The organism is Arthrobacter sp. RCC_34 (assembly GCF_041360795.1).
Classification (GTDB): Bacteria; Actinomycetota; Actinomycetes; order Actinomycetales; family Micrococcaceae; genus Arthrobacter_E.
Genome location: NZ_JBFUPW010000002.1, coordinates 568,269 through 654,100 on the forward strand (window position 1 = coordinate 568,269; position 85,832 = coordinate 654,100).

The following is an 85,832-nucleotide window of genomic DNA, read 5'->3' on the forward strand; positions in this document are numbered from 1 at the left end:
CGCCGGCTGCTGTGGCCGCCGCGCGAGTCCCTGATCGAGTACGAAGCGGGCGTGGACAGCGAGAGCGAACACCTGGTGCTCGTCCGTCTGCGCCGCCTGAGGCGGCTCGTCGCGGGCCTCGTCCGCGGCAGACGGCGGTAGGACGCCGGCTGGCAGCCCACCGAGTCGGAGCCTCAGGCCCCGAGCGTCAGGACCCTGTCAGGACCTCGTCGACGAAGTAGTCGGCGAAGCGATCGATGGTGTGCTCCTCCCTCACCTTGACGGCGCCGGCCGCCCCCAGGGACTCCGCCCAGGCGGGATCGTCCGTCAACCGCAGGATCGCTTCCCGCAGCGCCTCCGGGGACCTCGGAATCAGCAGGCCGGTGGTCTCGTCGACGAGCTTGCGCGTCAGGCCGACGTCGGTGGCCACGACGGCGCAGCCCACCGACATCGCTTCCAGGAGCGACTGCGACGGGTAGTTCTCCTCGTCCTGAAGGCTCAGGAACACGCGCGCACGTCCCAGGACGGAGGGGAGGTTCGGCGCGAAGTACACCTCGGCGCCGTCGACGGTCGGCGTGAACCCGTCGGGTCCCGACGCCGGCTGGCCGAGCACATGCAGGCCGATCCCCGTCGGGAGCGGCTCCATCCGCTCCAGAAGGTCCAGTCCCTTTCCGGTGGTGAACCTCGCCGCGAACACCACGTCGATGCCGCGCGACTCATACGGCGGAACGACAGCCGGGTAGTCGGCGAAACTGCAGGGCGCGACCTTGACCAGTTGCTCGGACCGCGCTGGACCACCCGGTTGCGGGAGGTGTCGGCGCACGTGGTCGGCGATGTCCTCGGAAAGGCAGTCGACGGCGGCCGCCTTGACCAGCGGAGGCAGGTGCTCGTCGCCGTAGCTGTGCCGTGAGTCGGCGACGGTCAGAGAGAACGGCGGGATGAGCGAAGACAGCCGGGCGAACAAGGTGCTCAGGTTGCCGGGATCATGCACGAGGTGCACGTGGCGGTACCGGCCGCTCAGGAGGCTCGGGAACACTCTGCCCAGAAGGCCCAGACGAAGGGCTCCCCGGGGCCCCAGAACGCGCGCCGCCAAGGCGGAATCCACGAACACGACGTGACCGGAGTCGATGCGGATGCCCGCGTCCTGGATGGTCGCGAACGCTGCTTTCGAGGTGAAGACGGTCAGGGGCACCCCCCGGCAGAGCAGATGAGCGGCCAGTCGCATGAGCCGTCGCTCAAGGCCTCCGAGCCGTCCTTCCTGCAGGAGGACGAAAGCGATCTTCCGCTGACGACGCCGACTACTGCGAGAGCTGAACACGTTTCCCCTTTCCAGGGTCTGCCTTGTGAGCGAGCACGGCGCAGCAGACCCAGGTGACGAAGTACGTCACCGCCATGGCCGTGTAGACCAGGAACGTCGCCTGCGTGAGCGACAGTGAGAGTGCGGTGACCAGCGAGAAGGAGATCACCATCAGGACCGCCCGGGTCACGTCGAGGATCGTGTTGAGGAGTGACTTCTCCAGGAGGATGAGGATCTGACTGAGTGGGCTCGCGACGAGCCGGATGGCCGCATTGAGGGCGAGCGTCTGCACCACCATGCCGGCAGTGGTCCACTGCGAGCCGAGGATCCACGGCAGCACGCTCTCGGCGAGGGTCGCCGCCGCGACGCCGACCACCAGGCCCCCGGCCGCGAGCAGCGCGCTGAAGCGCAGGAAGAGTCGGTTGAGGCCCGCTCCGCCGGACCGGATCCGGTCGGCGGCCTCACCCGCGAAGACCTGGCCGATCGTCGCCGCCACCAGGGTGACGGGCACCGAGATGAGCTTGTCCGCCATGCCGACCTGGCCTCCGGGACCGATCCCGAAGTGGGCGATGAAGAAGACGAGGGGAAGCTGGAGCCCGAAGGCGTTCAGCAGGGCGGACGGGGCGAACACCACCGGGAAGCGCCAGTACCGGCGCCAGACGGTCCGCACGTCGTGGAGCCGGGGCCGGCAGAGGAACTCCTTGGTGCTCTTCACCATCACCCCGAGCCCCGCCAGATGCCCGATCAACGCGCCGATGAGGAGCCCGGGAACCGCTTGCGCCGGGCCGACGCTCAGCCCGAGCTGCGGGGCCACCGTGGCGGCCGACCGCAGAAACGTGCGCGTCGCGACGGTGCTGTACAGCTTCTTCCTGAGCGTGAGCCGGGTCAGCAGCTCGAACACGGCCATGAGGACCGTGAAGATGAAGATCCAGACGGCCAGACCGAAGGACACGTTGAGGCCGGAGACGCCGAATGAGCTCAGAGCGAAGACGGCCCCCGAATACACGACGCCGATCACCAGAATCGCGCCGAGGGCGACTCCCGTGATCGAGCGGACGTGTGAGGAGTCCTGCGGGAGAAGGGTGGCCGATTCCAGCCGGAGCGTCGCCAGAGGCGTGGCGATCGCCGCAAGAGAGAGGACGAGAGAATACTGGCCGAAGCTCTCCGGAGAGTAGAGGCGCGAAATCAATGGCAGAGCCGCAAAGGTGAGTAACTGGGCCCCGACGGTGCCGGTCAGCAGTTGAAGAAGTCCCCTGCCGCTCTTACTGCGAGTGTTCATGCATTTATTTCCGGCCCATCAGCCTTTTGAAGGTCGAATCCAGCCAGCCGGGAAAGAGTGCTGTTCAGAGCACTCCCGGGGCCAGGCCTGCGCTGGCTCGATTTCACCTGAACCCCCCGGTAATCGTACCGGACGCACCCGTCTTTCAGGGGCCCGATTCACAGTGCGACGCCGGAATGCCGGAAGTTGACTTCAGAAGGTGAACTCCGGCCGGCGTAATGTCATTCATCAGCCTGTACAGTCATATCCTGTGACCTCTCACCGCACCACCCGATTCAGGGGAGATATCCAGGGCCTCCGTGCGATCGCCGTCGCGTCGGTTCTCCTTTATCACGCGAACATGCCCTTCATCACCGGCGGATATGTCGGCGTTGACATATTCTTCGTGATCTCTGGATTTCTGATCACCTCTCATTTGCTGAGTCAGCTGCGCGCTCGGGGGCGCGTGGACTTCGCCGGCTTCTACGCCCGCCGGGTCCGGCGCATTCTGCCGGCGTCGCTCGTCGTCGTCGCGCTGTCCACGCTCGGGGCGGTGATCTGGTATCCGCCCATGCTGATCCGCGAAGTGTGGAAAGGGGCGGTCGCGAGCGCGCTCTATGTCCCGAACTACCTGTTCGCGGTGGAGGGGACCGACTATCTGTCCGAGCAGTCCCCCTCCCTGTTCCAGCACTACTGGTCCCTGGGCGTGGAGGAACAGTTCTATCTGGTGTGGCCGGTCCTCCTGGGCCTGGGCTTCCTGGCGATGCGGTCCCGGGTCCGACGCCTCTTCCTCCTCGTCACGGCGCTGACGGTCGCATCCTTCATCGCCGGAGCCGTTCTCACGTACCACTCGCAGCCGTGGGCGTTCTTCTCGCTGCCGACCCGCGCCTGGGAACTCGGGGCGGGCGGCCTGGCCGCGTTCGTCGCGGCGTACCGGCCGGATCTCATCAAGGCCGGCCCGGTCCTCGGCTGGATCGGTGTGGCCGGTATCCTCGCGTCGCTGTTCCTCTTCGACTCCAGCACCTCGTTCCCCGGCGTCGCCGCAGCCCTTCCCGTGCTGTCGACGGCGGCGGTGATCCTGGCGGGGGTGAACGACTCCCGCTTCGGGCCGGCGACGATCCTGTCCCTCCGGCCGTTCCAGTTCATCGGGCTCATCTCCTATTCCCTGTACCTGGTCCACTGGCCGTTGTTCCTGCTCATCAACGCAGCGGTCTTCCAGGCCCACCTGTCCGCCCCGCTCCGGCTGGGGATCGCGCTCCTCTGCGTTCCGCTGGCCTGGCTGCTCTACCGGTTCGTCGAAGCGCCGGCACGGGATGGCCGGTGGCTGAAGAACGCCCGTCCGCGCCGCTCCCTGCTGGCGGCCGCCGTCGCGCCGGTCATCGTGGCGCTGATCGCGACCGGATCGTTCCTGTACGTCCGCTCGGTTCCCCTCCACGCCGATGCCGCCGCGCAGACGGCCTCGATCTCGGCGGCGCCGGCCTTCACGGGATTCGTCCCGTCCAATCTGAAGCCGTCGCTGAGCGAGGCCTCCACTGATCAGGCGGAGATCTACGACGACGGGTGCCACGCCACGTTCACCGAGAGTGACCTGAAGAGCTGCGTCTACGGCGACCCCAAGCTTCCTCGGATCGTCCTGTTCGGCGATTCCCACGCGGCGCACTGGTTCCCGGCCCTGAAAGCGTTCGCGGCCGGCCACGGCTACTCCCTCGAGAGCCGCACGAAGAGTTCGTGCCCCTCGGTGCTCGCCGGCGTCTCCCTCAACGGGGTTCCGTACACCAGCTGCGCGGAATGGAAGCAGAAGGTGATCGAGAGACTCAACTCCGAACCCGTCGCCCTCGTCGTGCTGTCCAACTACGCGGCGTCACTGCCCCGGCTACTGGACGGCGAAAGCTGGGAGAAGGGTCTGCGCAAGACCCTGGACAGCATCCGGGCGACCACCGTCGTCCTGGCGGACACCCCTGATCTCAAGGTCAGCACGCCTGTCTGCCTCTCGGCGAAGATCACGGCCGCGAGCGCCTGCGGGAAGGCCCGTTCCGCGGCCTTCACCCCGCAGGTCCAGAACGCGGAGAAGGCGGCCGCCGCGGCTCACGGCAGTGGTTTCATCGACCTGAGCGACTACCTCTGCTCAGCCGACCGCTGCGACCCCATCATCGGCGACAACCTGGTGTACCGGGACGGCCACCACCTGACCGCGACGTTCAGCACCAAGCTCGCCCAGCCACTGGGCGAGAAACTCGCCCCGTACCTTCACGCGCGGCAGGGCACGGCACGCTGACAGGCGTTCCGGCGGCTCACCGAGCCGCCGGAACCGCGATCAGGGCCGGCGTCCGATCTTCGAGAACGGGAACAGGAACCAGTCCACCCTGCCGATGATCTCCTCGCGGGAAACCGTCCTGGCGCACCCCGGGGTGGCCGCGGCGCTGCGGCAGGAGATCACGGAGTCCGCGGAATTGGAGCGGTGGTCGCCGAGCATGAGGTACTCGTCGGCGCCGAGGGTGACCGGCCGGAAGCACCGTGCGGTCCAGGCGGCGCTCGTGCAGGCAGAGGTCCCGGCTGTCCAGGGCAGGTCCTGGTAGAGGTACGGTTCGTCGATCGCCTTGCCGTTCACGGTCACCTTGCCCTGGGCGTCACAGCACGCGACGGTGTCCCCCGGCACGCCGACCACGCGTTTGACCAGGTAATCCGTGTTCCCTGGGCCGATGCCGGTCAGATCGCCGAACCATCCGACGGCCGTGCGCAGGGCGCCGTGCTCGGTCTGCGGGCCCCAGGAGGCCGGCTTCCGGAAGACCACGACATCACCCCGCTGAGGCGTCGATCCCGCATAAGCGACACGGTTGACGAGCAGGCGGTCCCCCACATTGAGGGTGTTCTCCATGGATCCCGACGGGACCTGGTACACCTTGACGAGGAATCCCTGCACGAGTGCCACCAGGACCACCGCGGCGAGCACCTGGAACCACAGGGACTTCAGAAGGGGCCGACGACGGCGCTCACCGCCCGCCTGCGGCGCGTCACCTTCGCGGCCGCCCGGGGTCGTCGGCAGGGACTCGGGCTGGTCGTCGCCCGCTGCTCCGGCGCTCATGCGACGCGGTCGGGATATCGCTGCAGGAGCCCGGCATCGGCCAGCGCCCGGAGCACTCCGCTGACGGCGGCGTCCAGACTCCGCTCGGGCGGCCCCCCGAAGACGGCTTCGACATCGTGGGCCACGCCGTCGAAGTCCCGCCCCGCGCAGAGTGATCGCCAGATGACCGGTCCTACGCCGTCGAGGATGTGCACCACACGGCTGGTGTCGATGATGGCCGTCTGCCCCGCCGACTCGATCGCATCCAGGACCGGTGCAGGTACATAACGTTCCTCGTTCAGCGCGCTGTGGGCGCCGGCCGCGTCCGGGACCGGCAGGACGGCCTCCCAGGATTCCGGCTCCGCACCGGTGAGGAGTTCAGGAACCAGTGGTGGCACGTCGCTCGCCTCACGATAGGTGACCTGGCGGATGGCCCCGCAGCGGTCCACCAACCGGGCGATCATCTGAAGAGGCTGGTCGAGATCGGCGAGATAGCTGACTTCCGGAACGATCGCGGCGAGTGCTTCGCAGAGTTCCAGCTGCGCGATCTCCGGGCGGCCCTGGAGATCCGGGACGCGGGACACCAGCACCAGGCCGCCCAGCCTGAGCTCGGCGTCGGGCAGTTCCCTGAGTCCGAGGAGGGAAGGCGCCACCTGCTCCTTGTGGTCCTCGCCGGGCCGGATGATGGACAGCGGCTTCCGGTAGGAATGCACCGAGCCGTCGGGTTCGATGCCCACGGTCTCGTCCGTGACGTAGGAGAACTGCTGCCCGAGGGTCCTGGCGAGCGTCGTCTTCCCCCGGCCGGACGGGCCGATGAAGGCCAGCACCCGCCCCTTCTCGTCGGCGATGCCGGCGGCGTGGAGCATGAGCAGCTGCCCGCGGCGTCCTTCGATCGCGGCAAGCGTGGCATGTGTGGACAGATCTGCGACCGAGCGCACCAGGTCCGCTTCGTCTGGGAACGGCCAGCTCAGCTCGAAGACGTCGACGCCGGGCGCCTCCAGGTCACGGTGCAGGGGCTGAGCATCGGCCCACGGGTCCTGAAGGGCCCGCAGGCGCGCTTCGTCCAGAGGCTGGCCGGAATAGTCCAGTCGCACCCGGACCACTCCGCCCAAGGCATTCACCAGAATGTCGTCGGACTGCAATTTCCCCCCAGCAATGATTTTTTTCAACCAAAAGTCACGCCATAAGACATTGTCGGTGACCTTCGATCACCCTAATCCACTCCCCGGGAAGCGCGAAACGCGCCAGCAGAAGTGCTGACGCGTTTCTCGGGGCTCCCCGTGACGCGGGATTCAGGACGGCGGACTATTCCGCCGTCCTGCCGTATCCCGGGTCGGTGATCAGTTGGCGCTGCAGAGAACCAGCGTCGAGTTGACGTTGCCGGAGAGCTTGCCACCGGTGGCGGTGTAGCCGCTGGGAAGGGTCACGGACGCGTTCAGGCTGAAGGCGACGCTGATCGAGAGCGTGGTGCGCAGGTTCAGGGTGGTGCCCGCCGCGAGCGGAGCGGTCAGGGTGATCTGACGGCCGGTGCCGCTCAGCACGGCGACCGAAGCCAGGCCGCCGGTGACGCTGAAGACGCCGATGTTGGCCACGCCGGAACCGGCGATCGTGATGACGGTGCCGGCCGGGATCGGGGCGGTCGGCGAAGCGGTCAGGGTGAAGCCCGGGCCGATGAGGCCGAGGACGCCACAGGAGCCGTTCAGGGCGAGGGCGCCGAGCTCGGAGGTGGAGGCGCTGGCCGCCGGTGCGGCGACGGCGGCGGCGATGACGGGCACGGACCAGGCAGCGCCCTTCACGACGGCGCGGCGGCTGGTGGAGTTGGAAAGCTTAATATCTGCGCTCATGGTTCCTCAATGTTTCGTTTCACGACAAAAAGTCTGTGGGCTGCGGAACCTTGCGAGTGCCGGTTCCCCCCTAGTGATTGAGAGCCTAACCACGGCGGGAGCGGGCAGGAGACCATTCCGGGAAAGTTGGCGCTTAACGACACAAGTTGTGCGCGAAACGTGCTTTATGGCGGCATTCGCGAAGGTCTTTGACGTCGGCCGAACCGGGAGTCCAGGAAAAAACCCGCCCCCGAAGTCGGAAGACTCCTCTTTCCGGAAGTGATCTCCCACTTATAAAAGAGGATTTATTCACTCCAGAGGAGCGCGGCCTTCCCGTAATTCCCGCGGTCCGCAGCCATACAGTTCATCGAGCGCGCGGCGGAGGGCCGCCGTCGTGCCGAAGCCGGTCTGTTCGGCGATCTGCTGAACGCTCAGCACGTCGTAGCGTGAATCCGTCAGCAGATTCCTGGCCAGCCGGCCCCGCTGCCGTCGGATCTCCGCCGCGATCGAATTGCCCACTTCCGCGAAAGCGGCCTGAACCCTGCGCAGTGAGGACTGCACGGCTTTCGCCACCGCCTCCGGCTTCAAGTGCTTGTCCGCGCACCGCTGAGCGATGACCGCCATGGCCTCATCCCGGAGCGCCGAAGAGGCCGAACCCGGCGCCCAGGAGGATCCGCAGTGCTCCAGCAGCGTGCTGCCCGCGAGTTCCAGGACGATCTGCTCCGACGCGTAATCCTCGATCGACGAGCGCCGATGGTCCTCCGGATGCGCCATCATCGCGCGGATGAAGCTGTGTGTCGCCTGGTCCAGACGGGTGAGGGTGGGGAAGAACTGAAGGCCCGTGAGGGCGCGCGGAGCGAACGTTTCGGCCGTGCTGCGCGTCAGCCGGATCCTGTCCACATCCCCTGGGCCCCGGAAAGGGCTCTCCAGGCCTTCCCCACCGGGCACCAGCAGCAGCGCCCCGGAACATTCCATCGCCCGCCCGTCGGCCGGATTGCTGATCAGCGCACGGTTCAGGAAGTAGAGGTCCACCCAACCGCCCGGGAATTCGAGAACGGAAAGGTCACCCTCATGGTGGGTGAGCGAGATTTCGCCAACCACACATTCGCGTGGAATCCCCGTGCCCTGCTGTCCTCCGTCGAACTCCGGTCCCCCGGATCCCTTCGCCTGGCCCCCCAGGACGTCTTGCCGCACCGCTTTTCCCCTCACCGCACTCACGACGAACCATTCGTCGTCCGCACATCGCATTTCCCGCAGCGCCGAGTTGTCGGCCCCTTCGGCTTGCGACGCGAATGTCATGCCTAAGTTATTGAGTAACACTTTAGATCCACAGGCTAGGATGTTCAGGATGCCAGGCTTCTGCACTGGCGCAGCGACTTTTCTTCACCGCACCACCAAGGGGATATCTACATGGAGTTGACCGATTACTGGAAAATTCTCAGAGCACACTGGGTTTCCGTCCTCGGCATCACGGTCCTGGGCGTCCTCGTGGCGTTCGGCTGGAGCCTGCTGCAGCCGAAGGTGTACAGCGCGGATGCCAGTGGCATCATTTCCGTGGGTGTGAACAAGGACCTCGGAACCGCCATGATCGGCGAAAACTATTCCAAGTCCCGGGCGAAGGCTTATCTGGATGTCGCGAAGTCCCGCTCCGTGGCGGAAAACGTGATCTCGGATCTCAAGCTCCAGAACACGACGCCGGAACAGCTCATCAGCCGGGTCACCGCCCAGAATCCGCTGGACACCGCGACCCTGAAATTCACCGCACAGGCCGGCACGCCCGAAGATGCGCGTGATCTCGCCGAGGCCTGGGTGCGTGCGGTCGGCAAGCAGGTCGACGCCCTGGAGAAGGGTCCCGCGAACACCGCGGAGAAGTCGATCGTGAGCTTCCGCTCCCTCGACGCGGCTCAGCTCCCCACCTCCCCGAGCTCTCCCAACACCCGGCTCGCCCTGGTCATCGGGCTGGTGGCCGGCCTGGTCGTGGCCGTGCTCTACGCGCTGCTGCGGAATCTCTTCGACCGCCGCGTCCGGTCCGCCGTCCAGGTCGAGGCAGAAACCGGTCTGTCCGTGATCGGCACGGTGCCGTTCAACAAGGACTTCGACAGCACGCACCGCATCGTCTCGTCCCACGGTGGCAACGATCTCGAGAACACGAGCCACCAGGATCACGCGGTGGCCGAGGCCATCCGTGAGCTGCGCACGAACCTCCAGTTCATGGACGTGGACAACCCACCGCGCATCATCGTGGTCAGCTCCGCCCTCCCCGGCGAGGGGAAGACCACCGTGGTGGCCAACCTCGCCCAGACCATCGCGGCGTCCGGCCAGCGCGTGGTCGTCGTCGACGGCGATCTCCGCCGCCCCACCGTGGCCAAGACCTTCGGACTGCTCACGACCATCGGCCTCACCGACGTGCTGATCGGCCGCGCGAACCTCAACGAGGTCCTCCAGCCGTGGGGCGACAGCGGCAACCTCTACGTCCTCGGAGCCGGCTCCGTCCCGCCGAACCCCAGCGAGCTGCTCGGCTCCAATGTCATGCAGAAGATGCTGCAGGACATCGCCAAGCACGCGATCGTCCTGATCGACGCACCCCCGCTGCTGCCTGTCACCGACGCCGCCATCCTGACGGCCCAGACCGACGGCGCCCTGGTGGTCACCCGCTCCGGCAAGAGCACCTACGACGAGCTCAAGCGCGCACTCCAGAACCTGGAGCGCGTCAAGGGCCGTCCCCTCGGCATCATCATCAACGGCGTGCCCCGCAAGTCCGCCGCGGGCGCGGGCTACGGCTACCAGTACTACACGTACTACAACCGCAAGGACGCGGGCGACAAGTCCCCGCGCGCCAGCCACGTGCCCGTGACCGAGTCCACCCCGGTGAGCGAAACCGATCCGGTGGAGCTCGAGCCGCAGCGCCACATGCGCCGTCGGGACCGTAGCAGGGCCTGATGTCCCGTTCCGCCCAGTCCGCCCGCAGGCCGCCGTCGACTGTTCTGACCGTGTGCATCGGCAACATCTGCCGCTCGCCCCTGGCCGAACAGCTGCTGAGGGCGCGCCTGGGGCAGGCCGGGCTGGGCGATTTCGAACTGCTCAGCGCGGGTCTGCGTGCCGTGGTGGGGGCGCCCATGGAGCCCTGGCCCGCAGCGCTGTCCCGGGAGTACGGAGCCGATCCCACCGGAGCGGTCGGGAAGCAGCTCTCGGCGGAGATCGTGGGAGCGTCGGATCTGGTCCTGACCATGACGCGGGGCCAGCGGGACGACCTCGTCAAGCGTCACCCCACCGCGGCCCAGCGGACCTTCACTCTTGCGGAGTTCGGCAGGATCCTCGACGCCCTGCCGCGTGCGGAGGAGGGCGCGGCGGCGAGTGACGCACCGCTGTGGGGACGGCCGGCGGACGCCGCAGCCGGCTCAGCCGTGAGTGCGGTGGTGCGCTCGGCGTCGTCGGCCCGTCATCTGGCGCCCCTCTCGGCGGAGGACGATGTGCGTGATCCGATCAACCTGCCGGAGGAAGTGCATCGGGCGGTGGGCCGCCAGATCGATGACCTGACCCGCCGGATCGCCGCGGGCCTCACACGGCACCTCGCGCACTGAGGCGGGACGTGATGGCCAGGACCACCTTCAGCAGCAGCACCCCCGCCAGGGTGCCCAGCGTGTTGGCGATGACATCGGACAGCGCCGTCACCCGGCCAGGGATGATGAGCTGCAGGAGCTCGATCCCCGTGGACAGAACAGCCCCGCTGAGCGCCACCGCCCAGCTGGGAAGGGCCGGGCGGGTCAGCAGCCGGAGGAGGAAGCCCCACGGGCCGAACAGCACGATGTTGGACAGGAATTCGACAGTCACTTCGGCCGGCTGACGGGGGATTCCGACCGTGGAGAGGAAATCGGCGATGACGGAGACGAAACCCGTCACATGGCGCGCATCGTCCGCCGGGAGAAGCACCACCAGGAGAAGCGCCACGATGTACACGGCGAAGACCGTCCGAGCCGTGACCAGCCAACCCCGCGTCATGGAACACCTTTCTCCAGCGGAACAACGTCAGCAGGCTACAGGAAAAGACCACTTGACCATCCCGGGAACACCTCTTCCCGTCCGAGCCACTCCAAGGAAGCCATGAGCCCCACCGATCTCCCTCCGGAATCCTCCTCGGCCCCGACCACGGATCCGACCGCGCCCCGCAAGCGGAAGAAGCGGGTGGCACTGTGGACCCTGGTCAGCTTCGCCACGATCGTGGTGCTCGCCGGGGTGGCCGCGTTCATCTACATCGCAAGCCTGATGAACACCTTCGACTCCAAGACGGCCAAGCTCCCCTCCGCGTTCCCCGCGGAGAGTCAGCGTCCCGCCGTCACCAAGGTGGGCGACAAAGCGGCCATCAACATCCTGCTGGTGGGCTCCGACAGCCGTGGCGCGACGAAGGACACCGCCGAGTCGGGGAAGGCGTCCGACCAGCGGGCCGACAGCCTCATGCTCTTCCACGTGCCCGCAGACCGGAAGAACGCCTACCTCGTGTCGATCATGCGCGACACCTGGATCCCCATCGCCGGGCACGGAGAAGCCAAGATCAACGCCGCCCTGGCATTCGGCGGCGTCCCACTCCTCGTCCAGACCGTGGAAGGCCTGCTGAAGCAGCGGATCGATCACGTGGCCTTCATCGACTTCGAGGGCTTCAAGGGCCTCACCGACGCGATCGGCGGCGTGGACGTGGACGTCCCCGTGGCCTTCACGTCCAGTGGCTTCGGCAAGGAGGGCTTCCACTATCCCAAGGGCACCATGCACATGGACGGCACCACTGCCCTGGCCTTCGTCCGTGAGCGCTATGCCTTCAACGACGGCGACTATCAGCGAGTGCGGGACCAGCGCGTCTTCTTGCGCGCCCTCATGAGCAAGATCGCCAAGCCGGAGGTGCTCGCCAACCCGGGAACCCTGAGCTCCGTGGTCAACGAGATCTCGCCCTTCATCACGGTGGACTCGGCGTTCACCGGGCAGAAGGCCGGGGAACTCGCCGTGGAGCTCAAGGACATCCGGCCCTCGAACACGGTCATGTTCACGCTCCCGACTCTCGGCACCGGCTGGTCGCCGGACGGGCAGTCGATCGTGAATCTCGACTCCGCCAAGGCGAACAGCCTGGCCGATGCGATGAAGGCCGGAAAAATGCCCGATTTCATCGCGGCCAACAATCTGAAGAACGGGAACTGAGCGTTTCCGTCGCTTTTCACCGCGACGGAAACACCCCTGAGGAATCAGGGGAATCAACGGAATCAGTGGAGGAAGTTTGACACCGGATGCGCTTGTCCTCGCCCCGATCGGTCTCGCGGCCGTTCTCGTCCTGAGCGGAATCGCCAAGCTGCGGGACCGTGAATCAACGCTCAGCGTGGTGACCGAACTCCGGCTCCCCGGTTTCCTGCGACACGACTATTTCGCGTGGGCGCTTCCCGCGGGCGAGCTTCTCCTGGCCGTTCTTCTGCTGTCTCCGTGGCGGGGTGCTATTGTGGTCGCCGCGGTGCTGTCGTCGGCATTGTTCCTCGGCTATTGGGTGGTCATCGCCCGCGCCATGACTTTTGATCCACGTCCGAACTGCGGGTGTTTCGGCCGTATCGGCGATCAGAGTGTTTCCGGAAAGACCCTCCTCCGGAATTCACTGCTTCTTGTTCTCAGTGCGCTCACCCTGTGGCTGGCCTTCGGCGGCGGGACCGTGTTCTCCGTGGTCACGCAAGAGCCCGCGGGCCTCTGGTGGATCGCGCTGTGCGCCCTTCTGCTGGCGCTGACGGGGCTGATCGTGTCCCGCCCGGGCCAGGATCAGGCCGGTGCCGCCGCCGGGCCGCAGCGCCCCGCTTCCGAGGAGCCGGACCCCGAGGACGCCGACTACGACCGCGATCCCATTCCCACGGCTCTCCTGCAATCCGAGGACGGCGGTGTGCAGACCCTACGGGAACTCGCGTCAGCAAGGCCCCAGCTCCTGGTGGCATTCAATTGCGTGTGCAAGCCGAGCCACGTGGCGGCGGGCAAGGTCGCCGAATGGGGCGAACGCATCCCCGAGGTCGATGTAAGGATCCTCAGCACGGTGCCGCACAAACCGCTCCGCCGTTCCATCCCCACGGCCGAGGGTGTTCTCTACGATCACGAAAGCCTCGCCTGGAACGCCCTCGGCCTCACCAGTTCTCCCTCCGCGGTGCTGCTCGGGGCGGACGGATATCTTGCCGGAGGCCCCGTCGAAGGACTTGATGAGATGGAGAGTTTCGTCGAGGAGATCGCGGACGTCCTCCGCGAGGCCGCCGAGGAACGCTGAAAGTCCGCGTTGCTTACTGAACTGCGCTGATCCCTGAACTGCGGAATTCGTCAGAGCGACGACGGCCACCGGTCCGCCGGCGTCATCGCTTTTCCGGAGCGTTCTGAACAAGTCCGGGACTTTTCCCGTTCACGGAAAAAGCCGCGGGTGCCTTCCGCCCTGCCGAGAGACACCTATCAAATCGGTATGACTACCTGTCGCAGACTTTTAAATCATTGACAACAGGCTCTGACATCGTGATACAACTCATAGGAAGCCGGAATTAGGGATCCGGCTCATCACTCGCATCTTCCAGGAGCCAATAATGAGTAACGAGACGAACAAGTCCATCGAGCGCCGCCGGGTTCTCCGCGGCGCCGCATGGGCTACGCCGGTGCTGGCTGCGGCCATCGGCACCCCCGCGGCCGCCGCTTCCGGCGGACCGGTCTGCCCCACCTGCATCCAGCCGGGCGTCCTGCTCGGCGGCGCCACCACCAGCCAGTCGATCGTGGTGGGCAACAAGGGTGCTCTCGCCTTCGCGGGCGTGTTCGGCATGGATTCCAGCAACTGTAATCTGAGCCTGTTCCAGCCGGCTTACACCTCGATCGTCACCTCTGCCACCCTCACCATGAGCGACGGCAGCACCCACGTCGGCACGGGTCTCGGCACCGCCACGGGCACCTTCGGCCAGATCGGCGCCCTGCCGGGCACCTGGCTGTTCAGCAACATCACCTTCCCGAACGGCACCTACATCCTCGGAAACAACCCGGTCCGTCCCACCCGGATCACCGCCACCGTGAATGTCATCCTCGTGGGCCTGCCCTCGCTGCTGCAGATCACCTGCCCCGTCACCCTGACCTGGGACCTCAACGTCTTCGCGACGGGCACCGTCCTCTTCGGCGCCGGCACCCTCAACTACACGGGCACCGCAACGCCCGTCCCGTAGGCCGTCCGGTTCCACGAACCGTTCTCTTGCACGCAGAAGGCCCCGGACATCCGTCCGGGGCCTTCTTGTTCGTTCTGTTCGCTCTGCTCGTCCGGCGGACCTGGCGGACCTGGCGCCGCGCCACCCAGGCGGCCCGGGGCTCAGCCGCTCACGTTCGTGGTGAGCATCGCGGCACGCAGCTGGGCGACCGCCGTCGTGCTGCCGGCGAGGAACCAGCGGAGCCCGTTGACCGTCACGACGTCGACGGCGCCGCCCGAGGCCAGCACGAGAGCGGCGCCCGGGAACCAGTCCCAGTCGGGGCAGGAGTGCTGGAACCAGCAGTCGATCTCGCCCTGCGCCACCCGGGAGAGATCGCAGGACCCCGATCCGAGCATCCGCAGCGACGCGGCGCCCACTGCAGCGGCGTGCCAGGGCATGGCGCACAGCGGATCCTGCAGCCAGGTGGGGTGGATGTAGGTGGCCGCACTGGACTCCGCCAGATCCTTCGTGGCCGGGCCGCTCAGCGGCCTGCCATTGAGCGTGGCGGGGTGGTCCTCCCCGCCGACCCAGAGCTTGTCCTCCTCCGGCTGATGGACGGCCCCGAGGAGCGGTCGGCGCACGCCATCCTCCTCGGTGACGAGCGCGACGGCGGAGCACCAGTAGGTGGAACCCCGCAGGAAGTTGTAGGTGCCGTCCACAGGGTCGATCACCCAGGTGCGCCCGCTCGCCGACGGGTGGGCCGAGCCCTCCTCGCCGAGGATTCCGTCGTCCGGACGGCAGCGCCGGAGCTGCTCCACGATGTACGCCTCGGCCGCGCGATCCGCCTCCGTCACCACGTCGGCGACATTGGACTTCTGCTGCGAGGTCACCCCCGAAGCACGCATCAGCTGGGCCAGTGAACCGGCCTCCCGGACCAGCACTTCGGCCAGGGCGGCGTCGCTCAGAGAAGGGTCGGGGTTGGCGGTGCTGTGGCGGCCGATGCTCATGACTCCAGCGTATCCGCGATAATGGAGGACATGTCCAAAACGCCTGCCCAGCGCATCAAGAAGCACGGCTCCCGGGCCGATGTCCCCGACACCGCTCCCCCGCCGGTGATCAACCCGCTGAGGCAGCGTTCCACCCCTCAGCAGCCCGGACAGCAGCCGGCGCAGCAGCCGCAGTCCAGTGCGAAGATGCTCGTCATCGCCGCCGTGATCGCAGCCCTGTTCATGTTCTGGTACCTCCACCTGATGGCACTGTCCCAGATGACGCAGCTCAGCGGCGGGCTCACGATGCCAGATTCGCGGGTGTTCGGCTTCGACTCCGCCGCGATCGAGCAGCTGCGCGGCGCCATGGACGACGCCGCCCGCGGTCAGCTCAACTGGGTGCACAAGACCGCAGGCATGCTGTTCCCCCTCCTGTTCGGCCTGGCCTGGGCGCTCGTGATCGGGATCAACACCGGCCGCTCCTGGCTCCGCACCGCACTCTGGTCCCTGACAGGGCTGTTCGTGGTGGTCCGCATCGTCGGCAACTTCGCCGTCGACGCGCTCTTCGCCGCGGCCGCCCCGTCCGCGGGAGCCGTCGCCTGGGCTTCGTTCCTGGTGGTGTCCGGCTGGGTGCTCTTCGTCCTGTGCCTCGCGGCTGCGGTCGTGGCGCTCGTGCGCGGCCGGAAGAAGACTCAGGCCTAGGCGCAGGCCGCAAGCTTGTATGCTTAAGGGCGTTGTCAGCCCGCCCTCGTAGCTCAGGGGATAGAGCACGGCTCTCCTAAAGCCGGTGTCGTTGGTTCGAATCCAATCGAGGGCACACAGAGTCCGACGCCGGAACCGCGGCACGCAGCAGCGTGCCGCGGTTCCGTGCTTTCCGGGTGCGGCCGCACCGGAACACCGCTCCCCAGTGCCGGCTTGCTAGGGTACTGAACCATGAGTTCACCGCACTTCCTCACCGTGTCCGCCGTCTGTGTCTACGACCAGGAGGGGCGGCTCCTGACGGTCCGGAAGCGCGGCACGGACAAGTTCATGCACCCGGGCGGGAAACCCGAGCCCGGCGAGACCGCGGCGCAGGCCGCGAGCCGTGAACTCGCGGAGGAGGTCGGCATCAGCATCCGGCCCGAGGATCTCCAGCACCTGGGCACCTGGGACGCGGATGCGGCCAATGAGGCGGACACCGTCATCAGGGCCAGCGTGTTCAGTGCACCCGGCGCCTGGGAAGCCACGCCTGCCGCGGAGATCGAGGCGATCCGCTGGCTCGACCTGGAGCGCGAGTGGCCCGGCGATCTCGCGCCTCTGTTGACCGAACACGTCCTCCCGGCGCTCCTCGAAACCCGCGGGGCCCGCTGACCCGACGCAACGCGTCACTGACACCGTGTGCCGCAGAGGAAATCCTCCGTTCGCGGTGACCTATGGAAAGGCCTTGGAAACCCTCGTGGTGGCCGGGGCCTTTTCCTTGTCCTGAGGCCCGGGAGGCCCGCTCCCCCGCCACCTGTCATCATGGTGAATTCAGTTCTTCAAGAATTCCGGCATGCGAGATTTCGCTCCCGTGCGACGTTCAGCCCCAGGTCCGAGGGCGGTCCAGGTATTGCTCAGACGCGGCTCCTGCCATTCCGAAAACACCCGCGTGTGGACACTTATTGACACTGATTTACCAAGATGTCAACGTTTGTGATGTCAGTTCCAACACCCTTTGAGAGAAATCTCTTGGTTCATTCACTCCTAAGGAATCTGTCATGACCTCATCACCGCACTCTCACGCCTCTTTGCGATGGCAGCAAGGACGGCGCCTCGGCGCCGTCACCGCCGTCGTGGCGCTCACCACCGTGAGCGCCGGCCTCTCGCCCGCCGTCGCCGACACCCCGTCGCCGTCCTCCGCCTCCTCCGCCCCCGTCTCGGTGTCCTTTACAGGGAAGAATGCCGTGACCTGGGGCGGCAGCTCCGCCGCCTACCCCTCCAACCCAGGCCCCAACTACGGTTACGTGCCGAACGATGTGCAGCTCGGATCCGCGAGCACGACGATCGGCGGAGCATCCGTGGCGCTCTCCAGCCTGGTCCGGCTGGACTCCGGTGGTCTGCTGACCAGCATCAGCCAAGCAGGCTCGGCCCAGGACTCCCGTGGCGCGTCAGGGGCGCTCGGGCAGAACTTCACCTTCACCACCACCGGCGATCCGTCTCAGGCTGCCCATATCGACCTGATCAAGGCCGGCGCGGGATCCACGATCCCGGCGGGCCTCGTGGACAGCGTCACGCTCGACCTCGGCGCTTTCTCCTCCGAGACCAGCTTCGTCAACGGCCGGCTGCAGGACCCCGACGGCGTCGGCGGCCCGGGCCGCTACCGCGTGGGCCAGGCGGATGTCACCGTGAAGTCCTCCGCCGTGAAGAACGCGGCGGCACAGCTGTACAACGGTCTGGGCGCCGTGGACCGGAAGATCGAGCAGATCGTCAATCAGGGCGTGCCGCTGAACAAGCTCAACGGGCTGCTCGGCGTCGTCCTTCCGACGCCCACGCTGACCGTCCAGAGCAACACGCGCGACAAGGTGTTCGCGAAGCTGCTGGCCCAGCCGCTCACGTCCAAGAACAAGCTCGTCACCATCGATCTCTCCACCGGCACCGTCAAGGTCCACCTGGATCAGCTCGCGTCCGGCGGGCTGAACTCGCAGAGCCCGAACAAGGAGCTCATCGACTCCAAGGACTACCCGCTGATCGCGCAGACGGTCCACGATCTGATGCATGACGCGACCAACATCGCCGTCGGCGCGGTGGAGAACTCGCTCGACGCCGTGAAGATCAAGCTCAGCTGGGTCGGTCCGCTCCTGCTCAGCCCCAACGGACTCAACATCACCTGGAGCTTCACCCTGAAGCAGGCGGCGACCGGCACGCTCCCGGCCCCGGTCAACAACAGCAGCGGACTGCTCGGCGGAGTGGTCGGCAGCCTCGTGACCACGCTCGCCAAGTCCGCCAATGTGGTGGGCACGGTCTTCCGCCCGGTCTACAACCTGGTGATCGCCAACGCCGGCGACGGGGTGTTCGATCTGCTGATCAACCAGATCAAGTTCGGGTTCACCTCCACCGTGGTGAACATGCTCCAGCCGGTCTTCACCGCGGCCACCCAGGTGGTCTCCGTGAAGGTCAACAGCCAGAGCACCGAAACCTGCACCCCTGCGGGCGGCGCCCCGGTGCCGAGCTCGCATTCGCTCTCGGCCCTGAGCCTGTCCTTCCTGAAGTCCGCCGACGGCGCACGTCTGGACCTGGGCAAGTCCTCCGCGAAGGCGACCCCGGCCGGCTGCTGACCGCTGCCAGCACCACCCGAGGGTGTGCCGTCACCGGACGGCACACCCTCGGCGTGTCCGCCGCCTGGCAGGCCGCCAGGCTCCTCAGAACCTTCCAGGAGGAACGGTGACCCGGAAGACCAAGCTCCTTCTCGCCCTCGCTGTCGCAGTGCTCGTCTTCCTCGGCGGGTGGGCCGGGGGAACCCTCGCGGCACCCGGCCGGACCGCTTCCGCGGAACCTGCGCCGGCGTCGTCGCCCTCCTCCGGGGCCGGCCCAGCGGCGCCGGAGTGCGGCGACGGCGCCAAGACCCTCACCCACCGGTTCCCGGCCGGCAGCTCCTGGACCATGTGCTGGAGCGTCGATCCCCAGCAGGGCCTCACCCTCTCCAAGGTGGGCTACACGGCGCCGGGCCAGGAGACGCTGCCGGTCGTCCAGGAGATCTCGCTCTCGCAGCTGGAGGTCCCCTATGACACCGGCGTCCGCACCACCAAGGACATCACCGAGCACGGCTTCGGCGGGCGGAACATGAAGACGCTCGGCTCCGCCGAATGCGCCGGCACGAGGGTCGCGACGACGCTGCCCGATTTCGGCTCCGGAGCGGTCGGCGGCTCGGAGACCCGTGAGGTGCTCTGCACGGAAGAGGTCGACGCCGGCCTGGGCCGCCGCAGCGAATACACCGGCAGCCCTGTCGCCCAGCGTGGCCGCTCCTTCGAGATCAGCACACTCTCGGTGGTGGGCTGGTACGAATACCTCTCCCTGTACAGCTTCGGCGAAGACGGAAGCATCACCCCGCGCCTCGGCGCCACCGGCGATCTCTCCCCGGAGGACTACTCCCACGACGCCGAGCACGGCTCTCCCGTCGGCCCGGGCGCCGCAGAGGGCGCCACGAGCCACAGCCACAACGCGGTCTGGCGGATCCACTGGGGACTGCCGGGGAACCAGAGCGTCCAGGAGTACAACGCGGACTTCACGGGACAGCGCGGCAAGGACGCGGCGATTGTGAACGGCACCTTCACCCCGCTCGCCACCGAGACCCAGCGGCTGCGGGACGACCGCCGCTGGTGGCGTGTCCTGGGCGGCGCCAGGAACCCGGACGGCCATCAGGTGTCCTACCGCATCCAGCTCGACCAGAGCGACGGCTACACCCCGCACAGCCATGGCGACCACGCCGGCCAGGCCGGACCCGGTGCTGGCGATGCGGCCTTCGGTTATGACGTGGCGTTCACCCGGTTCAAAGACTGTGAGCGGTACGCCACCCAGAACCTGTCCGCAGGCTGCCCCTCCGCCGGGATCCCTCAGTTCGTGTCCGGGGAGAAGCTCGACGACGTCGTCTCCTGGGTGGCCGTCTCCTATCACCATGTGCCGCGCGACGAGGATCAGAGTCCCATGGACGTGCACTGGCAGGGCTTCTCCCTCCAGCCGCGGGACGCGTTCAGCCAGAACCCCCTCACGCCGCCGGAACGGTCCACCGTGAACGGCAAACCCACGGCCAAGTGACGCTGCGAACCGCTCAGCTTCGTGAGGGCGTGCCGCCCTCCCCGTCCTCCGACGACGGCGCCCCGAGGTCCTGACCGGCTTCAGTCAGTGCGTCGTGGGCCTCGGCGAACTGCGTGGTGTACAGCTCGGCGTAGCGTCGACCGGCGCTGAGCAGTTCGGTGTGAGTTCCCCGCTCGACGATCCGGCCTCCCTCGACCACCAGGATCTGGTCGGCGTCCCGGATCGTGGAGAGCCGGTGAGCGATCACGACGGCGGTCCGCCCGCTCAGCGCGGCCGCGAGTGCCTCCTGCACGGCGGCTTCGTTCGCGGAGTCCAGGGCGGCGGTCGCTTCGTCGAGGATGACGACGCGCGGGCCGGCCACCAGGAGCCTCGCAATCGTCAGCCGCTGGCGTTCGCCGCCGGAAAGACGGTAGCCCCGCTCCCCCACCACGGTGTCCAGGCCGTCGGGCAGGGACCGGACCATGTCCTCGAGCCGGGCCTGGCGGAGGGCGTCCCAGAGCTCGTCATCGCTCGCATCCGGCCGCGGCAGGCGGAGGTTCGAACCGATGGTCTCGTGGAACAGATGGCCGTCCTGCGTCACCATCCCGACGCCCTGCCGCAGCGAATCGAAGCTCAGTTCACGGACGTCGACGCCCTCGCCGGGCCGGACGCCGCCCAGCAGCACCGCTCCCGCGTCGACGTCGTACAGCCGTGCGAGCAGCTGTGCCACGGTGGACTTGCCGGCGCCGGACGAGCCGACCAGCGCCACGGTCTGCCCCGGTTCGGCGCGGAAGCTCAGACCGTGCAGCACCTCCTCGCCACCCCGGGAGTCCAGCACCGCCACATCCTCCAGCGAGGCGAGGGACACCTGCTCGGCGGAGGGGTAGGAGAACCGGACGTCCTTGAACTCGACGGCGAGTGCCCCCGTGGGCAGCGTCCGCGGCTGCTCGACCTCGCGGATGATGGGCCGGAGGTCCAGGACCTCGAAGACGCGCTCGAAACTCACGAGCGCGCTCATGATCTCGACGCGTGCGTTGCTGAGGCCGGTGAGCGGCACGTACAGACGCGTGAGGAGCAGTGCCAGCACGACGACGTCGCCCGCTCCCAGCGTCCCGTGCAGCGCCAGCCAGCCACCGACGCCGTAGACGAGGGCCAGCGCGAGCGCGGAGACGAGCGTCAGGCTCGTGACGAACGTGAACTGGAGCATGGCGGCCCGGACGCCGATGTCCCGGACCCGATGCGCGCGGGCTTCGAACTCCCGGGACTCGTCCGCGGGACGGCCGAAGAGTTTGATGAGGGTCGCGCCGGGCGCGGAGAACCGTTCCGTCATCTGGGTGCCCATGGAGGCGTTCTGGGCGGCGGCTTCACGGCGCAGTGCGGCCAGCCGTCCGCCCATGAGCCGCGCGGGCACCAGGAACAGCGGGAGGAGGACCAGCGCGAGGAGGGTGACGAGCCAGGATTTGTCGAGCATGACCACGAGCGTCAGCGTCAGGGAGACCAGGTTGCTGACCACCGAGGACAGCGTTCCGGCGAAGGCCGCCTGCGCGCCGACCACGTCATTGTTCAGACGGCTGACGAGGGCTCCCGTGCGGGTCCTGGTGAAGAACGCGACCGGCATGCGCTGCACATGGTCGAAGACCGCGGTGCGGAGGTCCAGGATGACGTCCTCGCCGATCGTCGCGGAGAACCACCGGACCAGCAGCCCGACGCCCGCCTCGGCCACGGCGACGACCGCGATGAGCACCGCGAGCCGCACCACGAGGTCCACGTCCCGGCCCGCGACGATCGCATCGACGACCTGCCCCGCGAGCAGCGGCGTGGCCACGGCCAGGAAGGCCGCCACGATGGACAGCAGGATGAATCCGGTCAGGCGCGCGCGGTGCGGGACGGCGAACGCCAGGACGCGGCGGATGGTCTCCCGGGAGAAGGGGCGCCGGCCTTCCTGCGCGCGGGAAAGGTTGTAAAGGGAGCTCATCGCCGCCCGGTCCATACTCATGGCTTGTCCTCCTCGGACGTGATCCGGCGGCCTGGTTCCGCGGTGAGGCCGTTCCGGGACAGGGAAAAACCCGCCGCTCCGAACTTGGGGGGTATCCGGCGCGGCGGGCTCCGGGCAAAAACTCTAACAGAGGCCCGAGAGGCCGCGCAAAGGTCACTGCGGGGCGGGCCATCGCTCCCGAGGCCTGGGGCCCGAACTAGTCAGTACGCGAACCTTTACCAAACGGTGATCTGATCACGGATGTGTTTTGTACAGAACCTGGGATAATAGAAAACGTGTGATCGTGGCGTCTGGGGAGGCGCTCACACATTGGGGGGATGAGCGGCGGCGAACCGGGGGGTTCGCCACCGCTCAGCCTTTTAACGGCCCTCTCACGCTTCGGAAAAGGCTCCCGGGAGTCTCCGTCAGGTCATGCTGGAAACAGGTTTGTGACCTGTTTGACGTCAGATCGTCAGTTACCTGCGGCAGAGCTCCCTCTCCCCGCGCCCGCCGGCCACGCCACTCTCTGGCCGTTCGCACCGCACGTGGGCCCCCGGAACAGTCACAACCGCCCACTTACGGCTCGTGGCGGCATCACCCTCCAGTGATTATTGGTCCAGACCTCGGCGATCCCTAGCATGGGCATGTTATCCACCCTTTATTGTGAGTTATTCGAAAGAGGAAACATGTCTGAGTCAATGACGACTGCTGCTCCCTCCGTGGCCGCCAAGCTCGGGGCCGAGATCGTCGGCACGTTCTTCCTGGTCTTCGGTGTCATCGGCACCGCGCTCTTCACCGCAGGATTCGCCGCCGGCGAGGGCGGCCTCAACGTCGGCTTCCTCGGGGTCGCCCTGGCGCTGGGGCTCTCCGTGATCATCGGGGCGTTCGCGTTCGGCCCGATCTCCGGCGGCCATTTCAACCCGGCCGTGACGCTCGGACTCGCGGCGGCGGGACGGTTCGCGTGGAAGGACGTCGCGGCCTACCTGGTGGCGCAGGTCATCGGCGCCGTCCTGGGCGCGACCGCCCTGGTCGCCATCCTCGCCGGCGGCAAGGACGACGCCCTTGCCGCCGCCCAGAAGGGTGGCTTCGCCTCCACCGGCTGGGGCGCGCTGTCGCCCGGTGGCTACAACGCGGCGTCGTTCTTCATCGCCGAGATCGTCGCGACCGCCCTGTTCGTCACCGTCATCCTCGCCGTCACGGGCAAACGCGGCGCAGGGAAGCTGGCGCCGCTGGCCATTGGGCTCACCCTGGTGGTCATCGCCCTTCTCGCCATCCCCGTGACGAACGGCTCCTTCAATCCGGCCCGCTCCATCGCCACGGCCGTCTACGGCGGCCCTGCCGCGCTGGCGCAGCTCTGGGCCTCGATCGTGGCGCCGATCGCCGGCGGCCTGATCGCCGGGTTCGCCCACAAGGCCCTGTTCGAGGGTGAGGCGAAGTAACGACCGGCGGATCCGCCTGTCGGGTGCCAGGTCAGGACCCGTCGGGGCCGCTGTGATCCGGCTCCGGCGGGGTTCGGATCGAGTCCCAGTCCTGGGCCGCCCAATCGATCGGCTCCGAGCTCCGGGCGGCCTTGGGAGGACGCTTGCCTTCCGGTGAGGCGGCTTCGGGGCGCGACGACGGCGACGCCCCTGACCTCGCCGGCTTCGGAGTGCCCGCACCCCGCTCGCTGCGCTTCCAGGGCAGCGGAAGAGCCATCAGCTCCTCGCCCATCCGCACCCCGTGGGGCGGCACCGCCAGGAGCAGCTCGGCCCCAGCCCACTCGGCCAGACCGTGGCCCGGCCCGCAGGGCGAGGCCATGCCGAAGACCGTGTGGCCGGGCACCAGACGCGTAGGGCGCAGCTCAGCCTCCAGGGCGCGTCCCGAGGGCACGGAGCGGAAAGCCTGAGCCTCACGGCGCCCCAGGGCCGCGAACAGGGGCTCCCCCAGCAATGCCAGCGCTGTCAGCGCTTCGCCGGGTGCGCCGGGCAGGCCGAGGACATGGCGGCCGTCCGGCAGCACGCCCGCCACCGCGGTCTGAAGTGGTTCGCAGGACAAGCCATCCACCACGTAGTCGATGCCGAGCGCCTCCAGCGCCTCGCGCAGATGGTCTTCCTCGCCCGCTCCGGTTCCGCCGACCGTCACGACGACGTCGACGGGGGCCGCCGCGCCGTCGGCGTCCTCCTCCAACGCCGTGCGCCACTCCGCCGCCGTGCCGGAGATCCTGGCCCTGTTCTCGACCACGACGTCCCAGGCGTCCAGCAGCAGTCCTAGAACGGGTCCCAGCGCATCCCGGTCCTCGCCCCACCCGGGACGGCCCTGAGTCACCAGGCGGCCCGATTGCACCACCTGAACGCGGGGCTTCGGAATGGCGGCGACGGTGTCGAGGCCTGCTCCGGCCAGCAATGCGAGACGCAGCGGGTCCAGCGTCGAACCACGGGTCACGAGTGGCGCGCCCGCGGACAGCCCCTGCCCCGACGACACGATGTTCTCTCCGTTACGCGGCGCCCCGGGGCGGGCGCCCGGCGCACGGTCGACGACGGCGAGCCCCTCGGCGTCCAGGGTCACGCGGGCGTCCGCGAGGGCGAGCACACCTTTGCCGCCGGGAGGCAGCGGCCGGCCCTTCTCGACACGGCTGCTCTGACGACCCGCCAGGCGCTCCCCCGGTTCCGCGATCACCCACGGAGGACTGCCGTTGACCACCCAGCCGTCGACCGCGGCCCTCGCACCGTACGGCACGTCCTCCTCGGCGACGACGTCCTCGGCCGCAAGAAGACCTGCCGCCTGCGTCAAGGGCACATGGACGGCGGGAAGGGCCTCCACGCGGTCCTGCAGCAGGCCCCGGGCCTCGTCCCAGCTGAGCTTCGTGGTGGGCTTTCCGTCCTGCGCCGTCATGGGTGGACGCTCCCGAAGCGGTGCAGACTCCGCCGACGGCTGATGGGCATCACGACGCCGCTCGCCTGCGTCTTAGACCTCGGCGTCCCTGAGTTCGGCGTCTTTGACATCGGCCGGCGCCTCCCCGCTCCTCGTCCCGTTCATCGCTCCGGCCTCCCGGGCCAGAACTCCAGCCTAGAACGGGAGCCGGGACGGGGCCGGGCCCGAGCCATCGTGTCGCCGAGGTAAGCCCTCGGCCGGGTGGACGAGGCGCGCCGAAGCGACCTCGGACGGCAGGACGGCCGGGCTGCTCATCGGGCAGGGCTCAGGCGGCGTCCTCGGCGGGCAGGTAGGCGCTCCACTCGGGAGTGGGCTTCTCCAGCTCCTTGATCTGCCACACGGTCCCCACGGGAGGCCGCGGGCTGAAACGCAGGCGCCAGCCCATCTCCGAAGGAGTGTGGTCGCCCTTGGTGTTGTTGCACTTGAGGCAGCACGCCACGAGGTTCTCCCAGGAGTCCCGTCCGCCGCGGGACCGCGGCAGGATGTGGTCGATGGTGTGCGCGGCCTTGCCGCAGTATCCGCAGCGATGACCGTCGCGGCGCAGGACCCCTCTCCTGCTGACCGTCGAGACCACATTGTGCCGTGGTCTGATGTAGCGGTTCAGCAGGATCACCGAGGGCCGTCCCAGGACTTCACGGGGGCCGACGACGGGTTCGCCGCCCTCCGAGACCACGCTGGCCTTTCCAGCCAGCACAAGGACGAGCGCCCGGCGGAAGGTGACCACCGCGAGCGGTTCATATCCAGCATTCAGAACGAGAGTGCGCATGCACATACCTCTTCACGGCCGCACCCGGCAGGGGCACGAGGGCCGGCTGCCCCCGGCGTGTCCGGGCTATGGATCGACGTAACCAGCCTAAACACGCCCGGGCGCGTGCGCGATGCCTTGGACCACATTGCGGACGTGTCGCGCGAAAAATTCACCCCTCGTTGGCGCCTGCGACAATTCCCGGCTTAACGACAGAAGGACCCCGCCACAGGCGGGGTCCTTCTGACAATCTCCAGCGGGAGGGGCTGGCGGTTCAGACCGTGGTCTTAGCCACCCACGCGGATGAAGACGGGGCCGGAGCCGACGAACGCGTCGTAGACCTTGGTGGTGTAACCGAGGAATCCACCGTGCACGGCCTGGCCGTTGCCGATGTAGACGGCCACGTGAGGCACACCGACGCCACCGTCGGCGTAGTAGATGACATCGCCGGGCTGAGCTTCAGCGGCGGACACCGTACGTCCGAGGGAAAGGTAACCGGCAGGCCAGTCGTGGAAGTTGATGCCCACGGCGCGCAGGGAGTTCGACACCAGAGCGGTGCAGTCCTGGTTGACGCCGAGCTGAGCCAGAGCGGCAGCAGCGATTGCAGCGCCCTTGCCGGAAGCGGCGGCGGCGTTGACCGTCTTCGGCGCCGGAGCGGCAGCCGCGACGTTCGAACCGGTCACCTGGGTGTTGGTGTTGGTGTTGGCCGTGTTGTCGGCGACCGGAGCGGTCTGGGTCTCAGTGTTGGACTGAGCCTCGACGACGGGGGCCTCGACGACCGGAGCCGGCTCGGTCTTGACCGCGGTGCGGACGAAGCTGAGCTTGGCGGTGGAGGATGCGGCCACGGCCTGCGGAGCAGCCTTGACCTCGAGGGTGGTTGCTGCGGAGGAATCGCGCTGAACGCTGGTCTCCGCGGCGTTGGCGGCGATGCCGCTGGTGAGCACCAGGCCCGAAGCCGCGGCGATCACTGCGGCCTGACGGCCCATGGATCCGGCGTTCGAAGAAACGGCCTTGGAGATTTCAAGAAGCGAAGTGTTGGGTGCCTGCTTAGCGCGATGGCGCGCAGAGGTAGTGCCAAAAGACAAGGAAAAGCCTCTCCCGATGCCTACGAGGTGAGCTGTCGGATTCGGATGGGAGCCATCCGGCCGTCCGTCGCTTTCGCGAACTGACGACTTAACCCCAAGGCCTTGCACGCAAGGCCAGAATTGGTTCCCCCGCCTCTGCCAGACGAAGTAGTAACGAACGGACCTCGGTTGGTGGCAGAGCTCGGCAATCCAACCCAGGGCTCCCCCTCTTACGAGGAGGCGCGATCTATAAATTACAGGAGTCTCGGCAGAATGTCACGTTAAGGTTACGGAACATTCGCCGAGACCGAGAGATGGCTCTCGATCAGAGCCATCCGGACGGGTCGACGACCTGGCCGTTGACCATCACTTCAAAATGGAGGTGGCAGCCCGTGGAGGCGCCGGTGGTGCCACTGAGCGCCACGACATCGCCGCGCTGGACGGTCTGTCCGGGCTGCACGGTGAAGGAGCTCAGGTGGTTGTAGGTGGTCTCAAGACCATTGCCGTGATCGACCACGACGCGGTTTCCGCCGCCGGTGTCCACCCAGCCGGTGAAGACGACCTTGCCGGCCGCCGCAGCCATGACCTGGGTGCCGCACTGGGCCACGAAGTCTTCGCCGCTGTGGAAGTCGGACGGACCGCCGAGGGGGTTGATGCGCCAGCCGAAGGGCGACGCCTCGGTCAGCGAGGCGAGCGGGGAGCCCAGCGAACCCTTGGCGGCCGCGGGGGTCACCTTGCCGGACTGAGCGCTCATGAGGGCCTTCAGGCGGGCGTCGGGATCCTGCTTGGTGGTGGCCGACGTGCGGCTGAAGGAGATCTTCGCCCCGGTGGAGGCGGTGACGGGAGCCTGAACGGCGCCACTGGCGGTGATGCCGACCGTGGTCTGCGCGCCATCCCTGCCGGCCGCTTCGGCCAGCGGACCGGAGCTGGCGGGGAAAGCGATGGTCAGAGCGAGGCCGCCTGCTGCGAGCGCGAGGCCACCCTTGTGGATGGCGCCGCTCTTCACTGCCAGATCGGTGATCTGCTGCAGAGGGCCCCTCCGCTTCGCCTTACGGGGCGTCGACGGAAGAACGGTCCGCGCGGGACCTCCGGCCTGGGGTGCCGGACCACTCGCGCGACGACGTCCGCGCAGCTTGTCATTGCTCACGTATGCATTCCCTCTCATAGCGCCTTCGAAGTTAGCTGTCGGATTCGGGCCTGAGAGTCAGCTGCCCGGCCTGCGGAGGCACACGGGAATCCAGGGGGAACGGCTTGCACCGCCTCTGAAAAGTTCCCAGCACCGCCGCGGGCTTCACCCCAAGACGACCTGATTCCAGGCCGCCGGAAATGGTTCCCCCGCCTCTGCTGTCATGCTTCACACCCTGGTTTCGCCAGCAGAGCTCGGCGTACGAAACAGGTCACGCTTAGGTTTCAGCGCTGAGACATCACTATACGCGAACGGGCCCAAGAGTAATAAATTCGTTATCTAGTATGTGGATAAACCCACGGCCACCGACGACGGACGCGAAGAACGCGCCCGCGGAGCCGCGGACGCGTTCTGAAGAGTGACGTTGCAGCTCAGCGCGGCATTCAGCCGAGCGAGACGAAGACGTGGGCTGCGACTTCGGGCGGCAGCTCCAGAGCGCCCTCAATGCCGGCCACCCGCACCGCGATGTAATCTCCGGCACGTTCGAGACCGATGGTCGCTCCCGGGCGGATCCCGCCCTCATCGAGCTGCTGCAGCAGCTCCGGCTCCACCTGCGCCGGTTCCGCCAGGCGACGGACCGTCACCACGGACCCCGGGGCGTACTCATTCATGGCCTGGACGAGAGTCATCAGACCTGCGGCGAACGGTTCGCCCGCCAGACCGCCCAGCTGCTCGAGTCCGGGGATCGGGTTTCCGTACGGCGAATCGGTCGGGTGACCCAGCAATTCGTAGATACGGCGCTCCACCCGTTCGCTCATCACGTGCTCCCAGCGGCAGGCCTCGTCGTGGACGAACGCCCAGTCCAGGCCGATCACATCAGAGAGGAGCCGCTCCGCGAGGCGGTGTTTGCGCATGACCTCGACCGCGCGGCGTCGTCCGTGATCCGTCAGCTCCAGGTGCCGGTCGCCCGTCACCACCACGAGGCCGTCGCGCTCCATCCGGCCGATCGTCTGGGAGACGGTCGGCCCGGAGTGATGGAGACGCTCCGCGATCCGGGCACGGAGGGGGACGATCTTCTCCTCTTCCAGCTCCAGGATGGTCCGCAGGTACATCTCCGTGGTGTCGATCAGATCAGTCATCCCGTCCTACCCTCACTCGCGTCGTGTGCGCCATGGCGTCCGCGCCCAAGCTTCATGTCGTCAAGCTTAGAACGCCGCCCCCTAGTCTAGCTTATTTGGACTCTCTCTGAATAACGGATGCGGCAGATGACGCTCCCGGACTCCGGAATCCGGACCCGCTTGGGACCTGGCGCCCGCCCTGCGGCAAAATGGCCTCAGGACGGGCGCACCCCGGAAGGACCCGTCCCCTCTGCCACACACCAGAACTGGAGCAATCTGTGAGCGATCAGGCACACCTCACCATCCCCGCCCATCTCCTTCCCAAGGACGGCCGCTTCGGCGCCGGCCCTTCCAAGGTCCGTCCCGAGCAGGTCGAGGCCCTCAGCGCCGCCGGCGCCACTCTGCTGGGCACCTCGCACCGGCAGGCCCCGGTCAAGAACCTGGTGGGCTCCGTGCGTTCCGGCCTGAAGTCCTTCTTCAACGCTCCGGAGGAGTACGAAGTGGTCCTCGGGGTCGGCGGCTCCACGGCCTTCTGGGACATCGCGACGTTCGGCCTCGTGGAGAAGAAGGCGCAGCACCTGTCCTTCGGCGAATTCGGCTCCAAGTTCGCCTCCGCCACCAAGAAGGCGCCGTTCCTCGAGACCAGCTCCATCATCACGGCCGAACCCGGCACCCGGCCGGAAGCCGTGGCCGAAGCCGGCGTCGACGTCTACGCCTGGCCGCAGAACGAGACCTCCACGGGCGTGGCCGCGCCCGTGCGCCGCGTGAACGGCGCCGATGACGGTTCGCTCGTGGTCGTCGACGCGACGTCGGCAGCCGGCGGCCTGGATGTCGACGTCCGCGAGGCGGACGTCTACTACTTCGCCCCGCAGAAGAACTTCGCGTCCGACGGCGGCCTGTGGCTCGCGCTCTTCTCCCCCGCGGCGCTGGAACGCGCGGAGCGGATCGCGGCGAGCGATCGCTGGGTCCCGGACTTCCTGAACCTGAAGACGGCGATCGACAACTCGGTACTCAACCAGACGTACAACACGCCGTCGCTCTCCACCCTCGTCACGCTGAACGCCCAGGTCGAGTGGCTCAACGCCCAGGGCGGCCTGGACTTCGCCAGCAAGCGCACCGCCGACTCCGCGGACCGCGTGTACTCGTGGGCCGAGGCGAGCGAGTACGCGACGCCGTTCGTGCAGCGGCCCGAGGACCGCTCGAACGTCATCGCGACGATCGACTTCGACGACTCCGTGGACGCCGCGCAGGTCGCCAAGATCCTGCGAGCCAACGGCGTGGTGGACACCGAGCCGTACCGCAAGCTCGGCCGCAACCAGCTGCGCATCGCGACCTTCGTGGCGATCGACCCCGAGGATGTGAGCGCCCTGACCGCCTCCATCGACTACATCGTCGGGGAGCTGCGCAAGTAGCTCAGGAACCACCGCGCACATCCTCACCGCAAACGCCTGTGGGCCCGGGAAACCGGGCCCACAGGCGTTTGACGAGCCGTTCGGCGGCTCAGGATCTTCATAGCATGGACGTGCTATTCAGCGTCGTCCTCTTCGGCGTCTTCCTCAACGTCTTCTTCAGCCGAGTCGCCGGCAGCATCGGAGGGCGCAGCGGCATCCTCGACGGAGTCCTCATCCGCGTCCGCGACGGTCGCGCCGGACGCCGCCGCCTCGCCGTCGTCGGACTTCTCAGTGCCGCCCGTCTCCCCGGCCGCGGCAGACTCCTCCGCCTGCATCGCAGCGACGTCCTCCGGCCGCACACGCTCGGACCACGGGACCCACGGCGGGGCGAGGACCGAATCATCGCTCGGCAGCAGCCCGATCTCGCTGACCGTCACCACTTTGGAGCGGGAGTTCCGGGTCAGCACGGCGAACCACTGCCAGCCGACGTAGCCTGCCAGGCGTGAAGCGAACAGGTGGGTGACCACCCGGTCCTCCTCGCGCTTGGCCCCGAGGTGCTCGCCGATGCTGTCGGCAGGCGTGATCGTTTCCAGCTCACGCCGCGCCTGGTCCACTGCCGCAGCGAGCATCGCGTCCGGCTTGCCGGTCTTCCACTGCGGGACGCCCGGCTTGGGGGCGGGGGTGCGAAGGGTGTTCTGACGCTCGGCAGTCATGTCTCAGGCTTCCAGTTGATCTGCGACCTGGCGCAGGGCGGCCGCGATGGCGGCGCCCTTCTTGCCATCCGGGTATTTACCCGAGGAGAGCATCCCGGACAGGTTGTCCAGGACGGTGGAGAGGTCCTGGACCATCGGGGCCAGTTCCTTCGGAGAGGTGCGCTTCGCCTTGGAGACGGAGGGGAGCTTGTCCAGCAGCCGGACGCCCATGGCCTGAGCACCGCGACGGCCTTCGGCGACGCCGAATTCGATCCTGGCGCCCTTCCGGAGTTCCCCCACCCCGGCGGGCAGCGCGGAAGACGGCAGGTAGTACTCCTGCCCGTCCTCGGACGCTGCGAAGCCGAAACCCTTGTCCTTGTCGTACCACTTGACGCTGCCGGTAGGCACTTCTTTACCTCTGTCTGTCTTAGCTTGCTGTCAGGCCATGCCCCCACCTGGTTCAACCGGTCTGGGTGGCACGGCTCGCGGTCTGCGTATCCACACTATTTTACCCGGGCGAGGACGTTCACCCGGCATATGTCGCGGCCCGCTTCGCCGGTGCATACAGAAATCTTCCAGACAACACTCAGGGTCGGAGCGGAAGATGGACGACATGAAGACTGAAACGCCTGAAGCCAAACTCCTGGTTGTTGATGACGAACCCAACATCCGGGAACTTCTGTCAACGTCCCTGCGCTTCGCAGGTTTCGACGTGGTGGCCGCCGCCAACGGACGCGACGCCCTGGCCAAGGCCGAAAGCGAGTCCCCCGATCTGATCGTCCTGGACGTGATGCTCCCGGACATGGACGGTTTCAACGTGACCCGGAAACTCCGCGCCTCCGGACGCCACATCCCGGTGCTCTTCCTGACGGCCAAGGACGACACCGAGGACAAGGTCAACGGCCTGACGGTGGGCGGCGACGACTACGTCACCAAGCCGTTCAGCCTGGATGAGGTCGTGGCGCGCGTCCGCGCCGTCCTCCGCCGCACCCAGCCGCTGCTCGAGGACGAGGCGATCATCCGCGTCGATGACCTGGAGCTCGACGACGATGCCCACGAGGTGCGCCGCGGCGGGACCACCATCGAGCTGTCCCCCACCGAGTTCAAGCTCCTCCGCTACCTCATGCTGAACCCCAACCGGGTGCTGTCCAAGGCCCAGATCCTCGACCACGTCTGGGAATACGACTTCAACGGGGACGCCTCGATCGTGGAGTCCTACATCTCCTACCTGCGCCGCAAGATCGACATCGTCCCGGACGCCCCCACGCTGATCCAGACCAAGCGAGGCGTGGGATACGTCCTGCGGACTGCCGAGAAGCGCTGACTTGCTCCGCCGGTGGAAGTCCGCGTCCCTGCGGGCACAGCTGATCGCAACCATCATGGGCCTGCTGCTGGTGGCCCTCGTGACCACCGGCGCGGGCACCATGGCGCTCCTGCACAGCTATCTTCAATCGCAGATCGATGACCGGCTGAGCGTCGCCACCACCAGCATGCAGAAGTACGGCGGGTACGCCCAGCTGACCAGTGGTCTGAGCAGTGTCCCCACCGACTATTCCGTGGTGGTCCTGCGCCCCGGCGCTCCCGTGTACCGGACCGGAGCGAATCAGTCGGGCTACCCGGACATCGAGCAGATGAGCCTGGCCCAGGCCACCTCCCTGAAGCGGAAGCCCTTCGACATCGCGGGCACCACCGGGCACGACTGGCGTGCAGTGGCGGTTCCCTTCGTCGACCAGAGCGGCCACGGCTACGTGGTGGTGGTCGGGCTGCCCCTGGCGCCGGTGGACGAGATCATGGAGCACGCCATCCTGGTGGTCGTGGGCGTCGGTCTCCTCACGCTGATCCTCGCGTTCTTCATCGCCACCTGGACGGTCACCCGGTCCTTCCGTCCCCTGGCGCGCGTGGAGAGGACCGCGGCGGCCATCGCCTCGGGTGACTTGTCCCAGCGCGTCGAGATCCGCACGCCTCACACCGAGGTCGGGCGACTGGCGACGTCCCTCAACACCATGCTGGCCAACATCGAATCGGCGTTCGCCGCACGCACGGCCTCCGAGCAGCGCATGCGCCGCTTCGCCGCCGACGCCTCCCACGAACTCCGCACCCCGCTGGTGACCATCCGCGGTTTCTCGGAGCTCTACCGTCATGGCGCCCTGCGCACCGACGCCGACGTGGCCACCGCCATGGGCCGGATCGAGAGCGAAGCCAAACGCATGGGGTCCATGGTCGAGGATCTACTGACCCTCGCCCGTCTCGACGAGCAGCGGCCGCTGCAGGAGAAGCCCTTCGATCTGATGCTGCTGGGCAACGACGCCGTGGTGGACACTCGCGCGAGCGCGCCACAGCGCGAGGTCCGCCTGGTGGGCCTGGACTCGGCGCAGCCGGTCCCGGCTCCCGTGCTGGGTGACGAGGCGAAGATCCGCCAGGTGGTGAGCAACCTGGTCGGCAACGCGCTCCGGTACACCCCGGAGGAGTCTCCCCTCGAGCTGGCGGTGGGCCGGCGGCAGGACGAGGACGGATCCTGGTCCGTGCTCGAGGTCCGCGACCACGGCTCCGGGATCTCCGAGGAGGATCAGGCCCGGATCTTCGAACGTTTCTACCGGGCGGACACCTCTCGCACCCGGGAAACCGGCGGCAGCGGCCTGGGTCTCGCGATCGTCGCCGCCATCGTGGGAAGCCACGGCGGGACGGTCCGGATCATCGACACCCCCGGGGGCGGAGCCACGTTCCAGGTCCGGCTCCCCCATTCCGCGGACGACGCTCTCGCCTCCGACATCACCGAGTGACCCTCCCGCGCCTGCCGACAATGACGCGCGACGACGGAGCGAACCTCCACGGCGAGCCTGTGGACGGAGTGCCTGAGCCTCTGTCCACATAGGCCACTGCGCGCGACCCGGCAGCCGAGCGCGTTCCTAGGCTGAGACGAAAGACCCCACCGGGTCCGTCCCAGCGAAAGGAAACACCATGAGCGTCATCTCCGTCGACACCGAACTTCTACACCTTCAGTCCGGCCGGGTCCGCGGCACCATGGAACGCATCTCCGCCGACATCCGGGCGATGAACCAGGGACTCACCGCTCTGCAAGGCAGCTGGCGCGGGAACGCCTCCGCCAGCTTCCAGTCCCTGGTGGCTGAGTGGGCCGCCACCCAGAATCGGGTGGAAGCATCCATGGCGGCCATCAACTCGGCTCTCGCTCAGGCGGCGGCTCAATACCGGGACGTCGAACTGACGAATGCCCAGCGGTTCGCCCACTGAGCGGGCCCCGTCTGGTGCCCGGAATTCCGGGCGCCAGGCAGGGGCGCCTGTCCGATGGCTCTTTACTCGGGGGTGCCCTGATGGAACCGCAGACGCCAGGTGCCTTCCGCCGCGGCGCCTCGGGAGGACGCCGGCTCGGTCAGCAGCCATAGCGAACTCCTGAGGACCGTCCGGCCTGCGGATCTGGTCCGGTACTGCAGCAGAATGGCGCTCTCGTTCAGCCGGGAGGCGGACAGCGGGGTCATGTCCACGGGTTCGTGATCCTCGTCGGCCAGGACGAGGAGCATCTCTTCCCGGGACCAGGTGCGGCCCGAACTCCCGATCTCCTCGAAGTCGGGATGCAGGATCCGGGCCACCTCGCCGAGGTCGCCGCGGACGGCCGGTTCCAGGAGGCGCTTCTCCAAGGCGGTCACCGTGGCCACCGCGTCCTGCTGTCCGGCGGAATCCCGGAAGTCCTCCTCCAGGACCGAGAACAGATCGGGCTCCGCCTCGTCCGCGCCGGACACAGACGCAGATGCAGACCCAGACGCAGACGCAGACGCAGACGGCTGAGCCTGGACCGTGGCGCTCGGTGCGGGACCGGTCGCCGCGTGGGGGTTCTGGAACACGGCAGCCTCTGCCGGTGCGGTGCGAGCGTCGGAACGCTGGACGCTCAGGCTCCGGGTTTCCGCACGCCGAGTTTCCGCGTTCTGCGGCTCGGAGAGCTGAGCCCCCGGAAAGCCGGGACCGGAGGGGATCGACTTCCCCCCGCGCTGGTAGGCGGTGGCGACGGCACGGGCGCGGTCGTCGGCGGCCTCGTTCAGTGAGTGTCCGGCATGACCCTTCACCCACTCGAAGGCGACGTTCCGTCCCTTGAGGGCATCGTCGAGGTCTTTGAGCAGATCCACGTTCAGGACGGGCTTGCCGTCCGCTTTGCGCCAGCCCTTGCGCTTCCAGCCCGGCATCCACTTGGTCAGGCAGTTGATGACGTACTGGCTGTCGCAGAGGATCTTCAGCGGTTCGTCCGCACGATGCGCGGTGCTGCGGAGCAGATCCAGCACCGCCATGAGCTCGCCCTGGTTGTTGGTGCCGTGCGGCCAGCCGCCGGCCCTCCAGGTCTCGTCGTCGATGTACCAGGCCCACCCCGCGGGTCCAGGATTGCCCAGCGCGGAACCATCTGCAGCAGCCGTAATCGTCACCCGACAATCCTGCCACAAGGCCTCCGTCATCCGGCCTCGCACCCGGCACCGGCGCTTCCCAGCCACCAGCGCTTCCCAGCCACCGGAACTTCTCCTCCAGCCGGCACAGCCCTTAAACGCGGCGGCGGGCCGCACCTCGAAAGGTGCGGCCCGCCGTCGTGCACTGTCCGGTGAGACACCGGCGAGCAGAGCCGGGGATCAGAACCCGCCCATGCCGCCCATCTCGTCGGCGCCGGCGGCCGGAGCGTTCTTCTCCGGCTTGTCGGCCACGACTGCCTCGGTGGTGAGGAACAGACCGGCGATGGAGGCCGCGTTCTGCAGAGCGGAACGGGTCACCTTGACCGGGTCGTTGACGCCGGCGGCCAGCAGGTCCACGTACTCGCCGGTGGCGGCGTTCAGGCCGTGACCGGCAGGCAGGCTGCGGACCTTGTCGGCGACGACGCCCGGCTCGAGGCCGGCGTTGAAGGCGATCTGCTTCAGCGGGGCGTCGATGGCGACCTTGACGATGTTGGCGCCGGTGGCCTCGTCACCCTCGAGCTGCAGGTTGGCGAACGCCTTGGCGCCGGCCTGGATCAGGGCAACGCCACCACCGGCGACGATGCCTTCCTCGACAGCAGCCTTCGCGTTGCGGACTGCGTCCTCGATGCGGTGCTTGCGCTCCTTGAGCTCCACCTCGGTGGCTGCACCGGCCTTGATGACGGCCACGCCGCCGGCCAGCTTCGCCAGGCGCTCCTGGAGCTTCTCGCGGTCGTAGTCCGAATCGGAGTTCTCGATCTCGGAACGGATCTGAGCCACGCGGCCGGCGATGGCTTCGGCGTCGCCGGCACCCTCGACGATGGTGGTCTCGTCCTTGGTGACGACGACCTTGCGGGCCTGGCCGAGGTCGGCCAGGGTGGCGGCGTCGAGCTTGAGGCCGATCTCCTCGGAGATGACGTTGCCACCGGTGAGGATGGCGATGTCGGCCAGCTGAGCCTTGCGGCGGTCACCGAAGCCCGGAGCCTTGACGGCGACGGACTTGAAGGTGCCCTTGAGCTTGTTGACGATGAGGGTGGCCAGGGCCTCGCCCTCGACGTCCTCGGCGATGATCAGCAGCGGCTTGTTGGCCTGCATGACCTTCTCGAGGACGGCGACCAGGTCCTTCACGGAGCTGATCTTGGAGTTCACGATGAGGATGTAGGGATCCTCGAGCACGGTCTCCTGGCGCTCTGCGTCCGTGACGAAGTACGCGGAGATGTAGCCCTTGTCGAAGCGCATGCCCTCGGTGAGCTCGAGCTCCAGGCCGAAGGTGTTGGACTCCTCGACGGTGATGACGCCTTCCTTGCCCACCTTGTCCAGGGCTTCGGCGATCAGTTCACCGATCTGAGCGTCACCGGCGGAGATGGACGCGGTGGCGGCGATCTCTTCCTTGGTCTCGATCTCCTTGGCGGAGGCGAGCAGCTCTTCGGTGACGGCCTCGACGGCCTTCTCGATGCCGCGCTTGAGGGACAGCGGGTCGGCGCCAGCTGCGACGTTGCGCAGGCCTTCCTTCACGAGCGCCTGAGCCAGCACCGTAGCGGTGGTGGTGCCGTCACCGGCGACGTCGTCAGTCTTCTTGGCGACTTCCTTGACCAGCTCTGCGCCGATCTTCTCGTAGGGATCCTCGAGCTCGATCTCCTTGGCGATGGACACACCATCGTTGGTGATCGTGGGAGCGCCCCACTTCTTCTCGAGCACCACGTTGCGACCACGCGGGCCCAGGGTGACCTTGACGGCGTCGGCGAGGATGTTCAGGCCTCGCTCCAGGCCGCGGCGTGCCTCTTCATCAAATGCAATGATCTTGGCCATGACGGCAAAGGTCCTTTCGGGTCAGTACGTTTCCGGACTGTCGTTGAGGGATGAAGGGTCCTGGCTGCCCAATGCCCGCGACGGACGGCACGGCCCGCCGGCATCCGTACGCCGGCGCACCGGGCCTCATTGAGACCGGGGTTGCCTTCTCTCCGGCGGGCCGGCCATCATCCGCGGAACGGATTCATTAGCAGTCGGCACTCCGGAGTGCTAACTCAATAATTAGCACTCTCGTCTGGTGAGTGCAAGGCGTTCACGCCAGCGGCGAAACCTCAGGACCGCGCCGCCCCATGAGGCGCGACCGGGTGCGGACCCGGCGTGTCCGGCGGAAGCGGCGGGTGACCTGCCCCGCCGTCCGGGAAGCCAGAGTGGAACGAACAATCCGAACATCAGAATGTGCAGTTGCCGTCCGACGACACCGTTCACTCAGCGTCGGTCAGACGGGGTCCGCCGAATATCCGGGACAAAGATCCGGGGAGAGGTCAGGCCGCGCCGGGACCCAGCACCACGGCGAGCGGGTCCTGGAGGTTCGTAGCCAGCTCCACCCGGGCGATGCCGAGGGCGCCGGCGAGCTCGGTCGCGGACGCCTTGAGGCCCTCGGAGCTGTAGAAGACCACCGAACTCGGCTGGGCCACGCCCTGCCAGTTGCCGACGGGTCCCAGCGTCCAGCCGGCGGCGGTGACCTTGGCGCCGTAGCCGGCCGCGAGGCCCGCCGTCGTGGTGCCGTTGTACACGGACACGGGGCGCGACTTGTCCACGGCCGCCGTGGTGGTGGGCGGAGCGGACGGGGCGGTCGCGCTCGGAGAAGGAGCCGGGGCCGATGCGGACGGCTTCGCCGACGGCTTGGCGGATGGCTTCGCCGAAGCGCTCGAGGAGGCGGACGGCGAGGCCTTGGCCTCCGCCCGGGCGCCCATGGAGGGGAAGGCGAAGTACGCCACGAGGCCGATCAGCAGGGCGACGACGCCGGACGCCAGCAGGGGACGCAGCGCGGCGCCGGCGGAGGCCCTGGCGACACGGTGCACCCCGCGGCGTTCGGTGCCTTCCGGCACATCATCGAATTCGTCCCGGGCGTATTTGGTCATCGAGGCGCGTCCTCACGGAGTGGCAGGTGGTCCTACAGGTTCACGCGCCGTTGCCCAGGCGACGAGCAGTCCTGGCCCGGTGGCGCGACGTACGTAGTCTACGCAATCTCTTGACGAGCATGGGGTCATGCGCCAGAGCGGCCTGGCTGTCGATGACCTGATTGAGCTGCTGGTAGTAATGCGTGGCGGAGAGATCGAACAGTTCACGGATGGCCTGTTCCTTGGCTCCGGAGTACTTCCACCAGGACCGTTCGAACTCGAGAATCCGCTGGTCACGCTCCGACAATCCCGGAGCGGGCTGCGAGCCGTCAGGGGATCCGGGGTGGGCCGGAACACCGTCCGGCGACACTGCTGCCTCGGCCATGTTTCCTCCCTTCACCGTGCGTCCTTTCCATGATAGATCCGAAATCACAACGATGTCATTTGGCACAATCAAGGGCATGGACCAGCGCAGCCCCGCACACAGCCCCACCGGCTCCCAGGAGGCCTTCGCCTTCCCGGGCGAGGGATCGGGAACCGGAGAACACCCCCGCGACCCAGGGGCGTTCCGCCGCTTGGCCGACGAGGGCTGGGACGGGCTCGTGGAGAGCGGCGCCCTCCACCCGAGCTGGGCCGCGGCCCTCTCGCACGAAGGTCCGGCCCTGGGCTCCGTGATCCGCTGGCTCGCCACCGAGGAAGAAAGCGGCGCCCGGGTCCTCCCGCCGGCGCCCGCGCTGTTCACCGCCTTCCGGCGCCCGCTCGACGACGTGAAGGTCCTGATCCTGGGCCAGGACCCCTACCCGACGCCCGGCCACGCCATGGGGCTGTCCTTCTCGGTCGCCCCGGACTGCCGCCCGGTGCCGCGCAGCCTGGGCAACATCTTCCGGGAACTCCACGACGATCTGGGCCTCGCCACTCCGACCCACGGCGATCTGAGCCGGTGGGCGGACCAGGGCGTCCTCCTCCTGAACCGGGTGCTCAGCGTCGAGGCGGGGAACGCCGGCTCGCACCGCAGGCACGGCTGGGAGGAGTTCACGACGGCGGCGATCCGGGCCGTCGTCGCACGCAGGACTCCCGACGGGAAGCACCGTCCCCTCGTAGCGGTCCTCTGGGGCCGCGACGCCGCAGGCGTCACCCCCTTGCTGGACGGCTGCCCGACGGTGAGCAGCGCCCATCCCAGCCCTTTGTCGGCGTCGCGCGGATTCTTCGGTTCGCGGCCCTTCAGCAAGGTCAACGAGCGGCTGGCGGAGCAAGGGGCGGAGCCTGTCGACTGGAGCCTCTGAGGCTCGCTCGAGACCATCCGGGACGGGCCCTTAGGGTAGGCTCACCTCATGACTGAAACCCCCGCGCGCCGCCCGTCGAAGCCCTGGTGCACCCTCGAAGTGCTCCGTACCGAACGGGTCAGCGAACACATGGTGCGGGTTCACGCGGGAGGCCCCGGATTCGCCGGATTCGTCCTGAACGACTTCACGGACCGCTACGTCAAGATCGCCTTCCCGCGCCCCGGCGTGACCTACCCGGAGCCGTTCGACCCCGCCTGGGCGCAGGAGCACCTCTCCCCCGCGGAACAACCCGTGACCCGGACCTACACGATCCGTCACGTGGACCTGGACGCGCGGGAACTGGCCATCGACTTCGTGGTGCACGGTGACGAGGGGCTCGCGGGACCGTGGGCGGCCCGCGCGGTTCCCGGAGACCGGTTCACCTTCCGCGGACCGGGCGGCGGTTACTCCCCCAGCCCCGACGCCGACTGGCACCTCCTGCTGGGTGACGATTCGGCGCTGCCCGCCGTCTCGGCAGCCCTGGAAGCCCTTCCGGCCGACGCGCGCGGACTGGCGCTGATCGAAGTGGACACCGAGGCCGATGTCCAGGAGCTGACGGCGCCCTCCGGCGTCGAGCTCTCCTGGCAGTTCCGCCGTGGCGTGCCCGCCGGTGAGAGCACTGTGCTGGTCGACGCAGTGTCTGCGCACGAGTTCCCGGAGGGCAAGGTCCAGGCCTTCGTGCACGGAGAGCGCGGGCTGGTCAAGGCACTGCGCGACGAACTGATCAAGAGGCGCGGCCTGGACCGTAAGGACGTGTCGATCTCCGGCTACTGGGCCTACGGCCGGGTCGAGGATCAGTTCCAGGCGGAGAAGAAGACGGAGATCGGCAAGATCTGACGCACCACCAAGATCGAGTGCTCCATAGGACGCCGAAAACCCCCGGATTCCGGGGGTTTTCGGCGTCGTGCGGTGGGCCCACACCGGCGAGGGCCCCGGGGTGAGGCACGAGCCCTGGGAGCCGGTGGGGACGATCGATGAGTGGAGGGGTCAGCGGCGGCGGGTCCTGCGGCGCTCGTTGCTGGACAGACCGGACGTCAGCGGCCGGGCGAGACTGTCGCCGAGCACGATGCCCGCGGCGATCCCGAGCACCACGGCCACCGCGTTGAGCATGCCGCCCGCGCCGTTGAGGAAGTCGTCCCCGTTGATGGTCAGGGTGTACATGGACCGGAAGATCCGCAGACCCGGCAAGAGGATGAGCGCGGCCGGGACGGCGACCACCAGCTGAGGGGCGCCCATCCGCAGGGCCACCACGCGGGCGAGGAAACCGATCACCACGGCCGAGACCGCGGGTCCCATCCGGTCCCCCACGCCCACCTGGGCGATGCCCAGCAGCACGAAGTACCCGACGATCCCCACCGCCATGGTCGGGAGCACGAGCCGCACGGGCGACTGCTCCGTCACGGTGATCGCCACGAGGGACACGGCCACCAGGACCACCTGGAACCAGAAGTCGTACGCCGGAGGGAACGTCGCCGTGACGTTGATGTCCGGCATGCCCGTGAGGTTGCCCGCCACGAACGCCACACCGATGCCCGAGACGATCGCGCCGAACGTCAGCATCGCGGAAAGCAGACGCCCGGCGGCCGTCACGGGGAATCCGTTGATCGCATCCTGCACCGCGGAGACCAGACGCCCCGTGGGCAGGAGCAGCAGAATACCGCCGGCCACCACGATCGAAGGCGCGATGTTCGCCCCGAACCGCCAGAGCAACAGCGCCAGGAATGTCACGAAGAACGACGACGCCGCCGTGGCGTAGAAGTCCGGGACCCGCCAGCGCGCCAGCTGCCGGGACACCAGATCCACCACGAGGGACGAGACGAACGCGATCGACGAGGCCAGGAGGCCGCCGCCCAGGACGCCCACGAACGCGGCGGCGAACACGCCGAAGGCCAGCGTGACCATCCAGCGGGCGAAGGGTTTGGGCCGCTTGAGGATCTCGTCCAGCCGCTTATTGGCCTCCTTGCGGCTCACGCCACCCGCGGCGATGTCCGAAACGAGCTGATGCACCTCGGACAGCCCCGCGTAGTTGCTGGTCCACGAGCGCACCACGCGGAGCAGGGTGATGGGGGTCTGATCCTTCGGGGCGTAGTTGATGGACACCGACTGATTGGTGATGTCCACCTCGACGTTCTTCAGCCCCAGCGCCGCCGTGACCGCGATGATGCTGGTCTCGACCTCGAGGGCGCCGGCTCCGTACCGGAACATCGTCTCGGCCAGGCGGAGGGCGAAGTCGATCGTCTTGCGCGCCGACTCGTCCACGCCGCCCACCCTGATGGTGGGGTTGGCGTACGGGCTGCCGGCCAGCCGGTCCACGATGCTCAGCGGGGCCGTCGGGGGCTGTTCGCCGCGCACGAGATTCCGCAGCATGCGCTTGGCGGAGGTGGTGGCGCGCAGTTCGGCCGGGGTCAGCGGCTCGGTCTTGGGCAGGCCGTCCGTGGTCGGCCGGGCCTGCGCGGCCGTGGTCTTGCCGGGCCGCGTTCCGGACCGTGCGGGGCCCGCCCCGCGGCCGGGGGTGCGTCCGGGGTTGCGGGGTGAGGAGGAGCTCGCGGCGGGCCGCGCCGGGACTGGGACGGGAATGCGTCCCGTGCCGGCGCTCTGCACGGGCGCTTTCGGGACAGGCGCTTTCGGCACGGGCACTCGGGGCATCGGGCCCGCGGCGTCCAGGGGGCGGTCCGTGCGCGGAGCGGACGACGACGGCGCACCCTCCCCGGGCTGCGCCGCGCCCTCGGCGGGGCGAGGGTCGGCGGCGGGCGGCTGCGCGCCGTCGTCGTCGCCGCGTCGGGGGCTGTTCGCGGCGGACGTCGTCCTGGCGTCCGGATCGCTGCGGTGCGGCTCTCTGGCGTTCATGAGGACTCCCTGCGCTTCGGAGCCGCGGTGCGGCTCAGTAGAACTGCTGACCGGTGCGGCGGGTGTGGATCTGGCGGACCACCCGTTCACCGATCCTTGCCCACACTGTGTACTTCACGGGGCTGAGCACTTGGTCATAACATCCCACGAAGTCGGTGACAGTCTTCGAGAAGCTGGTCTTGAAGAGACCCAGGCCGTAATGCGGGTGCTCCGGGTCCTTGATGCTCGCCGCGGGCGGGGTGCCGCAGAGGTCGTATTCGGTGCAGCCGAGGGCCTTCATGTCGTTCATGGCCTGCCACTGGACCAGGTGCGAGTCACCGTACTGGTTGCGCTTCTGCAGCGACCCGCCGTCCTTGTACGTGCCCTTGTGGCCGTAGTTGATGACGAAGGCTCCCACCGAAGGCACACCGTTTTCGTGGACGAAGTACAGGTGGCCCTGCCCGCGCTCCATGAATCCGCCCCAGAAGCGGCGGAAGTAGTCGTACTCGCGGGGCCGAACGGTGGCCTTGGTCTCGAGGGTCCCGTTCATAAGCGAGTACATCGCGCGGAAGTCCTCTTCCGTGGCCTCGCCCTTGCGGACCTCGACACCCTCGCGGAGGGCGCGGCGGACCGCGTTCCGGCCGCGGGAGGAGAAGCTCTTGAGGATGTCCTCGGTCTCCGGCGAGATGTCCAGGACCACCGTGTGGTCATTGGGCTGGAGGTTCGGCGTCTTGAGCGCGCCCAGGCCGTTCAGCACGGCGCGCGAGGTGTCCGTGGCCACGAGGTCCGGTTCGATCTTGATCGCGAAGACCCCGAGGCGCTCCCGCTTCACGAACTCGGCGTTGGCGGTGAAGATCCCCGGGAGATCCTGGACGCCGGACACGTCCGGGCCCTTGATCATGTACCAGTAGCGGCCCAGGAGCGGGATGCGCTTCTCCAGCACCAGGTTGTAGCTGCTGTACTCCGCGCACTCGTGGACCACGTGCCGGATGTCCCAGCCGTAGTGCTTCTTGACCGATGCGTAGGCCTCGGACTGCAGCAGGTTGCCGCCGTTCGGGTTGGCCGTGACCAGCTCGTCCCAGCGCGCGATCTCATCGTCGGTGGCAAAGCGGGCGGTGAAGGTTCGCAAGGTCACGGCTTCCAATCCTGAGGTGGCTGAACGGCTGTCGTCAGTCTATCCGGCGGCCCCTGTCCGGATGCTGTGGAACGGGTCTCAGAGAGCCACCCGGAACGCCACAGGGCGGCGGGAATCCGCCGCCCTTCGCCGTCCCGGAGCCTTCGGCGGTTCAGAGGTGATCTTGCTCCCAGGCGTGTCCCGGGAGCGGGGGCGCGAACGCCCTCAGCACTCCACGACGTTGACGGCAAGTCCGCCCAGCGCCGTCTCCTTGTACTTGGTGGACATGTCCTTGCCGGTCTCCCGCATCGTGATGATGACCTCGTCGAGGGACACCCGGTGCGTGCCGTCGCCCCAGAGCGCCATCTTGGTGGCGTTGATGGCCTTCGCCGCGGCGATGGCGTTGCGCTCGATGCACGGCACCTGGACCAGGCCGCCGATGGGATCGCAGGTCAGGCCCAGATTGTGCTCCATCGCGATCTCCGCGGCGTTCTCCACCTGCGCAGGGGTGCCGCCCATGACCTCGGCGAGTCCCGCCGCAGCCATGGAGGACGCCGAGCCGACCTCGCCCTGGCAGCCGACCTCCGCGCCGGAGATGGAGGCCTGCTCCTTGTAGAGCACGCCGACGGCGCCGGCGGCCAGCAGGAACCTGACCACCACATCGTCCTTGTCCTGCTGGGTGGCGTTCTCCATGCCGGGTGCATAGTTCAGCGCGTAGTACAGCACGGCCGGGATGATGCCCGCGGCGCCATTGGTGGGCGCCGTGACGACGCGGCCGCCGCTCGCGTTCTCCTCGTTGACGGCCAGCGCCACGAGGTTGACCCACTCCTGCCAGTACTTGGGGTCGCGGTCCTTGTCCTCCTTGAGGAGGCGATCGTGCCAGTCGGGAGCGCGACGGCGGACGTTCAAGCCACCCGGCAGCAGGCCTTCGCGGTGGATGCTCTTCTCGACGCATGCCTCCATGACGGCCCAGATCTTGAGCAGACCCTCACGGATCTCCTCCTCGGTCCTGCTCGCCTTCTCATTGATGAGCATGATGTCGGAGATGCCCAGGCCCTTGCTGTGGCAGCGCCCGAGCAGCTCGGCGGCCGTGCGGAACGGCAGCGGAAGCTCCTTCTTGGACTCTTCCAGCTCCTGCTTGGCCTGCTGCTCCTCGCCCTCGCGGACGATGAACCCGCCGCCCACGGAGAAGAAGGTGGCCGCGTGGAGGATCTCGCCGTCGGCGTCCTTCACGGCGAACTTCATGCCGTTCGTGTGGCGCGGGAGCACGGTCAGCGGGTGCTGGATCATGTCCGCGACGCCGTAGTCGAGGCGCACCTCGCCGGCGAAGGTGACGGTGCCGCTCTCCTCGATCGCGGCGAGCCGCTCCTCCACCTCCTCCGGCAGGATCTTGTCCGGGTAGTAGCCCTCCAGTCCGAGGAGCACGGCGGTGAAGGTGCCGTGCCCGCGGCCGGTGGCTGCGAGGGAGCCGTAGAGGTCGACGGCGAGGCCTGCCACGCGGGGCAGCAGGCCGGCGTCGCGCACCTCCTGGGCGAAGACCGCGGCCGCCAGCATCGGCCCCACGGTATGGGAGCTGGACGGGCCCACGCCGATCTTGAAGAGCTCAAAAACACCAACGGCCACGGTTCTTACCGCCTAACGCTCACGCTTGTAGAAGGGCAGGGAGACCACTTCGAACGGTTCCGCCTTGCCGCGCAGATCGATGTCCAGCGCGGTGCCCGGTTCAGTGTAAGCCACATCCACGTAGGCCAGAGCCACCGGATATCCGAGGGTCGGGCTGGGCTGACCGGAGGTGACCTCGCCCACCACGACGCCGTCCTTCAGGACGTTGTAGTGGCTGCGGCCGGCGCGGCGGCCCAGGCCCTTCAGACCCACCAGACGGCGGCCCGAGGTGGTCCCCACACCGTTCTCCTTGGCGGCTTCGAGGGCGGCACGGCCGACGAAATCGCCGTCCTTGCTCTTGAGCGCGACCACGGGGCCGAGTCCCGCGGCGAAGGGGGTGCCTTCCCGGGAGAGCTCGTTGCCGTAGAGCGGCATGCCGGCCTCGAGGCGGAGCGAGTCACGCGACGCCAGGCCTGCCGGCACCAGTCCGTGGCCCTCGCCGGCGGACAGGAGCGCCTGCCACAGGGACGGGGCGGACTCGTTGCCCACGAAGATCTCGAAGCCGTCCTCGCCCGTGTAGCCCGTGCGGGCCAGCAGGAGGGACTCGCCGTTGATGGTGACCTCGACGGCGGCGTAGTACTTCAGCCCGGTGACGGTCTCGTGCTCGTCCTCCGGCACCAGGGTGAGGAGGATCGCTTCCGCGTTCGGGCCCTGGACCGCGATGAGGGAGATGTCGGCCGAGGCGTTCGTGACGGTGACGTCGAAGCCCTCGGCACGCTGCTGGAGCTCCTCGGCGACGACGGGTGCGTTGCCCGCGTTCGGCACCACGAGGAACTTCTCCTCGCCACGGCGGTAGACGATGAGGTCGTCGATGATCCCGCCGTCCTCCTGGCAGATCAGCGAGTACTTGGCCTTGCCTTCCGCGATCGCGGACAGCTTGCCCACCAGGGCGTAGTCCAGGAAGGCGCCCGCGCCGGGGCCCTCCACCCAGACCTCACCCATGTGGGAGAGGTCGAAGAGGCCGGCAGCCTGGCGGACGGCGTGGTGTTCCGCCAGCTCGGAACCGTACTTGAGCGGCATCTGCCAGCCGCCGAAGTCGGTGAACGAGGCGCCCAGTTTCTCGTGCTCGGCGTACAGGGCTGTGTGGTTCTCAGTCATGGAGTGGATGTCCTTCGGTCCTGTGCGGCGGGTTCAGTTCTCGAACGCTTCGATGGGCGGGCAGGAGCAGACCAGGTTGCGGTCGCCCGAGGCACCGTCGATACGTCCCACCGGCGGGAAGTACTTGTCCTGGCCGTGAGCGTGACCGGAGTGGTCCGGGCGGGCCGGGAAGGCGGCCTGCTCGCGGCTGTACGAACGGTCCCACTCAGAGGTCACGACGGCGGACGCCGTGTGCGGCGCGTGGCGCAGCGGGCTGTGCTCGACGCTGAAGTCGCCGTTGCGGACCTGCTCGATCTCACCGCGGATGACGATCATGGCGTCGATGAAACGGTCCAGCTCGCCCAGGTCCTCGGACTCGGTGGGCTCCACCATCAGGGTGCCGGCCACCGGGAACGCCAGGGTCGGCGCGTGGAAACCGAAGTCGATGAGGCGCTTGGCCACGTCCTCCGCGGTGACGCCGGTGTCGGCGGTCAGCTGACGGAGGTCCAGGATGCACTCGTGGGCCACGAGCCCGCCTTCGCCGGTGTAGAGGACCGGGAAGTGCTCGTCCAGGCGCTTGGCCACGTAGTTGGCGGCCAGCAGGGCGGACTTGGTGGCCTCGGTGAGACCGTCGCCGCCCATGAGGCGGATGTAGGCCCAGGAGATGGGCAGCACGCCGGCCGAGCCGAAGCGGCTCGCGGAGATCGGGGCGCCGCCGGCGCCGTTGGCCGGGTCCGCCGCGTTGCCGGGCATGAACGGCGCCAGGTGGGCGCGGGCCGCGACCGGTCCGACGCCGGGGCCGCCACCGCCGTGCGGGATGCAGAACGTCTTGTGGAGGTTCAGGTGGGAGACGTCGCCGCCGAACTTGCCCGGCTGGGCGAGGCCGACGAGGGCGTTCAGGTTGGCGCCGTCGATGTAGACCTGGCCGCCCGCCTCGTGCACGGCGTCGCAGATGTAGCGCACATCGGCGTCGTAGACACCATGGGTGGACGGGTAGGTGATCATGATGGCGGCGATCGCATCGCGGTGCGCCTCGATCTTGGCTTTGAGGTCCTCGTGGTCGATCGTGCCGTCGGGCGCGGTCGCCACGACGACGACCTTCATGCCGGCCAGCACGGCGGACGCCGCGTTGGTGCCGTGAGCCGAGGCCGGGATGAGGCAGATGTCGCGCTGCTGGTCGCCGCGGGAGTGGTGGTAGCCGCGGATGGCCAGCAGGCCCGCCAGCTCGCCCTGCGAACCGGCGTTCGGCTGGATGGACACCTGGTCGTAGCCCGTGATCTCGGCGAGATCGGCTTCGAGACCGTCGATCAGCTCACGCCAGCCGGCCGTCTGGGAGTCCGGGGCGAACGGGTGGATGGAGGCGAACTCCGGCCAGGAGATGGCTTCCATCTCGGCGGTCGCGTTGAGCTTCATGGTGCAGGAGCCCAGCGGGATCATGGTGCGGTCCAGTGCCAGGTCACGGTCCGAGAGGCGGCGGATGTAGCGCAGCATCTGGGTCTCGGAGCGGTGCGTGTTGAACACCGGGTGGGTCATGAACTCGGTGTTGCGGCGCAGGGCCAGCGGGTACTCGGCGCCGGAGGTCTCCACGGCGGAGGCGTCCGCGCCGAAGAAGGACGCGACGGCGGTGACCGTCTCCGGCGTCGTGGTCTCGTCGAAGGAGACGCCCAGGGTGTCCGCGTCGATGGCGCGAAGGTTGTAGCCGGCTTCCTCGGCGGCCGCGAGGATCGAGGCGGCGCGGCCCGGGACGATGACCGTCACGGTGTCGAAGAACTCGGTGTTCGCCGTCTGCACACCGGCGGCGCGCAGGGCGGCGTCGAAACGTGCGGCGTGGGCGTGAACCTGGGAGGCGATGGCCTTCAGGCCGTCGGGGCCGTGGAAGACGCCGTACATCGAGGCGACGATCGCCAGCAGGGCCTGCGCGGTGCAGATGTTGGAGGTGGCCTTCTCGCGGCGGATGTGCTGCTCGCGGGTCTGGAGGGCCAGGCGGTACGCCGGGGTGTCGGCGTCGTCCTTGGAGACACCGACCAGGCGGCCCGGCAGGGAACGCTCGAGGCCCTTGCGGACGGCCATGTACGCGGCGTGCGGGCCGCCGAAGAACAGCGGGACGCCCAGGCGCTGGGCGCTGCCGACGGCGATGTCCGCGCCCTGCTCACCGGGAGGGGTGATGAGGGTGAGGGAGAGCAGATCGGCGGCGACGGTGACCATGGCGCCGCGTTCCTTGGCGGCGGCGATGACCGGTGCGTGGTCGAAGACCTTGCCGGAGACGCCGGGCTGCTGTAGGACGACGCCGTTGATGGCTCCCTCCGGGAGGCCTGCGGACAGGTCCGCCACCTCGACTTCGAAGCCGAGGGCCTCGGCGCGGCCCTTCACGAGGGCGATGGTCTGCGGGAGGAGGTCGGCGTCGAGCACGGTCTTGCCGTCGGCGGCTTCCTTCGCCTTGTTGGCGCGGCGCATGAGCAGGACGGCCTCGACGACGGCGGTGCCTTCGTCCAGCAAGGAGGCGTTCGCGATGGGCAGGCCGACGAGGTCCTGGACCATGGTCTGGAAGTTCAGGAGCGCTTCGAGACGGCCCTGGGAGATCTCGGGCTGGTACGGGGTGTACGCGGTGTACCAGGCCGGCGCCTCGAGGATGTTCCGGCGGATCACGGCGGGTGTGACGGTGTCGTAGTAGCCCTGGCCGATGAGCTGGACGGCGGTCTTGTTGAGCGAGGCCAGACGGCGCAGCTCGGCGAGGACCTCGACCTCGGAGAGGGCCGGGCGCAGCGTGAGCGGGGTGGGCTGCTTGATGTCATCCGGGACCGCGGTGTTGACCAGGGCGTCGACCGAGCTGTAGCCCACGGCCTGCAGCATGGTGTCGATCTCGGTCTGACGGCGTGAGCCGATGTGGCGGTCCACGAAGCTGCCGGACTTCGCCAGATCAAGGACGGCGGAGGGATTCGTCACGAAGGAACTCCAGTGCTTGGCCGGCGAATGGTACGCCGGAACGGGATGGGCTCCTCCCCGCTCTGTGTGGGACCTGAGAGTTTTCGCACCCACCACGAAGGGCGGGCACCTGCACCGTCGGTGAGCCGGGTGACCGGCTGCTTTCCAGAGTTGCCTCGGCGCGGCGGTACGGGGGCCTGAGAGATTCCTGGGGAGGTTTTGCTCCTACGGCGCCTGCGTAATACCCGTTCGCAGGACTCTCCCGCCGCGGATCGATGGCTTATTCACTTGTGGCGGACCGCGGTGATAGCAGTCACAACGTCAATTGTCTCCCCTGCGGCCTGGGAGGGCAAACGAGCCGGGGCCGGCGGGCTCACATCTTGCCACGGACCAGCTCGAGCACCCGCAGGAGGCTCTGCACTTCGGCGTCGGTCTTGGCGCGGTCCATCTCCTGACCCCCGCCGTTCTCCAGGACCGCATTGAAGTACAGCCCGTCGGACATGTACCGCACGGCCCGCGCCAGGTCCTCGCCGAGTTCCTCCGTGAGCACCTCGAGCCACTGCTTCTGGATTCTGGCGAAACGGCGCTGGGTCTCGGCGTGGGCCACTTCGGCGAGGCGGGTCGCCGCGACGAAGGAGCGGTCCAGAGGTCCGCCGTCCCAGATGGCCTCCTTGATGAAGTAGACGCCGGCGCCTTCCGGAGCCGTCTTCATGGCTTCGATCTCCTCCTGGGCCAGGGTGTCGAAGCGGTCCAGAAGGGCGGCGACCAGCGCCTCCTTGTTCGGGTAGTGGTACAGCAGACCGCCCTTGGAGACCCCGGCACGCGCAGCCACCGCATCCAGGGTGGCGCCCCGCTCCCCCACTTCGATCAGCATCGACTCGAAGGCGTCGAGGACGGCGTTCCTGGCTACGGGCTTTCGTGACATGGCTTCCATTCTGCATGGTTCGGTGGTGGCGCGGGAGGATGACGCCCGGATTGAAACTATACAGTCCAGACGGTACAGTTATGATCATGACGACCAAGACCTTGACTCCGAACACGAGCAACGGGACGGCGCCATGGCAGAAGTGGGCGGCCCTGGCACTGCTCATGGTGCCCGTGCTGCTCGTGGCAGTGGACAACACCGCCCTCACTTTCGCACTCCCCGCCATCGCCAGCTCCTTGCAGGCGAGCGGCGTGGAACTGCTCTGGATCATCGACGCGTACCCGCTCGTCCTGGCCGCGCTCCTCGTGGCCATGGGCAATCTGGGCGACCGCATCGGGCGCCGGAAGCTCCTCATGATCGGCAGCGCCGGCTTCGGCCTGGCCTCCATCGCCGCGGCCTTCTCGCCCACCGCCGGCGCCCTGATCGCCGGACGTGCGGCCCTCGGCCTGTTCGGCGCCACCCTCATGCCGAGCACCCTGTCCCTGATCCGGAACATCTTCACGGACAACAACCAGCGCCGGCTGGCGATCGCCATCTGGGCAGCCTTCTTCTCCGGCGGCGCGGCCCTCGGCCCGATCGTCGGCGGCTGGCTCGTGGACCACTTCTGGTGGGGCGCGGTCCTCATGATGCCCGCCTTCCTGCTGGCGCCGCTCCTGGTGCTGGGCACCCGGATGATCCCGGAGTCCAAGGACAACTCGCCGCACCCCATCGACGTCCCGAGCGTCTTCCTGTCGATCCTCTCGATGGGTCCTGTCGCGGTGGCCATCAAGGAGCTCACGGTGCACGGCTTCGAGCCGCTCCCGCTGGCCCTGGCGTTCTTCGGCGTGGGCATGGGCGTGCTGTTCGTCCGCCGCCAGCGCCGGATCCCAGCTCCCATGCTGGACGTCACGCTGTTCACGAACCCGGTGTTCAGCACGTCGATCGCGGCCAACGTCCTGTCCTTCGTCTCCATGACGGGCTTCATCTTCTTCTTCTCCCAGCACTTGCAGCTGGTGGAAGGCATGAGCCCGTTCCAGGCCGGCATCACCCTGCTGCCGGCCTCCGTGGCGACGATCATCGCGGGCCTGTCCTCGGTCCCGCTGGTGCGCGCCCTGCGCCCCGGCACCGTGGTCACGGCGGGCCTCGCCCTGAGCACCACCGCCTACGTCCTGGTGGCACTCTTCGGCAACAGCGTCGGCATGCCGGTCTTCCTCCTGGCCGTCTACCTGCTGTCGATCGGCATCGGCGCGGCGGAGACCATCTCCAACGACCTGATCATGGGGTCGGTGCCGCCGGAGAAGGCCGGCGCGGCCTCCGCGATCTCGGAGACCGGCTACGAGTTCGGAGCCCTGCTGGGCACCGCGATCCTCGGGTCGATCCTGACGGCCAGCTACCAGCAGCACCTGCGGCTGCCGGCCGGGCTGAGTGAGGCCGACGGCCACGCGGCGAAGGAGACGCTCGCCGGAGCGATCGACGTCGCGCACCGCGTGGGCGGCGAGCTGGGTCATCAGCTCACGACGACGGCGCAGCACGCCTTCGACTCGGGCGTCACCCTCACGGCCACCATCGGCGCCCTGCTGATGGTCAGCGTGACCGTCGCCGCGGCGATCGGCCTGCGGAAGGTCCCTCGCGCCACCAAGGAAAGCCGGCAGGAGCGTCCCGGTCACTGACCGGCTCCTGCGCACGACCGGTCAGTCTGGGGAGGCTGACCTGGGCCGGAGTCACCTCCGGCCCCTGGGGAGAAGCGCCCCGGGCGCCTGCCAGTGAATCCGCTGGTCAGACGCCCGGGGCGTGCCGCCCGCCGTCGACGGCTTGCCAAATGTGAAGCGCACCACCCATACTAAATGAACATTGTTCATTTTTGTGGCCCTCCTCACAAGCTAGCCATCACACATTGGAGTCTGACGTGGCTGACGAAACCACTCCCGCCGACAACGCCCAGCGCTGGGTCATGCCCTCGGAGACCGCCGAGCAGGAACGTCTCTGGATGGCCTTCCCGCACGAGGGTTACACCCTGGGCGAGACCGCCGAGGACGCTCACGCCGCCCGCACCACGTGGGCCGCCGTGGCGAACGCGGCCGTCCGCTTCGAGCCGGTCACCATGGTCGTCGACCCGGCGGACACCGAGATCGCCGCCCAGTACCTGGACCCGCGCGTCGAGGTCGTCACCGCCGAGCTCAACGACGCCTGGATGCGCGACATCGGCCCGAGCTTCGTCCTGGACGCCGAGGGCCGCCTCGGCGCCGTGGACTGGGTCTTCAACGGCTGGGGCGCCCAGGACTGGGCCGCCTGGGACAAGGACTCCGAGATCGGCGCGTTCGTCGCCGGACAGACCCCCGCAGAACTGATCTCCTCCCCGATCGTCAACGAGGGCGGCGGCATCCACGTGGACGGCGAAGGCACCGTGCTCCTCACCGAGACCGTGCAGCTGGATCAGGGCCGCAACCCCGGCGCCACCAAGGAGCAGATCGAAGCCGAACTGGCCCGCACCATCGGCGCCACCAAGGCCATCTGGCTGCCCCGCGGCCTCACTCGCGACTCCGAGGAGTTCGGCACCCGCGGCCACGTGGACATCGTCGCCACGCTCTCCTCCCCCGGCACGGTCCTGGTCCACCACCAGGAGAACCCGGACCACCCCGACTACGAGGTCTCCCAGGAGATCATCGCGCTCCTCAAGGACAGCACGGACGCCGCGGGCCGCACGCTCACCGTCATCCCGGTGCCCGCGCCGGCCACTCTCACCGACGAGGAGGGCTTCGTGGACTTCAGTTACATCAACCACGTGGTCCTCAACGGCGCCGTCATCGCCTGCTCGTTCAACGACGCCAACGACGCCCGCGCCGTCGAAGCCCTCTCCGCCGCCTACCCGGGCCGCGAGATCGTCACCGTCGACGCCCGTGAGCTCTTCGCCCGCGGCGGCGGCATCCACTGCATCACCCAGCAGCAGCCTCGCGCCGCTCGCTGACCCGTCGCGCCGGGCCCCCGCCCGGCCCGGCCAGACCCGCCCTTCCGGGTCGGCGGGCAAGCCCTCACCGGCCTGCCCGTCGCGGCGACGCTGCCGCCTGGCCATGCACAGAAAGCCACCCATGGAACAACATCACCCCCGCAGCGCCCACCAGGATGTGGACGGCAAAGGGCTCAAGTCCGGTCAGCTCGGCCTGCTCGCGATCGTCGTCATCGGCCTCTCCACCATCGCCCCCGCGTACACCCTGACCGGCGCCCTCGGCCCGACGGTCCAGGAGGTCGGCGCGCAGCTCCCCATCATCTTCGTCATCGGCTTCATCCCGATGATCCTGGTGGCCCTGGCGTACCGCGAGCTCAACACCGATTCCCCGGATTCCGGCACCACCTTCACCTGGAGCACCAAGGCCTTCGGACCCTGGATCGGCTTCATGGGCGGCTGGGGCCTGCTCGCCGCGAACATCATCGTGCTGTCCAATCTGGCGGGCGTGGCCGTGGACTTCTTCTACCTCTTCCTGGCGCAGGTCACGGGCGTGGAGGGGCTGGCCGATCTGGCGGGCAATCAGTGGATCAACGTGGCCACGTGCCTCGTCTTCGTGGTCGCGGCCGTGTGGATCAGCTACCGCGGCCTGGAGACCGCCAAGAACGTCCAGTACGTCCTCGTGGGCTTCCAGCTCCTGGTGCTCGGCCTCTTCGCCATCATGGCGATCGTGAACTGGGAGAACTCCGGCCAGGGCATGGCCTTCTCCTGGGACTGGTTCGACATCACCAAGGTGGACAGCTTCAGCGCGATCACCGCCGGCATCTCCCTCTCGATCTTCGTGTACTGGGGCTGGGACGTCTGCCTGACCCTGAACGAGGAAGCCAAGGACGGCCGGAAGACCGCCGGCAAGGCGGGCACCATCACGGCTCTGTCCGTGCTGGCCATCTACCTGCTGGTCGCCATCGCCTGCATCATGTTCGCCGGCATCGGCGAGCAGGGCTTCGGCCTGCGGAACCCGGAGAACTCGGGCAACATCTTCACGGCACTGGCCTCGCCCATCATGGGCCCGCTCGCCATCCTGATGTCCCTGGCCGTGCTCTCCAGCTCGGCTGCGTCCCTGCAGTCGACCTTCATGTCCCCGGCCCGCGGCCTGCTCGCCATGGGACACTACGGCGCGCTGCCCAAGTCGATGGCCAAGGTCGACCCGGTGCACTTCACCCCGGCCAACGCCACCGTCGCGGCGGGCGTGATCTCGTGGGGTTTCTACGCGGTGATGCACATCGTGAGCCAGAACGTCCTCAATGACACCATCCTGGCCCTCGGCCTGATGATCTGCTTCTACTACGGCCTCACGGCGTTCGCCTGCGTCTGGTACTTCCGGAAGACCCTGCTGGCCAGCCCGCGGAACTTCCTCCTGCGCGGCCTGGCGCCCGTGGTGGGCGGCATCATGCTGTTCGTCGTCATGATCCAGACCGCGGTCGACTCCTGGGACCCGGCGTTCGGCTCCGGGACCGCCGTGTTCGGTGTGGGCCTGGTGTTCGTGGTGGGTGTGGGGATCCTGCTGCTCGGCGTCGTGGTGATGTTCGTGATGTCCCGTAAGCGGCCCGAGTTCTTCCGCGGGCAGACGCTGAAGATGGACACCCCGGCCCTGGTGGACTGAGCCGCCTGGGACCGGAGCCCGGGTTCGGCTGCTGATCCGTTCTGCTTGCTATCCCCGCGCGGAGTTGAATGCTCACGCCGCTGGCGGGGCGCGGGGCCCCTTTACGCAAGCTGCCACGGATCAGTAGCCGAACCCGCGCGGTAATGTGTGGCTCAGACACGATGACGGCGCCGCACCCCGGGAGGGTGCGGCGCCGTCGTCGTCCCGTCCGTGTCAGCGGGCTGTCAGGGCTTCATGTTCTCCGCGCCGATGAGCCAGGCCTGCTGCTCGAGTCCCTCGAGCACGGTGTGCAGGAGGTCCGCCGAGGTGGGGTCCTCCTCGTCCACCTGGTCGTGGACCTTGCGGGTGGTGCCGACGGTGGCGTTGATGGCCGCGACGATGCGGTCGATGGCGTCGTGCGTGGAGATCAGGCCCTCGGGGAACGCCGCGAGGTTGGTCTCCTTCTCGACGGTGACGCTGCGGCCGTCCGGGACGGCTTCCAGGGCGCGCATGCGCTCGGCGACGTCGTCACTGAGGTTGCGGGCCAGGTCGATCAGGACGTCCAGCTGGAGGTGCAGATCGCGGAAGTTCGGTCCCACGATGTTCCAGTGGGCCTGCTTGCCCTGCAGGTGCAATTCGATCAGGTCGGTCAGCACGGCCTGGAGATTGGCCGCGAGCGTGGGTGATGCCTTCATGCTTCCTCCTGTGATGTGAATTGTTCCGTACTCCGACGCTATCCCACTTCGGCGGTGGCGGGAGAACTCAGATTCCGAGTAACTCCTCCAGGCGGACCACGGTCAGTCCGGAGGCCTTCTGTGCTTTGTGGAACGCCGCGAGGTCCCGTTTGAATTCCGGCCGGAAGTGCATGAGGCAGATGTCACCCGGGCGCAGACCGTTGCCCACCTGATAGTCCATCCGGCCGGCGTTGGCTTTGCACTCCCAGTCGATGACGGCCTTGAGTCCCGCGGCGGCCACCGCGGTGCGCATGGCGTTCGAGTAAGCCCCGCCGGGCGGGCGGAAGAGCGTGGGCGTGGTGCCGTAGTGGCGCTTGATGTAGGCCTGCATCCCGGTCACCTCGCCGAGCTGGTACTCGTAGCTCTCATTGACCATGGAGGTGTTGTGGCTGATGGTGTGGTTCTGGATGCGGTCGCCGCGGGCCTGGAACTTCTTGAAGAAGTCCGGATTGCCCGCGATCGCGCTCTTCGTCAGGAACAGGGTGGCCGGGTAGCCGTACTCGTCCAGCAGGTCGAGCGACTCCTGGGTCTTGACCACGCCGTCGTCGATCGTCAGGAAGACCACCGGCTGCTTCGTCGTCACCCGGGTGATGACCGGCGCCAGGCCGTTCTGCACGGGCGGAAGCCTGAAGTCACCCGCAAAGGTCTTGCGGGGTGTGGGGGTAGAGCTCGGCGCCAGGCTCGGCGAAGGAGCGGCCGACGTCGTCGTTCCCCCGCCTGAGGACGGCGCAGGGCTGCCGCTCGTCTTCGCGCCAGGCGGGGCCGACGGTGAGTCGGCGCAAGCCCCCAGCAGCGGTGCCGTGGCGGCTCCCAGTGCCAGCAGGGCCGCGCGGCGGCTGATGGATGAATCCGGCATGACTGATGGAGCCCCCCTACGATGATGTCGAGCTGATCATAGATCCCGAAGGTGTCAAAAACCTGCGTCGAATCGTCGGAGTTTTGCGCATGACCAGTGATTACGGATATCGTGTGAGCCGCATCACCGGTAGGTGGTGCGGACGCTGTTGATCCGCGGCGGGAGAGACCTCCCGGCACGCCGGGCAGGCGCCGTAGGAGCAAACCCTCCCCGGGAATCTCTCAGGCACCCGTACCGCCGCGGCGAGGCAACTCTGGAAAGCAGCCCGGTCCGCCGGGCTCACCGACGGTGCAAGCGGGGCCCTTCAGCCCGCGGAATCTCTCAGGTCCCATACAGAGCGGGGAGGAACACCTGTCATCGTGGCGCCCTCGCGGCGCCTAAGCCGAAGGGTTCCTCATGTCCGCCGGACCGACCGTCCTCCCTCACCCGGCCTGGAAGGGCACACCTCACCGTGGCCACTCCGTGCTGCTCGGGGAAACGGCAGCAGGACACCCTTCCTCAGCGATGCAGTCAGCGCGGCCCCCACACTTCGTCCTCCGCCCTCCCGGGCTGCCGGACGAACCGGGCCGTGACGCCCAGCGGATGAGCAACAGCGGAAAGAGGTAGTGAAGATGAGCAGAGTGGACGCCGGCCTGAGGTATTCGGCCGAGCACGAGTGGGTCGCAGCGGACGGGGAAGGCGCGGTGCGCGTCGGCATCTCCGCGGTGGCGGCGGATGCCCTGGGGGACATCGTCTATGTGGACCTGCCCGAAGCCGGCACGGTCATCACCGCCGGGGAGACCTGCGGCGAAGTGGAGTCCACCAAGTCAGTGTCCGATCTGTACGCTCCGGTCTCGGGCGAGATCACCGCGGTCAACGCCGCGGCATCGGACGATCCGGCCCTGATCAACAGCGACCCGTACGGCGAGGGCTGGCTCTTCACCGTGGCGGTCACCGCCGAGGGCCCGCTGCTGTCCGCCGAGGAGTACGCCGCGGCCAATGGAGGCGAACTGTGAGTGCCGCCGTCACCGAGTACGAGCAAGTGGTCCCGGCGTCGCTGAACGCATCCCTTTCAGAGCTGGACCCTGAGGTCGCGGCGAAGATCGACGACGAGCTGCACCGCCAGCGCGAGGGCCTCGAGATGATCGCCTCGGAGAACCACACCGCGTTCGCCGTCATGCAGGCCCAGGGCTCCGTCCTGACCAATAAGTACGCCGAGGGATATCCGGGCAAGCGCTACTACGGCGGCTGCGAGCACGTGGACGTCATCGAGCAGCTCGCCATCGACCGGATCAAGGGCCTCTTCGGCGCCGAGTTCGCCAACGTCCAGCCGCACTCCGGCGCCCAGGCCAACGCCTCCGTCATGCACGCGCTCATCAAGCCCGGCGACACCATCATGGGTCTGAATCTCGCCCACGGCGGCCACCTCACGCACGGCATGCGCATCAACTTCTCCGGCAAGCTCTACAACGTCGTCCCGTACGGCGTCCGCGAGGACACCCACACCGTGGACATGGCCGAGGTCGAGCGTCTGGCTCAGGAGCACCGGCCCGCCCTGATCGTGGCCGGCTGGTCCGCTTACGCGCGCCAGCTGGACTTCGCCGAGTTCCGCCGGATCGCCGACTCCGTGGGCGCCTACCTCATGGTGGACATGGCGCATTTCGCCGGCCTCGTGGCGGCGGGGCTGCACCCCTCGCCCGTGCCGCATGCCCACGTCACGACGTCCACGACCCATAAGACGCTGGCGGGGCCACGTGGCGGCATCATCCTGTCCAACGACGTGGACATCGCCAAGAGGATCAACTCGGCCGTGTTCCCCGGTCAGCAGGGCGGCCCGCTGGAGCACGTCATCGCGGGCAAGGCAGTGGCCTTCAAAATCGCGGCGTCCGAGGAGTTCCGTGAGCGCCAGGAACGCGTCCTGGCGGGTGCGCGGATCCTGGCCGAGCGTCTCACCCGGACCGACGTGGCCGACAAGGGCATCTCCGTGGTCTCCGGCGGCACCGACGTGCACCTGGTGCTCGTGGACCTGCGCGATTGCGACCTGAACGGCCAGCAGGCCGAGGACCGCCTGGCCGCCATCGACATCACGGTCAACCGCAACGCCGTCCCGTTCGACCCGCGTCCGCCGATGGTCACCTCGGGCCTGCGGATCGGCACCCCGGCCCTGGCCACGCGCGGCTTCGGCGAGGAAGCTTTCCGTGAGGTCGCGGACATCATCGCCGAGGCTCTCATCGCCGACGACGACGCCGACCTCACCGGCCTGCGGGACCGTGTGCATGCGCTCGCCACGGCCCACCCGCTGTACCCGGGCGTGAACGGCCTCAGCTGATCGTCGCCGGTGCTGCGTGGACGGGGGTCCGCGCAGCACCGGAGGCTACGCTGTTCCGACCGTGTTTTTTGCGCCACCGCATCACTCACGCCACCGCATCACCGGCCGCACCGCTTCACCCGCTTCACCCGACGACGAAGGACCCGTGCTGTGACTCTTGTCCCCGAAGGCCGTAAACTCCTGCGGATCGAACAACGCAACGCCGCGACCCCCGTGGAACGCAAACCCGACTGGATCAAAGCCAAAGTCCAGATGGGACCCGAATTCGTCGGCCTGAAAAACCTCGTCAAAAAAGAAGGCCTGCACACCGTCTGCGAAGAAGCCGGCTGCCCCAACATCTTCGAATGCTGGGAAGACAAAGAAGCAACCTTCCTCATCGGCGGCTCCGAATGCACCCGCCGCTGCGACTTCTGCCAGATCGACACCGGCAAACCCTCCCCCCTGGACCGGCTCGAACCCACCAAAGTCGCCCGCTCCGTCCAATCCATGAACCTGCGCTACGCCACCGTCACCGGCGTCGCCCGCGACGACCTCGAAGACGAAGGCGTCTGGCTCTACGCCGAAACCGTCCGCAAAATCCACGAACTCAACCCCGGCACCGGCGTCGAACTGCTCATCCCCGACTTCTCCGGCAAACCCGACCACATCCAAGCCATCTGCGACTCCGCCCCGGAAGTGTTCGCCCACAACGTCGAAACCGTCCCCCGCATCTTCAAACGCATCCGCCCCGCGTTCCGCTACGAACGCTCCCTGGACGTCATCACCCAAGGCCGCACCCACGGCATGGTCACCAAATCCAACCTCATCCTCGGCATGGGCGAAACCCGCCAAGAAATCTCAGAGGCCCTGCGCGATCTGCACGAGGCCGGCTGCGACCTGATCACCATCACCCAGTACCTGCGACCCTCCGAACGGCACCTGCCCGTGGACCGCTGGGTCAAACCCCAGGAATTCGTCGACCTCGCCGACGAAGCCGAACAGATCGGCTTCCTCGGCGTCATGTCCGGACCCCTGGTCCGCTCCTCCTACCGCGCCGGACGCCTCTGGGCCACCGCCATGCGCAAAAAAGGCCGCGACATCCCCGAAAACCTCGCCCACATCGCCGACGGCATCCAAGACTCCGGCACCACCCGCCAAGAAGCCCGCACCCTCATCGCCACCCAAGCCTGACGGGATCGACTGACATGGAAACCCCGGAAGCCGGCATGCTGTCCATACATCTCGAGGTCATCCCGACCCCCGGCATCGTGGAGGCGGCGCGGAAGGCCGTGCCGCCGTCGTCGTCCGGATCGATCAGCGTCACCTGCCTGCCTAAGCACGGCGTGGAGGCCACACTCGCGGTGGCCACGGAGCTTGCTCGGAACGGTTACCGGGTGGTGCCGCACCTCGCGGCGAAGGGGTTGAGCAGCCGGGAACGTCTGCTCCGGGTCCTGGAGGAATGCGCGGACGCGGGGGTCACCGAGCTCTTCGCGGTGGGCGGCGACGCCGGCACTCCCGCCGGGCCGTACGCCGACGGTGAGGCGCTGCTCCGGGACATCGCGGAGCTGGGCGGCGGGCGCTTCACGGTCGGCGTGGCCGGGTATCCCGAAGGGCACCCGGGGATCCCGGATCACGTGCTCCTCGAGTCCCTGCGGCGCAAACAGGAGCACGCGAGCCGGGTCGTGACGCAGATGTGCTTCTCGGCCGAGAGAATCGGCGACTATGTGGCAGGGCTCCGCCGCGAGGGGGTGGACCTTCCCGTCCGGGCGGGTGTGGCCGGGGCGGTCCCCACGGCACGGCTCGTGTCCCTCGCCGCGAAGATCGGAGTGGGGTCGTCCCTCCGGTTCCTCAGCGGCAAGGCGTCCCTGGCCCGGAATCTCCTGCCCGGGAACCGGTACGCCCCCGAGGAGATGATCAGCCGGCTCAAAGCGCTGCCCGGAATCGACAGCGTGCAGCTGTACACCTTCAATTCCCTCGACGGACTCCCGGCGCCCGGCTCCGGAAGCGACCCTCACGCCTGAACCGAGGCGCGACTCGCAGTACCGTTCACGTCGCGTTCACCCAGCTGTATAGACAAGTGCAATCAAGAAGCGAATGCCCTTCACTTAGCCTTCCTATCGTGGAATCGACCACTCCCCCAGTGAAGGATCCACTCCGCCATGAAACCCCTCACCCGCCGCACGGCGATCGCCACCTCCCTGGCCGGGCTCGCCGCCGTGGGCACCGCATCGGCAGCGCAGGCCGGCAGCACGTCCGCACCCGCCACGTCCGGCTGGGGCCGGGCCCGCAGCGTCTTCTCCGTCATCAGTGACATCCAGGGTGATCTGCACGATTTCGCCATGGCCCTGCAGGACATCGAGACCACCAACCCCCGCACCCGCAGCGCCGGCCTGGTGATCAACGGTGACATCACCCCGCGCGGCTACGACTTCGAATACACCGACGTCCGCAAGGTGCTGGACTCCAATCCGCATCCCCGCAACGCCCACTGGGTGATCGGCAACCACGAGTTCTACGTCCCCAAGTGGCTGAACCCCACCACGCTCCGTCAGGACACCTGGCCGAACGGGTGCACCGAAGAGAAGCTGTACAACAACTTCTATGACTTCACGGGCCGCAAGAAGGTCTACACCGAGGTGGACCTGGGCGGCGTCCCGGCCCTCCTGCTCGGCACCGAGAAGTACATGCATTACCACGACAGCAAGCTCTGGGACGAGGTGTGGCTGAGCGACGAGCAGTTCGCCTGGCTCGAGTCCCGCCTGGCCTATTACGCCCGCCGACGCAAGCCCGTGATGGTGTTCTGCCACCACCCGCTCCCCAACACCGTCTCCGGCACCCGGAACGCGCTCTACAAGGGCGACTACCTGCAGGCGGACCGGCTCCTCAGCATTCTGGGCCTGTACAAGAACGTGTTCTTCTTCAGTGGCCACACCCACTGGGACCTGAACCTCTCCGACTGGGCGGTGCGCCGCGTGGTTCCGGGCACCGGCAATCCGGAGGGTTTCATGACCGTCAACACCGGCGCCATCCAGACCCTCTGGGAGGACGACGGCCACGGCGGTGAGCGCGCGCTGGATCCCCTGGAGGCCAGCGGCCTGCAGGTGGAGGTCTCCCACGACTCCGTGCTGCTCCGGGCCCGGGACTACCGACGCCGGCAGTGGATCAAGGAACTGCACGTCCCGCTCTCCTTCTGAGCTCTTCTTCCGAGCGGTCCGGGCCTCTGGCCCACCCTGAATGACGGCCCGCCCGTCGCATGGAGCAATAATGCTTCCGTGCGCGGGCGGGCCGTCCGTAGTCTGGCAGGGTGACCACTTCCACCAGCTCCGGATTGAAGCGGCTGTTCGCGTTCCCGAACCCGGTGAACGAGTACGCCGCACGCTCCACCGCGGGGATCATCGTGGTGCTGAGCGTCGTCACCCTGATCCTCGGCCTGACGGCCGGCTGGGGCTGGCTGCTCTGGCTCATCGCCCTGGGCTTCTGGCTCCGGGTGGCCGGCGGCCCACGGTACTCTCCCGCCGGACGCCTCGCAGTGCACGTCATCGCCCCGCGCCTGGGCGCACCGCGTCTGGTCGCCGGCCCTCCGAAGAGGTTCGCCCAGACCATCGGCGCCGTGCTCTCGACCGCCGCGGCCATCTTCTGGACCGTCGGTCTCGCCCCGGTGGCGTGGGTCCTGCTGGGCCTGCTGATCGTGGCGGCGTCCCTCGAATCCTTCGCCGGGTTCTGCCTGGGCTGCTGGATCTTCGGCAAGCTCCAGAACGCCGGCGTCATCCCGGAGAGCGTCTGCGAAGCCTGCAACAACATCTCATTGCGCCGGGTCTGAACGCTTCGCGATCCCCCTGGCCGCACGCCGCCACCTGAACGCGGAACGGGCGCCCTCCTGAGGTCCAGGAGGGCGCCCGTTCGTCATGTGGCGGCGGGGAGCGGCCGCTCAGGCGTCCCGGCGCTCCACATAGACGCGCAAGGCGTCACGCACGAATTCCGCTCCGTCCTGCCCGCCGTAGTTCGCCGCGAATCGCGGGTCCGCCACGTACATCTCGGCCAGGCCGAGCAGGTACTCCTTCGGAGCGCCGTCCGGATGTCCAGGCGTCCCGGGGATCCCGGAGAGCCAGGCATCGTGCCGTGCGGCGAGAGCTTGCGCCTCGTCACTCGCCGGGTCGACGCCGCGGCCCGCTGCGGCTGTCCAGTCGGCGCCCAGCCGCTGCTGGCGTTCCTGCCAGGCTCGCCGCCCGTCCTCGCCGAGTCCGCGCCACCAGGCGTCCGAATCCGCGTAGGCCTTGGCGCCCCAGCGCTGCTCGACCTCTTCCTTGTACTGCGTGTGATCGAATCCATCGAACATGTCCTGTGCCATGAGCCGACCACCTCCTTTCACTTGCCTGATCGTGTGCTCCACCGCCTGGATCTGGCGGGCGAGCCGTGCCTGGTCCTGCCGCAGCAGCTCTAGGTGCCGGCTGAGGGCATCCGCCTGATCGGTCTGCCGGGACAGCACTTCACTGATTGCCGGCAGGCCCAGTCCCAGGCCGCGGAGCAGGAGGATCCTCTGCAAAGTGACCAGGGCGTCGCGGTCGTAATGGCGATAGCCGTTGTGCCCCACCCGGCTCGGCTTCAGCAGCCCCACCTGTTCGTAGTGCCTCAGCGTGCGGCTGGTGGTCCCGGCCATGCGGGCCACTTCCTGGATGCTCCAGTCCTCGTTGTCCTCCATGATCACCAGCGTAGAAGTTGACGCAGCGTCAAGGTCAAGCAGGGGATGTCAGACGCTCGACGGCGGCGCCGGCAAAGCGTCAGGCGCCGGCCTCCTCGTCATCCTGGCGCTCAACACGAGAACGGGGAAGTGAGCACATGGCTCACTTCCCCGTTGACGCTTGCCCGACCGTATTTCCAGCGCCTCCGCCCTAGACCAGCGCCGGCTGCCGGAGACCGGTGAAGGTCGAGGAGTGGAACACGAGCGGGTCCACGTGCCCCTCGCGCACCTCGTGCCCATGCACGCGCAGCAGGACGACGGCGTGGTCCCCGGCCGGGACCTCCTGCTCCACCGAGCAGTCGAGCCAGAGCGCGGCGCCCGGGAGAAGGAGCGCGCCTTCGCTGCTGACACTCACGGGGAGCCCGGCGAAGCGGTCCCCGTCCTTGGACGCGATCTGCCGCGCGGCGTGCTCCTGGTGGGCTGAGAGGACGGAGACGCCCAAGCGTGCCGAGCTCCGTAGGACCGGCCAGGTGCGGCTCGAGTTCTGCACCGCGAACATCACGAGCGGCGGGTCCAGGGACACCCCGACCGTGAACGTCGAGACCACGAGTCCCTGCGGGGCGCCATCCACGAGAGCGGCGAGCGCCGCCACGCCACTCGGCACCTTGGCGAACGCGTGGCGCAACTGCGTGCTGTCCGGATCACTGACGAGCGGCACGGGCGGCACCTCCCCCGAGCAGGACGGGCTGTTCCCCCGCGGCACCGCCGCCGGGGCTGCCGGGTGCGGCGGCGTCGTCGTGCTCCGCCGAAGCGTGGCGGGCGGCGAAGAGGTTCGCCGGACGCGGCAGGCCGTAGTGCTCCCGCAGGGTGGTCCCCGTGTATTCGGTGCGGAAGAGCCCGCGCTCCTGAAGGATCGGGACCACGTCGCGGGTGAAGACGTCCAGTCCGGACGGCAGGACCGGCGGCATGATGTTGAAGCCGTCCGCGGCGCCGGTGGTGAACCAGTGCTCGATGCGGTCCGCCACCTGCTCGGCCGTTCCGGCGAAGGTCTGGTGCCCCCGGCCGCCACCGAGCCGGCCGATGATCTGCCGGACGGTCAGGCCTTCGCTGCGGCCCAGCTCCACGATCAGGGTGCGGCGGCTCTTGTTCGCCTCGATCTGGGACTCCTCCGGGAGGTCGTCCGGAAGCTGCTCGTCCAGGGCCAGGCGCGACGGGTCGACGCCGATGACGCCGGCGAGGTGCCGCAGCGCGTGTTCGGGCAGGATGAGACGGTTCAGTTCCTCGTCGAGGGCCCGTGCTTCCTCCTCGGTCGCGCCGATGACGGGGACGATCCCGGGCAGGACCTTCACCGCGTCGGCATCGCGCCCTGCGAGCGCCACCCGGTGCTTGAGGTCGGCGTAGAACTCCCGTGCGCTCTCGACGGTCTGGTGCGCCGTGAAGATCGCCTCGGCCCAGCGGGCGGCGAAGTCGCGGCCGCTCTCCGAGGAACCCGCCTGGATGATGACCGGGCGTCCCTGCGGCGAGCGCGGCGCGTCGAGGGCGCCTTCCACCTGGAAGAACTCGCCGCGGTGCAGCACGGGGTGGACCCGGGAGGGGTCGCCCCACACGCCGCGGTCCTTGTCCCCCACGTGGACCTCGTCCTCCCAGCTGTCCCAGAGTTTCTCCGTGACCTGCAGGAACTCCTCGGCCCGGGCATAGCGGTCGGCGTGGGCCGGCTGGCTGTCGAGGGAGAAGTTGCGGGCCGCGGCATCGCCGGCCGTGGTGACCACGTTCCAGCCGGACCGTCCGCCGCTGATCTGCTCCAGCCCGGCGAAGCGGCGGGCCAGGTTGTACGGCTCGTTGTAGCTCGTGGAAGCCGTGGCCACGAGTCCGATCCGCTCGGTGACCGCGGCAATGGCGGCCAGGAGCACGGTCGGTTCGATCACGCCGTAGGGGCGCTGGGTGACGTCCCCGTGCAGCAGCGGCGAGTCCGCGAAGAACACGGCGTCGAAGTGCGCCTTCTCCGCGGTCTGTGCGAGCCGCTGGTAGTGCTTCACATCGGTGGCGGCCCGGGTGTCGCTCTCCGGCAGCCGCCAGGAGGCCTCGTGGTGCCCATTGCTCATGAGGAACGCGTTCAGGATGAGTTGGCGTGGCATGGTGTTCCTTCCTCTTCAGACAGGTGGAGTGTTCAGCGGCTGGACTCGGCCAGGCGCCAACGGGAGAAGTGGCGTTCCACGGCCACCAGGAGGTAGTTCACGGTGAAGCCCAACACCGCGACGGTCAGGATGCCCGCGTACATGTCGGGGATCAGGAAGCTCGACTGGGCATTGGTGATCAGGTACCCGAGGCCGGCCTTGGCCCCGACCATTTCCGCGGCGATCAGGACGAGCACGGACGCGGTGCCGGCCATCCTCACCCCGGTGAAGATGGTGGGGACGGCGGAGGGCAGGATGACCTTGAGGAACAGCCGTCCGCTCCCGAGACCCAGGGTCCGCGCGGCCCGGATGAGGAGCGGATCCACGCTCCGGGTGCCCAGGATGGTGTTGAGCAGGACCGGGAAGAACGCCGCGTACGCGACGATGCTGATCTTGGAGACCTCCCCGATGCCCAGCAGCAGCGTGAACACCGGCAGGAGTGCGAGCGCCGCGGTGTTGCGGAACACCTCGAGGAGCGGGTTGAGGAAACGGTCGAGCCCGCGGTACCAGGCGATGAGAAGACCGAGAGGAACACCCAGGCTGACTGCGATGGCGAAGCCGCTCACCGATCTCCCGAGGCTGGCGAGCACGTGTTCCTGCCACTGCCCGGACTCGATGAGCTTGCCCAGTGCGGCGAGCACCTCGTGCAGCGGCGGCAGGAAGACCCGCGTGGCCTCGTCGAGGAACAGCCCCGGGCCGAACTCCCACAGCAGCAGGAAGAGCGCGATCGCTCCGGTCGACCAGAGCACGCGGCCGGAGACCCTGCCGATCGTGCCTGCCACCCGCCGCGCAGCCGACCACGCGGACGACGTCGGCGCCCCCTCCCGCGCTCCCTCACCGGCCGTCGTGGGACCGTCAGCCGTGGTCACCCCGGCAGGAGTGCCGTCCGCAGCCGCGGTGGCCGGCTGCGTGGACGCCGCGGGACCAGCCTGTTCCGCGGCCCGGTCAGGAGCCGCCGTCGTCGTCGCCGTGATGATCTCGTCGTTCACCGTGCTCGTGCTCATCAGGCCGCGCTCCTTTCACGGGCAGCGCCCGCCCCGGACGAGGCCCCTGCCGGGACAGTGCCCGTCCCGGACGAGGCCCCTGCCGGGACTGCGCCCGCCCCGGCGGGGACCCCGGCCGGAACCTCGTCCGGAGCCGAGCCGTCCGGCAGGATCTTGGCGTGACCGGAGGCCTGAGCCCGCCGGACCTCGTCATGCAGGAGCTCCCAGAGGAGGTGACGCTGGCGGACGAAGGCCGGGCTGGAGCGCAGATCGCCCTCGGCGTCCCGGTCCCCCAGGTCGATGTCCACGATCGTCTTGACGCGTCCCGGGCGCGAACTCAGCACGGCGACCCGCTGCCCCAGGTACACGGCCTCCTCGATCCCGTGGGTGATGAAGATGATGGTCTTGCCGGTCCGCTGCCAGAGCCGGACGAGTTCGTCCTGGAGCTGTTCGCGGGTCTGGGCGTCCAGCGCCGCGAACGGCTCGTCCATCAGGAGGACGTCCGGCTCGTACGCCAGGCTCCGGGCGATCGCGACGCGCTGCCGCATACCACCCGAGAGCTCGTGCGGGTACCGATCCTCGAACCCTTCCAGCCCGACGAGCGACAGGTACTCGAGGGCCCGCGCCCGGCGTTCCTTCCGGTTCAGGGACTTGCCGTCGAGCTGACGGTCCTCCAGGCCGAATGCCACGTTCTCCGCGGCGGTGCGCCACGGGAACAGGGCGTACTGCTGGAACACCACGGCCCGGTCCGGACCGGGACCCGTGACGGGACGGCCGTCCAGGAGAACCTCTCCGCTGTCCGGGGAGGCCAGGCCCGCGAGGATGTCGAGCAGAGTGGTCTTGCCGGAACCGCTCGGCCCCACGAGAGTCAGGAACTCCCCGGCGGCCACGTCCAGGCTCACGTCCTGGAGCGCGGTGAGGCGGACCCCTTCTCCCCCCTTGGAGCCCTTGCCGGGGCGCAGACGGAAGGTCTTGGTGACGTTCCGGAGGCTGATCTTGGGAGTGCTCATTTCTTGCCCTCCGTCCCGGTCCCTGCGAGCGCGTTGAACTCGTTGGTGTAGTACTTGGACGGCTGCACGTCCTTGCTGAGGATGCCGGTGTCCTTGAGCCAGGTGTTCCAGCGCTGGAAGTCCTCGTCCTGGATCGCGCCGTTCGCCGGGATGGCGATGCTCTTGAAGTACTTCAGGGTCGCGGTGCTCTCGTTGCGGTGCCGCTTGGTGATGATGTCCGTGAACCGCTGAATGACGGTGGCGCGCGGTGTGGTGCTCGCCCACTCGATCGCCTTGGCCACGCCGGTGGTGAAGGTGCGGACCGTGTCCGGGTTCTTCGCGATGAAGTCGTTCCGGAAGACGTACTGGCCTCCGGCGAACGCGCCGAACAGTCCATAATCGCTGAAGAGGGACCGCAGACCGCCCGTGGCCACCGCGTTGTCCTGGAGCACGCCGCTGAGTGCCCCGGCGTCGACCTGTCCACGGCGGATCGCCTGTTCGGTGTCGTTCGGCGCGACCACCACGAGCTGGACCTGCTTGATCTCGTCCTTGCTGAGGCCGTTCTTCTGCAGATACGTGGTGATGACGGCGTCGGCATGGGCACCCAAGGTGTTGACGGCGATCTTCCGGCCGATGAGGTCCTTCGCGGTCTTGATCGGGCTGTCCGCCTTCACGTAGAACCCGTAGAAGGACTTCGCGTCAGAGCCGTAGTAGTTGATCACGGCCTTGACCGGGGCGCCGGCCTCCTGGAGCTTCACGACGGCCCCGGCGAACGCGCCGCCGAACTCCGTGTTGCCCGTGGCCGCATTCTGGATGCTGGCCGGGCCGCTGATGGTGTTGCCCACCCAGCCGAGCTTCAGGTCCCCCAGGTAGCCGAGGTCCGCCGCCAGCTCGGGCAGCGTCACGCTGTTGGCGCTGCCTTCGTAGCGGAGGGTCTTGACCTGATCCTTCGCGCTCTGGGCCGTGGCGGCCCCGCCGCAGGCGCTCAGCACGAGTGCGGTGGCACTCATGATCGCGGCTGCGATCACAGTCCTGCTCACGGTTCTCTTGCTGGTGCGCTGGCCCACGGGGCTTCTCCTCGATTGCTCTGGCGGACCCGGTGGCCCGCCGTGTGGGAACCATCTGAGCAGAAGCGGAGCGGAAATTCGCGGGTCCGTTCACGGGAGGAAAGGCGGCTCAACATTGCGCGGCAGGCGGGCGTGCGACGGCGGATGACGCCCGGCGTCGCTCCGTGAGCACCGGACCTGCGAACCGCCCCCGGAGGAGGCGCGCCGGCGTGCCCGGTATGACGCTTCGTGGCTCATGATCACGCCGTGTGAAGCCGGATCACGGCGGATTGCGCGACGCCGGCCGCACCCTATGCCGTCAGGTACCCGCGGTTCGTGACGGAGAAAGTCGCTCCGTGACCCGGCTTCCGGTCACGGAAAGGGGACGGCCTGAAGCCGTCCCCTCGTCCACTCACACCCTGCTCTCACCAGTAGTGCGCCACATCCACCACCAGGCGGGATCCACCTCCGGGTCCGTCCAGGATGAACGCCCGGAACGGCAGACGGGCCCTCACACCCAGGCCGATAGACGTCCTGCCCTCGAAGGATCCGGCGAACGCCACCTGGCGGAAGGCCGAGTAACCGGAGACATTGGACAGTTCCCGGGGATTGGCCGGAGTGTAGCTCGCGGTCCCGTCCGCCCGGTAGGCCGGGTCGTTGACCACGATGTTCAGGAACGCCCCGCCGCGCAGCGGGACCACTTGCCCGCTGGCGATCTGCCGCACCTGAGTGACATAGCTGACGGTGTATCCCTTGGCCTTGCCCTGGAGGTCCACCACGAGGCGGTCGTAACAGGTCTGCTGGCCTGTCCGGACGTTCGTCACGGGTGCCGTGGACATGCCGCCGACGCTCTTCGCCAGCGACCCCCAGGTGATGCCGCAGTACGGGCTGGCCTGCGCCCCCGCCGGGGCGATCAGACCGAGTCCGGCCAGCAGGAGAAGTGCCATCAGCAGCGCACGGATCTTTTTCATGACCGCTCCTCCGCAGAATGAACGCTGATAGGCCCACGCTACGCCGGTTCGGGCCCCCGGGATCCTGCTGAAACAGCGATGAGCACCGGATCGTTAATCACCCCGGAAGACCGAGTCCGAACAGTGATCCGGGGCAGTGGAGCGCACGACGGCGGCCGGCGGCTCGGCGCGCTGCCGACCGCCGTCGTCGTGCGCTCCGGAGAGGGTGGCGAGGGCTCAGATCCAGGCGCCGAAGCGGCGGATGAAGAGCCGCTTCGCCAGCTGGACCACGCCGCAGTACGCGGCCAGGGTGAGCACGAGCCAGGGGAAGTACGTCCACGGCAGCGGCACCAGGCCGAGGCCCGCGCCGAAGCCGGTGAACGGCAGGACCAGTCCGAAGACGCACACCGCCAGGGTCGCGATCAGCACGGGCAGGCTCGTCCGCGAGCGCAGGAACGGCACTTTCCGGGTGCGCAGGAAGTGCACGATCAGGGTCTGCGAGATGATCGACTCCACGAACCAGCCGGACTGGAAGAGCGCGGCGTGCTCGGGGGTGCTGGCCGCGAACACGAACCACATCAGGGCGTAGGTGCTGATGTCGAAGATCGAGGACAGCGGGCCGATGCGGGTCATGAACCGGGACAGGCTATCGGCCTCCCAGACCCGGGGTCGGCTCAGTTCCTTGCGGTCCACGCGGTCCCACGGGAGCGTCAGCATGGACACGTCGTAGGCCAGTCCCTGGATGAGCGCCACCACGGGGATCATGGGCAGGAACGGCAGCATGGCCGAGGCCACCAGGACGCTGAACATGTTGCCGAAATTGCTGGACGCGGTCATCTTGATGTACTTCATCGTGTTCACAAACGTCCTGCGGCCCTCGATCACCCCGGCCTCCAGGACCGTCAGATCCTTGTCCAGCAGGATGATGTCCGCGGACTCCTTGGCGATGTCCACCGCGGTGTCCACGGAGATGCCGACGTCCGCGGTGCGGAGCGCCGGGGCGTCGTTCACGCCGTCGCCCAGGTACCCGACCGTGTGGCCGTGCTCGCGCATGGCCTCGAGGATGCGGGCCTTCTGGGCGGGGTTGACCTTGGCGAAGAGCGTGGTGCGCTCCGCCAGTTCACCCAGCTGCTTCAGGTCCAGGGACTCGGTCTCCTGACCGAGGACCACGCGGCCGGTGTCGAGCCCGACGTCGGCGCAGACCTTCTGCGCCACGAGCGCGCCGTCACCGGTGATCACCTTCACGGCCACGCCGTTACGGGCCAGGCTCGCCAGCGCGGGCCCGGCGCTCGCCTTCGGCGGGTCCAGGAAGGTGAGGAATCCGAGCAGGGTCATGTCCCGCTCGTCGTCCACGGTGTACTCGGTGCGCGGCAGATCCGCCTCCGCCCGCGGTCCGTCCGCGGAGAAGGGGATCGCCCGGACCGCGACGGCCAGGACCCGCAGTCCGAGCGCGTTCTGGGCGGCCACCAGTTCCTCGATCTCCCGGCGGCGCTCCTCGCCGAGCGGCGCCGCGCGTCCCCCGGGCGCCCGGCCCACGAGTTCGTGGGTGCAAAGGGAGAGGACCTCTTCGACCGCACCTTTCATGACCACGGTGTGGCCGTCCAGGTCCTCGACCACCACGGAGAGCCGGCGGCGGGCGAAGTCGAAGGGCATTTCGTCCACGAGCGTGTACGCCCCGGTGAGGCGGGGCAGCTCGTCTCCGGCCGCGTCGAGGATGGCCCGGTCCAGGAGGCCGCGGAGGCCGGTCTGGAAGTGGGCGTTGACGGCGGCGGAGAGCAGGGTCCGCTCGCTCGGGCGGCCGGTGCTGTCGAGGTGCTGTTCCAGGACGATCCGGTCCTCGGTGAGCGTGCCGGTCTTGTCCGTGGCGAGCACGTCCATGGCGCCCAGGTTCTGGATGGAGTTAAGACGCCGGACGATCACCCGGTGCTTCGCCATGAGGTTCGCGCCCTTGGCGAGGTTCGCGGTCACCACCAGCGGCAGCATCTCCGGTGTCAGGCCCACGGCGGTCGTGACGCCGAACAGGAACGCGCTCGTCCAGTCCTTGGTCAGCCCGTTGATGACGAACACGGTGGGCACCATGATCAGCATGAACCGGATCAGCGTGGTGCTGACCTTCCGGATGCCGACGTCGAACGAGGTCTCGGGGCGGGTGCCGGACAGGGATGCGGCGAGGGAGCCGAACGCGGTGCGGTTCCCGGTGGCGACGACCACGGCGGTGCCCGACCCGGACACCACCGACGTGCCCATGAAGCCGAGGTTGTCGGCGTTCAGGGGGTCGACGTCGTCGGACGCGTCACCCTCTTCGCCGGCCGCGGCAGGCGGCAGAGGCTCTGCGCTCTTCTCGACGGGCATGGCCTCGCCCGTGAGCATGGACTGGTTGAGCTGCAGATCCTTGGTCCGGAGGAAGCGCACGTCCGCGGGGAGCATGTCCCCCGCGGCCAGGGTCAGGATGTCCCCGGGGACGATCTCCTGGATGTCGAGTTCGCCACTCACCGGTTTGCCGCTCACACACCGGGTCACGGCCGCGGTGGTGGTGACCATGGCGCGGAGCTTCTCGGCGGCGTTCCCGGCCCGGTACTCCTGCCAGAAACGGAGGACGGCGCTGATGGTCGCCATGACGGAGACGGTCAGGACACCTTTGTAGTCGGGGCCATCGGCCGGATCCGCCATCACGACGTCGGTGATGAACAGGACGCCCGCCAGGAACAGCAGGATCAGCACGAACGGGTTCCCGAACGCCTTCACGAACTGGACCGAGGCCGGGGCCGGGCGGTCATGGCGGATGTCGTTGGGGCCGAAGCGCTGCGTCAGTTCGTGGACGTCGTGGGCCGTGAGGCCTTCGGGGGCGCTGCCCAGGTGGCGCAGGGCCGCCTCCGGGGTCATCCGGGCGGCGTCCAGCAGTGCGGTGGAGCGGCGGGCTGTGGCCTGCCGTGTGGTCTCGGAGAACGCGGTGCGCTCGGCGCCGCGGGTGAGGAAGGTCAGCATGAGGTACTCCTTGGCTGCCGCAGGGCCGGATGGTGACCGGCGGGCGGCGGGGCAAGGGGATCCGGCTCGGCGCTCGGCCGCTCCTGGCCTGTCCGTGCTGAAGCGCACGACGGCGGAGCCCGGGCAGTCGCCCGCCGTCACCGGTGCGGTGGACGGGGCTGCCGTGGGCAGGAGAAGTTCAGGAGCGGAGGCTGCGCGCGGAGGCGGTCCCCTGGATATGACGGGGTTGACTGCAACTGTCCGCTGACATGGGACTCACCTCCTGTGAAGCTCGTGCGCGCCTCACGAACGGGGAGGTCCCGGGCGCTGTGGTCCCGGGCTGGTGGACTGGCGTGGCCGGACAGGGCATGGCGTGTGTCATGGATGATCCGGTGGTGCCGTAGTCGCCTCCACGTAAGAGCTTTGGCACTGCACGACGTATCCGCTGCCCTCGGCAACCGGAAGCCACTTTGGGTCAACCCTTAATCCGGGAGGACCTGTCCTAACCTTGGGCGTCTCTCGACGTCGTCAGATCAGTGGCCTGTATTCGTGCAGGAACCTCGCCTAACGAAGCGCTGCCTTTTCAGGCTAAGCCGGTCCGCCGGGAATGGCAATTCGGGGTGGTGGTGAGGGCGGTTGTCAGATGAGGGACGAGATGCCGGGACACACCGGGGCCCGCCCCACTCGCCGAGTCCGCTGTCCACGTGGTGAATCCGCTACATCTGATAGCGGATTCACCACCTGGACAGCGGACTCAGCGCACGCCGAAGGCCCCCGGAATCACGCGGATTCCGGGGGCCTTCTCGTGGAGCCCCCTGCCGGATTCGAACCGGCGACCCCCTGTTTACAAGACAGGTGCTCTGGCCAACTGAGCTAAGGAGGCAGGCGCCGCGTGAAGCCACGGCGGCGCGGCTTAAAGCGTAGCCGAGAGCGGGAGGACTCCCCAAACGGGCGGCCCGCAGGCCGCCCCGCACCCACCAGGGACAGCACGACGGCCCGCCACCCTGAAAGGTGACGGGCCGTCGTCGAGCGCTGGATCCATCCAGGGGACGGGAGCGCCGCGCTTACTTCTTGCCGGTCCTACTTCTTGGCGGTCTTCGCGGCGATCGCCTTGGTGATCATGTCCGGGAACTGGACGTTGGTGTTCTCGCCGACGCCGTACTGCTTGCCGTCCACGAAGATGGTCGGGGTGCCGTTCACGCCCACCGCAGTGGCCTCCATGGTGGCGACCTTCACGAACGGACGGTACGTGCGCTCGTCCACGCAGTTGGCGATGTCCTTCGCGCCGACGTCCTGGGCGATCGACTTCAGCTGGTCGTTGCTCAGACCAGCGCTGCCCTCGGCGGGCTGCTTGTCGAACAGGGCCTTGAAGTATGCCTGGTACTTGTCCGGGGACACGTTCAGGACACAGGCCGCCGCCGCGGCGGCGCGGGAGGAGTAGTTGGTGGTCGAGCGCGAGTCGAGCAGACCGATCGGGCGGTACTCCACCGTGATCTTGCCGCTCTTCACGTTCTCGTCCAGCAGCGAGCCGTAGGTGGTCTCGAAGTTCTTGCAGACGGGGCAGATGAAGTCGATGTACGCGACCACCTTGACCGGCTTGCCGGACTCCGCCTCGACGCCCGGGGCCTTCGCCTCGGCGCCCTGGCTCGGCGCGGCCGTCGGCTGCGGGGGCAGCGTCGCCGTGTTGATCTGGGCGGCCGGCTGGGCGCTCACGCCGTCCTTCGTCAGGATCACGCCGCCATGGATGTTGGCGTTGGCGGGGGTGCTGCCGGAATCCGGGATGGGCGCGTTGTTCGCGTTGTTGGCCATGATGGCCCAGATGACGATGGCGACCACCAGCACGGCGGCGACCACCACACCCCAGATGAGCAGAAGCTTGTTGCGCTTCTCCTTCTTCACCTGCTGTTCACGGATGATGCGGGCCTGCTCACGGGCCTGCGCGGTACGTTCGGCCTTGCTGGGGCGCGGTTCATTAGAAGGGCTCATGCTTCCTCAGGGGGATAGAGGGCCTCGGGGCCCTGGGCTACCTCATTCAGCACGATTTTAGGCCAGATGTCTGGGAAACCGCTGGTCGGTGGCACAAGCGTGCCCCTGAACCGGCCGTCCGCCCTCTGCTGACCCGCACGGTCACACATCCACCCCGCACCCGACGTGCGACTAGGCTGGAAGCAGGAATCGAGAAGCCAACCTCTGAGGGGGCGCCGTGCACGCCGAGGACAACAGCAGTACCGCGGGGGAATCCTCGCGTCAGTTCGATTTTGTGGTGGTGGCCAACCGCCTGCCCGTGGACCGTGTGGTGGACGACGCCGGCGGCGCGCAATGGCGCCGCTCCCCCGGCGGCCTCGTGACGGCCCTCGCCCCGGTCATGCAGGGCGCCGACGGCGCCTGGGTCGGGTGGCATGGCGCACCGGACGAGACGGTGGAACCCTTCACCCACGGGGACACGGACATCGTCCCGGTCGCCCTGAGCACCGAGGACGTGGAGCTCTACTACGAGGGGTTCTCCAACGCGACCCTCTGGCCGCTCTACCACGACGTCACCGCCCGTCCCGAGTTCCACCGCACCTGGTGGGACTCCTACCGCCGGGTGAACCGCCGCTTCGCCGAGGCGACCGCCAAGGTGGCGGCCCCGGGCGCCACGGTCTGGGTGCAGGACTACCAGCTCCAGCTCGTCCCGCGGCTGCTCCGGCAGATCCGCCCGGACGTGACGATCGGCTTCTTCAACCACATCCCGTTCCCGCCGCCGGAGATCTTCGCCCAGCTGCCCTGGCGCCGTGAGGTCCTCGAAGGCCTCCTGGGCGCCGATCTGCTCGGCTTCCAGCGCACGAGCGACGCCCGGAACTTCGTCCGTGCCGCGCTCCGGCTCACCGGTGCCTCCTCGGCGCGGATGACGGTGGAGGGCAAGCCGCAGACCGGCAAGTCCCAGTCGCTCATGGTCGACCCGGGGCTGCCCACCGCACACCTCTGCGTGGCCGAGGCGTTCCCCATCTCGATCGACGTCGGCCAGATCGAGGCGCTGGCCAAGGATCCCGCCGTCGTGGACCGGGCCCGCCAGATCCGGCACGAGCTCGGCAACCCCCGCACCATCCTGCTCGGCGTGGACCGCCTGGACTACACCAAGGGCATCCGCCACCGCCTCAAGGCGTACGAGGAACTCCTCAAGGATGGCGACCTCACGGTGGAGGAAGCCTGCCTGATCCAGGTGGCGAGCCCCAGCCGCGAGCGCGTGGACCAGTACCGACGGCTCCGTGAGGAGATCGAGGGCACCGTGGGCCACATCAACGGCGGCTTCGACACCCTCGGTCGCACCGCGGTCCGCTATCTGCACCACAGCTATCCGGTCGAGGAGATGGTGGCGCTGTACCTCGCGGCGGACGTCATGCTCGTCACCGCGCTGCGGGACGGCATGAACCTCGTGGCCAAGGAGTACGTGACGGCCCGCGTCGACAACACCGGCGCCCTGGTCCTGTCCGAGTTCACCGGGGCCGCGGACCAGCTCAAGCAGGCCTTCCTGGTCAACCCCCATGACATCGACGGCCTGAAGTCGGCCATCCTCGCCGCCACGACCGTGTCCCGCCCGGACGCGGCCCGCCGGATGCGCTCCATGCGCCGCCAGGTCTTCACCCATGACGTCCAGGGCTGGTCCACGGCTTTCCTGGACCGGCTGTCCGAACTCACACGGGCGGACGGTCACCGGCATGAGTGAGCCCATCTGGCCCGAGCAGACACGCGGCAGCCTGAACGCGGAGCTGCGCCGCGCCGTCGAGCATCTGGCCGACGCGCCGCAGCTGCTCGTCGCTCTGGACTTCGACGGCACCCTCTCCCCTCTGGTCGCCCACGCCGACGAGGCACGCCCGCTCCCCCGCGCGGCGGCCGCCTTCCGCCGCCTCTCCAGCCTGGAGGGCACGACGACGGCGCTCGTCTCCGGCCGCTCCCTGGCGAGCCTGAGGACGGTGGCTCAGCCCACGCCGGAGACCCTGCTCGTCGGCAGCCACGGCGCGGAGGTCTGGCTCGGCGCCGGAAGCACGGGCCTGGTGCTGGACCCGACCCAGCAGGCGCTGCTCGAGAAGGTCCACCAGGTGCTCGAGGAGGTCGCCCAGGTGGCACCCGGGTGCTGGGTGGAGGAGAAGCCGGCCGGCGCCGTGCTCCACACCCGCCAGGCCACGGTGGAGGACGCCGTGGACGCCGAAGCCGCGGCCCGGCATCTGCTCGAACGTGAGACGGGCGTCCACCTCATGACGGGAAAGCGTGTCCTGGAGGCGTCCGTGGTCCGCTCCTCGAAGGGCGAGGCCCTGGATTTCCTCCGCACGGTGCTCGGCCCGGTCGCCGTGCTCTACGCCGGGGATGACACCACGGACGAGACCGCCTTCGCACGCCTCGACACCAATCCCGGTCTGCCCCACCCCGATCTGGGGGTGAAGGTCGGCGAGGACTTCACCGCGGCGCAGTTCCGCGTGCCCTCCCCCGAAGGCGTGGCGGACCTGCTGGAGATCCTGTTCAGCCACCGTTCACGTCATCAGGGAGACAAAGGTCACAACGATCTGCCATACTGAGGATGTGATGTGGCGCACATTACCGTGCGGCATCGCCTGAGTGCGGGATCCACGTGGCAGGGCTCGGCCCGGCCGGAGGACCCCGCACTTTCATGACAACTGAATACTCACCATTCACTACGGATCGTTCGGCACGTACCTGCCGATGAAGGGACACGATAACTGTGGCTACAGTTACCTATGACAACGCAACCCGGCTGTACCCGGGGACCAACAAGCCCGCCGTTGACAAGCTCAACATCCAGATCGAAGATGGTGAATTCCTCGTTCTGGTCGGCCCGTCCGGCTGTGGCAAGTCCACCTCGCTGCGTATGCTCGCAGGCCTTGAGGATGTGAACTCCGGCCGGATCCTGATCGGTGACCGTGACGTCACCGACGTCCCGCCGAAGGACCGTGACATCGCGATGGTGTTCCAGAACTATGCGCTGTACCCGCACATGACCGTGGCGGACAACATGGGCTTCGCCCTGAAGATCGCCGGTGTGCCGAAGGAAGAGCGCATGACCCGCGTTCGCGAAGCCGCCAAGCTCCTCGACCTCGAGCAGTACCTGGACCGCAAGCCGAAAGCCCTCTCCGGTGGTCAGCGTCAGCGTGTCGCCATGGGCCGCGCCATCGTGCGTAACCCCCAGGTGTTCCTCATGGATGAGCCGCTCTCCAACCTGGATGCCAAGCTCCGTGTCCAGACCCGTACCCAGATCGCGTCCCTGACCCGTCGTCTCGGCGTCACCACGGTCTACGTGACCCACGACCAGACCGAAGCCATGACCATGGGTGACCGTGTGGCAGTGCTCAAGGACGGCCTGCTGCAGCAGATCGACACCCCGCGCAACCTGTATGACCGCCCGACCAACGTCTTCGTCGCCGGCTTCATCGGCTCCCCGGCCATGAACCTGCTGGAACTGCCCGTCGTCGGTGACGGCGTCCAGTTCGGTGGCACCGTGTACCCCGTCCCGCACAACGTCCTCGAGGACGCCACCGGCAAGACGGTCACCCTGGGTGTCCGTCCGGAGGACCTGGAGAACGCCCCCGAGGGCGAAGGTCTGCAGGTCGAGGCCGACGTCGTCGAGGAGCTCGGCGCCGACGCCTACGTGTACGGCCACACCACGCTGGACGGCAAGCGCCACGACATCACGGCACGCGTCGACGGCCGCCGTCCTCCGCTGAAGGGCGACACCATCTGGGTCCGCCCGCAGCAGGGCCACGTGCACCTGTTCGACACCAAGACCGGCGAGCGCCTGGGCGACTAGTCCTCCGATCGCTGACTCACCGGTTCTCTGAACCCTCAGCCTCGACGGCCCGTTCCTCACGGAACGGGCCGTCTTTGGTACACCCTCTTCGGCGCCCCTTCGTGGCGCCCGCCAGCAAGTCCTCCACTCCAGCGACCCTGTCAGGAGCACTCGTGTCATCTCAGCACCTCATCACCCCCGCGCCTCGTTCGACCGTCACCGCCGACGGCGCCCTCATCCTCACCTCAGGAACCCAGGTGGTCGCGAGCCCCGGCGCCGAAGCCGTGGCCGGGGCCTTCGCGGGCTGGCTCCGCGCCGGCACCGGCTGGGCCGTCCCCGTCCTCACCGCCGCGACCGGCGGCCCGGTCATCGGCTTCGGGATCGACTCCGCCCACCCCGACGGGACGGAGGCTTACACCCTGACCGTCGACGACGACGGCGTGCGGCTGAGTGCCGCGCACGCCGCGGGGCTGTTCCACGCGTCGTCGTCGCTGCGGCAGCTGCTGCCCGCCGCCCTGGAATCCGGCCACACCGCGACGCCCATCAGTGACATCCCGCTCGGCCATGTCGAGGTCCGGGACGCCCCCCGTTTCGCATACCGCGGCATCATGCTGGACGTGGCCCGCAGCTACTACCCGATCGACGAGATCCGCCGGCTGATCGACGTCATGACCCGGTTCAAGTACAACGTGCTCCACCTGCACCTGGCCGATGACCAGTCCTGGCGTATCGAGCTGGACACCCCGGAGGACAACCCCACCGGCATCGACTTCACGGAGCTGGCGCGCATCGGCAAGGACGGGGCCGTGAACCGGGAAGGCTGGGGGCTCGGTCCGGGACGCACCGGCTACTACACCAAGGACGATTACCGCCTGATCGTGGCCTACGCGGCCGAGCGCTTCGTCACGGTGGTGCCGGAATTCGACGTGCCGGGTCACGTGAACTCGGCGCTGGCGGCGATCCCGGAACTGAACCCGGACGGGATCGCCACGAGCCCCACCGCCACGGGCGAGGTGGGCTTCTCCACCCTGTACAACGACAATCCGCTCACCCGCCCGTTCGTGGCCGAGGTGTTCCGGCAGCTGGCGGAACTGACGCCCGGCCCGTATCTTCACCTCGGCGGCGACGAGGCCCTGGTCACCTCCAAGGAGGACTTCGTCGCCATGGTCACCGACTTCGCGGCGTCCGTGGCGGCCACCGGCAAGACGGTGATGGGCTGGAACGAGTACGCCCAGGCCGAGCTGCCATCCGGCGCCGTCATCCAGTACTGGGACGGTGACCTGGAACCCACGCTCCGGCAGGTCCGGGAGAACGCCGCCCGCGTGGTCATGTCCCCGGGCAAGGGCAGCTATCTGGACCAGAAGTACGTGGAATCGGACCCGATCGGCCTCAAGTGGGCGGCCATGGGTGACTGGGACCTCTACTACGGCTGGGATCCGGTTCGCGACGGGCTCGAGGAGGACCAGGTGCTGGGCGTCGAGGCGCCGCTGTGGAGCGAGACCATCCGGAGCCTGGACGAGGCCCACTGGCTGATCTACCCGCGGGCCATCGCCCTCGCGGAAACGGCCTGGAGCGACGCCGCGGCGAAGAATGCGACGGAGTTCGCCTCCCGCCTGGGCGGGCTGGGTGAGCGTCTCGTGGCGCTCGGCGTGACCTTCCGGCCCAGCCCGGACATCGAGTGGAACGCCACTCCGCGCGATCCCTTCGAAGGGGTCGACCTCTCCGCGGTCACCGCGCTGCCGGAGAACGCCGGCGTCGCCGGTGCTGCCGGCGCCGCTGTCACGGAGTAGTCCACGCCGGGGTAATCCACTCCGGGCCATCACAGTGCCCGGTGAGCTTAAGGGAAGATGGAACCATGAGTGAGAACACGCCCTCCAACGGGGCACAGTGGCATGACGAGCCCACCGACTACGATCAGGTGGGAAAGCTGCCCCGTGCCGAGGCGGCGAGCGTGGACGAGGCTCCCTCGGGGCCCGTCGTCGGCTCCCTGAACATCACCGCGGCCAGCGCGGACCCTGAGCTGCTGGACCTGCCGTGGCACATCGCCCTGGAGGAATGGCCGCAGGCGAACCTTGCGGCCCTCCCCCGCGGCATCTCCCGCCACGTGGTGCGGTTCGCCCACCTGGGCGGCACCGTGATCGCCATCAAGGAGACCAGTGAGCACGTGGCCCGTCACGAGTACCACATGCTCCGCAAGCTGGCCCGGCTGGACGTCCCGGCCGTGGAGCCGGTCGCCGTCATCACCGGCCGCACCACCCCGGATGGGCGGCCGCTCAACCCCTGTCTCGTGACGCGGCATCTGAAGTTCTCCATGCCGTACCGGGCGCTCTTCTCCCAGATGCTCCGCAAGGACACCCTGACCCGTCTGATCGACGCTCTGGCGCTGCTCCTGGTCCGGCTGCACCTCGTGGGGTTCTACTGGGGCGACGTGTCCCTCTCGAACACCTTGTTCCGCCGCGACGCGGGTGCCTTCGCCGCCTACCTCGTGGACGCGGAGACCGGTGAGCTGTACCCCGATCTGTCCACCGGTCAGCGCGAGTACGACCTCGAGATCGCCCGCGTGAACATCGCCGGTGAGCTCATGGACCTGCTGGACGGCGAACTGATCGACGAGCTCGTGGACCCCGTCGCCACGAGCGAACGGATCATGGAGTCCTACCGCCGGCTGTGGGACGAACTCACGGCCAAGGAGTCCTTCGAGCTGGGCGAACGCTGGCGCGTGGGCGCCCGCATCCGCCGCCTGAACGAGCTGGGCTTCGACGTGGAGGAGTACGCCATCAAGACGACGGCGGACGGCTCCACCATCCAGCTGCAGCCGAAGGTGGTGGACGCCGGTCATCATCAGCGGCGCCTGCTGCGCCTCACCGGCCTGGATGCTCAGGAGAACCAGGCCCGCCGGCTCCTGAACGACATGGACGCCTACCGGGCCGACAACTACCCCGGCCAGGACGAGGAGATCAGCGCCCACGCCTGGGTCTCCCAGGTGTTCGAACCGATCGTCCGCTCGATCCCGCGCGAGCTCTCCGGCAAGCTGGAACCGGCCGAGGTGGTCCACGAAGTGCTGGAACACCGCTGGTACATGACGGAGAAGCGGAATCAGCACGTCCCCATGGCGGAGGCGCTGCAGTCCTACATCGACGACGTGCTGCGTCACCGCCGGGACGAGGCCACCTTGCTGCTGAACCCGGACACCGACCTGATCAAGGTCCTGGAAGCCGGCGTCATCAAGGCGGACGACGGCGATGAGGACTACGAGGACTGACTCTCCGGAGATCGTCCGGGCGAAGCTTTTGAGAAGGCTGAGGCTCTGAAAACACTGTGGCCCGGCCGTGTTAACACGGCCGGGCCACAGCGTTTTCACTGTTCAGAGCCTGCCTCCCCGGCTTCGGCGGCATCCGCCGTGCGGCGCGCTCTCAGAACCGGATGGCGTCGATGACCTTCACCCTGATGGCGATCAGCGCGGGAATCGCCCCGGCGAGTGCGCCCACCACGATGGCCGCTCCCATGCCGATCAGGGCGGCGCCCAGCGGGAAGGGCGGATAGGCGTCCAGTCCTGGGGCGAGGTGCGACTCCACCCAGGGATTCTTGACCACGGCGACGGCCAGCATCACACCCAGGAGGCCCGCGACCGCCGTGGCCACGAGGGACTCCATCATGACCCCCACGAAGATCCGGCTGGACGTCGCTCCGAAACTCCTGCGGATGCCGATCTCCCGCACGCGGTATTTGACCGTCACCAGGGCCACGGTGAGCATGCCGAGCGCGCCCAGCAGCAGGATCACCCCTGCCACTCCCGCCACCGCCCACTGCAGGGACGCCAGCGGGTCCCCGTACGCCAGATAGTCCATCCGGTTCACCCCTACCGACGCCCCGGGCAGTTGCGCCCCGAGATCGGTTTCCAGGGCCTGCCGGAGCTGGTCGGCCTGGGCAGGGTCCACCCACACCCGGTACTCGGACGTCACTTCTCCCACGCCCAGCCGCTTCCCGTCTCCGCTGAGGAGATACGCCGAGGGTGGTTCCTCCGGCCACTGAGACCGCGCGACCCCCACGATCACGGCGCTGTGCACGCCGTTCTGGTACAGCAGGACACCGGGCTGCCGCGTCAGCGACGGCGACCCCAGCTCCCTCCAGGCGCTCTCATTGACGATCACCGCGGGCGCCAGGCGCCGCGCGTCGTCGTCCCTGAACCAGCGGCCCTGCGCCACGGACGTCCGCAGAATCGAGGCATACGCCGGATCCACCACGGTCGCGGTGATGGACTGGACGCCGCGGGGGAACTGAACGCCGACCTCCCCACGGGAGATCCGGGAGACCTTATCCAGCCGGTAGCGCTCGGCCATCTTCTTCATGAGGGGATCGCTCTGCGACGCCGGGATCTGACCCGATTCCGCGTAAAGGTTCACACCCAGTGTCGCTCCGCGTCCCCCGGTCCGTTCGGCCTGGTCCTTCATGCCCTCCCGGACCACATCGCCCATCCCGAGAACACCGGTCAGCGCCGCGACAGAGGCCGCGACGCCGATCAGCGAGAGGAGAACCCTGACTTTGTGGACGCGGAGCTCGTGCCATGCCTCCAGGATGGCTGCCAGCAAGGAGGTCATGCCGTCACCAGCCCTTCCTCCGGCGCCACGTCCTCAGCGCCGGTCAGGACGCCGGCGTCCAGGTGCAGCCGCCAAGCCGAACGCTCTGCCACCGCGCGGTCGTGGGTGATCGTCACGAGCGCGGCCGAGGTCTCCTCGGCGACTTCCTCCAGGAGACTCATGACGGCCTGCCCCGTCTCCACGTCGAGAGCGCCTGTCGGTTCGTCGGCGAGAATGAGGCGTGGGCGCCGCACCAGTGCCCTGGCGATCGCCACGCGCTGCTGCTCACCGCCCGACAGCCGCACGGGCTTCACATCGGCCCGGGCAGCCAGTCCCACACGGTCCAGGAGCTGCAGGGCGAGCTCACGGCGGCGCCAGAAGGCCCGCCCCGACGCGTAGTAGAGCGGCGTCATGACGTTCTCCAGCGCCGTGCGTTCGGGCAGGAGATTGAACTGCTGAAACACGAACCCCACGCTCTCGCCACGGACGCGGGCGCGGCGCGCCTCGCCCATGCGCCGAGCCGGGAGGCCGAGGAAGTCGAGCTCGCCGCTCGTCGGGACATCCAGCAGTCCCAGGAGGTTGAGCAGAGTGGACTTCCCTCCTCCCGACCGACCCACGACGGCGAGACGGTCGCCTTCGTGAAGGTCCAGTGAGACGCCCTTGAGAATATGGAGCTCACTGTCATCGGGCAAGGTCACCGACTTGGTGACGTCCCGCAGGCTGACCAGCAGACTCATCTCAGCCGCCCATCGGGCTGAAGCCGGCCGGACCTGAGCCGGGACCACCCTGTCCCTGAGGCGCGGGCACACCGGGCAGGAACTCGAGGATCTGTTCGCCCTCTTTGAGGCCCTTGGTGACCTGGACCTGCACACCGTCGCTCAGACCGAGCGACACCTTGCGTTCCACGAATCCCGCGGGAGTCACGGACGTGCCGCCGGCCGCTGCCACCGAGCCGCCTCCCGCAGCGGCGCCCTGCCCGGGATTCCCCTGGCCTGAATTCCCCTGGACCGCAGCGCCCTTACCTGCTGCGCCTTCGCCCGGTTCCGCCGGCTGGCCCCCTTCCGAGCCGCCGGACCCCGTCGACTTCACCCAGACCGTTCCCTCCTGGAAACTGCCCTTCACAGCGGTCAACGGCACCGTCAGCACGTTCTCCGCCACCCCGGCGGTCAGCTTGAGGGTGGCCCCGAGGCCGGGGAACACCTTCACCGTGGCGGGAACAGGACACGAGACGGTCCCTGTCGCCGTGGAACCGCCGTCAGAAGCTCCGGTCCCCTGCCCTGGTCCGGGCCCCGGCCTCCCGGCGCCACCGGAAGCTCCACCGGCGCCGCTGTCGGTGGAGGTCTTTGAATCGGCGGAACCTGTCGCCTTGCCCAGAGCCACGTCCGAGCACGTGAAGGGCGCCGGACCGCCTGTGACGGTCACCTCGGCCTTCGCGGGCCTGTCGAGGAGGCGGTATTGCTGCTGAGCGTCGAGCGAGCCGGTGACACTGTAGGTACCGGGGTCCACCGCACCCAGGTTCTCTCCGACGGTGACCTGCTGGCCCAGCAGCGCCGTGAAGTCTTTCAGCACCCCTGCGGAGGGTGCGAGGACGTCCAGGTAGTCGTACTGTACGGGCGCCTGCTTCACGGGAGACTTGGCGGCCTCCTGGCCGGCCTCCTGGTTCTGGGAACTGTCGCCCGTGGCGGACGACTCGTTCTGCGCCTCCCGGACCTTGCGCACCTGGAACAGCGGGCTCCCCTCGGCGACCGGTTTCCCGGAGGAGATGTACAGGTACACCACGGTCCCGGCCTCAGTGCTCCGCACCGGAACGGCAGGATCCGCCTGAACCGCCCCCTTGACCTCGACGACGTTCGACACCGTCGCCCGGCCTGCCGGCACGACGGGGGCCTCAAAGCCGACCTCCGGAGCTGAAACCTGCTCTGCGCCTTTCACCCCGTCGACGAAGGCGATCTTGACGAGTGACGCCGCGATCACGGCACCGAGCACCAGCCACAGTGACGGTAAGACGGCGCGCCGGAAAAACTTCATGTAGTGCCCCCAATAGTGAATGAAAGCCACGTCAGAGTGTGGCTTCCGGCACAGTCTATCCATTGCCCAAGCGAGCGTCTTGTCAAAGGAGCAAGGCCCACCGGGAGTGGGCTATTAAACACGGACAGCCCCTTGATGGGGCTGAGGTGGCCCCTTGGTGGTCTTGGGGGTGGTCCGCGACGGCGGGGTGGTTGTGGTGTGGGTGTTGGGGGGCGTGGCCCGGCGCGGGTGGCCGGGTGGTGGGTTGTTAACGACGGCAGCCCCCGGGTGTGGGGGCTGTTGGTGTTTGTGGTGGTGGTTGATGCAGTGATGGCCCCGAGCGTCGTTGCTCGGGGCCATCCCTTTGTGGTTGTGTCCGGCGGTGTCCTACTCTCCCACACCCTCGCGAGTGCAGTACCATCGGCGCTGTGGGTCTTAGCTTCCGGGTTCGGAATGGGACCGGGCGTTTCCCCCACGCTATGACCGCCGTAACTCTTTCAAACACCCCACCTGGGTGGGGGTTGGTTTGTAAGGGTCACTGGATCGTTTCCGTGACACGCAACACCGTGCCTGTGGTGACAGGGGTGGTGTTGCTTATTCAATTATGTCTGGTTCCCTGGTTTCAAACTGGTGGGTTTGTTGTTTGGGGACCGCATGGTGGACGCGTAGCACAGTGTTTTTTTGACCCACACCCGGGTGGGGTGTGGTGTGTGGTCAGGTTGTCGGCTTATTAGTACCGGTCAGCTTCACAGGTC

At 68.2% G+C, this 85,832-nt stretch carries 72 protein-coding genes, 2 tRNA genes, 1 rRNA gene and 5 riboswitches (1 of these 80 only partly in view); of the genes, 33 read left to right on the top strand and 42 right to left on the bottom strand.

All coding sequences use genetic code 11. From position 1 onward, the window contains the following. Positions 1 to 141 carry the 3' portion of a nucleotidyltransferase family protein gene (locus AB6732_RS11285; protein ID WP_370960040.1) on the top strand. 990 nt of this gene lie to the left of the window's left edge, so the window shows 141 of its 1,131 coding nt (coding positions 991-1,131); its start codon lies beyond the left edge, outside the window; the stop codon is at positions 139 to 141. 46 nt (positions 142 to 187) lie between these two features. Here the strand turns inward: AB6732_RS11285 and AB6732_RS11290 are convergent, their stop codons facing one another. Together AB6732_RS11290 and AB6732_RS11295 are read right to left on the bottom strand one after the other, a co-directional pair. After that, complete coding sequence (locus AB6732_RS11290; RefSeq protein WP_370960041.1) at positions 188 to 1,297, bottom strand: glycosyltransferase family 4 protein; 1,110 nt, start codon at positions 1,295 to 1,297, stop codon at positions 188 to 190. Then, on the bottom strand, positions 1,278 to 2,555 hold the full coding sequence (locus tag AB6732_RS11295; protein WP_370960042.1) for a lipopolysaccharide biosynthesis protein: 1,278 nt from the start codon (positions 2,553 to 2,555) through the stop codon (positions 1,278 to 1,280). The genes AB6732_RS11290 and AB6732_RS11295 overlap by 20 nt, the downstream gene beginning before the upstream one ends. Before the next feature lie 250 nt (positions 2,556 to 2,805). Here AB6732_RS11295 and AB6732_RS11300 point away from each other — a divergent pair, with 250 nt between their 5' ends. Further along, positions 2,806 to 4,809, top strand: a complete 2,004-nt coding sequence (locus AB6732_RS11300) for an acyltransferase family protein (protein ID WP_370960043.1) — start codon at positions 2,806 to 2,808, stop codon at positions 4,807 to 4,809. Between the two features lie 39 nt (positions 4,810 to 4,848). Here AB6732_RS11300 and lepB read toward each other — a convergent pair whose 3' ends face one another. From lepB to AB6732_RS11320, 4 genes are all read right to left on the bottom strand, one after another. Then, positions 4,849 to 5,616, bottom strand: a complete 768-nt coding sequence (gene lepB, locus AB6732_RS11305) for a signal peptidase I (protein ID WP_370960044.1) — start codon at positions 5,614 to 5,616, stop codon at positions 4,849 to 4,851. After that, positions 5,613 to 6,737 (bottom strand): hypothetical protein, encoded by a 1,125-nt coding sequence (locus tag AB6732_RS11310; protein WP_370960045.1) that lies wholly within the window; start codon positions 6,735 to 6,737, stop codon positions 5,613 to 5,615. Before AB6732_RS11310 ends, lepB begins: the two co-directional genes overlap by 4 nt. Positions 6,738 to 6,935: 198 nt before the next feature. After that, positions 6,936 to 7,439, bottom strand: a complete 504-nt coding sequence (locus AB6732_RS11315; RefSeq protein WP_370960046.1) for a hypothetical protein — start codon at positions 7,437 to 7,439, stop codon at positions 6,936 to 6,938. 288 nt (positions 7,440 to 7,727) lie between these two features. After that, complete coding sequence (locus AB6732_RS11320; protein WP_370960047.1) at positions 7,728 to 8,519, bottom strand: helix-turn-helix domain-containing protein; 792 nt, start codon at positions 8,517 to 8,519, stop codon at positions 7,728 to 7,730. A gap of 309 nt (positions 8,520 to 8,828) precedes the next feature. On the opposite strand from AB6732_RS11320, the gene AB6732_RS11325 reads away from it, so the two are divergent. Beyond that, the gene (locus AB6732_RS11325) at positions 8,829 to 10,358 is read left to right on the top strand and encodes a polysaccharide biosynthesis tyrosine autokinase (protein WP_370960048.1); all 1,530 of its coding nucleotides are present in this window, start codon (positions 8,829 to 8,831) and stop codon (positions 10,356 to 10,358) included. Next, positions 10,358 to 10,999 carry a low molecular weight phosphatase family protein gene (locus AB6732_RS11330; protein WP_370960049.1) on the top strand — a complete coding sequence of 214 codons (642 nt, stop codon included), beginning with the start codon at positions 10,358 to 10,360 and terminating at the stop codon, positions 10,997 to 10,999. Before AB6732_RS11325 ends, AB6732_RS11330 begins: the two co-directional genes overlap by 1 nt. Here AB6732_RS11330 and AB6732_RS11335 read toward each other — a convergent pair. Then, positions 10,977 to 11,417, bottom strand: coding sequence for a VanZ family protein (locus AB6732_RS11335; RefSeq protein ID WP_370960050.1), 441 nt, complete (start codon positions 11,415 to 11,417; stop codon positions 10,977 to 10,979). The two genes, AB6732_RS11330 and AB6732_RS11335, sit on opposite strands and share 23 nt — an antisense overlap. A 102-nt stretch (positions 11,418 to 11,519) precedes the next feature. Between AB6732_RS11335 and AB6732_RS11340 the strand changes: the two genes are divergently transcribed. From AB6732_RS11340 to AB6732_RS11350, 3 genes are all read left to right on the top strand, one after another. Next, complete coding sequence (locus AB6732_RS11340; RefSeq protein ID WP_370960051.1) at positions 11,520 to 12,602, top strand: LCP family protein; 1,083 nt, start codon at positions 11,520 to 11,522, stop codon at positions 12,600 to 12,602. A gap of 76 nt (positions 12,603 to 12,678) precedes the next feature. Then, on the top strand, positions 12,679 to 13,692 hold the full coding sequence (locus AB6732_RS11345) for a MauE/DoxX family redox-associated membrane protein (protein ID WP_370960052.1): 1,014 nt from the start codon (positions 12,679 to 12,681) through the stop codon (positions 13,690 to 13,692). Between the two features lie 304 nt (positions 13,693 to 13,996). After that, entirely contained in the window at positions 13,997 to 14,617 is a 621-nt protein-coding gene (locus tag AB6732_RS11350) for a hypothetical protein (RefSeq protein ID WP_370960053.1), read from the top strand. Positions 14,618 to 14,757: 140 nt separating this feature from the next. On the opposite strand, the gene AB6732_RS11355 is transcribed toward AB6732_RS11350, so the two are convergent. Further along, positions 14,758 to 15,582 carry an inositol monophosphatase gene (locus AB6732_RS11355; RefSeq protein WP_370960054.1) on the bottom strand — a complete coding sequence of 275 codons (825 nt, stop codon included), beginning with the start codon at positions 15,580 to 15,582 and terminating at the stop codon, positions 14,758 to 14,760. A 30-nt stretch (positions 15,583 to 15,612) separates the two neighbouring features. Here AB6732_RS11355 and AB6732_RS11360 point away from each other — a divergent pair, with 30 nt between their 5' ends. From AB6732_RS11360 to AB6732_RS11380, 5 genes are all read left to right on the top strand, one after another. Next, positions 15,613 to 16,263, top strand: coding sequence for a hypothetical protein (locus AB6732_RS11360; protein WP_370960055.1), 651 nt, complete (start codon positions 15,613 to 15,615; stop codon positions 16,261 to 16,263). 42 nt (positions 16,264 to 16,305) lie between these two features. Further along, positions 16,306 to 16,378 (top strand) — tRNA-Arg (locus AB6732_RS11365). 116 nt (positions 16,379 to 16,494) lie between these two features. Next, the gene (locus AB6732_RS11370; RefSeq protein WP_370960056.1) at positions 16,495 to 16,911 is read left to right on the top strand and encodes an NUDIX domain-containing protein; all 417 of its coding nucleotides are present in this window, start codon (positions 16,495 to 16,497) and stop codon (positions 16,909 to 16,911) included. 386 nt (positions 16,912 to 17,297) lie between these two features. Further along, complete coding sequence (locus AB6732_RS11375; protein ID WP_370960057.1) at positions 17,298 to 18,854, top strand: choice-of-anchor G family protein; 1,557 nt, start codon at positions 17,298 to 17,300, stop codon at positions 18,852 to 18,854. Between the two features lie 106 nt (positions 18,855 to 18,960). Then, complete coding sequence (locus tag AB6732_RS11380; protein ID WP_370960058.1) at positions 18,961 to 20,331, top strand: copper amine oxidase; 1,371 nt, start codon at positions 18,961 to 18,963, stop codon at positions 20,329 to 20,331. 13 nt (positions 20,332 to 20,344) lie between these two features. On the opposite strand, the gene AB6732_RS11385 is transcribed toward AB6732_RS11380, so the two are convergent. Continuing rightward, positions 20,345 to 22,306, bottom strand: a complete 1,962-nt coding sequence (locus AB6732_RS11385; RefSeq protein ID WP_370960059.1) for an ABC transporter ATP-binding protein — start codon at positions 22,304 to 22,306, stop codon at positions 20,345 to 20,347. 665 nt (positions 22,307 to 22,971) lie between these two features. Between AB6732_RS11385 and AB6732_RS11390 the strand changes: the two genes are divergently transcribed. Next, positions 22,972 to 23,724, top strand: a complete 753-nt coding sequence (locus tag AB6732_RS11390; RefSeq protein WP_370960060.1) for an aquaporin — start codon at positions 22,972 to 22,974, stop codon at positions 23,722 to 23,724. Positions 23,725 to 23,755: 31 nt separating this feature from the next. Here the strand turns inward: AB6732_RS11390 and AB6732_RS11395 are convergent, their stop codons facing one another. The 5 genes from AB6732_RS11395 to AB6732_RS11415 all read right to left on the bottom strand — a co-directional run bounded on the left by AB6732_RS11395 (position 23,756) and on the right by AB6732_RS11415 (position 29,269). Next, on the bottom strand, positions 23,756 to 25,156 hold the full coding sequence (locus tag AB6732_RS11395; RefSeq protein WP_370960061.1) for a molybdopterin-binding protein: 1,401 nt from the start codon (positions 25,154 to 25,156) through the stop codon (positions 23,756 to 23,758). Positions 25,157 to 25,460: 304 nt separating this feature from the next. Then, positions 25,461 to 25,961: an HNH endonuclease gene (locus tag AB6732_RS11400; protein ID WP_370960062.1), complete on the bottom strand. Its 501-nt coding sequence runs from the start codon at positions 25,959 to 25,961 to the stop codon at positions 25,461 to 25,463. Positions 25,962 to 26,227: 266 nt separating this feature from the next. Then, the gene (locus tag AB6732_RS11405; RefSeq protein ID WP_066214269.1) at positions 26,228 to 27,025 is read right to left on the bottom strand and encodes an NlpC/P60 family protein; all 798 of its coding nucleotides are present in this window, start codon (positions 27,023 to 27,025) and stop codon (positions 26,228 to 26,230) included. Between the two features lie 3 nt (positions 27,026 to 27,028). Further along, positions 27,029 to 27,219, bottom strand: a riboswitch (cyclic di-AMP (ydaO/yuaA leader). Between the two features lie 110 nt (positions 27,220 to 27,329). Then, the gene (locus AB6732_RS11410) at positions 27,330 to 28,151 is read right to left on the bottom strand and encodes a M23 family metallopeptidase (RefSeq protein ID WP_370960063.1); all 822 of its coding nucleotides are present in this window, start codon (positions 28,149 to 28,151) and stop codon (positions 27,330 to 27,332) included. Between the two features lie 6 nt (positions 28,152 to 28,157). After that, positions 28,158 to 28,400: riboswitch (cyclic di-AMP (ydaO/yuaA leader) on the bottom strand. Between the two features lie 173 nt (positions 28,401 to 28,573). After that, positions 28,574 to 29,269: a metal-dependent transcriptional regulator gene (locus AB6732_RS11415; RefSeq protein ID WP_370960064.1), complete on the bottom strand. Its 696-nt coding sequence runs from the start codon at positions 29,267 to 29,269 to the stop codon at positions 28,574 to 28,576. Positions 29,270 to 29,526: 257 nt separating this feature from the next. Here AB6732_RS11415 and serC point away from each other — a divergent pair, with 257 nt between their 5' ends. Beyond that, positions 29,527 to 30,660, top strand: coding sequence for a phosphoserine transaminase (gene serC, locus AB6732_RS11420; protein WP_066214259.1), 1,134 nt, complete (start codon positions 29,527 to 29,529; stop codon positions 30,658 to 30,660). A gap of 113 nt (positions 30,661 to 30,773) precedes the next feature. On the opposite strand, the gene AB6732_RS11425 is transcribed toward serC, so the two are convergent. Then, positions 30,774 to 31,352 carry a DUF3027 domain-containing protein gene (locus AB6732_RS11425; protein WP_370960065.1) on the bottom strand — a complete coding sequence of 193 codons (579 nt, stop codon included), beginning with the start codon at positions 31,350 to 31,352 and terminating at the stop codon, positions 30,774 to 30,776. A 3-nt stretch (positions 31,353 to 31,355) separates the two neighbouring features. Then, the gene (locus AB6732_RS11430; protein WP_370960066.1) at positions 31,356 to 31,739 is read right to left on the bottom strand and encodes a cold-shock protein; all 384 of its coding nucleotides are present in this window, start codon (positions 31,737 to 31,739) and stop codon (positions 31,356 to 31,358) included. 205 nt (positions 31,740 to 31,944) lie between these two features. Here AB6732_RS11430 and AB6732_RS11435 point away from each other — a divergent pair, with 205 nt between their 5' ends. The 3 genes from AB6732_RS11435 (at position 31,945) to AB6732_RS11445 (ending at position 34,580) form a co-directional block, all read left to right on the top strand. Next, on the top strand, positions 31,945 to 32,655 hold the full coding sequence (locus AB6732_RS11435) for a response regulator transcription factor (protein ID WP_370960067.1): 711 nt from the start codon (positions 31,945 to 31,947) through the stop codon (positions 32,653 to 32,655). 1 nt (position 32,656) lies between these two features. Next, positions 32,657 to 34,111, top strand: coding sequence for an ATP-binding protein (locus AB6732_RS11440; protein WP_370960068.1), 1,455 nt, complete (start codon positions 32,657 to 32,659; stop codon positions 34,109 to 34,111). 178 nt (positions 34,112 to 34,289) lie between these two features. Next, positions 34,290 to 34,580, top strand: coding sequence for a WXG100 family type VII secretion target (locus AB6732_RS11445; RefSeq protein WP_066214246.1), 291 nt, complete (start codon positions 34,290 to 34,292; stop codon positions 34,578 to 34,580). A gap of 62 nt (positions 34,581 to 34,642) precedes the next feature. Here the strand turns inward: AB6732_RS11445 and AB6732_RS11450 are convergent, their stop codons facing one another. The 4 genes from AB6732_RS11450 to AB6732_RS11465 form a co-directional block, all read right to left on the bottom strand. Next, on the bottom strand, positions 34,643 to 35,758 hold the full coding sequence (locus AB6732_RS11450) for an RNase H family protein (protein ID WP_370960069.1): 1,116 nt from the start codon (positions 35,756 to 35,758) through the stop codon (positions 34,643 to 34,645). A gap of 198 nt (positions 35,759 to 35,956) precedes the next feature. Beyond that, positions 35,957 to 37,582 (bottom strand): chaperonin GroEL, encoded by a 1,626-nt coding sequence (gene groL, locus AB6732_RS11455; protein WP_370960070.1) that lies wholly within the window; start codon positions 37,580 to 37,582, stop codon positions 35,957 to 35,959. A 482-nt stretch (positions 37,583 to 38,064) separates the two neighbouring features. After that, a complete protein-coding gene (locus AB6732_RS11460) occupies positions 38,065 to 38,664 on the bottom strand; it encodes a LytR C-terminal domain-containing protein (RefSeq protein WP_370960071.1) in 600 nt (199 codons plus the stop codon). A 40-nt stretch (positions 38,665 to 38,704) separates the two neighbouring features. Next, positions 38,705 to 39,028, bottom strand: coding sequence for a DUF3263 domain-containing protein (locus AB6732_RS11465; RefSeq protein ID WP_370960072.1), 324 nt, complete (start codon positions 39,026 to 39,028; stop codon positions 38,705 to 38,707). Positions 39,029 to 39,104: 76 nt separating this feature from the next. Here AB6732_RS11465 and AB6732_RS11470 point away from each other — a divergent pair, with 76 nt between their 5' ends. Together AB6732_RS11470 and AB6732_RS11475 are read left to right on the top strand one after the other, a co-directional pair. Further along, positions 39,105 to 39,926, top strand: a complete 822-nt coding sequence (locus AB6732_RS11470) for a uracil-DNA glycosylase (protein WP_370960073.1) — start codon at positions 39,105 to 39,107, stop codon at positions 39,924 to 39,926. A 48-nt stretch (positions 39,927 to 39,974) separates the two neighbouring features. Continuing rightward, a complete protein-coding gene (locus tag AB6732_RS11475) occupies positions 39,975 to 40,802 on the top strand; it encodes a siderophore-interacting protein (RefSeq protein ID WP_370960074.1) in 828 nt (275 codons plus the stop codon). 150 nt (positions 40,803 to 40,952) lie between these two features. On the opposite strand, the gene AB6732_RS11480 is transcribed toward AB6732_RS11475, so the two are convergent. The 6 genes from AB6732_RS11480 to AB6732_RS11505 form a co-directional block, all read right to left on the bottom strand. Further along, positions 40,953 to 42,812 carry a threonine/serine exporter family protein gene (locus tag AB6732_RS11480; protein ID WP_370960075.1) on the bottom strand — a complete coding sequence of 620 codons (1,860 nt, stop codon included), beginning with the start codon at positions 42,810 to 42,812 and terminating at the stop codon, positions 40,953 to 40,955. Between the two features lie 34 nt (positions 42,813 to 42,846). Then, on the bottom strand, positions 42,847 to 43,920 hold the full coding sequence (locus AB6732_RS11485; RefSeq protein WP_370960125.1) for a lipid II:glycine glycyltransferase FemX: 1,074 nt from the start codon (positions 43,918 to 43,920) through the stop codon (positions 42,847 to 42,849). Between the two features lie 210 nt (positions 43,921 to 44,130). Further along, on the bottom strand, positions 44,131 to 45,528 hold the full coding sequence (locus tag AB6732_RS11490; RefSeq protein WP_307496012.1) for an L-serine ammonia-lyase: 1,398 nt from the start codon (positions 45,526 to 45,528) through the stop codon (positions 44,131 to 44,133). Between the two features lie 12 nt (positions 45,529 to 45,540). Next, complete coding sequence (gene gcvT / locus AB6732_RS11495) at positions 45,541 to 46,665, bottom strand: glycine cleavage system aminomethyltransferase GcvT (protein WP_370960076.1); 1,125 nt, start codon at positions 46,663 to 46,665, stop codon at positions 45,541 to 45,543. A gap of 33 nt (positions 46,666 to 46,698) precedes the next feature. Beyond that, entirely contained in the window at positions 46,699 to 49,587 is a 2,889-nt protein-coding gene (gcvP, locus tag AB6732_RS11500; protein WP_370960077.1) for an aminomethyl-transferring glycine dehydrogenase, read from the bottom strand. 154 nt (positions 49,588 to 49,741) lie between these two features. Next, positions 49,742 to 49,841, bottom strand: a riboswitch (glycine riboswitch). 98 nt (positions 49,842 to 49,939) lie between these two features. Next, the gene (locus AB6732_RS11505) at positions 49,940 to 50,491 is read right to left on the bottom strand and encodes a TetR/AcrR family transcriptional regulator (RefSeq protein WP_307496009.1); all 552 of its coding nucleotides are present in this window, start codon (positions 50,489 to 50,491) and stop codon (positions 49,940 to 49,942) included. Between the two features lie 86 nt (positions 50,492 to 50,577). Here AB6732_RS11505 and AB6732_RS11510 point away from each other — a divergent pair, with 86 nt between their 5' ends. The 3 genes from AB6732_RS11510 to AB6732_RS11520 all read left to right on the top strand — a co-directional run bounded on the left by AB6732_RS11510 (position 50,578) and on the right by AB6732_RS11520 (position 55,074). After that, the gene (locus AB6732_RS11510; RefSeq protein WP_370960078.1) at positions 50,578 to 52,140 is read left to right on the top strand and encodes an MFS transporter; all 1,563 of its coding nucleotides are present in this window, start codon (positions 50,578 to 50,580) and stop codon (positions 52,138 to 52,140) included. A 281-nt stretch (positions 52,141 to 52,421) separates the two neighbouring features. After that, on the top strand, positions 52,422 to 53,435 hold the full coding sequence (locus AB6732_RS11515) for an agmatine/peptidylarginine deiminase (protein ID WP_370960126.1): 1,014 nt from the start codon (positions 52,422 to 52,424) through the stop codon (positions 53,433 to 53,435). 121 nt (positions 53,436 to 53,556) lie between these two features. Further along, positions 53,557 to 55,074 carry an APC family permease gene (locus AB6732_RS11520; RefSeq protein ID WP_370960079.1) on the top strand — a complete coding sequence of 506 codons (1,518 nt, stop codon included), beginning with the start codon at positions 53,557 to 53,559 and terminating at the stop codon, positions 55,072 to 55,074. Between the two features lie 224 nt (positions 55,075 to 55,298). Here AB6732_RS11520 and AB6732_RS11525 read toward each other — a convergent pair whose 3' ends face one another. After that, positions 55,299 to 55,748 carry a Dps family protein gene (locus AB6732_RS11525; RefSeq protein ID WP_307496006.1) on the bottom strand — a complete coding sequence of 150 codons (450 nt, stop codon included), beginning with the start codon at positions 55,746 to 55,748 and terminating at the stop codon, positions 55,299 to 55,301. 67 nt (positions 55,749 to 55,815) lie between these two features. Next, positions 55,816 to 56,643: a polysaccharide deacetylase family protein gene (locus AB6732_RS11530; protein WP_370960080.1), complete on the bottom strand. Its 828-nt coding sequence runs from the start codon at positions 56,641 to 56,643 to the stop codon at positions 55,816 to 55,818. Positions 56,644 to 56,792: 149 nt separating this feature from the next. Further along, a riboswitch (glycine riboswitch) is annotated at positions 56,793 to 56,890 on the top strand. A gap of 364 nt (positions 56,891 to 57,254) precedes the next feature. Between AB6732_RS11530 and gcvH the strand changes: the two genes are divergently transcribed. The 6 genes from gcvH (at position 57,255) to AB6732_RS11560 (ending at position 62,750) form a co-directional block, all read left to right on the top strand. Continuing rightward, positions 57,255 to 57,638 carry a glycine cleavage system protein GcvH gene (gcvH, locus tag AB6732_RS11535; protein WP_370960081.1) on the top strand — a complete coding sequence of 128 codons (384 nt, stop codon included), beginning with the start codon at positions 57,255 to 57,257 and terminating at the stop codon, positions 57,636 to 57,638. After that, a complete protein-coding gene (glyA, locus tag AB6732_RS11540; protein WP_370960082.1) occupies positions 57,635 to 58,951 on the top strand; it encodes a serine hydroxymethyltransferase in 1,317 nt (438 codons plus the stop codon). Before gcvH ends, glyA begins: the two co-directional genes overlap by 4 nt. Before the next feature lie 150 nt (positions 58,952 to 59,101). Next, a complete protein-coding gene (gene lipA, locus AB6732_RS11545) occupies positions 59,102 to 60,121 on the top strand; it encodes a lipoyl synthase (protein ID WP_370960083.1) in 1,020 nt (339 codons plus the stop codon). Positions 60,122 to 60,135: 14 nt separating this feature from the next. Continuing rightward, positions 60,136 to 60,951, top strand: coding sequence for a methylenetetrahydrofolate reductase (locus AB6732_RS11550; RefSeq protein ID WP_370960084.1), 816 nt, complete (start codon positions 60,136 to 60,138; stop codon positions 60,949 to 60,951). 138 nt (positions 60,952 to 61,089) lie between these two features. Then, positions 61,090 to 62,124, top strand: a complete 1,035-nt coding sequence (locus tag AB6732_RS11555; RefSeq protein WP_370960085.1) for a DUF4073 domain-containing protein — start codon at positions 61,090 to 61,092, stop codon at positions 62,122 to 62,124. A 110-nt stretch (positions 62,125 to 62,234) separates the two neighbouring features. After that, the gene (locus AB6732_RS11560) at positions 62,235 to 62,750 is read left to right on the top strand and encodes a DUF4395 domain-containing protein (RefSeq protein ID WP_370960086.1); all 516 of its coding nucleotides are present in this window, start codon (positions 62,235 to 62,237) and stop codon (positions 62,748 to 62,750) included. Positions 62,751 to 62,858: 108 nt separating this feature from the next. On the opposite strand, the gene AB6732_RS11565 is transcribed toward AB6732_RS11560, so the two are convergent. The 10 genes from AB6732_RS11565 to AB6732_RS11610 form a co-directional block, all read right to left on the bottom strand. Further along, the gene (locus tag AB6732_RS11565; RefSeq protein WP_370960087.1) at positions 62,859 to 63,629 is read right to left on the bottom strand and encodes a MerR family transcriptional regulator; all 771 of its coding nucleotides are present in this window, start codon (positions 63,627 to 63,629) and stop codon (positions 62,859 to 62,861) included. 190 nt (positions 63,630 to 63,819) lie between these two features. Then, entirely contained in the window at positions 63,820 to 64,326 is a 507-nt protein-coding gene (locus AB6732_RS11570; protein WP_278268279.1) for a flavin reductase family protein, read from the bottom strand. Further along, on the bottom strand, positions 64,310 to 65,743 hold the full coding sequence (locus tag AB6732_RS11575; protein ID WP_370960088.1) for an LLM class flavin-dependent oxidoreductase: 1,434 nt from the start codon (positions 65,741 to 65,743) through the stop codon (positions 64,310 to 64,312). Before AB6732_RS11575 ends, AB6732_RS11570 begins: the two co-directional genes overlap by 17 nt. A 32-nt stretch (positions 65,744 to 65,775) precedes the next feature. After that, on the bottom strand, positions 65,776 to 66,786 hold the full coding sequence (locus AB6732_RS11580) for an ABC transporter permease subunit (RefSeq protein WP_370960089.1): 1,011 nt from the start codon (positions 66,784 to 66,786) through the stop codon (positions 65,776 to 65,778). Continuing rightward, on the bottom strand, positions 66,786 to 67,775 hold the full coding sequence (locus tag AB6732_RS11585; protein WP_370960090.1) for an ABC transporter ATP-binding protein: 990 nt from the start codon (positions 67,773 to 67,775) through the stop codon (positions 66,786 to 66,788). Before AB6732_RS11585 ends, AB6732_RS11580 begins: the two co-directional genes overlap by 1 nt. Continuing rightward, positions 67,772 to 68,821 carry an ABC transporter substrate-binding protein gene (locus tag AB6732_RS11590; RefSeq protein ID WP_370960091.1) on the bottom strand — a complete coding sequence of 350 codons (1,050 nt, stop codon included), beginning with the start codon at positions 68,819 to 68,821 and terminating at the stop codon, positions 67,772 to 67,774. The genes AB6732_RS11585 and AB6732_RS11590 overlap by 4 nt, the downstream gene beginning before the upstream one ends. Before the next feature lie 404 nt (positions 68,822 to 69,225). Beyond that, entirely contained in the window at positions 69,226 to 69,771 is a 546-nt protein-coding gene (locus AB6732_RS11595) for a hypothetical protein (protein ID WP_370960092.1), read from the bottom strand. Positions 69,772 to 69,987: 216 nt separating this feature from the next. Next, positions 69,988 to 72,735 carry a magnesium-translocating P-type ATPase gene (gene mgtA, locus AB6732_RS11600; protein ID WP_370960093.1) on the bottom strand — a complete coding sequence of 916 codons (2,748 nt, stop codon included), beginning with the start codon at positions 72,733 to 72,735 and terminating at the stop codon, positions 69,988 to 69,990. 380 nt (positions 72,736 to 73,115) lie between these two features. Then, positions 73,116 to 73,293, bottom strand: a riboswitch (M-box (ykoK) riboswitch). Positions 73,294 to 73,520: 227 nt separating this feature from the next. Beyond that, a tRNA-Thr gene (locus tag AB6732_RS11605) sits at positions 73,521 to 73,597 on the bottom strand. Positions 73,598 to 73,794: 197 nt separating this feature from the next. Next, entirely contained in the window at positions 73,795 to 74,700 is a 906-nt protein-coding gene (locus tag AB6732_RS11610; RefSeq protein WP_370960094.1) for a DsbA family protein, read from the bottom strand. Positions 74,701 to 74,917: 217 nt separating this feature from the next. Here AB6732_RS11610 and AB6732_RS11615 point away from each other — a divergent pair, with 217 nt between their 5' ends. The 5 genes from AB6732_RS11615 to AB6732_RS11635 all read left to right on the top strand — a co-directional run bounded on the left by AB6732_RS11615 (position 74,918) and on the right by AB6732_RS11635 (position 81,755). Further along, complete coding sequence (locus AB6732_RS11615) at positions 74,918 to 76,420, top strand: trehalose-6-phosphate synthase (RefSeq protein ID WP_370960095.1); 1,503 nt, start codon at positions 74,918 to 74,920, stop codon at positions 76,418 to 76,420. Further along, positions 76,413 to 77,267, top strand: a complete 855-nt coding sequence (gene otsB / locus AB6732_RS11620) for a trehalose-phosphatase (protein WP_370960096.1) — start codon at positions 76,413 to 76,415, stop codon at positions 77,265 to 77,267. Before AB6732_RS11615 ends, otsB begins: the two co-directional genes overlap by 8 nt. Positions 77,268 to 77,431: 164 nt before the next feature. After that, positions 77,432 to 78,514 (top strand): ABC transporter ATP-binding protein, encoded by a 1,083-nt coding sequence (locus AB6732_RS11625; RefSeq protein WP_370960097.1) that lies wholly within the window; start codon positions 77,432 to 77,434, stop codon positions 78,512 to 78,514. 152 nt (positions 78,515 to 78,666) lie between these two features. Next, positions 78,667 to 80,283, top strand: coding sequence for a family 20 glycosylhydrolase (locus AB6732_RS11630; protein ID WP_370960098.1), 1,617 nt, complete (start codon positions 78,667 to 78,669; stop codon positions 80,281 to 80,283). Positions 80,284 to 80,348: 65 nt separating this feature from the next. Continuing rightward, positions 80,349 to 81,755, top strand: a complete 1,407-nt coding sequence (locus AB6732_RS11635; protein ID WP_370960099.1) for a DUF4032 domain-containing protein — start codon at positions 80,349 to 80,351, stop codon at positions 81,753 to 81,755. A 151-nt stretch (positions 81,756 to 81,906) separates the two neighbouring features. Here the strand turns inward: AB6732_RS11635 and AB6732_RS11640 are convergent, their stop codons facing one another. The 4 genes from AB6732_RS11640 to rrf form a co-directional block, all read right to left on the bottom strand. Then, entirely contained in the window at positions 81,907 to 83,091 is a 1,185-nt protein-coding gene (locus AB6732_RS11640; protein WP_370960100.1) for an ABC transporter permease, read from the bottom strand. Continuing rightward, positions 83,088 to 83,807, bottom strand: a complete 720-nt coding sequence (locus AB6732_RS11645; RefSeq protein WP_370960101.1) for an ABC transporter ATP-binding protein — start codon at positions 83,805 to 83,807, stop codon at positions 83,088 to 83,090. Before AB6732_RS11645 ends, AB6732_RS11640 begins: the two co-directional genes overlap by 4 nt. 1 nt (position 83,808) lies before the next feature. Then, positions 83,809 to 85,098, bottom strand: coding sequence for a hypothetical protein (locus AB6732_RS11650; protein ID WP_370960102.1), 1,290 nt, complete (start codon positions 85,096 to 85,098; stop codon positions 83,809 to 83,811). A 353-nt stretch (positions 85,099 to 85,451) separates the two neighbouring features. Next, positions 85,452 to 85,568, bottom strand: a 5S ribosomal RNA gene (rrf, locus tag AB6732_RS11655). Between the last annotated feature and the right edge of the window lie 264 nt (positions 85,569 to 85,832).

Bases quoted from the DNA above. Each gene is read 5' to 3' on its own strand.
- AB6732_RS11355 (WP_370960054.1), bottom strand. From the start codon at position 15,582: ATGAGCATCGGCCGCCACAGCACCGCCAACCCCGACCCTTCTCTGAGC.
- AB6732_RS11415 (WP_370960064.1), bottom strand. From the start codon at position 29,269: ATGACTGATCTGATCGACACCACGGAGATGTACCTGCGGACCATCCTG.
- AB6732_RS11400 (WP_370960062.1), bottom strand. From the start codon at position 25,961: ATGCGCACTCTCGTTCTGAATGCTGGATATGAACCGCTCGCGGTGGTC.
- AB6732_RS11645 (WP_370960101.1), bottom strand. From the start codon at position 83,807: ATGAGTCTGCTGGTCAGCCTGCGGGACGTCACCAAGTCGGTGACCTTG.
- AB6732_RS11390 (WP_370960060.1), top strand. From the start codon at position 22,972: ATGTCTGAGTCAATGACGACTGCTGCTCCCTCCGTGGCCGCCAAGCTC.
- AB6732_RS11505 (WP_307496009.1), bottom strand. From the start codon at position 50,491: ATGTCACGAAAGCCCGTAGCCAGGAACGCCGTCCTCGACGCCTTCGAG.
- AB6732_RS11530 (WP_370960080.1), bottom strand. From the start codon at position 56,643: ATGCCGGATTCATCCATCAGCCGCCGCGCGGCCCTGCTGGCACTGGGA.
- AB6732_RS11640 (WP_370960100.1), bottom strand. From the start codon at position 83,091: ATGACCTCCTTGCTGGCAGCCATCCTGGAGGCATGGCACGAGCTCCGC.
- AB6732_RS11350 (WP_370960053.1), top strand. From the start codon at position 13,997: ATGAGTAACGAGACGAACAAGTCCATCGAGCGCCGCCGGGTTCTCCGC.
- AB6732_RS11445 (WP_066214246.1), top strand. From the start codon at position 34,290: ATGAGCGTCATCTCCGTCGACACCGAACTTCTACACCTTCAGTCCGGC.
- AB6732_RS11575 (WP_370960088.1), bottom strand. From the start codon at position 65,743: ATGCCACGCCAACTCATCCTGAACGCGTTCCTCATGAGCAATGGGCAC.
- mgtA (WP_370960093.1), bottom strand. From the start codon at position 72,735: ATGCTGACCTTCCTCACCCGCGGCGCCGAGCGCACCGCGTTCTCCGAG.
- AB6732_RS11335 (WP_370960050.1), bottom strand. From the start codon at position 11,417: ATGACGCGGGGTTGGCTGGTCACGGCTCGGACGGTCTTCGCCGTGTAC.
- AB6732_RS11520 (WP_370960079.1), top strand. From the start codon at position 53,557: ATGGAACAACATCACCCCCGCAGCGCCCACCAGGATGTGGACGGCAAA.
- lepB (WP_370960044.1), bottom strand. From the start codon at position 5,616: ATGAGCGCCGGAGCAGCGGGCGACGACCAGCCCGAGTCCCTGCCGACG.
- AB6732_RS11435 (WP_370960067.1), top strand. From the start codon at position 31,945: ATGAAGACTGAAACGCCTGAAGCCAAACTCCTGGTTGTTGATGACGAA.
- AB6732_RS11610 (WP_370960094.1), bottom strand. From the start codon at position 74,700: ATGAGCCCTTCTAATGAACCGCGCCCCAGCAAGGCCGAACGTACCGCG.
- AB6732_RS11515 (WP_370960126.1), top strand. From the start codon at position 52,422: ATGCCCTCGGAGACCGCCGAGCAGGAACGTCTCTGGATGGCCTTCCCG.
- AB6732_RS11325 (WP_370960048.1), top strand. From the start codon at position 8,829: ATGGAGTTGACCGATTACTGGAAAATTCTCAGAGCACACTGGGTTTCC.
- AB6732_RS11475 (WP_370960074.1), top strand. From the start codon at position 39,975: ATGACTGAAACCCCCGCGCGCCGCCCGTCGAAGCCCTGGTGCACCCTC.
- AB6732_RS11315 (WP_370960046.1), bottom strand. From the start codon at position 7,439: ATGAGCGCAGATATTAAGCTTTCCAACTCCACCAGCCGCCGCGCCGTC.
- AB6732_RS11470 (WP_370960073.1), top strand. From the start codon at position 39,105: ATGGACCAGCGCAGCCCCGCACACAGCCCCACCGGCTCCCAGGAGGCC.
- AB6732_RS11460 (WP_370960071.1), bottom strand. From the start codon at position 38,664: ATGACCAAATACGCCCGGGACGAATTCGATGATGTGCCGGAAGGCACC.
- AB6732_RS11385 (WP_370960059.1), bottom strand. From the start codon at position 22,306: ATGAGTATGGACCGGGCGGCGATGAGCTCCCTTTACAACCTTTCCCGC.
- gcvH (WP_370960081.1), top strand. From the start codon at position 57,255: ATGAGCAGAGTGGACGCCGGCCTGAGGTATTCGGCCGAGCACGAGTGG.
- AB6732_RS11465 (WP_370960072.1), bottom strand. From the start codon at position 39,028: ATGGCCGAGGCAGCAGTGTCGCCGGACGGTGTTCCGGCCCACCCCGGA.
- AB6732_RS11635 (WP_370960099.1), top strand. From the start codon at position 80,349: ATGAGTGAGAACACGCCCTCCAACGGGGCACAGTGGCATGACGAGCCC.
- AB6732_RS11580 (WP_370960089.1), bottom strand. From the start codon at position 66,786: ATGAGCACGAGCACGGTGAACGACGAGATCATCACGGCGACGACGACG.
- AB6732_RS11375 (WP_370960057.1), top strand. From the start codon at position 17,298: ATGACCTCATCACCGCACTCTCACGCCTCTTTGCGATGGCAGCAAGGA.
- otsB (WP_370960096.1), top strand. From the start codon at position 76,413: ATGAGTGAGCCCATCTGGCCCGAGCAGACACGCGGCAGCCTGAACGCG.
- AB6732_RS11395 (WP_370960061.1), bottom strand. From the start codon at position 25,156: ATGACGGCGCAGGACGGAAAGCCCACCACGAAGCTCAGCTGGGACGAG.
- AB6732_RS11370 (WP_370960056.1), top strand. From the start codon at position 16,495: ATGAGTTCACCGCACTTCCTCACCGTGTCCGCCGTCTGTGTCTACGAC.
- gcvT (WP_370960076.1), bottom strand. From the start codon at position 46,665: ATGACTGAGAACCACACAGCCCTGTACGCCGAGCACGAGAAACTGGGC.
- AB6732_RS11510 (WP_370960078.1), top strand. From the start codon at position 50,578: ATGACGACCAAGACCTTGACTCCGAACACGAGCAACGGGACGGCGCCA.
- AB6732_RS11550 (WP_370960084.1), top strand. From the start codon at position 60,136: ATGGAAACCCCGGAAGCCGGCATGCTGTCCATACATCTCGAGGTCATC.
- AB6732_RS11480 (WP_370960075.1), bottom strand. From the start codon at position 42,812: ATGAACGCCAGAGAGCCGCACCGCAGCGATCCGGACGCCAGGACGACG.
- AB6732_RS11585 (WP_370960090.1), bottom strand. From the start codon at position 67,775: ATGAGCACTCCCAAGATCAGCCTCCGGAACGTCACCAAGACCTTCCGT.
- AB6732_RS11565 (WP_370960087.1), bottom strand. From the start codon at position 63,629: ATGGAGGACAACGAGGACTGGAGCATCCAGGAAGTGGCCCGCATGGCC.
- AB6732_RS11595 (WP_370960092.1), bottom strand. From the start codon at position 69,771: ATGAAAAAGATCCGTGCGCTGCTGATGGCACTTCTCCTGCTGGCCGGA.
- AB6732_RS11330 (WP_370960049.1), top strand. From the start codon at position 10,358: ATGTCCCGTTCCGCCCAGTCCGCCCGCAGGCCGCCGTCGACTGTTCTG.
- groL (WP_370960070.1), bottom strand. From the start codon at position 37,582: ATGGCCAAGATCATTGCATTTGATGAAGAGGCACGCCGCGGCCTGGAG.
- AB6732_RS11340 (WP_370960051.1), top strand. From the start codon at position 11,520: ATGAGCCCCACCGATCTCCCTCCGGAATCCTCCTCGGCCCCGACCACG.
- AB6732_RS11425 (WP_370960065.1), bottom strand. From the start codon at position 31,352: ATGACTGCCGAGCGTCAGAACACCCTTCGCACCCCCGCCCCCAAGCCG.
- AB6732_RS11525 (WP_307496006.1), bottom strand. From the start codon at position 55,748: ATGAAGGCATCACCCACGCTCGCGGCCAATCTCCAGGCCGTGCTGACC.
- AB6732_RS11360 (WP_370960055.1), top strand. From the start codon at position 15,613: ATGTCCAAAACGCCTGCCCAGCGCATCAAGAAGCACGGCTCCCGGGCC.
- AB6732_RS11650 (WP_370960102.1), bottom strand. From the start codon at position 85,098: ATGAAGTTTTTCCGGCGCGCCGTCTTACCGTCACTGTGGCTGGTGCTC.
- AB6732_RS11555 (WP_370960085.1), top strand. From the start codon at position 61,090: ATGAAACCCCTCACCCGCCGCACGGCGATCGCCACCTCCCTGGCCGGG.
- AB6732_RS11295 (WP_370960042.1), bottom strand. From the start codon at position 2,555: ATGAACACTCGCAGTAAGAGCGGCAGGGGACTTCTTCAACTGCTGACC.